At 57.9% G+C, this 115343-nt stretch carries 99 protein-coding genes, 1 tRNA gene, 10 pseudogenes and 1 other annotated feature (2 of these 111 only partly in view); of the genes and pseudogenes, 67 read left to right on the top strand and 43 right to left on the bottom strand.

From position 1 onward, the window contains the following. On the bottom strand, window positions 1–661 hold the 5' portion of the coding sequence (locus LJU29_RS14735) for a hypothetical protein (protein ID WP_257112735.1). 188 nt of this gene lie to the left of the window's left edge; 661 of the gene's 849 nt are visible here — the first part of the coding sequence; it begins with the start codon at window positions 659–661; its stop codon lies beyond the left edge, outside the window. Next, window positions 603–1765 (bottom strand): IS3 family transposase gene (locus tag LJU29_RS14730; protein WP_122320854.1). Its coding sequence is split into 2 segments (ribosomal slippage): window positions 603–1510 and window positions 1510–1765, totalling 1164 coding nucleotides; the frame shifts between segments, so codons are not numbered across the junction. The genes LJU29_RS14735 and LJU29_RS14730 overlap by 59 nt, the downstream gene beginning before the upstream one ends. A 71-nt stretch (window positions 1766–1836) precedes the next feature. Here LJU29_RS14730 and LJU29_RS14725 point away from each other — a divergent pair. Next, a pseudogene (locus LJU29_RS14725) lies at window positions 1837–1929 on the top strand (hypothetical protein); the annotation flags it as partial. 66 nt (window positions 1930–1995) lie between these two features. Then, window positions 1996–2976: an IS5-like element ISPsy2 family transposase gene (locus tag LJU29_RS14720; RefSeq protein WP_054078085.1), complete on the top strand. Its 981-nt coding sequence runs from the start codon at window positions 1996–1998 to the stop codon at window positions 2974–2976. Window positions 2977–3111: 135 nt separating this feature from the next. On the opposite strand, the gene LJU29_RS14715 is transcribed toward LJU29_RS14720, so the two are convergent. From LJU29_RS14715 to LJU29_RS14700, 4 genes are all read right to left on the bottom strand, one after another. Beyond that, window positions 3112–3507, bottom strand: coding sequence for an MFS transporter (locus tag LJU29_RS14715; protein ID WP_257112734.1), 396 nt, complete (start codon window positions 3505–3507; stop codon window positions 3112–3114). Window positions 3508–3577: 70 nt separating this feature from the next. Continuing rightward, complete coding sequence (locus LJU29_RS14710) at window positions 3578–4306, bottom strand: MFS transporter (protein ID WP_257110852.1); 729 nt, start codon at window positions 4304–4306, stop codon at window positions 3578–3580. A 73-nt stretch (window positions 4307–4379) separates the two neighbouring features. Then, window positions 4380–4598 carry a GMC oxidoreductase gene (locus LJU29_RS14705; protein ID WP_257112733.1) on the bottom strand — a complete coding sequence of 73 codons (219 nt, stop codon included), beginning with the start codon at window positions 4596–4598 and terminating at the stop codon, window positions 4380–4382. 103 nt (window positions 4599–4701) lie between these two features. Continuing rightward, window positions 4702–5852, bottom strand: a protein-coding gene (locus LJU29_RS14700) for an IS3-like element ISPsy29 family transposase (protein ID WP_086004489.1) whose coding sequence is annotated in 2 segments (ribosomal slippage) — window positions 4702–5618 and window positions 5618–5852 — 1152 coding nt in all. Because the reading frame shifts where the segments join, the coding sequence is not laid out codon by codon here. Window positions 5853–6361: 509 nt separating this feature from the next. Between LJU29_RS14700 and LJU29_RS14695 the strand changes: the two genes are divergently transcribed. After that, the gene (locus tag LJU29_RS14695) at window positions 6362–6550 is read left to right on the top strand and encodes a hypothetical protein (RefSeq protein ID WP_257110851.1); all 189 of its coding nucleotides are present in this window, start codon (window positions 6362–6364) and stop codon (window positions 6548–6550) included. Between the two features lie 784 nt (window positions 6551–7334). Here the strand turns inward: LJU29_RS14695 and LJU29_RS14690 are convergent. The 6 genes from LJU29_RS14690 to LJU29_RS14665 form a co-directional block, all read right to left on the bottom strand. Next, window positions 7335–7420, bottom strand: a tRNA-Leu gene (locus tag LJU29_RS14690). A 167-nt stretch (window positions 7421–7587) separates the two neighbouring features. After that, on the bottom strand, window positions 7588–8658 hold the full coding sequence (locus LJU29_RS14685) for a DNA topoisomerase IB (RefSeq protein WP_016980691.1): 1071 nt from the start codon (window positions 8656–8658) through the stop codon (window positions 7588–7590). 88 nt (window positions 8659–8746) lie between these two features. Further along, a complete protein-coding gene (gene modC / locus LJU29_RS14680; RefSeq protein ID WP_257110850.1) occupies window positions 8747–9835 on the bottom strand; it encodes a molybdenum ABC transporter ATP-binding protein in 1089 nt (362 codons plus the stop codon). A gap of 3 nt (window positions 9836–9838) precedes the next feature. Next, the gene (gene modB, locus LJU29_RS14675; RefSeq protein ID WP_057424216.1) at window positions 9839–10519 is read right to left on the bottom strand and encodes a molybdate ABC transporter permease subunit; all 681 of its coding nucleotides are present in this window, start codon (window positions 10517–10519) and stop codon (window positions 9839–9841) included. After that, on the bottom strand, window positions 10520–11287 hold the full coding sequence (gene modA / locus LJU29_RS14670) for a molybdate ABC transporter substrate-binding protein (RefSeq protein ID WP_005756166.1): 768 nt from the start codon (window positions 11285–11287) through the stop codon (window positions 10520–10522). It lies immediately after the preceding gene. 100 nt (window positions 11288–11387) lie between these two features. Continuing rightward, complete coding sequence (locus LJU29_RS14665; protein WP_002553427.1) at window positions 11388–12467, bottom strand: NAD(P)H-dependent flavin oxidoreductase; 1080 nt, start codon at window positions 12465–12467, stop codon at window positions 11388–11390. 141 nt (window positions 12468–12608) lie between these two features. Here LJU29_RS14665 and acuR point away from each other — a divergent pair, with 141 nt between their 5' ends. Beyond that, the gene (gene acuR, locus LJU29_RS14660; RefSeq protein WP_257110849.1) at window positions 12609–13244 is read left to right on the top strand and encodes an acrylate utilization transcriptional regulator AcuR; all 636 of its coding nucleotides are present in this window, start codon (window positions 12609–12611) and stop codon (window positions 13242–13244) included. Between the two features lie 50 nt (window positions 13245–13294). Next, a complete protein-coding gene (gene acuI, locus LJU29_RS14655; RefSeq protein ID WP_257110848.1) occupies window positions 13295–14278 on the top strand; it encodes an acrylyl-CoA reductase (NADPH) in 984 nt (327 codons plus the stop codon). A 5-nt stretch (window positions 14279–14283) separates the two neighbouring features. Here the strand turns inward: acuI and LJU29_RS14650 are convergent, their stop codons facing one another. Beyond that, window positions 14284–14757 carry an Xre family toxin-antitoxin system antitoxin gene (locus LJU29_RS14650; RefSeq protein WP_005777073.1) on the bottom strand — a complete coding sequence of 158 codons (474 nt, stop codon included), beginning with the start codon at window positions 14755–14757 and terminating at the stop codon, window positions 14284–14286. 232 nt (window positions 14758–14989) lie between these two features. Here LJU29_RS14650 and LJU29_RS14645 point away from each other — a divergent pair, with 232 nt between their 5' ends. From LJU29_RS14645 to LJU29_RS14595, 11 genes are all read left to right on the top strand, one after another. Further along, a complete protein-coding gene (locus LJU29_RS14645; protein WP_257110847.1) occupies window positions 14990–15955 on the top strand; it encodes a site-specific integrase in 966 nt (321 codons plus the stop codon). A gap of 334 nt (window positions 15956–16289) precedes the next feature. Continuing rightward, window positions 16290–16682: a cupin domain-containing protein gene (locus LJU29_RS14640; RefSeq protein WP_002553433.1), complete on the top strand. Its 393-nt coding sequence runs from the start codon at window positions 16290–16292 to the stop codon at window positions 16680–16682. Beyond that, the gene (locus LJU29_RS14635) at window positions 16675–18174 is read left to right on the top strand and encodes a methionine--tRNA ligase (protein ID WP_057424213.1); all 1500 of its coding nucleotides are present in this window, start codon (window positions 16675–16677) and stop codon (window positions 18172–18174) included. Before LJU29_RS14640 ends, LJU29_RS14635 begins: the two co-directional genes overlap by 8 nt. A gap of 13 nt (window positions 18175–18187) precedes the next feature. Then, entirely contained in the window at window positions 18188–19327 is a 1140-nt protein-coding gene (locus LJU29_RS14630) for an NAD(P)/FAD-dependent oxidoreductase (RefSeq protein ID WP_057424220.1), read from the top strand. After that, complete coding sequence (locus LJU29_RS14625; protein WP_122321908.1) at window positions 19324–20301, top strand: ABC transporter substrate-binding protein; 978 nt, start codon at window positions 19324–19326, stop codon at window positions 20299–20301. Before LJU29_RS14630 ends, LJU29_RS14625 begins: the two co-directional genes overlap by 4 nt. 54 nt (window positions 20302–20355) lie before the next feature. Further along, on the top strand, window positions 20356–21675 hold the full coding sequence (locus LJU29_RS14620) for a lysine N(6)-hydroxylase/L-ornithine N(5)-oxygenase family protein (protein WP_257110846.1): 1320 nt from the start codon (window positions 20356–20358) through the stop codon (window positions 21673–21675). Window positions 21676–21680: 5 nt separating this feature from the next. Next, on the top strand, window positions 21681–23864 hold the full coding sequence (gene sbnB / locus LJU29_RS14615) for a 2,3-diaminopropionate biosynthesis protein SbnB (RefSeq protein ID WP_080438825.1): 2184 nt from the start codon (window positions 21681–21683) through the stop codon (window positions 23862–23864). Then, entirely contained in the window at window positions 23864–25612 is a 1749-nt protein-coding gene (locus LJU29_RS14610) for an FAD/NAD(P)-binding protein (RefSeq protein WP_257110845.1), read from the top strand. Before sbnB ends, LJU29_RS14610 begins: the two co-directional genes overlap by 1 nt. A 27-nt stretch (window positions 25613–25639) precedes the next feature. After that, entirely contained in the window at window positions 25640–26284 is a 645-nt protein-coding gene (locus LJU29_RS14605) for a LysE family transporter (RefSeq protein ID WP_057423774.1), read from the top strand. Between the two features lie 24 nt (window positions 26285–26308). After that, on the top strand, window positions 26309–27463 hold the full coding sequence (locus LJU29_RS14600; protein WP_257110844.1) for an iron-containing alcohol dehydrogenase: 1155 nt from the start codon (window positions 26309–26311) through the stop codon (window positions 27461–27463). A 3-nt stretch (window positions 27464–27466) separates the two neighbouring features. Further along, a complete protein-coding gene (locus tag LJU29_RS14595; RefSeq protein ID WP_054996182.1) occupies window positions 27467–28660 on the top strand; it encodes a serine hydrolase domain-containing protein in 1194 nt (397 codons plus the stop codon). Here the strand turns inward: LJU29_RS14595 and ftrA are convergent. After that, complete coding sequence (gene ftrA / locus LJU29_RS14590; RefSeq protein WP_002553443.1) at window positions 28620–29573, bottom strand: transcriptional regulator FtrA; 954 nt, start codon at window positions 29571–29573, stop codon at window positions 28620–28622. The genes LJU29_RS14595 and ftrA overlap by 41 nt on opposite strands. Before the next feature lie 142 nt (window positions 29574–29715). On the opposite strand from ftrA, the gene LJU29_RS14585 reads away from it, so the two are divergent. From LJU29_RS14585 to treS, 4 genes are all read left to right on the top strand, one after another. After that, the gene (locus LJU29_RS14585) at window positions 29716–30321 is read left to right on the top strand and encodes a DJ-1/PfpI family protein (protein ID WP_005734627.1); all 606 of its coding nucleotides are present in this window, start codon (window positions 29716–29718) and stop codon (window positions 30319–30321) included. Between the two features lie 229 nt (window positions 30322–30550). Next, window positions 30551–30811: a LysR family transcriptional regulator gene (locus LJU29_RS14580; protein ID WP_054996180.1), complete on the top strand. Its 261-nt coding sequence runs from the start codon at window positions 30551–30553 to the stop codon at window positions 30809–30811. A 35-nt stretch (window positions 30812–30846) separates the two neighbouring features. Continuing rightward, on the top strand, window positions 30847–31416 hold the full coding sequence (locus LJU29_RS14575) for a LysR substrate-binding domain-containing protein (RefSeq protein WP_230018864.1): 570 nt from the start codon (window positions 30847–30849) through the stop codon (window positions 31414–31416). Window positions 31417–31574: 158 nt separating this feature from the next. After that, the gene (treS, locus tag LJU29_RS14570; RefSeq protein ID WP_002553446.1) at window positions 31575–33638 is read left to right on the top strand and encodes a maltose alpha-D-glucosyltransferase; all 2064 of its coding nucleotides are present in this window, start codon (window positions 31575–31577) and stop codon (window positions 33636–33638) included. Here the strand turns inward: treS and LJU29_RS14565 are convergent. Further along, a complete protein-coding gene (locus LJU29_RS14565; RefSeq protein WP_257110843.1) occupies window positions 33635–35407 on the bottom strand; it encodes a sigma-54-dependent Fis family transcriptional regulator in 1773 nt (590 codons plus the stop codon). The two genes, treS and LJU29_RS14565, sit on opposite strands and share 4 nt — an antisense overlap. Before the next feature lie 351 nt (window positions 35408–35758). Between LJU29_RS14565 and LJU29_RS14560 the strand changes: the two are divergent. The 3 genes and pseudogenes from LJU29_RS14560 to LJU29_RS14550 all read left to right on the top strand — a co-directional run bounded on the left by LJU29_RS14560 (window position 35759) and on the right by LJU29_RS14550 (window position 39051). Further along, window positions 35759–37168 (top strand): annotated as a pseudogene (locus LJU29_RS14560) (benzaldehyde dehydrogenase). Window positions 37169–37254: 86 nt separating this feature from the next. Then, window positions 37255–38022 (top strand): coniferyl-alcohol dehydrogenase, encoded by a 768-nt coding sequence (locus LJU29_RS14555; protein ID WP_005756123.1) that lies wholly within the window; start codon window positions 37255–37257, stop codon window positions 38020–38022. An 84-nt stretch (window positions 38023–38106) separates the two neighbouring features. Further along, window positions 38107–39051: a SphA family protein gene (locus LJU29_RS14550; RefSeq protein WP_257110842.1), complete on the top strand. Its 945-nt coding sequence runs from the start codon at window positions 38107–38109 to the stop codon at window positions 39049–39051. A 437-nt stretch (window positions 39052–39488) separates the two neighbouring features. On the opposite strand, the pseudogene mhpT reads toward LJU29_RS14550, so the two are convergent. Then, window positions 39489–40708, bottom strand: a pseudogene (gene mhpT / locus LJU29_RS14545) (3-(3-hydroxy-phenyl)propionate transporter MhpT). 326 nt (window positions 40709–41034) lie between these two features. Here mhpT and LJU29_RS14540 point away from each other — a divergent pair. Next, a complete protein-coding gene (locus LJU29_RS14540) occupies window positions 41035–42357 on the top strand; it encodes an OprD family porin (protein ID WP_257110841.1) in 1323 nt (440 codons plus the stop codon). Between the two features lie 44 nt (window positions 42358–42401). On the opposite strand, the gene LJU29_RS14535 is transcribed toward LJU29_RS14540, so the two are convergent. Beyond that, on the bottom strand, window positions 42402–42890 hold the full coding sequence (locus LJU29_RS14535) for a MarR family winged helix-turn-helix transcriptional regulator (protein ID WP_004665318.1): 489 nt from the start codon (window positions 42888–42890) through the stop codon (window positions 42402–42404). A 211-nt stretch (window positions 42891–43101) separates the two neighbouring features. On the opposite strand from LJU29_RS14535, the pseudogene LJU29_RS14530 reads away from it, so the two are divergent. The 5 genes and pseudogenes from LJU29_RS14530 (at window position 43102) to LJU29_RS14510 (ending at window position 49239) form a co-directional block, all read left to right on the top strand. Beyond that, window positions 43102–43936 (top strand): annotated as a pseudogene (locus tag LJU29_RS14530) (p-hydroxycinnamoyl CoA hydratase/lyase). Window positions 43937–44026: 90 nt separating this feature from the next. Continuing rightward, complete coding sequence (locus tag LJU29_RS14525; protein WP_122322103.1) at window positions 44027–45475, top strand: aldehyde dehydrogenase; 1449 nt, start codon at window positions 44027–44029, stop codon at window positions 45473–45475. 152 nt (window positions 45476–45627) lie between these two features. Further along, window positions 45628–47514 (top strand): feruloyl-CoA synthase, encoded by a 1887-nt coding sequence (locus LJU29_RS14520; RefSeq protein WP_060407166.1) that lies wholly within the window; start codon window positions 45628–45630, stop codon window positions 47512–47514. Then, on the top strand, window positions 47511–48755 hold the full coding sequence (locus tag LJU29_RS14515; protein WP_054079139.1) for a thiolase family protein: 1245 nt from the start codon (window positions 47511–47513) through the stop codon (window positions 48753–48755). Before LJU29_RS14520 ends, LJU29_RS14515 begins: the two co-directional genes overlap by 4 nt. Before the next feature lie 139 nt (window positions 48756–48894). Continuing rightward, window positions 48895–49239, top strand: coding sequence for a hypothetical protein (locus LJU29_RS14510; protein ID WP_005756108.1), 345 nt, complete (start codon window positions 48895–48897; stop codon window positions 49237–49239). A 76-nt stretch (window positions 49240–49315) separates the two neighbouring features. Here LJU29_RS14510 and LJU29_RS14505 read toward each other — a convergent pair whose 3' ends face one another. Beyond that, window positions 49316–50233, bottom strand: coding sequence for a LysR family transcriptional regulator (locus LJU29_RS14505; protein ID WP_257110840.1), 918 nt, complete (start codon window positions 50231–50233; stop codon window positions 49316–49318). A gap of 157 nt (window positions 50234–50390) precedes the next feature. On the opposite strand from LJU29_RS14505, the gene LJU29_RS14500 reads away from it, so the two are divergent. From LJU29_RS14500 to LJU29_RS14490, 3 genes are all read left to right on the top strand, one after another. Next, window positions 50391–51146, top strand: coding sequence for a 5-oxoprolinase subunit PxpA (locus tag LJU29_RS14500; protein ID WP_057423079.1), 756 nt, complete (start codon window positions 50391–50393; stop codon window positions 51144–51146). An 86-nt stretch (window positions 51147–51232) separates the two neighbouring features. Then, entirely contained in the window at window positions 51233–52105 is an 873-nt protein-coding gene (locus LJU29_RS14495) for a 5-oxoprolinase subunit B family protein (protein ID WP_257110838.1), read from the top strand. Further along, entirely contained in the window at window positions 52102–53076 is a 975-nt protein-coding gene (locus tag LJU29_RS14490; RefSeq protein ID WP_257110836.1) for a 5-oxoprolinase subunit C family protein, read from the top strand. Before LJU29_RS14495 ends, LJU29_RS14490 begins: the two co-directional genes overlap by 4 nt. A gap of 6 nt (window positions 53077–53082) precedes the next feature. Here LJU29_RS14490 and LJU29_RS14485 read toward each other — a convergent pair whose 3' ends face one another. Next, complete coding sequence (locus LJU29_RS14485; protein ID WP_005756101.1) at window positions 53083–53655, bottom strand: TetR/AcrR family transcriptional regulator; 573 nt, start codon at window positions 53653–53655, stop codon at window positions 53083–53085. Between the two features lie 209 nt (window positions 53656–53864). On the opposite strand from LJU29_RS14485, the pseudogene LJU29_RS14480 reads away from it, so the two are divergent. The 3 genes and pseudogenes from LJU29_RS14480 to LJU29_RS14470 all read left to right on the top strand — a co-directional run. Beyond that, window positions 53865–54029, top strand: a pseudogene (locus LJU29_RS14480) (aldo/keto reductase); the annotation flags it as partial. Between the two features lie 50 nt (window positions 54030–54079). Further along, window positions 54080–55302 (top strand): IS3-like element IS51 family transposase gene (locus tag LJU29_RS14475; RefSeq protein WP_257110834.1). Its coding sequence is split into 2 segments (ribosomal slippage): window positions 54080–54365 and window positions 54365–55302, totalling 1224 coding nucleotides; the frame shifts between segments, so codons are not numbered across the junction. Beyond that, window positions 54358–54474, top strand: a sequence feature (AL1L pseudoknot). Its footprint overlaps the gene before it by 117 nt. Before the next feature lie 40 nt (window positions 55303–55342). Further along, window positions 55343–56188, top strand: a pseudogene (locus LJU29_RS14470) (aldo/keto reductase); the annotation flags it as partial. Window positions 56189–56217: 29 nt separating this feature from the next. Here the strand turns inward: LJU29_RS14470 and LJU29_RS14465 are convergent. Beyond that, entirely contained in the window at window positions 56218–56430 is a 213-nt protein-coding gene (locus LJU29_RS14465; protein ID WP_223886835.1) for a hypothetical protein, read from the bottom strand. Between the two features lie 72 nt (window positions 56431–56502). Here LJU29_RS14465 and LJU29_RS14460 point away from each other — a divergent pair. Then, window positions 56503–57686: pseudogene (locus LJU29_RS14460) on the top strand (L-dopachrome tautomerase-related protein). A gap of 26 nt (window positions 57687–57712) precedes the next feature. Beyond that, on the top strand, window positions 57713–58021 hold the full coding sequence (locus LJU29_RS14455; protein WP_005756095.1) for a putative quinol monooxygenase: 309 nt from the start codon (window positions 57713–57715) through the stop codon (window positions 58019–58021). A gap of 66 nt (window positions 58022–58087) precedes the next feature. Here LJU29_RS14455 and LJU29_RS14450 read toward each other — a convergent pair whose 3' ends face one another. The 5 genes from LJU29_RS14450 to LJU29_RS14430 all read right to left on the bottom strand — a co-directional run bounded on the left by LJU29_RS14450 (window position 58088) and on the right by LJU29_RS14430 (window position 65066). Continuing rightward, window positions 58088–59050, bottom strand: coding sequence for a DUF3829 domain-containing protein (locus LJU29_RS14450; RefSeq protein WP_122320803.1), 963 nt, complete (start codon window positions 59048–59050; stop codon window positions 58088–58090). Further along, entirely contained in the window at window positions 59040–60713 is a 1674-nt protein-coding gene (locus LJU29_RS14445) for a J domain-containing protein (RefSeq protein WP_057423078.1), read from the bottom strand. The genes LJU29_RS14450 and LJU29_RS14445 overlap by 11 nt, the downstream gene beginning before the upstream one ends. Before the next feature lie 170 nt (window positions 60714–60883). After that, window positions 60884–62215 (bottom strand): OprD family porin, encoded by a 1332-nt coding sequence (locus tag LJU29_RS14440; RefSeq protein ID WP_010207348.1) that lies wholly within the window; start codon window positions 62213–62215, stop codon window positions 60884–60886. 72 nt (window positions 62216–62287) lie between these two features. Further along, window positions 62288–63886, bottom strand: a complete 1599-nt coding sequence (locus LJU29_RS14435) for an MFS transporter (RefSeq protein WP_257112732.1) — start codon at window positions 63884–63886, stop codon at window positions 62288–62290. Further along, window positions 63858–65066, bottom strand: coding sequence for an aspartate transaminase (locus tag LJU29_RS14430; RefSeq protein ID WP_257110832.1), 1209 nt, complete (start codon window positions 65064–65066; stop codon window positions 63858–63860). The genes LJU29_RS14435 and LJU29_RS14430 overlap by 29 nt, the downstream gene beginning before the upstream one ends. A gap of 276 nt (window positions 65067–65342) precedes the next feature. Between LJU29_RS14430 and nac the strand changes: the two genes are divergently transcribed. From nac to LJU29_RS14365, 13 genes and pseudogenes are all read left to right on the top strand, one after another. After that, entirely contained in the window at window positions 65343–66254 is a 912-nt protein-coding gene (gene nac / locus LJU29_RS14425) for a nitrogen assimilation transcriptional regulator NAC (RefSeq protein ID WP_257110831.1), read from the top strand. A 115-nt stretch (window positions 66255–66369) separates the two neighbouring features. Then, window positions 66370–66816, top strand: a complete 447-nt coding sequence (locus tag LJU29_RS14420) for an acetyl-CoA carboxylase biotin carboxyl carrier protein (RefSeq protein ID WP_005757637.1) — start codon at window positions 66370–66372, stop codon at window positions 66814–66816. A gap of 54 nt (window positions 66817–66870) precedes the next feature. Beyond that, a complete protein-coding gene (accC, locus tag LJU29_RS14415; protein WP_257110830.1) occupies window positions 66871–68223 on the top strand; it encodes an acetyl-CoA carboxylase biotin carboxylase subunit in 1353 nt (450 codons plus the stop codon). Beyond that, complete coding sequence (gene pxpB, locus LJU29_RS14410) at window positions 68220–68885, top strand: 5-oxoprolinase subunit PxpB (RefSeq protein ID WP_005757639.1); 666 nt, start codon at window positions 68220–68222, stop codon at window positions 68883–68885. Before accC ends, pxpB begins: the two co-directional genes overlap by 4 nt. Further along, the gene (locus tag LJU29_RS14405) at window positions 68882–69853 is read left to right on the top strand and encodes a 5-oxoprolinase subunit C family protein (RefSeq protein WP_005757640.1); all 972 of its coding nucleotides are present in this window, start codon (window positions 68882–68884) and stop codon (window positions 69851–69853) included. Before pxpB ends, LJU29_RS14405 begins: the two co-directional genes overlap by 4 nt. Then, window positions 69853–70260 (top strand): biotin/lipoyl-containing protein, encoded by a 408-nt coding sequence (locus LJU29_RS14400; protein WP_005731842.1) that lies wholly within the window; start codon window positions 69853–69855, stop codon window positions 70258–70260. The genes LJU29_RS14405 and LJU29_RS14400 overlap by 1 nt, the downstream gene beginning before the upstream one ends. A gap of 4 nt (window positions 70261–70264) precedes the next feature. Beyond that, window positions 70265–71035, top strand: coding sequence for a LamB/YcsF family protein (locus LJU29_RS14395; RefSeq protein ID WP_057423074.1), 771 nt, complete (start codon window positions 70265–70267; stop codon window positions 71033–71035). Between the two features lie 127 nt (window positions 71036–71162). Then, window positions 71163–71901: pseudogene (locus tag LJU29_RS14390) on the top strand (SDR family oxidoreductase). Window positions 71902–72022: 121 nt separating this feature from the next. After that, the gene (locus LJU29_RS14385; protein WP_005757650.1) at window positions 72023–72724 is read left to right on the top strand and encodes an amino acid ABC transporter permease; all 702 of its coding nucleotides are present in this window, start codon (window positions 72023–72025) and stop codon (window positions 72722–72724) included. A 6-nt stretch (window positions 72725–72730) separates the two neighbouring features. Then, window positions 72731–73471, top strand: coding sequence for an amino acid ABC transporter permease (locus LJU29_RS14380; RefSeq protein WP_005757652.1), 741 nt, complete (start codon window positions 72731–72733; stop codon window positions 73469–73471). A 19-nt stretch (window positions 73472–73490) separates the two neighbouring features. Then, window positions 73491–74221, top strand: a pseudogene (locus tag LJU29_RS14375) (amino acid ABC transporter ATP-binding protein). Window positions 74222–74272: 51 nt separating this feature from the next. Beyond that, on the top strand, window positions 74273–75106 hold the full coding sequence (locus tag LJU29_RS14370) for an ABC transporter substrate-binding protein (RefSeq protein WP_002553482.1): 834 nt from the start codon (window positions 74273–74275) through the stop codon (window positions 75104–75106). Between the two features lie 106 nt (window positions 75107–75212). Next, the gene (locus LJU29_RS14365) at window positions 75213–76877 is read left to right on the top strand and encodes a PqiB family protein (protein WP_257110829.1); all 1665 of its coding nucleotides are present in this window, start codon (window positions 75213–75215) and stop codon (window positions 76875–76877) included. Window positions 76878–76893: 16 nt separating this feature from the next. Here the strand turns inward: LJU29_RS14365 and LJU29_RS14360 are convergent, their stop codons facing one another. Further along, window positions 76894–78168, bottom strand: a complete 1275-nt coding sequence (locus LJU29_RS14360; RefSeq protein WP_005757660.1) for a glucarate dehydratase family protein — start codon at window positions 78166–78168, stop codon at window positions 76894–76896. A gap of 18 nt (window positions 78169–78186) precedes the next feature. After that, window positions 78187–79531: pseudogene (locus LJU29_RS14355) on the bottom strand (MFS transporter). Window positions 79532–79669: 138 nt separating this feature from the next. Here LJU29_RS14355 and LJU29_RS14350 point away from each other — a divergent pair. Beyond that, the gene (locus LJU29_RS14350; RefSeq protein WP_257110828.1) at window positions 79670–80569 is read left to right on the top strand and encodes a LysR family transcriptional regulator; all 900 of its coding nucleotides are present in this window, start codon (window positions 79670–79672) and stop codon (window positions 80567–80569) included. Between the two features lie 138 nt (window positions 80570–80707). Further along, the gene (locus LJU29_RS14345) at window positions 80708–81400 is read left to right on the top strand and encodes a hypothetical protein (RefSeq protein ID WP_057423071.1); all 693 of its coding nucleotides are present in this window, start codon (window positions 80708–80710) and stop codon (window positions 81398–81400) included. Between the two features lie 18 nt (window positions 81401–81418). On the opposite strand, the gene LJU29_RS14340 is transcribed toward LJU29_RS14345, so the two are convergent. Further along, a complete protein-coding gene (locus tag LJU29_RS14340; protein WP_257110826.1) occupies window positions 81419–82417 on the bottom strand; it encodes a nucleoside hydrolase in 999 nt (332 codons plus the stop codon). A gap of 248 nt (window positions 82418–82665) precedes the next feature. On the opposite strand from LJU29_RS14340, the gene LJU29_RS14335 reads away from it, so the two are divergent. Together LJU29_RS14335 and LJU29_RS14330 are read left to right on the top strand one after the other, a co-directional pair. Beyond that, entirely contained in the window at window positions 82666–84636 is a 1971-nt protein-coding gene (locus tag LJU29_RS14335; RefSeq protein ID WP_057453752.1) for a putative bifunctional diguanylate cyclase/phosphodiesterase, read from the top strand. A 73-nt stretch (window positions 84637–84709) separates the two neighbouring features. Beyond that, window positions 84710–85420, top strand: a complete 711-nt coding sequence (locus LJU29_RS14330; RefSeq protein WP_005731854.1) for a GntR family transcriptional regulator — start codon at window positions 84710–84712, stop codon at window positions 85418–85420. Here LJU29_RS14330 and LJU29_RS14325 read toward each other — a convergent pair whose 3' ends face one another. The 3 genes from LJU29_RS14325 to LJU29_RS14315 all read right to left on the bottom strand — a co-directional run bounded on the left by LJU29_RS14325 (window position 85421) and on the right by LJU29_RS14315 (window position 88544). Further along, a complete protein-coding gene (locus tag LJU29_RS14325; RefSeq protein WP_054994971.1) occupies window positions 85421–86371 on the bottom strand; it encodes a PDR/VanB family oxidoreductase in 951 nt (316 codons plus the stop codon). It lies immediately after the preceding gene. A gap of 73 nt (window positions 86372–86444) precedes the next feature. Beyond that, window positions 86445–87509 (bottom strand): aromatic ring-hydroxylating dioxygenase subunit alpha, encoded by a 1065-nt coding sequence (locus tag LJU29_RS14320; RefSeq protein WP_005757671.1) that lies wholly within the window; start codon window positions 87507–87509, stop codon window positions 86445–86447. A 147-nt stretch (window positions 87510–87656) separates the two neighbouring features. Continuing rightward, complete coding sequence (locus LJU29_RS14315; RefSeq protein ID WP_257110821.1) at window positions 87657–88544, bottom strand: LysR family transcriptional regulator; 888 nt, start codon at window positions 88542–88544, stop codon at window positions 87657–87659. Window positions 88545–88671: 127 nt separating this feature from the next. Between LJU29_RS14315 and LJU29_RS14310 the strand changes: the two genes are divergently transcribed. Together LJU29_RS14310 and LJU29_RS14305 are read left to right on the top strand one after the other, a co-directional pair. Beyond that, window positions 88672–89427, top strand: a complete 756-nt coding sequence (locus tag LJU29_RS14310; protein WP_122320812.1) for a gamma-glutamyl-gamma-aminobutyrate hydrolase family protein — start codon at window positions 88672–88674, stop codon at window positions 89425–89427. Between the two features lie 127 nt (window positions 89428–89554). Further along, window positions 89555–90103, top strand: a complete 549-nt coding sequence (locus tag LJU29_RS14305) for a cupin domain-containing protein (RefSeq protein WP_002553494.1) — start codon at window positions 89555–89557, stop codon at window positions 90101–90103. Between the two features lie 57 nt (window positions 90104–90160). Here LJU29_RS14305 and galE read toward each other — a convergent pair whose 3' ends face one another. Continuing rightward, window positions 90161–91189, bottom strand: coding sequence for a UDP-glucose 4-epimerase GalE (galE, locus tag LJU29_RS14300; protein WP_054995846.1), 1029 nt, complete (start codon window positions 91187–91189; stop codon window positions 90161–90163). A gap of 414 nt (window positions 91190–91603) precedes the next feature. On the opposite strand from galE, the gene LJU29_RS14295 reads away from it, so the two are divergent. From LJU29_RS14295 to LJU29_RS14275, 5 genes are all read left to right on the top strand, one after another. Continuing rightward, complete coding sequence (locus LJU29_RS14295; protein WP_122320814.1) at window positions 91604–92788, top strand: glycosyltransferase family 1 protein; 1185 nt, start codon at window positions 91604–91606, stop codon at window positions 92786–92788. Then, on the top strand, window positions 92776–93957 hold the full coding sequence (glf, locus tag LJU29_RS14290) for a UDP-galactopyranose mutase (protein ID WP_257110818.1): 1182 nt from the start codon (window positions 92776–92778) through the stop codon (window positions 93955–93957). The genes LJU29_RS14295 and glf overlap by 13 nt, the downstream gene beginning before the upstream one ends. Before the next feature lie 2 nt (window positions 93958–93959). Continuing rightward, window positions 93960–95117, top strand: coding sequence for a beta-glucosidase (locus tag LJU29_RS14285; RefSeq protein ID WP_257110816.1), 1158 nt, complete (start codon window positions 93960–93962; stop codon window positions 95115–95117). 126 nt (window positions 95118–95243) lie between these two features. Beyond that, window positions 95244–96848 (top strand): hybrid sensor histidine kinase/response regulator, encoded by a 1605-nt coding sequence (locus LJU29_RS14280; protein ID WP_005777149.1) that lies wholly within the window; start codon window positions 95244–95246, stop codon window positions 96846–96848. A 374-nt stretch (window positions 96849–97222) separates the two neighbouring features. Then, window positions 97223–98242, top strand: a complete 1020-nt coding sequence (locus tag LJU29_RS14275; RefSeq protein WP_002553498.1) for a hypothetical protein — start codon at window positions 97223–97225, stop codon at window positions 98240–98242. Window positions 98243–98505: 263 nt separating this feature from the next. Here LJU29_RS14275 and LJU29_RS14270 read toward each other — a convergent pair whose 3' ends face one another. Next, window positions 98506–99309, bottom strand: coding sequence for a phosphatase PAP2 family protein (locus LJU29_RS14270; protein ID WP_257110814.1), 804 nt, complete (start codon window positions 99307–99309; stop codon window positions 98506–98508). A gap of 259 nt (window positions 99310–99568) precedes the next feature. Between LJU29_RS14270 and pmrG the strand changes: the two genes are divergently transcribed. Both pmrG and LJU29_RS14260 read left to right on the top strand, forming a co-directional pair. Then, entirely contained in the window at window positions 99569–100249 is a 681-nt protein-coding gene (gene pmrG, locus LJU29_RS14265) for a lipopolysaccharide core heptose(II)-phosphate phosphatase PmrG (protein ID WP_257110813.1), read from the top strand. Between the two features lie 182 nt (window positions 100250–100431). Beyond that, the gene (locus LJU29_RS14260; protein ID WP_257110811.1) at window positions 100432–101919 is read left to right on the top strand and encodes an ArnT family glycosyltransferase; all 1488 of its coding nucleotides are present in this window, start codon (window positions 100432–100434) and stop codon (window positions 101917–101919) included. Between the two features lie 34 nt (window positions 101920–101953). Here the strand turns inward: LJU29_RS14260 and LJU29_RS14255 are convergent, their stop codons facing one another. From LJU29_RS14255 to LJU29_RS29340, 9 genes are all read right to left on the bottom strand, one after another. After that, window positions 101954–103348, bottom strand: coding sequence for a UDP-glucose dehydrogenase family protein (locus LJU29_RS14255; RefSeq protein ID WP_122320822.1), 1395 nt, complete (start codon window positions 103346–103348; stop codon window positions 101954–101956). After that, window positions 103326–103760, bottom strand: a complete 435-nt coding sequence (gene arnF / locus LJU29_RS14250) for a 4-amino-4-deoxy-L-arabinose-phosphoundecaprenol flippase subunit ArnF (RefSeq protein ID WP_004667618.1) — start codon at window positions 103758–103760, stop codon at window positions 103326–103328. Before arnF ends, LJU29_RS14255 begins: the two co-directional genes overlap by 23 nt. Next, complete coding sequence (arnE, locus tag LJU29_RS14245) at window positions 103757–104101, bottom strand: 4-amino-4-deoxy-L-arabinose-phosphoundecaprenol flippase subunit ArnE (RefSeq protein ID WP_004662222.1); 345 nt, start codon at window positions 104099–104101, stop codon at window positions 103757–103759. The genes arnF and arnE overlap by 4 nt, the downstream gene beginning before the upstream one ends. Next, window positions 104098–105747: a lipid IV(A) 4-amino-4-deoxy-L-arabinosyltransferase gene (gene arnT / locus LJU29_RS14240; RefSeq protein ID WP_183138044.1), complete on the bottom strand. Its 1650-nt coding sequence runs from the start codon at window positions 105745–105747 to the stop codon at window positions 104098–104100. Before arnT ends, arnE begins: the two co-directional genes overlap by 4 nt. Then, a complete protein-coding gene (gene arnD, locus LJU29_RS14235) occupies window positions 105747–106628 on the bottom strand; it encodes a 4-deoxy-4-formamido-L-arabinose-phosphoundecaprenol deformylase (protein WP_002553514.1) in 882 nt (293 codons plus the stop codon). Before arnD ends, arnT begins: the two co-directional genes overlap by 1 nt. Next, on the bottom strand, window positions 106628–108619 hold the full coding sequence (arnA, locus tag LJU29_RS14230) for a bifunctional UDP-4-amino-4-deoxy-L-arabinose formyltransferase/UDP-glucuronic acid oxidase ArnA (protein WP_257110806.1): 1992 nt from the start codon (window positions 108617–108619) through the stop codon (window positions 106628–106630). The genes arnD and arnA overlap by 1 nt, the downstream gene beginning before the upstream one ends. After that, window positions 108616–109629 carry an undecaprenyl-phosphate 4-deoxy-4-formamido-L-arabinose transferase gene (arnC, locus tag LJU29_RS14225; protein WP_257110805.1) on the bottom strand — a complete coding sequence of 338 codons (1014 nt, stop codon included), beginning with the start codon at window positions 109627–109629 and terminating at the stop codon, window positions 108616–108618. Before arnC ends, arnA begins: the two co-directional genes overlap by 4 nt. Next, entirely contained in the window at window positions 109626–110774 is a 1149-nt protein-coding gene (gene arnB, locus LJU29_RS14220) for a UDP-4-amino-4-deoxy-L-arabinose aminotransferase (protein WP_257110804.1), read from the bottom strand. The genes arnC and arnB overlap by 4 nt, the downstream gene beginning before the upstream one ends. Window positions 110775–111573: 799 nt before the next feature. Next, window positions 111574–111864 carry a hypothetical protein gene (locus LJU29_RS29340; protein WP_057422291.1) on the bottom strand — a complete coding sequence of 97 codons (291 nt, stop codon included), beginning with the start codon at window positions 111862–111864 and terminating at the stop codon, window positions 111574–111576. 527 nt (window positions 111865–112391) lie between these two features. Between LJU29_RS29340 and LJU29_RS14215 the strand changes: the two genes are divergently transcribed. Then, complete coding sequence (locus LJU29_RS14215) at window positions 112392–112649, top strand: hypothetical protein (protein WP_085740880.1); 258 nt, start codon at window positions 112392–112394, stop codon at window positions 112647–112649. A 478-nt stretch (window positions 112650–113127) separates the two neighbouring features. Here the strand turns inward: LJU29_RS14215 and LJU29_RS14210 are convergent, their stop codons facing one another. Beyond that, window positions 113128–113508 carry a helix-turn-helix domain-containing protein gene (locus LJU29_RS14210; RefSeq protein ID WP_235661017.1) on the bottom strand — a complete coding sequence of 127 codons (381 nt, stop codon included), beginning with the start codon at window positions 113506–113508 and terminating at the stop codon, window positions 113128–113130. Between the two features lie 107 nt (window positions 113509–113615). On the opposite strand from LJU29_RS14210, the gene LJU29_RS14205 reads away from it, so the two are divergent. From LJU29_RS14205 to LJU29_RS14195, 3 genes are all read left to right on the top strand, one after another. After that, complete coding sequence (locus LJU29_RS14205; protein ID WP_257110800.1) at window positions 113616–114746, top strand: phage/plasmid replication domain-containing protein; 1131 nt, start codon at window positions 113616–113618, stop codon at window positions 114744–114746. Next, complete coding sequence (locus LJU29_RS14200; protein ID WP_257110798.1) at window positions 114743–114979, top strand: hypothetical protein; 237 nt, start codon at window positions 114743–114745, stop codon at window positions 114977–114979. Before LJU29_RS14205 ends, LJU29_RS14200 begins: the two co-directional genes overlap by 4 nt. Window positions 114980–115245: 266 nt before the next feature. Beyond that, window positions 115246–115343: the 5' end (the start) of a propanediol utilization protein gene (locus tag LJU29_RS14195; RefSeq protein WP_135004664.1), read on the top strand. It continues 208 nt past the right edge of the window; only the first 98 of its 306 coding nucleotides appear in the window; the start codon lies at window positions 115246–115248; the stop codon falls past the right edge of the window.

Raw genomic sequence — 115343 nt, 5'->3', positions numbered from 1 at the left:
GTTCAAACAGTGGAATGTCCGGAATCGGGCCGCTGGTGTCCATGTAGTTTTGCAGGAAGTCCCAGAGTGCGCAGGGGCGTTGCTGGAAGTCGTCCGCGTTCATCAGCATATGAAAATTGATCTTACGGTCTTCATAGCGATGCTGAAGCAGTAGCCCGTATGTAGGACCGTGAAGATTATGGGTGGTGGTCATGTAGGCATCGAACTCATAAAAAGGCGCAACGAATTCGTCGATCACACCTTCTTTTCGATGGCGTTTATAGTCGAATATCGTGACCAGACCGGTTCTGCGATTAAGCTCCCAGAGTGGGCCTTTTGGGGGGCGGAGCCAAACCAGAGGGAAATGGTAAATGACGACGTGGCCTATAAGCCAAAGCAGTAAAGGGCTACCTAAATACAACGGGTAGGCCCCTAAAAGTAAGTCTACGGTTACCGCCTGCCATGGTTTATGGGATACCGATATCAGAGACAGGTGTGCTAGCACTATGAAAGGGGAGAGCACGATAAATCCTCCTTTCCCGAGTTGTAATGAGATCAGCCAAAACCGTGACCAGCGTGGAAGAGGCGCAAATCTGAAATGCTCGTGGTTACACTTGTAGTGGTCAACTGATCCCGGACACGACGTTAAGGTTTTTCTCGTACTGAGCGGGCGCCATTCCATCATTGAACTGGTGTGGCCGAATCCAGTTGTAACGATGCATCAGGTAATGACTGATATCCCGCTGAGCCTCTTGGACCGTCATGTAGCCCACGGTCGGTATCCACTCAGTTTTCAAGCTGCGGAACACACGCTCCATCGGCGAGTTGTCGTAGCAATTACCCCGGCGGCTCATGCTCTGGCGTATGCGGTATCGCCAAAGCCGCTGGCGAAACTGTCGGCTCCCGTATTGGACGCCCTGGTCGGAATGAAACAGCAGGCCCTGAGGCTTGCCGCGTTGCTCATAAGCCATGTCCAGCGCCTTGATCACCAAGTCCGTATCCGGTTTGTTCGAAAACGCCCAGCCCACCACCCGACGCGCGTAAAGATCCATAACCACCGCCAGGTAATGCCATTTTCCTTGCGCCCAGATGTAGGTGATGTCGCCACACCAGACCTGATTGGGCGCGGGTACATCGAACTCCCGATTCAAAATGTTCGGAATGTCAGGCCGCTCCACTGTTGCTTTTTTATAAGCATGCGAGCCTGGTTGCTTGCTGATTAATCCCAGCTCCCGCATCAAGCTACGCACCTTGAACCGACCGATTTGCTCGCCATCCGCCTGCATCATCGACACGATACTGCGGCTGCCGGCAGCGCCTCGACTTTGCCCGAACAGCTCATTGACTCGGCTAAGTAAACGAACCCGCTCGGCGTCTGGAGACCGACGCCGCAGGCAATGGTTGTAGTAGCACGAGCGAGGTACCTCGAACACTTCGCACAGCAATTCGATTGGCTCATGGACACTGAGCTGATCAATCAGCGCATGCGCTCGTGCTCTTCCGACATCAAGAGCGCGGTGGCCTTTTTTAAAATGGATTTCTCCCGCTCAAGACGGGCGATCCGGGCTTCGAGCTCCTGGATTTTTTGCTGCTCGGGCGTGAGGGCTTTGCTCTGTGGAGTGACACCGTTGCGCTCTTGTTGAAGCTGGTTGACCCAGCGACGCAGCGCAGATTCGACCACCCCAAGCGAGCGGGAGGCTTCGATATGGCTATAGCCTTGATCGAGCACGAGGCCTGCGGCCTCGCGTTTGAATTCAACGGAAAAGGTACGGCGTTGTTTGGTCATCAGACACCTCTATCTGGCGATATTCTCGCCTAAATGAGTGTCCGGAACCATTAGACCACTACAACGTGGCGCTCTTCAAGGACCCGGAAGAACCGGACAAAGGCCGTTTCTACAATTGCCCGGCGGGTTGGACCTGCGAGTTGGAAAACAGCGAGATGCTTAAGGAAACTCTGAAAAAGACTTCCTAATTTGGCAAAATCTCCGGACACCGGTCGCCGAGCTTTTCGATGATGAAACAGATGACCTTCGCCGACGCCGAGTATGCCGGCAAGCGCAAGCAGACCCGTAAGGAATTGTTCCTGATCGAGATGGATCAGGTGGTGCCCTGGAAAGGTTTGATTGCCCTGATTGAGCCCTATTATCCAAAAGGAGAAGGTGGCCGGCCCGCCTACCCACTGATGGCGATGCTGCGTGTTCATCTGATGCAGAACTGGTTCGGCTACAGCGATCCGGCGATGGAAGAAGCGCTGTATGAGACGACCATCCTGCGTCAGTTTTCAGGCCTGAGCCTGGAGCGAATTCCAGACGAAACCACCATTCTCAACTTCCGTCGTCTGCTGGAAAAGCACGAGTTGGCGACCGGGATTCTCGGCGTAATTAATGGTTATCTGGGCGACCGTGGCTTGTCGTTGCGTCAAGGCACCATCGTCGATGCCACGCTGATTCACGCGCCCAGTTCGACCAAGAACAAGGATGGCAAACGCGATCCTGAGATGCATCAAACCAAGAAAGGTAACCAGTACTATTTCGGCGCCAAGGCTCACATCGGCGCCGACGACGAGTCAGGCCTGGTGCACAGCGTGGTAGTAACAGCGGCCAATGTGGCAGACGTCACGCAGGTTGCCAAACTGCTGCACGGCGAGGAAAACGTAGTCTGCGCCGACGCAGGTTACACCGGGGTCGAGAAGCGCGAAGAACACGCTGGGCGCAAGGTCATTTGGCAGATTGCCGCCCGCCGCAGCACTTACAAAAAGCATGGAAAACGCAGTATTTTGTACAAGGCGATCCGCAAAATCGAGAAGGCCAAGGCCCAGGTTCGCGCCAAGGTCGAGCATCCGTTTCGGGTCATCAAACGCCAGTTTGGCTATGAAAAAGTGCGCTTTCGGGGCTTGGCCAAGAACACCGCGCAGATGGTGACGTTGTTCGCCCTGTCAAACCTGTGGATGGCCCGCCGACATTTGTTGGCGAGCGCAGGAGAGGTGCGCGTGTAATGCAGGAAATGGTTACCGCAAAAGGCTTTGCAGCGGCCGAAAGAGCTAAAAAGCGAAGATAATTGAGCAAATTTCGACATGCATCGTTTTTTGAAAAGTGCTGAGGACTCGGTAGCCGGAAAACATCCGGCTACTTCAGACCTTCCCTAGCGGAATCAGTAACAGCATAGGGAAATACAGAAGGCTGTCGATGCCGTAGTGATTAACTACTGTGGCGATAGCCGCTGGCCCGAGCAACATCCCTGAGTAGCCAATGGAGTTTACTATGCCTATGTTACGGCCTGCGTTGAGTGGATCCTTTCTACCGGCATAGGACAGCATCAGTGGAGCAATGCAAGACAACCCGACTCCGAACATGGCAAAACCGATCATGCCGAAAAGTGCGGTATGACCTGTCACTGTTACCAGCAGTCCGCTAATCGCTAGTACCGCACTAAAGAGAACCATATTTGAAGCGCCGAGGTACTCCGCAACCCGGTCTCCAATAAGGCGTCCAATACACTCTGCCCCTATGAATACTGACACAGCCATCCCAGCAGTCGAGATTGGGGTGTTCAGAACACGACGGATATATTCCTGCCCCCAATCGCCGATAGCGCTTTCACCAACCATACTTCCCAGTAGGAGAACGCCAAAGCCTATCATCAGCAATATGATAGCTTTTGGGCTCTTTACGCTTTCCGCGTGGGGGGGGCTCATCGTTAATAGCGACGGATACTTCTGAGGCGATGTCATCTCTGTCCAACATAAAGCGGTCTACTACAATGCCAACGATCACCATAGCTCCGCCAAGTACAGTGAATGGGGTCTGGACGCTATTTGTGAAGTGGGTAGCAAACGCACTGCCTGCCATGCCTAGCAGAAAGCCGCCTAATGAATAAAATGCATGGAATGCTGACATGATTGGACGACGATAATGCCTTTCGACCTGAACCCCGTGCGTATTGAACGCTGTATCGATCGCGCCCCGGAGCAAGCCCAGTACGACCCCACAGCCAACGGCGAAGTTTACGCTTGTTGCGTATCCCATTGGAAGGATGGACAGTGGGTAAGCGATAGCCGTTATGTAGATCACCCGCTTGGAGCCAAAAATGTCCAGAAACCGGCCAACCAGAAAAGAACCTGCGGCACTGCCCAAGCCAATGCCAAAGGCGATTATGCCGAAATTAGCATCACCAGCGTCTCCGCTTAATCCGAGCTGTTCCCGAAAAGCAGTTACCCCTGTCGACCAGATGTACATCATGGCTCCGACCATCATAAAACCGGCAAAGGTCGCAATACGGGCTTGCCGAATTTTCGGTGTAACCAGCGAATTATCTCTTTTATTCATTAGTACAACTTCCTGACTGAGGCTGCTAATTATTAGATATTGCCCCATTTTTTTAGGGGAGGTAGTCCTGCTGTTACCGATCACCTTCAGCAATTGTCGCCGCTACTCGAAGTGCATTAGCAGCGATCGTCAACGCTGGATTAACGGCTGCTGACGAGGGGAATGATGAGCTGTCTACAATCCATACGTTCTCGAGGTCGTGCATTTTGCAGTTGCGGTTTACAACGCTTTTTAGCGGGTCGTTCCCCATCACTGCCGTACCACACTGATGAGAGTTTGTGGCGATACCCATACGCTCCGTGAGCACGAAGGGATAACCAGCCTTGCGCATTACTGCAGACGTTTTTTCCACAAGCCGCTTATGCGCCTCAAGGTTATGAATCGCCCCGGATTCTCTAGACACCTTGCAAGCTCATTGCGTAACGTTTTTCAAACTCTACCGGTGACAGCTGATTGTTGAAACCATGGCGGCGTTTTGGGTTGTAGAACATCTCGATGTAATCGAACACATCACTACGAGCATCTTGCCGTGAGGTGTAGATTTTCCGCTTGATTCGTTCCCGTTTCAGAAGCTGGAAAAAGCTCTCAGCCACGGCGTTGTCATGACAATTGCCTCGGCGGCTCATGCTGGCAACCAAATTGTTTGCCTTCAAAAAACTGCGCCAATCGGAGCTGCTGTACTGGCTGCCCTGGTCGGAGTGAACCATCACCTCTTGTTTCGGTTTTCGCCTCCAAACCGCCATCAATAACGCATCAATGGCCAAATCACTGGTCATCTGCGACTTCATTGACCAGCCAACGACCTGACGAGAAAACAGATCCAGCACCACCGCCAAATACAGCCAGCCTTCATACGTACGAATGTAGGTGATGTCGGTGACCCAAACCTTGTTGGGTTCCACGACATCGAACTCGCGCTTCAGTAAATTGGGTGAGGCGACCGCTGGCTTACCGCCGTACTTTCCAGGGCGACGTCGATACCCTGTCTGAGAGCGCAGACCTTCAAGACGCATCAACCTCGCCACACGATGCCGACCACAATCTTCACCGACCTCGCGCAGGTCGTCATGGATTTTGCGATAGCCATAAACTCCGCCGCTCTCCAGCCACGAGTGCTTGATCAAACCCAGCAATCGCTGGTCGTCTTTAGCGCGTGCAGATTGCGGCTCAGACAACCAAGCGTAATAACCACTGGGATGGACTTTCAGCGTCAGGCAAAGCCGTCGAATGGAGTAGTCGCCCGCGCGCTGCTTGATAAAGGCGTACTTCAGCCGCACTCCTTGGCAAAGTACGCGGCGGCCTTTTTTAAGATGTCTCGCTCTTCAGTGACCCGCTTGAGTTCCGCTCGCAGACGACGCAGTTCAGCGTGCTGATCATCGTCTTGCTGCCGTTCTGCCTGAGGTTTGCTGTAGCGCTTTATCCAGGCATAGAGGCTATGCGTCGACACGCCAAGACGCGCCGCCACATCAGCGACAGGCAGCTTCTTTTCGGTCACTTGATTGACCGCTTGGATTTTGAATTCTTCGGGATAACGTGGGTTGCTCATGGCACCTCCTGATTGGCCTCAGTTTAAGGCATGGAGGTGTCTACGAAACCCGGGGCGATTCAGTCGCCGATGGCGTTTTACCAAGCATTTGATGTCGACTTTGGTGAGTAAATCGGCATTCTGCAAGGTCTGCGGTTTAACCGCAGGGTGCTCCCAGGCTCGGGTTCCGTCTTGCATCCTGGGTGTTCAGGTTACTGGAGTGCAGCGACAGACGTGAAGACTGCGGAGCAAGCCCCAGCGATCCCATTCGCCGGTATCACTCAGGGATGTTCTCCAAATGACTCGCTCACTCTCCAGTTTGCAGCGATACCTGAAACGGTCGCCACCGTCCCGTCGATAGGCTATCTCACGTGGACTTTGCTGAACCGTCTTCATGGTTTTGGTTTTACGACCCATTTCAATTGAAAGAGTAGCCTTGCATATTTCCGAGGGCGAGAAGTCAGCGCCTTGGGCTCTGGCAACATGAAGAGGCTTAAACTGACTCACGCTTTTTATGTGGAGTTTCAAGTGTGAACAGGCTTTTAGAACGATTGCTTGCCCTTGTTTTGTTTGTGCCTCTGATGTTTGCAGGTGCTTGGCTTGGGTTTGAGATACCTGGAATAGATCACAGCACACGGACAGTATTTTTCGTCGGCTGGATGATCGCGATGGCATTTGTTATCGATCGAATTTGCACAAGAGTACTCAGGGGAAAGTAGGCAGTAGATCCGGGATCTGTACGACCGCGCCTGGCATCTGGGTAGGGATCTGGAGATGATGCTTTCAAACCTGAACATTTCCAATAGGAAGAGCAGGAATCCAGCGTGTGTCTCGCATTTGTAACGTCGTCATCGGTTGGGGGGGGGCCGGGTCGCATGCTTGCGATCGTGCCGGCGAACAGAGACAAGGAAACCCGACTGGCCTTGCGCCCAATCGGGTCTGAAGCTTCACCGATAGCTATTGAAAAGGCATGGCACCAGTGGTTGGCCTACAGCCGAGCATTCACTGCCTTTGTTGTATAGAGGCTGCATCAACGACCCCATGACAAAGCCAAATAAGATGGCCACTACTAAGTAGGCTTTGGCTCGTTCTTTCGGTTTATCAGTGTTGTCCATCCAAGCCCCGAGGGTTCGTAACTGACGGCCAGCGAGGTATAGGAGGCAAAAAGCCAGAGGAAGGGCGAAGCTCAAGATTCCAATTTCAAAGCCTGGTTTCATGTTCAAATCCTCATATTTGGATCCAATCTTATAAACAATCTGTTCTTCTCTTTCAACCCGAACTCCGCGAAACACTCAGTCTTCGGCGTAGTCGATGTTCATGACGGGAGACTCTCAAATTCTGTATGTGCATACAGTATTTGAGTCTTTCAGATTTGGGGAGTGGTGTTCGTCGGCAGGACGCCGGAGAAAGAGTTTTTTGGAATTGCGGACCACGACTGTTTTTGCGGGCCAAAACAAAAAGGGCCTACTGAGCAAAATGCCCCGTAAGCCCTTGATATGTATGTGGTGCCCCGAGCCGGGGTCGAACCGGCACGTCCAAAGGACGAGGGATTTTAAGTCCCTTGCGTCTACCAATTTCGCCATCGGGGCGGTAGCGCCAAGAGCAGGGAATATATACACCCGGCACCCATGAAGCAAGCTTGAAAGCGTCACAAATGACTCGGAATGCCGCTTTTTTGCCTGTCGGAAATGCTTGGTAAATCATGAGGCTACGAAATTTTATTGGAGCAAAGGCTGACGTGCCGCGTTCAGATGGCTCAGGCTTTGCTCTCTTTCACCACCGCATCGTTCACTACAGCCTCGACCTTGTCAGCCAGTAATCGCAGGTAGCTCGCCAAGGCCACTTCCTCCAGGCGCAGGCCTTTGCGTTGCCGGGAGCGAGGGAGTTTGGCCAGGTTGCCGAGCAGGAAGCCTTCCAGTACTGCGGGGTGGATGTAGCATTTTCGGCAGATGGCAGGGGTGTTTCCCAGTTGTTTCGAGACCGCCTTGACCATATCGACGATGTGCCGCTTGGCGTCGGCCTCCGGCTCCCAATGCAGTTTCTGCAACGTCGCGAGCGCCAGCGCACTCGCTGCCCAGGTCCGGTAATCCTTGGCGGTGAAATCCGAGCCGGTGAGGCTTTGCAGGTAGGCGTTGATATCGGATGACGTCACTGCGTGGCGTACGCCATCTTCGTCCAGGTACTGAAAGAGGTTTTGTCCCGGCAATTCCATGCAACGCTTGATCACATTGGCCAAGCGCCGGTCCTTGACGCTGACCTTGTGTTCAACGCCGCTTTTACCCCGGAATTCAAAGAGGATCTGGCCGCCCTTTACCTCGACATGCTTGTTGCGCAGCGTGGTCAGGCCGTATGAGCGGTTTTCCTTGGCGTACTGGCTGTTGCCGATGCGGATCAGCGTCGCATCCAGCAATGAAATGACCGTCGCCATGACCTTTTCCCGGCCCATGCCAGGCTGCGCGAGTTGTGCTTCTATCTGCTTGCGAACCTTGGGCAGCGCATGACCGAACTCTATCAGGCGCGAGTATTTGTCCTGATCGCGTATCTCGCGCCAGCGCGGATGGTAGCGGTATTGTTTGCGGCCGCGTGCGTCACGTCCGGTAGCCTGCAGGTGGCCCATCGGGTCGGCACAGATCCACACATCGGTGTAGGCGGGCGGGACTGCCAGCGCGTTGATGCGCTTTATCTCCGACTCGTCCTTGATGCGTTTACCCTCAATGTTGAAGTAGGCGAATTTGCCGCGCAGTACCTTGCGCGTAAGGCCCGGCTGAGTGTCGTCTACATAATGCAGGTCACTGGCGGGCTGGCTGATGGCAGTCGAGTCAGGCATGGCTAATTTCCAAAGGCAGTTAAAAACACTGACCTCGGTCTTTTACCGTGGTGCCGTTTATTTGCTGACTGACCGGTTTTTCAGGGCATCAGGCCAGTACGGCAACCGCCTTGATCTGCGCCCAGAGCGACTGGCCTCTGTGCAGGTTCAACTGGTCACTGGAGTAGCGCGTGATGCGCGCGAGCAAAGGCGTGCCCCCGGCGTCCAGTTTCACCAGCACATGTGCCGAGTTGTCAGCCAGCGCTTCCTCCATCACCGTGACCGGCAAGCGGTTGAGAATGCTGCTTTGATCGTCGGGTTGCATGTTCAGGCTGACATCCCGGGCCTGAACCTTGACGCGCAGAAGGGTGCCGATCTGCATTTCGGCGTGTGCGACGCGCATGCACAATGTGCTGTCGGGCAGCGTCACGCTCAGTAACTGGTAATGACGATCATAGGCGCTGACCGTGCCTTCAATGACCACGCCCGCATCGCCGCCCATGGCCAGTGGCAGGTCCAGCCGCGCCAGTGTTTCGCGAATCGGGCCGCTGGCCAATACGTTGCCGGCTTCAAGCAGCACCAGATGATCTGCCAGGCGTGCAACCTCATCCTGAGCGTGGCTGACATACAGCATGGGGATGTCCAGCTCCCGATGCAGGCGTTCGAGGTACGGCAGAATTTCACTTTTGCGCCTGGCGTCCAGCGCTGCCAGAGGTTCATCGAGCAGCATCAGGCGCGGGCTGGTCAACAGTGCGCGTGCAATGCCCACGCGCTGACGCTCCCCACCGGACAGCTTGTCAGGACTGCGCTCCAGCAGATGGTCGATGCCTAGCAGTTCAGTGGCCTGCGGCAATTGAATGTTGCGCTGCTGACGCGGGATGCGTTTCATGCCGAATTCAAGATTGGCCCGCACGGACAGATGCGGGAACAGGCTGGCTTCCTGAAATACATAGCCGATCGCCCGTTTGTGCGGAGCGAGGAAAACGCCTTTTTCAGTGTCTTGCCAGACTTCATCATGAACACGAATGAAGCCCTGGCCAGCTTTTTCCAGCCCGGCAATGCAGCGCAGGCAGGTGGTCTTGCCCGAGCCTGAAGGCCCGAACAGTGCTGTGATGCCCGACCCCGGCAGGGTCAGGTCGGTACGCACGGTAAAATCCGGGTAGGTCATGTGCAGGCGGATTTCTATCGGTGAGGCCATGACTCAGCTCCATCCTGCTTTGGATTTACCGCTGGAATACAGCGCCAACAGCACCAGAAAGGAAAACACCAGCATCGCTCCGGCCAGCCAGTGTGCTTGCAGGTACTCCATGGACTCGACGTGATCGAAAATCTGTACTGACACCACACGGGTTTTCTCGGGGATGTTGCCGCCAATCATCAGCACCACGCCGAACTCGCCGACCGTGTGCGCGAATCCCAGAATCGCCCCAGTGATAAAGCCAGGCTTTGCCAGCGGCAGAATCACGCGGAAGAACGTGTCCCATGGGCCCGCTCTCAACGTGGCTGCCACCTCCAGCGGACGGGCGCCAATGGCTGCAAATGCGTTCTGTAACGGCTGGACGACGAAAGGCATCGAGTACAGGACCGAGCCGATCACCAGTCCGGCAAAGCTGAAAGTCAGCGTGCCCAGTCCCAGGCTCTGGGTGAGCTGGCCCACAGCTCCGTTGGGGCCAAGCAACAGCAGCAGATAAAAGCCGATGACTGTCGGCGGCAAAACCAGGGGCAGGGCGACGACCGCGCCAATCGGCCCCTTGAGCCATGAATCAGTGCGCGCCATCCACAGCGCGATGGGCGTGCCGATGATCAACAGGATGACGGTGGTCAATGACGCCAGCTTCAGTGTCAGCCAGATCGCCGCGATGTCGGCACTTCCCAGTGGCATTTACAGCTGGTATCCGAAGGACTTGATGATGGCGGCGGCTTTCGGCCCTTTCAGGTACTCGACCAGCGCCTTGGCAGCGGCGTTGTCCTTGCCCTTATTGAGGATGACGGCGTCTTGCTTGATCGGGTCATGCAGGGCGTCCGGCACGATCCAGGCCGACCCGCTGGTCAGTTTGCCGTCCTTGTAGATCTGCGACAGGGCCACAAGGCCAAGTTCCGCATTGCCGGTGGAAACGAACTGGTAGGCCTGAGTAATGCTCTGGCCCTCCACGATCTTGGCTTTGGTTGCGTCGGTCAGACCCAGTTTGCTCAGCACTTGCGTCGCTGCCAGACCATAAGGGGCAGCTTTTGGGTTGGCGATGGACAAGTGTTGATACTGATTGGCCTTGAGCACTTCGCCCTTGCTGTCTACATAACCGTCCTTGGCCGACCACAGCGCCAGGGTGCCCACCGCATACGTGAAACGCGAGCCCTTGACGGTGTCGCCTTCCTGCTCAAGCTTTGCCGGGGTGGTGTCGTCGGCCGACAGGAACACCTCGAAAGGGGCACCATTCTTGATCTGTGTGTAGAACTGACCGGTAGCGCCAAACGCGGCAACAAGCTTGTGGCCGGTGTCCTTCTCAAAGTCAGTGGCAATCGCCTGAATGGGCGCTGTGAAATTGGCTGCGACGGCGACCTGCACCTCGTCGGCAAACACGTTGGCTGTAGCTGATACGGCGAAGGCCAGGGCAGAGAACTTGAGAATGGCGCGCAGCGTGGTCGTTCGCATGGAACAGCTCCTTGATGATGAAAACGCACGCCGTGGAATAAAGGCGTTTCGCTATATAGTTAAATATATAGCGATAGCCTGTTGTTCTGAAAGCACTGTTTTACCGGGGTGAGAGAATTTTCAGCGCGTTTTCAGCCAGTTGCCGAGTCAGTTCGGTCGCACCCAACTGGTGTTTGATACCAACTGCCTGACCTGCCCAGAGGTTGGTAAAGTCACTGCTGCCCTGTTTTTCCGCTTGTGCGCGCAACGGCATCAAGGCACCGCCTGCCAGAGGGAACGCAGGGGCGAGTGGGCTGACGGGGCCAGCTTCGCGCATGATCCGGTTGACGATGCCGCGCGCCGGACGCCCGGTGAAGAGGTTGGTCAGCGCGGTCTGGCTGTCCGTTGCAGTGTGCAGCGCCTGGCGATGCAGTGCACTGACGCTGGCTTCAGGGCAGAACAGATACGCCGTACCTACCTGTACCGCCGAGGCACCCAGAACAAACGCCGCCGCAACCCCGCGACCATCTGCAATACCACCCGCAGCGATGACCGGAATGCGCACGGCGTCCACTATTTGCGGCACCAGCGCCAGAGTGCCGACTTGAGTGTGCAGTTGATCGCTGAGGAACAGGCCCCGATGACCACCGGCTTCGTAGCCCATGGCGATTACCGCATCGCAGCCATGCTGCTCCAGCCAGACGGCTTCCTCGACCGTGGTCGCCGATGAAATGATCTTTGCCCCGGTGGCTCTGACCCGTTCCAGTAGCGCTCGCTCGGGAAGGCCGAAGTGGAAGCTCACCACCTCCGGCTTCAGGCGCTCGACCAGAGCACAGGTGGCGCTGTCGAAAGGGGCACGGTTGGAGACGGGCGTCGGTGCATCGAAATCGGCCCCCAACTCTTCGTAATAGGGTTTAAGTGCCTGTTTCCAATGCTCGGCGCGTTCGGCATCGTAGGCCGGGGCCTGATGGCAGAAGAAGTTCAGGTTCAGGGGCAGATTGCCGGTGTGTTGCCGAAAGGTGGTGACTTCCTGTTCGATTTGCTCAGGGGTCAGCATTGCGCAGGGCAGCGATGCCAGCCCGCCAGCCTTCGCGACAGCAATGGCCATTTGTGATCCGGTGGCTCCGGCCATAGGCGCTTGCAGCACCGGCAGCTCTATAGTTAACAGGTCAATAATGCGGGTATCCGGCCATTGGCTCATGTGTTTCTCCGCTTGTATTCGGGCAGTCATGCACAGGGCATTGAGCGCGAGAATAGCGTGAATGGCAAACGGCATTTCCGGCGCAACACATAGACCGCGCGGCGAGGTTGACATAAAAAACGATCGGTCTAATATTCCTGCATGACTCAATTGCCGGTAAAAACCAGACGCCCCGGGCGGCCACCGAAAGTGGACCGCGACAACCTCGAAACCCGCGAGGCACTGTTGCGCCGCGGTCTGGAAGTGCTCAACGAGCAAAGCTTCTCGGCCACCGGGCTGGATTACATCCTCAAGGAAATCGGCATTCCCAAAGGCTCGTTCTATCACTACTTCACCAGCAAGGAAGCCTTCGGCCGGGCGGTACTGGATGAATACGCTCGCTATTTTGCACAGCGGTTGGACCACTGGCTGCTGGACGAAGCGCTTTCGCCACTGGAGCGACTGGTGGGCTTTGTCCAAAGCGCCAAGAGCGGCATGGCGCGGCATGATTATCGGCGCGGTTGCATGGTCGGCAATCTGGGCCAGGAAGTCGGTCTGTTGCCGGAAGGGTTTCGTGACGTACTGGAGCAGACGCTGCTGGACTGGCAGTCAAAGCTGGCCTGCTGCCTCAGGGCCGCGCAGGCGCATGGTGAGTTGGCCAGAAGTGCCGATTGCGATGAATTGGCCGCGTTTTTCTGGATAGGCTGGGAAGGGGCGGTGCTCCGCGCCCGCCTGGTCAAAAGCGACACACCACTGAACACGTTTATTGCCGGTTATCTTCGTGGTTTGCCGCAATGACTTTTTCTTCAGGGCTATTTAAAGACGATCAGTCTAAATTGGAGGCGCACATGTTCAAGGGCATTTTGATCGACAAGGACGAGGCAGGTTATCGCGTCAATCTGACCGATATCGACGAAGCACAGTTGCCTGCAGGTGACGTGACGATAAACGTGTCGCACAGCACGCTGAACTATAAGGATGCGTTGGCAATCACCGGCCAAAGCCCTATTGTGCGTAGTTTTCCGATGGTGCCGGGTATTGATCTGGCGGGTACGGTGCAAGCCAGCGATACGCCTGAGTACGAGGTGGGCGACAAGGTTCTGCTCAATGGCTGGGGTGTTGGCGAAGGGCACTGGGGCGGTCTCGCACAAAAAGCGCGGCTCAAGAGCGAATGGCTCATTCCATTGCCGGATGCTTTCACGCCCGCGCAGGCGATGGCCATTGGCACGGCGGGGTATACCGCAATGCTCAGCGTGCTGGCCCTTGAGAAGCACGGTTTGACACCCGACCACGGCGATGTGCTGGTGACCGGTGCCAATGGGGGAGTCGGCAGTTTCGCCATCTCTATTCTTGCCAGGCTTGGCTATCGGGTGATTGCCTCCACCGGGCGTGTTTCGGAAAGCGAATATTTGCATCAACTCGGCGCAGCGCAGGTCGTCGACCGGGCGACCCTGTCGCAGCCGGGGCGACCTTTGGTCAAGGAGCAATGGGCGGCGGCAATCGACTCTGTCGGTAGTCATACGCTGGCCAATGTGTGCGCCGGCATTCGTTATCGCGGCGTAGTCGCGGCCTGCGGTCTGGCGCAGGGTATGGAATTTCCGGGCTCGGTTGCACCGTTCATTCTGCGCGGCGTCACTCTGGCTGGTATCGACAGCGTTACTCGCCCGCGGGCTGACCGGCTGGAAGCCTGGTCCAGGCTGGCGAGCGACCTGGATTTGGCGCTGCTGCCGCTGATCAGTCGTGAAGTTGGGTTGAGTGAAGTGATCGACATCGCGCCGCAATTGATCGCGGGCCAGATCCGTGGCCGGGTTGTGGTGGACACCGGGCGCTGAGTCGGTCAAAAAACGCTGGGTTCGCCTTTGTCACCTGACTGCGCATGTTCAAGTGCGCGATGCATCCGGGCGGTGCCGAGCCCGGTTTCGCATAATTGCAACGGGATGCAACCGCCAAGTGCTGCGTTGGGTGTCACCAGCCAGCGACCGGCGCGCTCAGGTGTTTCAAGCACGCGAAGGATGTGACTGGCGATCATTGCGAGGCGGTCCAGACGCTCCGAAGCCACGGGGTCCAATGGCTGTTTCTGGCGCTGGCGACGTTCCAGCGTTGAAATTGATGCATTGAACAGCGCCTCCATTTGCCGCGGGCCGAGGGCCAGCGCGTCGCGTACCGCGCGGATCCAGCCATGCGCAAAGCCTGCCTGAATGTTCGCCAGGCGTTCGGCCTCGCTGCGCTGACTGACCTGATGGGCCAGCAACCAGAAATGCGCAGCCGCGTCGCGACGGCCATGTGCTTTGCTAGCGAGGGGCGGAATCAAGATACGTGCTTGCCTTGAGGGCCGGAAAAGTCGGCCAAGGCTATCCCAGGCAGCGCGTCGTTCAAGCCGCAGGGTGTTACCGATGATTGCCGGGTGGGCTGAAGCTGCTGAGCTGAACGAGCCGCGCCAGAGGTGTCGCACCAGGGCCCTCGTGCTAAAGTCGGCTGCCTGAATATGAATGAAGAGCGCCGCAGCTGTTCGCGCGCTTGCACCAGAAAAGGCGTCGTTCCACATGCCGCAAGACCCTTATACCGATCAGGACGCACGCATTGTCAGCCAGCCTTCGCTGCCCGACGTCAACAAGCCACTGCGCCTCTATCTCGACCGCCTGGCACCCTCAAGCCGCCTGACCATGACTTACGTTTTGCAGGACGCGGCAGATCGTCTGGGCATGGCTGACGTCGATATTCATGACATTCCCTGGCACACCCTGCAGCCTGGCCACGTGACCGCACTGGTCGCGACGCTGCGTGAAGACGACTACGCACCAAATACCACCTCGCTGTACGTGAACGCTATTCGCGGTGTAATGAACGAAGCCTGGCGGCACGACCTGATCAGCCACGAGCAATTACTGAAGATTCGCTCGATCAAACCGGTCAGCGGTACGCGTCTGGCCAAGGGCCGTAATATCCGCCGCACTTTGATTCGTGAACTGATGCAAGCCTGTGCTGCGGACCCTAGGCCGCAAGGGCGTCGCGATGCCGCGATCATTGCGATTCTGTACGGTTCGGGAATGCGCAAGTCGGAGTCGGTCAACCTGGACCTGTCACAGATCGATTTCGCCGAGCGCAGCCTGCGGGTGCTGGGCAAAGGCAACAAACAGTTGATCAAATACGCCCCCGAGTGGGCGTTCAAGGCGCTGAACGACTGGCTGGAACTGCGCCGCTCGTGCTTGCAGCCGGGGCAGGGCGATGATCCGTTCCTGTTCAACCGGATTCGCCGCGGCAGTCACATCACTCGCGACAGAATCACTAAACACGCCATTTACTTCATCGCCAAGCAACGCGGGCGGCAGGTGGTGGTGAACATCATGCCTCACGATTTTCGGCGCTCGTTCATCACTCGTGTGATCGAAGAGTTCGATCTGTCGATTGCCCAGAAACTTGCGCATCACACGCATATTTCGACCACCGCCAGTTACGACATGCGCAGCGAGAACGAACGCCGCAATGTGGTGGACGGGTTTGATCTTTAGGCAAAAAAAAGCCACCTCGCACAAGCGGGGTGGCTTAAAAGATCTAACCAAAGGAGTGATGAAGCAGAGCAGAGATTCACTGGCCTCGCGACGCGGATTCGCGAGGCCGGGAGATATGTTCGTTCATCGCCGACAACGGTAACACCGCCGCCCCTGATTCAATTATCAGCGTTATTGATACCCGACATTGCCAAAAAACATATGACCCGCACGTGTTTGCGTGGCCAGCCATCTGCAAAATCGATTTCTCACCTCCGAGCTATCCGGCAATTGGATAGCCAACAATTGGCAACAATTTCATGCTTTACCGGACTTGAAACGTACGGGACTGAGCATGGAAAAGTTCGATATACACCGTAAAACCCGCTTCGACTCATTGGTACACGAGTACGGGCTCGATGGCAGTCGTCTGTTGCCATGGGAAGGCTACCCGATGCCGTTCGCTGGCGGCTGGTGCGTGGTCCGTCCGGGCACCAGCAGCGAAGCGCATACCCAGATCGATCAGGAAATCTTCATTGCCATCAAGGGCAGCGCCCGTCTGGTGGTCGGCGAAAAACAAATGGATTTCGTCGTGGGCGATATCGCCGCGATTCCGAAACACACCAATCATTACGTCATCAATGATTCCGCCGAGGACTTCCACTTCTATGTGGTGTGGTGGGACATGAACTACGTGAATGCTTTCGTGGCTCAGCACAGCGAAACCACGGGGTGCCTCGATGAGTAAGTACATCGTGACCATCACGCCGCCCACCCCGAATGGCGATTTGCACATAGGTCATATCGCCGGCCCGTTTCTGGCCGCTGACGTGTTCACCCGGGTCCAGCGCCAGCGCGGTCACGACTGTGTGCTGGTGTCCTATTCCGACGATTACCAGTCCTACATGCTGCGCAAAGGACTGGAGCAGGGCGTTGATCCGGTCGAGCTGGCCGGGCGTAATTCCGACTGTATCGAAGCGTCGCTGGCGGCGATCAACATCAAACCCGACAACTGGATGCGTCCGCACAATAACCCATGGTTTGCCGAGGCGGTTGGCGAGGTGTTCAACGCGTTGCGTGAAGCGGGCTCGATCGAGTTTCGCGATTCCAGCGAGCCGTACTGCCCCGATTGCGATGTGTGGGGCTACGAGGCATTTGCCCGAGGCAACTGCAATTACTGTGGGGCCGATTCTGATGCCAGCCAGTGCGAGAACTGCGCTCAGGCCCCTGACGCTGAGTTGATGACCGGTCTGCACTGCAAATTGTGCAGGCAGCCGTCGCAATGGAAAAAGGCCCATCGTGCATTTCTGAAGCTGGCTGATTTCAAGCCGCACTTGCGTGATCGTCTGTTGGGCCAGCAATGGCGCAAGCCGCTCGACAACTGGCTACGCGATACGCTGGAGCACTTGCATGACTGGGGCGTAACCCGTCCGGGCGACGGCGGGCTTGACCTGCAGGTCGACGGCTCGTGCCGGGTCCACACCTGGTTCATGGGGCTGGCGGGCTATATGGCGGCATTTCGTGAATATGCCGACAGTGTCGGGCGTCCGGAGCTGTTCCGTCAGTACTGGCAGTCGGGACAGGGCACGCTGGTGCATTTTCTCGGTTTTGACTGCGTGTTCAGCCACGCCATCGTCTACCCGGCGCAGCTGTTGGCGCTGCGCGATATCAAAGTTCGCCAGCGCTTCATGCCCAATCAGTTTCTGAAACTGGACGGCCTGAACCTGTCGACCAGCCGCAATCATGCGATCTGGGTCGGCGATCTGGCCCGTGAAGCCTGTGCCGACAGTGCGCGCCTGTATCTGGCAAGCATCGCACCCGAGCAAAGCGAAGGCGATTTTCGTCTGACGCATTTCCGCGCATGGCGGGAGCAGATATTCGACGAATTTTTTCCCGCGTTGCTGGACGCTGGAAAGCATCGAGATGACAACTGGTGGAGCGGTATCTGTGGGGCCGATGCCGGGCTGTTGGAAGCGTTACGCCTGCAATGGAGCAGGGCTGCAGAGCCTGCGCAGTTCTCGATGAAGGGCATGGCTCAGGTGCTGCTCGACGTCATCGCCATTGCTCACGCACGTCTGGCCGAAGGTCGGCCCGTCAGCCATCTAGCGGCGTTCATCGCAGTGGCTGGCAAGGCGCTGATTCCGGAAATGTCAGCGCAGATCATGACCGAATTCGGACTGCCCGAAGCCCGGGTCAACGCCACGCTCATGAACGGCTCGGCCGCTGAATACTCTATCTGAACGGATGCACCACATGTTCATCGATTACGAGATAGCGGTCATCGGCGCCGGGATTACCGGCGCCAGTATCGCGGCGAAGCTGTGCAGCGCAGGTGTGTCGGTCGCTCTGATCGACAAGGGCGCAGCCGGCAGCCTGGGGGCGAGCGGTTATTCCGGCGGACTGGTTCGCCTGTACGACAGCGATCCATTGCTGATGGAGCTTGCGGCGTGGTCCATCAGCCTGATGGACGACGGCATTTTCGCGACCACTTACGCAAGCGCACTGCGACGTACCGGGGTGATCTACCGGACCGCCATGGACCAGCTGGATAATCTGTACCGGGCTATCGAGCAGCACGGCAGCGAGCGCTACCCGATGCGTCTGCTGGCGGGCCATGAACTCGATGGCGGTCGCTATCCGCACTGCCCGGCAGTTGAGCGGGTCAACCTGTTCGAACCTCGCGCCTGCGTCGGCAATGTACGTCAGGCTGTCGCTGCGCTGTGCCACGTGGTTCGTCAGCAAGGCTTGCTGCTGGAGCATCGCGAGATCAAGTCCATCGACTGTCGTGCTGCGGACCTCGTACATATCGACATGGGGGACGCTACATTGCGTTGTCGGGCCGTAGTGGTGGCTGCGGGTGCCTGGAGTCAGCATCTGGTGCCGCAGGCGGGGCTGGAAGCCCGTTCTATTCCCTTTGCCCGGGTACTGACTGACAGCGATTGGTCAATGCCGGTGATCGATGCGGTTACTCAGAGCTACGCTATACCGCTGACCCGCCATATCGTGCAGACCGGCTGCGGCAGCCGCGATAACAGCCTCTGGCCAGAGCATCTGGCACAGCCTGATGCGCGGCATGCCGAAGACGCCTGCAAGCGGATTGCCCGGCTGTGTGGTTCGGCAACCCACCCACGTGTGCTGGATGTGCTGCCGGGTTTCGACAGTTACAGCGCCGACGGTCGTCCGCTGCTGGGTTTCTGCGCCGAGTACAGCCCGGTTTATCTGGCCGCAGGCATGTCGGGACTGGGGTTCAAGTTTGCTGCTGGTGTTGCCGGTATCGCTTTCGAGCAACTGCGCAGTCATCTGGCAGGAAAGGACCGGCCGAGCCTCGGCTGGTCGGCATTGTCGCCACGCCGACACATGCCCGCTGCCAGTCTGGCGGGGATACAGCCATGACACCGCTCGCGTCACCCGTGCCGGGTCTGCGGGTCGGGGTCAGCGCACTGTTCGACCCCCACGACACGCCGCACGCGCGGACCTTCATGAGGGCGCTGGCCGTGGCGCGCAATTGCGTACCGGGGCTTGCGCGGGTGCAATGGCACTTTCTCGACGACGGAGCCAACGCCGTTCGTGGGGCCGAAGTGGCGCGGCGAATGATCGACTGGAAAGCCGATCTGGTCATCGGCCATTTCTCTTCGGACGCAGCCGTCAGCGCCGCCGCGTTGTATCGGCAAGCCGGTATCGCGCTGCTGACACCGGCAGCAACGATTGATCGCCTGACGCTTGAGCACCACAACGCATTCCGTTTCTGCCCCTCGGACAGGCAACTGGCGGGGGATCTGGTGAGCTGGCTGGCGAGCCGTCAATGGCGCCGCGTGCATGTTCAGGCTGATGACAGCGCTCACGGTCAGGCCTTGTGCGTTGCCATCTGCGAAGCACTGGTACGCGCGGGATTGCAGCGCGTCGAAGAGCCTGAGCACGCTGATGTCGAGGTATTTGCCGGCCGCCTCAAGCCCAGTCGCGAACACTGGCAGGCGCGACGACAGGCCGGGAGTAACCGCCCACTGGTGCTGACTGACGACGCTGCCTCGCCGTACCTGGGCTGCGCAGAGGACCAGCGTGGCAAGACGTTCGTCATCGGTTTCGGCACTCCTGACCACCCAGGAAATGGCTGCCATGCCAGCGCGCTGCACCAAACGTTGTTCGCTGCCGAGCCACACACCTACTTTCGCGAAAGCCTGCTGATGCTTTACGTGCTGGCTGAACTGGCCAACGGCGGTCTTTGCGCCGGGCAACTGCTGGACGCATTGCAGCACACCACCTTCAACACACCGCTGGGCGCAGTTGGCTTTGATCGGGGCGAGCTTCGAGGCGCGATGATCTGCGTCTGGACCCCGGGCCCCACAGGACTGACCCCTGTCACCCGATAGCCGCAATAAAAACCAAGAACACCGCTTCACGCCAATTCTAAGGATAGGAATTTCATGGGTAACTCGACACCACACACGTTGCACTCGGACGCCGTCTGTATCGGCTTTGGTCCAGCCGGCATCGCGCTGGCCTGTGCTTTTGAAGACGCACGGGAGGCCAATGACCCGCTCGGCTCGCTGTCCATCCGCTATCTGGAAGCTGCGCAGGACAGCCAATGGCACCGCGAACTGTTGCTGGCCGGTACTGACATCAACCATCACGTATTTCGCGACTTGGTGACGCCGCGCAACCCGCGCAGCCGCTTTTCCTTCGCCATGTACCTCAAGGAACAGGGTCGGATGTTCGATTTCGGCCTGCTGGGCCGTCCCGCCAGTCGCCATGAATGGTCGGATTATCTGGCCTGGGTTTCCAGGCAAGTGGATAGCCAGACCTGCTTCAACACGCCGGTCACCGGGATTGACCCTGTGCTGCGCAACGGTCGTTTGCACGAAGTACGGGTCTGCACGCCGCAAACCTGCTTCACGACGCGCAATGTCGTGCTGTCCAGCGGCAGCGCACCGCGCATTCCACACGCGTTCGAGGCGCTGCTTGGCCCGACTCTGTTTCACACGTCGCAGTTTCTGACCCGCCTGCAAGCCTTTGGCGAACACTTGCCCAAGCGCTGGCTGGTGCTGGGTTCGGGGCAGAGCGCCAGTGAGTCGGTGCTGGAACTGGTCAGCCGCGATCCTGCTATCGAAGTGCAGTCAGTGCATCGCTCTGCCGGTTTCAAGCTCACTCAACTGGGGCAGTTCCCCAACCGGGTGTTTGCCCCGGATCACGTTGATTACTTCCATAGCCTGAGCCCCGCAGCGCGGCAGCGCTTTCTCGACTGGAGCCGTTCGACCAACTACGCCGGGATCGACCCGGATGAAAGTCAGAAGCTGTTTTCGCTGATCTACGAGGACTCCATCGCCGGACGCAAGCGTCTGCAGACCCATGCCTACAGCCTGATCAGCGCCATCGAGCACAGCGCCGAGGGCTACCGGATCGAGCTGACCGACACCTTCAGCCAGCGCACCCAGGTGCTGGAAGTCGATGCCGTTGTGCTCGGCACCGGTTATCAGCAGTACCTGATACCGCCGTTATTGAGTGGTTTGCAGCCATGGTTGAAAGCCGATCTGGATGGCGGCCTGCTGATTGATCGGGATTACCGCGTCGCTATGCAGGGCGAGTGCGACGTGAATATCTGGGTCAACGGTCTTTCCGAACGCAGTCACGGAATCAGCGACAGTCAGTCGTTCTCGCTGATGGCGCTGCGCGCCGAGCGTATCGCCAATGCGCTTGAGCCGGCTGTAACACCGGCAGCCGAACCTTTGCTGGCACAGTGGAAGTGACCCTTATGTACGACTCTCTTTGCGACATCGTTCACGATCAGACCTTCCTCAAGGTGTCTGGCCTGGGCGCAGACTTTTTCCTGAAAATGGAATCACTCAACCCGGCTGGCTCGATCAAGCTCAAAACCGCCGTAGGGCTGATCAATGACCTTCAGACTCGGGGTTTGCTGGGCCCTGACACGATTCTGATCGAATCTTCGTCGGGCAACCTTGGCGTGGCGCTGGCGATGATCTGCGCTGAGCGGGCGATACCCTTTACCTGCGTGGTCGACCCCAACAGCTCCAGCCATAACGTCCGCATGATGCGCAGCTATGGCGCCGAGGTGATTCAGGTTCAGGCCCCGGACGCCAACGGCGGGTTTCTGGGAACACGCATTGCGCTGATTCGGGAAAAGCTCGCCAGCGACCCGCGATACGTCTGGCTCAATCAATACGAGAATGCGGCCAACCCGCGTGCTCACGCCCGGACTACGGCACGCTCGATCAGCCAGCACTTCGGTCATGTCGACTATCTGTTCGTCGGTGCCGGGACCACCGGCACGCTGATGGGTTGTGTTCAGCATTTTCAGCGGCATCACCCGAGCACCAGAATTATTGCTGTTGACAGCGTCGGTTCGGTGACCTTTGGCACTCCGGCCAGCCGTCGCTTCATACCGGGGCTGGGTACCAGCCAGCATCCGCCGATCTTCAAGGCTGATGGTATTTACGCGCTGGAGATGGTTCCGGAATCCCGTACCGTCGCCATGTGTCGCATTCTGGCGCGCAGCAAAGGCTTGCTGGTTGGCGGGTCCACCGCGACGGTGATCGCCGCGGTACATGCCTGGCGCGAGCGCATCGAGCCGGGTTCGGTGGTCGTGGCATTGTCGCCAGACTGGGGCGAGCGCTATCTGGACACCCTCTACGATGACCAGTGGGTCGAGCAGCGTTTTGGCCGTGAAGTGCTGAACATGACCCTGGCGGATCTTTCCTCAACAGAGGCTGCAACATTTCCGGGAAGCGTGAAAACGCCTTCGCGAGCAAGCTCACTCCCACAGGATGTGTGTGAATCTGTTGTCTGCGCGTGCGCGAGCCCTTATGGAAGCGAGCTTGCTCGCGAAAGCGGTGGGTCGGCGACAGCGCCTTCGGGTGCAGGTGCGCTTGCGCAGGAGCAGTGTTCAACCTTCTGGCTGGCTGCCGAGCGCCTGAAGCAGGCGGCGTTTCATGTGGTCGATGGCGAAGTGGTCGCGCGCCTGCTGGCGGCTGATCCGCTGGCTTGCATCGAGGATGTGCAGGCAGCTTATCTGGCCCACGAGGCCGGGCGCACGATCAACCCCGACAGTTACTTTCTGCGTTTCCCCGAGGCACCGGCCAATCGGATCATTGCCTTGCCCGCCAGCCTGTCCGGCGAGCAGGCAGTCAGTGGCATCAAATGGATATCCAGTTTTCCGGGCAATATCGAGACGGGCCTGCAACGCGCCTCGGCTGTGCTGATCCTCAATGACCCGCTCACCGGCTATGCGTTTGCCTGTCTGGAAGCCTCACGCATAAGCGCCATGCGCACGGCGGCCTCGGCGGTGCTCGGTGCGCGCTGGATGAACCGCCATCAGCGCCACGTCGGACGAATGGCGTTCATCGGTGCCGGTTTCATCGCCCGAACCATCCTCGACATGTTCGTCAGCGATGGCTGGACGATGGACGCAATAACCGTCTTCGATCAACACGAGGACTCGGCATCGGCGTTGGTGCAGCATGCCGCCAGTCGACATCGGTTGAACAGCCAGCCAAGCGATTTGCTGACCGCCTTGCAGGCTGACGTGGTGGTGTTCGCTACCACCGCGCCGAGCCCTTATGTGCTGGAACCGTTGTTTCGGCCAGGGCAACTGCTGCTGAACATTTCGTTGCGTGATCTGGGCGCGGACGTCATCGCGCAGGCCAATAACATTCTTGATGACGTTGAGCACTGCCTCAAGGCTCAGACTTCTCCTGATCTCGCCGTGCAGCAGTATCAGGACCGATCGTTCATCACCGGGACGTTGGCGCAACTGATGACCGGGCAGGTGGAACTGAGCCCGGATCGAGCCTCGATCTTCTCGCCATTCGGTCTCGGCGTACTGGACCTTGCCGTAGGCCAGCGCGTGTATCGCCAGGCAGTAGCCGAAGGCAGTGCGTTGCCGGTGCCGACGTTCTTCTTTGAGTCGAAGCGCTGGTGATGGCCATGCAGACACATACCGTCGCGATTATCGGCCTGGGCTCGCGTGGTTTGAGCATTCTGGAGCAGTTGATCGGCCTGAGTCGCCATGCCGGGCGGCCGTCGCTGAATATCGAAGTGTTCGACCCGCAACCGCCCGGCAGCGGGCTGCACCATGCGCAGCAGGCGGATTACCTGATGCTCAACACCATGGCCGGCCAATTATCCGCGTTTTCTTCCGCATTCCCGGCGTGTGCGCCGCCGGGTCCGACCTTTCTGCAATGGTGCCTCAGCCAGGATGTGCGCCTTGACGAGCGCGGCCATGTCAGCACGGACGGGCAGGGCAGAGCGGTGGCGTTTGGCGACTTTTTGCCGCGTGCATTGCTCGGGCGCTATTTGCAGGACAGCTATCGCCTGCTCCTGCAGTGCTGCCCGGCGCATGTGCAGGTGCGCTATCACGCCGAGGAGGTCATGACCTGTGGGCCGCTATTGGAAGCCCCCGGCTTCAGGTTGCACACCCGAAGTCAGGAGATGGATGTCGATGCCGTGTTCCTCACCAGCGGGCATGCCTTTGAAACCGGCGCGCAACGGGAGGTCGGCGATACGGTGGCCATCGAGGGACTGGGACTGACCGCGATGGACACACTGGCTCACCTGACTCAAGGGCGCGGCGGGCGCTACGTGCGGGATGGAGGCTTTGCAGGTTGGCGATATCTGCCGTCCGGCCGCGAGCCCAAGGTGTTCCTGTACTCGCGCACAGGGCTGCCGTTTCATGCACGGCCGCAATGGCATGCCTACAGCCAGCCCCCCTTGCCGAGGCTGTTCTTCACCGCTGCCGCCATAGCCCGTTTGCGCGAGCAAAAGGAGGGCGGGCGACTGGATTTTCGGGCCGATGTGCTGCCGCTGATCAAGGATGAAATGCGCGCCGTATTTTATCAGGCCAGGGTCCGGCTCGATGCGCCAGCGCAGTTGGCATCGGTGCAGCGTCTGCTGAGCGAGTCAACCGCCACACCGGCAGCGTTTGAGCGGCTGGCCGAGCTGTGGGGTGAATTTGACCCTGAGCAATGGCTGTTGACCCAACGCTGGTCGGGTGCGCAAGGCGCGTATGGCCAATGGTTCGTCGACTGGATCAAACGGGACCTGGCGCTGAGTCGCCTGGGCACGGCAGGCAGTCCGATCTGCCAGGCACTGGAGGTCTGGCGAGATTATCGCGACCTGTTGCGCCTGATCGCAGATCGCAACGGCCTGACTGAATCGTCGACCCTGGAGTTTTATGGCACATGGGCCGGGTTGAGCAACCGGCTGGTCGGCGGGCCGCAAAAGGAGCGCCAGGAAGATCTGCTGGCGCTGATCGAGGCTGGCGTCGTGACGATCCTGCCGCCGATGGACGATGTGCAAAGGGGCGATTTTCGCCCCGACAGCATGATTGGCGCGCGGGTCGCCCACGGCGGTCTGTCGGGCAATGGCCCTGGACTGATCAGTGATTTGTACGAGCAAGGACTGATTCGCGCTGCGCACGCCTGGCCTGCCGACGGTATTGAAACCGATGAGTCTGCTCGTGCCATTGGCCGCGATGGTTCGGTGCAGCAGCGGCTCTGGGTTCTGGGGCCGGCCGTAGAAGGCTGCACCTTTTACAACCACTACGTGCCCACGCCTGACCCGACCTGCCATGCACTGATCGAAGCGCGCAGGGCGGTCGAGTCATGCCTGGAGACGCTGGGAAAGCACACCTCAAGTTGCATCACATTCAAGTTTAATAAAGCTGTTTAACTTATTAATTAAAAGGGAATTACTGATATGTATGAAGTCACTTTACTGACCGCGCTGGCGGGGGCGTTCATCGTGCTGATCATCAGTCCCGGGCCGAACTTCCTGGTGATCACCCAGCTCTCGTTCAGCCAGTCACGGCAGCAGGGCATCTGTGCCGGGCTGGGGGTCGCCTCGGGCAGCATTCTCTGGGCCCTGCTGGCAGCCACCGGGTTAGGGCTGGTGTTTCAGCAGTTGCCGTGGCTGCAACCAGCGTTGCAATTGCTGGGCGGCGCTTACCTGACATGGCTCGGCGCCAAGAGCCTGCGCAGTGCTGGCAGCCAGCCCAAACCGAGGAACATCGGTGCGCTGGGCATCGGTAGCCTGAGCCGCGCCTATCGGTTTGGCCTGCTGACTAACCTGACCAATCCCAAGGCGTTGGCGTTCTACACCAGCGTGTTCACCACCGTGACCACGCCGGGCATGCCGATGTGGGTGCGCACTGCGGGTGTATCGATCATCGCGGTGCTGGCAATTTCCTGGTTCGTGCTGCTGGCCACGTTGTTTTCGATCCCTGCCGTGCAGGTGCGCTATCAACGGATGAAAAAGACCATTGATATCGTCACCGGTCTTTTCATGATCGCTTTCGGTCTGCGCCTGCTGATCGGTTTGCTGCCCGCCAACTTCTTTTACTGAAATAACCTGCAAGGGACTACGTACATGTACAGCAACGACTGGCACTACCCGACTTCAATCCGTGCAGGCGCTGGACGCGTCAATGAACTGGTCGACGCCTGCCGGAAGACCGGCATAAAACGGCCGTTACTGATTACCGACAGCTTTCTCGGCAGCACCGATATGATCGCCAGCGCCGTGGAGGATTGCCGCAGCCAATTAGGCCATTGCGGCCTGTTTGACCGAGTCAAGGGTAACCCGACCGGCACCAACGTTGCCGAGGGCCTGCACGCCTACAGAACCGGTGGCTACGACGGCGTCATCGCGTTTGGCGGCGGCTCGGCGCTGGACGCTGCCAAAGCGGTGGCGCTGATGTCAGGCCAGACCCGCCCGTTGTGGGATTTCGAAGACATCGGCCAGAACCACCTGCGCGCCGATCCAGACGGTATTGCGCCAGTAGTTGCGCTGCCGACGACGGCTGGCACCGGCTCTGAAGTGGGGCGTGCGTCGGTGATTACCGATGAACAAGCACAGGTCAAGCGCACCATCCTGCACATTCGCATGATGCCGCGCATCGCGATTCTGGATGCCACGCTGACCCTGAACCTGCCAACGCACCTGACTGCCGCGACGGGTGCGGACGCCTTGACTCACTGCATGGAATCCTGGTGTTCACCGGCCTGGCACCCGATGGCCGAAGCGATGTCGGTCAAGGGCATGCAGATGATCAAGGAATATTTGCCTCGGGTTGTTGCTGACGGCCAGGACCTGGAGGCGCGGCAGCAGATGCTGGTGGCCTCCAGCCTGGGTGCCGCCGCGTTTCAGCGCGGTCTGGGCGGCGTACACGCGATTGCTCAGAGCCTGGGGGCGCTCTACGACCAGCATCATGGCTTACTGAATGCGATTCTGCTGCCCTACGTGCTGGAGGCCAATCGCTCGGTGCTGCTGAAGCAAATGGATGATCTGGCGGCTTACCTGCGGTTGCCCACGCCCGGTTTTACCGGGGTAATGGACTGGTTACTGGCGCTACGCGAGCAGATCGGCATTGCGCATACGCTGGGCGAAATCGGTATCGACGATCGCGACGCCGAGCGGGTCGGACGCATGGCATTTGCCGACGGCTGCTCGCACACCAATCCGATTCGTCATTCGGCCGAGGCGTATGCGCAGATCTTCAGCCGTGCAGTGAAAGGCCTGTGAGCGATGATTACCTTGAATGAGCCCGCCGTGCAACGTGTCGATAAGGTCTGGCAACGCTTCATCGACCAGCGTCGGATCGTTGGCGGGGTGCTGTTGCTGGCCCGGCAGGGACGCCTGGTTTACGCCAGCGCACTCGGCTGGGCAGATCGCGAGCAGCAGATTCCGGTCACTCGTAGCACGCGCTTTCGTCTGGCGTCACTGACCAAGCTGTTGACCTCGGTGCTGGTGTTGCGGCTCTGCGAACTGGGCACCTTGAACCTGCAAGCCTCGGTAACGGACTGGCTGCCAGCCTTTCGCCCACGTCTGGTCAGCGGCCGTGAGCCTGTCATCACACTGCAGCATTTGCTGTCGCACACTTGCGGCTTGAGCTACGGCTTCGAACAAACGCCCGGCAATGCCTATGAGCGGGCGGGGGTGTCGGACGGGCTGGATTGGGTGTCGTTCGATCTACCGGAAAACCTGACCCGGTTGGCGCGCCTGCCACTGTTGTTTGAGCCGGGTAGCGCCTGGGGTTACTCGTTGGGCACTGATGTGCTGGGCGCTGTGATTGAACAGGCCACCGGCATGCCCTTGTCAGAGGCTGTTGCCAAGTGGGTCACCCTGCCTTTGCTCATGGATGCGACTTCCTTCAGGCACGACCAGCAACTAACGCTGGCCAGCGCCTACAAGGACAGTGTCAACGGCCCGCAGCGTATCGGTGACAATGATGTGTTGTTGCTCGACAGCGGACAGGCGCGGTTGTCGTCGGCTCGGGCTAGCGACGCAGGCGCATATGAATCTGGCGGGGCAGGCATGCTGGGCACGGCTGATGACTACCTTCGGCTGCTTGAGTGCCTGCGTCTGGGGGGCGCGCCGTTATTGAGCGCCGTCAGTACCGAGCGCTTGCTGAATAACGCGATTGGAAGCATAACCATTGCCAGTCGGGGGCCTGGCTGGAAGTTCGGCCTGGGGCCGATGATCCTTGCCGATCCCGCTGCGGTGCGGGGGCAGCAACAGGGTGTCGGGACCTGGTCGTGGTGCGGCTTGTATGGCAGTCATTACTGGGTTGATCCGGTTTCTGCGCTCAGCATGGTCGTCCTGACCAACACGGCTGTTGCGGGCGCGTGGGGTGAGTTTGCCGATACGCTTGTCGATGCGGTCTACGCGAGGCCCGAGGTCACGCCCGGGCAAACTGCTTGCGATAGCTGCTCGGGCTGATGCCCACCAGATTGCGGAAGTGTCGGCGAAAAGACTCTTCGGAGCCGAAACCGGCGCGGTCCACCACTTCGTTGAGACGCAGCTTCGAGGATTCCAGCAATTCCTTGGCGTAGGCAATGCGCTCGCCGAGCAGCCAGTCGTAAGGCGTAAGGCCGGTACTTTCCATAAAGCTGCGGTGCAAGGTGCGTGTACTGAGCGCCGCCCTTGAGGCCATTTCCTTGATGGTGTGAGGGCGCTGCAGATCGCTGCGGATCCAGTCCATCAGGTTGGAAATCGGCCCGTCGCTGGCCGACACCAGTTGCCGGGACGCATATTGCGATTGCCCGCCTTCGCGATGAGGCGGGATGACCATGCGCTGCGCCACCATGTTGGCAACGCGCGAGCCGTGATCGTTGCGCACCAGGTGCAGCATCATGTCCAGCCCTGCGGCCGAGCCCGCAGCTGTCACGATAGTGCCTTGGTCCACATACAGTTCGTTGGGTTGAATGGTCAGGCCCGGATACATGGTTGCCAGCAGGTCGGTGTAGCGCCAGTGCGTGGTGACCTTGTGCCCGTCGAGCAAACCGGCCGCGGCCAGAACGAAAGCGCCTGTACAGATCGAGCAGATCCGCGCGCCGCGTGCATGAGCAGCCTGGAGCTGTTCAATGAGCCGCTGCGGAACTGCGGACTCCACTCCGCGCCAGCCTGGCACGATGATTGTATCGGCATTCTCCAGCAGCACTTCGCCAGGCGTTGGCACGATGGTAATGCCCCCGGCGGCGGTAATCGGCCCATCGTCGACCGGGAAGGTCGCGAATTCGTACCAGTTGACCCCCAGTTCAGGTCTTTTCAGCGCAAATACTTCGACCGTGCAGCCAAATTCGAAGGTGCACAACTGGTTGTAGATGAGTGCGACAACGAGATGATTTTTCATGGCGCGATGTTACCGGATATTGGCATTTCAGCCAGTAGTTTGGCGTGATGCTACTGGGTAATCTGCACCCTGTCACCGCTTGAAACTGCTTAAACCTTAATATGATGCAAGTGGTCTGCCATGCAGGCCCTGGAGCCAACTCGTGCCACTCAATATCGGTATCTACGTTTATGACGACGTCGAGGTTCTCGACTTCGCTGGCCCCTACGAAGTGTTCACCACCGCAACACGCATGCATGCTCGCAACAGCCGCGATGACCGGCAGTTGTTCAATGTGTTCACCATCGGGCGCAGCACCGCACCAGTGCGTGCCCGCGCCGGGCTCAAGGTCGATCCGGACTTTTCGATCAACGACCATCCGGCCATCGACTGTCTGATCGTCCCGGGCGGGGTCGTGACCGCCGAACTGGAAAAACCCGACGTAATCCACTGGATCAGCGATCAGTCGGAACCCGGTCGCGTAGTGGCTGCCGTGTGCACCGGTGCCTTTCTGCTGGCCAGGACCGGCAAGCTGGCAGGCAAGCAAGTAACCACGCACTGGGAAGACATTGACGACCTCAAGGAAATGTTCCCTTCGGTAGACGTGCTCAGCACCCTGCGCTGGGTCGACGAGGGCTCATTTGTGACATCGGCAGGTATCTCTGCCGGTATCGACATGAGCCTTCACTTGGTAGAGCGCCTGCACAGTCGTGAATTGGCCGAACGCACGGCGCTGCAAATGGATTTCGACTGGACCGAGAACGACTGAGCCACTCAGTCCCGCTGCGGATACCCCTGAAGACGCCGTGCACCCGAAATGTGCATAGCCGCGCCTTCAACCTGATAGCCAGCGTTCGCTTTACCCCCGCTTGAGACATTTATTCGAACGGCCGATAACCCTGCCAGTTCGGTGTTTCAGCGGGGGTTTCCTGTATTCCCGAGCCTTCGGCTCAGCGGCAGGGCCGCACCCACCTTTGCAAAAACAGAGTGCAGGACACATGAAAACCCATTTCTTCAAAGTCGTTCAAACCGTTGCCCAGCACGGTTCGTTCTCGGAGGCCGCAGCCATTCTGGGCTGCAGCCAGTCGAACATCAGCTATGCCATCAAGGAAGTCGAAGACTTCTTTGAAAAACGCCTGTTCATTCGCAGCCGTACGGGCTGCTCCCTCACCCCTGAAGGCAAGGTCATCAACCAGACCCTCGGAAACATCATGGCCACACTCGAACAACTAAAAAAAATGGGGTCAGCGGCAGCGTAACCATTCATTACCACTCGCATATCCTCGAGACCAGCCTGAGCGCCTCGCTGGACTTTCTCGCCCATCACTACCCCGATATTCACTTGAACGTGCTGCACCGCTCCGAACAACACCCATCGCTGGACGCGTTGATAAAGGAAGTAGCCGACATCCTCATCCTGCCCGGTACTGTCCTGAATGAGCATTATCTCGAGCATCATTGCTGGTCGGACCATTACGTGCTGGTGGCGGCGCGCAGCAAACAGGCAACGCCGCAAAGCTTCGCCGAGCTTTCGCAGGTGTCACGTTACGTGGCCTGGCGGCATCCCGGGGTCGAGCGTTTGCACCAGCAACTGGCATCGGCGCAGGTGCGGCTCAGTCAACGCGGCGAACTGACCTGTCTGGACACACTTCTGGATCTGGTCGCCAAGCGCCATTGCATTTCGATTCTGCCCAGGGCGTTGCTGAACGGGCGCTTCCGTGAGCTGGAGTCGATCCCGCTGCCGCTGACCGTGATGCGGCACATCAGTGTGGTGGCGCGGCCGGCCTCGCTGCTTTCCAATGCCGCCAATGCGGTGATTCAGGCACTGAAAAAGCCTCCTGTTGCCATCCCTCAACCTTATTGATGCCGCAAAACTTCGTCATAGCACGGTCGGCGAGCGTCAGACCGCGACATGAATGCAACGAATCGGGCCCTGTGGGCTCATATCCGTAAGCAATACATTCAGGGCGCTCCGCCTGCGGAGCGTCTCAGGTCGCCGATTCGAGAGGAAGACTGGACGCTATGACGATACCGGACAAGCAGTACGTGGACTGGCTGGTCGAGCAATCGATGCTTAATGCCGCAAGACAGCGCGCCAAGACCTATTCGGGGCAGGGCAGGCTCTGGCAGCGTCCTTTCGCCCTTGCACGTCCCAGAGATGCATCCGCCATTGCGTCAGTCTGGTTCACCGCCTATCCGGCTTCTATCGTCACTCGCGAAGGTGGCTCGGTGCTGGAAGCGCTGGGTGATGAAACCCTGTGGCACGCGCTGTCGGAGATCGGCATTCAGGGCATTCACAACGGCCCGCTGAAGCTGTCCGGCGGGCTGAAAGGCCGCGAGCGGACTCCGAGTATCGATGGCAACTTCGACCGCATCAGTTTCGGCATCGACCCTGATCTGGGCACCGAAGCACAACTGTTGAGCCTGTCGCGCATCGCTGCAGCGCACAACGCGGTGATCATCGATGACATCATCCCGTCGCACACCGGCAAGGGCGCAGACTTCCGTCTTGCCGAGCTGGCGTACGAGGATTACCCAGGCCTGTTCCACATGGTCGAGATCCGTGAGGAAGACTGGCCGCTGTTACCTGAAGTGCCGACCGGTCGCGACGCAGTCAACCTGATGCCCGATGTGGTCGATCAGTTACGCGACAAGCATTACATCGTCGGTCAGTTGCAACGGGTGATTTTCTTCGAGCCTGGCGTCAAGGAAACCGACTGGAGCGCCACCGACGTGGTGCATGGCGTCGATGGCAAGGCTCGCCGCTGGGTCTATCTGCATTATTTCAAGGACGGTCAGCCTTCATTGAACTGGCTGGACCCAAGTTTTGCCGCGCAGCAGATGATCATCGGTGACGCGCTGCATGCCATTGATGTGATGGGCGCGCGAGTACTGCGTCTGGACGCCAACGGCTTCCTTGGTGTCGAGCGTCGCGCCGAAGGCACTGCCTGGTCGGAAAGCCACCCGCTGTCGATCACCGGTAACCAGCTACTGGCCGGTGCGATCCGCAAGGCAGGCGGTTTCAGCTTCCAGGAACTCAACCTGACCATCGATGACATCGCGTCCATGGGGCAGGGCGGCGCTGACCTGTCCTACGACTTCATCACGCGACCGGCCTATCAGCATGCACTGTTGACCGGCACCACCGAGTTCCTGCGCTTGATGCTGCGTCAGGTGCATGCGTACGGCATCGATCCGGCATCACTGATCCATGCCTTGCAGAACCACGATGAGCTGACTCTGGAGCTGGTGCATTTCTGGACGCTGCACGCCCATGACACCTTCCATTACCAAGGGCAGACGTTCCCGGGCAATATCCTGCGCGAGCACATCCGTGAAGAGATGTACGAGAAGTTGTCTGGTGAACACGCGCCGTACAACCTCAAGTTCGTCACCAATGGTGTCTCCTGCACGACGGCCAGCATCATCACCGCGGCGCTGGGCATTCGTGATCTGAGCACGATCAGCGATGCAGACATTCAGCAGATCCAGCACATCCACCTGCTGCTGGTGATGTACAACGCCATGCAGCCGGGCGTGTTTGCCTTGTCGGGCTGGGACCTGGTCGGCGCCTTGACGCTGCCGGCCGAGCAGGTCGACCACCTGATGCAGGACGGTGATACTCGCTGGATTCATCGCGGTGCCTACGATCTGGTGGATCTGGACCCGGAAGCTGAATTTTCTGCTGGTGACATGCCGCGTCCGAAGACGCTGTATGGCAGCCTGGTCAGTCAGCTCCAGCGACCTGATTCGTTTGCCTCGCAGCTCAAGAAAATTCTTGCTGTGCGCCGCGCCTACGACATTGCAGCAAGCCGCCAGATTCTGATTCCCGACGTCGAGCATCCAGGGCTGTTGGTCATGGTGCACGAGTTGCCTGCCGGCAAGGGCACGCAGATCACCGCGCTCAACTTCAGCTCAGAGACTATTGTCGAAACGCTGCACCTGCCTGGCATCGCGCCTGGTCCGGTGGTCGATATCATCAACGAGCGGGTCGAGGGCGATCTGACCGATCAGGGCGAGTTCACCATCACGCTGGATGCCTACGAAGGGCTTGCCCTGCGTGTGGTGAGCACCTTGCCGATCTAGGCGCCCCCTGGCTGCTGTTTCTTCAGACGATAGGCAAACTGGGCGCGACTCAGGCCCAGTAAACGCGAGGCGGCCGCCAGGTTGCCTTCGCTCTCGTCCAGCGCTTCGTGGATCAGGCGCTGTTCTAGGTCGTCGATGGAGAATGCATGGCCTGACTGCCCCAAAGTGTCCAGCAGTCTGGCAGTCGAGGCCTGCCGGGTTTCTGAAACAGAGGTCTGCCGCAACGTGCCCTCGGGGTTCAACGAGTAGGAGTCCTCCGGTAACGACTCGTTGCGGAAGATATGCACCAGATCAATCGCCTGGCCCTCGTCGCTGGCAATCAGCCCACGCTCGATCAGGTTCTGCAGCTCGCGCACATTCCCGGCGAAGTCATAACGCAGCAAAGTCTTCAATGCTCGCATGGTCAAGCCGGCCGGCGTCCTGCCGTACTCCTGACAGAATCTTTTGAGAAAGGCGTTGATCAGCAGCGGAATGTCATCGCGGCGTTCGCGCAATGGGGGCAGGGTGATCGGGTAAACGTTCAGGTGGTAGAACAGGTCCTCGCGGAACTCGCCATCGGCCACCGCCTTGCGCAAGTCGACGTTGGTCGCCGCCACCACCCGAACATTGACCTTGATACCGTGGCCGCCCCCGACGCGTTCGATCTCCCGCTCTTGCAGGGCGCGCAGCAGTTTGCTTTGCCCGGCCAGGCTCAGGGAGGTAATTTCATCCAGAAACAGCGTGCCGCCATTGGCGCGCTCGAAACGCCCGGGCCTTGAGTGCGTCGCCCCGGTGTATGCCCCACGCTCGACACCGAACAGCTCGGCTTCGATCAGGTTATCGGGAATGGCTGCGCAGTTGAGCGCCACGAACGGGCCTTCGCGGTTGCGGCTGAGCTGGTGCAACTGGCGAGCGAACATTTCCTTGCCGACGCCGGATTCACCGCTGATCAATACCGTTGCCGGGGTCATTGCCACACGCTGCAGTGCCTGGGTGGCGGCGTTGAATGCGGCGCTGGCACCAATCAGCGGCTGCTCGGTGCCGGTGGGCGGACTTGTGTCATGATTCGCTTTTGCCAGTGGAGGAGTTTGTTCAGGGGCAGTTGGTTTGACCACGCTCAGGTAGCCCAGGTCGCGTTCGACGTCGCCCCATTGTTCCGCGGTCTTGCCAACGACCCGGCAGTTCGCGTGGCCCATGCCGCGGCACTTCACTTCGCGGAAGACCACCATCTGCCCGAACAGGCCGCTGACAAAACCGGTGGCGTAGCCGATTTCGGTCCAGCACACCGAATCCTGCCCGATGCCATATGCCGCAACATGCTCATCGGCTTCGCAGGAGTGGTGCCAGAGAAACTCCCCTTCGTAGAACCCGGACTCGGCGTCGAACTTGAAGTGCAACGGCTCGACCTTGGTCATGCCTTCCAGCGTGTGCAAGTGCGTACCGGCACGAAACGCCGATGTTGCATCAGCCAGTGGCCAGCGTTCGCGAATCAACCGGGCGTCGCGCGCGCCAGACAGATAACCGGCGCGGGTGAACATTCCGCGCGCCTGCTCCTGCCCCAGACGCTCGATGATCTCGCGGCGCAAGGTGCCGAATGATGAGGTGTGCAGCAGCAACATGCGCTGATCGTTGAGCCAGATGCGCCCATCGTCAGGCGAGAAGAACAGGCAACCGGTCAATTCCTCGGCGGTCGGCGAGCCACTGGCGTCTGGCTGACTGCTGTCGCCCCGAGGCAGGAAGTGCTCAGTGGAGACGCTGTGGTCGGGAAGCTCGCAGTGAGGAATTCTCATTCTTGTACCTCGGCCCGGCATTGGTCTAAATGATCAATTCATGACTCGGTTAATAAACATAACTTTATCAAATGAACAAGCTCGGCCGCGCAGTATTTCCGGTCCTTGATGTTTGCTCCGTTAATGAGGTTGCCGAAAAGTCTTGTTCCAGAGCGGTTGAGCGGCTATATGACAACCTGATTGCAATCCCGGCACAGGCTTTGCTCAAGCCTGTTTACGGCGCGTGCTGTCCATTGGAGTGGAGCAGGCGATTACAACCATAAAAGCCGGAGTCTGAATATGTCAGCGTCTGATGGCACCCCCCTGTTGCACCGCGCGATTGAAGCCGAATGTGTATTCAATGGCGAATAGATTCCTTCCTCATCCCCGTTATTGCCCGTCATCGAGCCTGCGACCGGCGAGCTGTTGATGAACACTGCCATGGCTGACGCGGCGGATATCGCCGTTGCCTGCCGGGAAGCTGCGCTTGCCCAGCCTGCCTGGGCGGCGCTGGGGCCTCGTGAAAAGGCTGAAATTTTTTTGCTGGCCGCCGATCACGCGGTCTGTGCGTTCGATGAACTGGCTTTGTACGTGGCTCGGGAGAGCGGCGGCAGTCTGCACAAGGGCCAGCACGAAGTGAATGAGGCTATTGTGTTGCTGCGCCAGGCCGCGGGTATGCTTTCGCAGGCTCATGGTCACGGTCTGATGCTGCCCAGCGCTGCCGGTCGCCTGTCTTATGCACGGCGCGTCGCACACGGTGTGGTGGGGGTGATTTCGCCGTTCAACTTTCCGTTGGTGCTGTCCATGCGCTCGGTTGCTCCTGCGCTTGCCGCTGGCAATGCCGTGGTGCTCAAGCCTGACCCGCAGACGCCGATCAGTGGCGGTTTTCTTATTGCCAGGCTGTTCGAGGAAGCAGGGCTGCCCAAAGGGCTGTTGCATGTGTTGCCGGGGGCGGCGGATGCGGGCGAAGCGCTGTGCCGCGACACCAATGTACAGATGATCACGTTTACCGGTTCAACTGCGGCCGGACGCAAGGTTGCCGAGGCTGCCGGGCGCAATCTGAAGAAAGTGTCGCTGGAATTGGGAGGCAAGAACCCCCTGGTCATTCTCGAAGACGCCGACCTTGATCTGGCTGCCAGCAATGCAGCGTTTGGAGCCTGGCTCCATCAGGGGCAAATCTGAATGGCCACCGGCCTGATTCTGGTTCACGAATCGATTGTCGCCGACCTGACCCGCAAGCTGGCAGACAAGGCACGGGCGTTGACGGTCGGTAATGCGGCACGCGGTGAAGCTGCGTTGGGGCCGCTGATCAACAAACGCCAGTTGCAGCACGTACACCAGGTGGTCAGCGACAGCCTGCAAGCTGGTGCGCAGCTGGAAACCGGTGGTGAATACGAGGGCCTGTTCTATCGCCCTACAGTGCTCAGCGGCGTGAAGCCCGGTATGCGTGCATTCGAGGAGGAGATTTTTGGCCCGGTGGCTGTAGTGGTCAGTTTTTCCACCGACGAGGAAGCCATTGAACTGGCCAATCGCTCTGAATATGGCCTGGCCGCTGCCGTTATTTCCCCTAATGTGGGCCGCGCCACGGCGATTGGTGACCGACTGCGGTGCGGCATGCTGCACATCAATGACCAGACCGTGGCCGATGAGTGCATCAACTCGTTCGGCGGGCGCGGAGCGTCGGGCAACGGCGGCAGCGCAGGCAGCCCTTCAGACTGGGAGGAGTACAGCCAGTGGCAGTGGGTGACCGTGAAGAATCAGGCTCCGACCTACCCATTCTGAGGGTGCCTGGGCTTCCATGCTTTATTGCAAGTAGTGATGTGATGCAACGACAAAACGTGATCCAACAACAATAAGAGCGCGTGACTATGAACCTGAATAATAAAACACTGATCATTACGGGTGTGTCCTCCGGAATTGGCGCTGAGCTGGCGAGGGTGGCGCGCTTTCAAGGTGCCAGAGTGATTGGCATTGATCGCCATGAACCGCAACTGACCGTGGACGGATTCTTCCAGGCGGACCTGGCTGATCCTGACAGTATCAATGCGCTGGTCGAGCGCTTGCCCAGACAGATCGACGCCCTGTGCAACATCGCCGGCGTGCCTGGCACTGCGCCGGTTCAGGCGGTCGCCCGAGTCAATTACCTGGGGCTGCGCCATCTGACCCAGTGTTTGCTGCCGCGCATGGCCCCAGGCGGCACTATCGTCAACGTATCGTCGATACTCGGTGACCAATGGGTTAAACGGCTGGAGCTGCACAAGGCGCTGGCCGCCACTGAAAGCTACAGCGAAGGGCAGGCGTGGCTGGCAGCCAATCCGGTCGCTCAGGAGACCTGCTACCAGTACTTCAAGGAGGCGCTGATTGTCTGGAGCTTTCAGCAGTCGCAAGAGTGGTTTCGCGAGCAGTCGGTGCGTGTCAACTGCGTCGCGCCGGGCCCGGTGTTCACACCTATTCTGGGGGATTTTGTCAGCATGGTCGGCCAGGAGCGGGTCACCCGTGACGGCTTGCACATGAAGCGTCCTGCGCTGGCTGATGAGGTGGCCGAGGTGATTGCGTTTCTGTGTTCCGACGCATCGCGCTGGATCAACGGTGTCAACTTGCCGGTAGACGGAGGGCTGGCAGCTTCTTACGTGTAATGGCTGCAAGCGGTGCAACCCCGATGGCACGCTCGTGACGTCGGGGATATTGAAAACAACAACAATAAGTACAGGAATCACAAGATGCCCAAGTCTATCTTGCGTACCGTTGCGACCGTATCAATCATCGGCCTTTCATCGACCACCTATGCCTATGACTTGCCCGGCCTTAATCTGGGCAACACCAGCTTCTACGACGGATCGCCAGCCCCGGCAGGGCCAGGCTGGTATCTGGAGGAGTACCTGAACTACGCCAGGGCCGATCGCTTCAATGACGTGAATGGCGACAAACTGCAACTTCCCAAACAGGATGTGGATGTACTGGCCGTGACCACGCAGCTCATTTACGTCGGCCAGCCTTTGGCCAATGGCGCGATGCCGGGTATTACCGCAATCAACACGTCGCTGGCGCATGTCGACGTGGACGATGGTCTGGATAACACCGTACTGAGTTCGCGCGCAGGGTTTGGCGATGTGATCATCGGCCCGTTTCTGCAGTTACCGACGATAACTCGTGCTGACGGTAGCCCACTGTTGACCCAGCGTATCGAGGCGGATATTGCGATCCCGGTTGGTGCCTACAATCGCAATCGTTCGATCAACCCCGGCAGCAACTTCTGGTCGTTCAACCCATACTACGCAGCGACTTACTGGTTTTCCCCGAAATGGTCGGCCAGCGGGCGTTTCATGTACTTGTGGAACGGCAAGAATGACGACCCGCAAGCCGGGTTCGGCAATGTCTCCGACACTCAGGCGGGCCAGGCGCTGCATGCCAACCTGACCGTGTACGCAGTGACCGAACAGCTTTCGCTGGGGCTCAACGGCTACTGGCTCAAGCAGTTCACGGACACCCAGGTGGATGGCCATGATGTCAGTGGCCGCAAGGAAAAAGTCTGGGCCATCGGCCCCGGCTTCCTGTACGCCTTCAGCAAGGAGAACGTCCTGACGGTCAACAGCTACTTCGAGCAGGGTGCGGAAAACCGCACCGAAGGCAACAAGCTGGTGCTGAATTTTCTGCACAGGTTGTAAGGTTTGTATGGTTATCTGCCAATGCGTAGCGTGCAGTTCGTCTCAGATGCGGCGAAACTGCATGATTTGCCGTCAGCCGCTGTCACAAAGCGCTTTTTTATTGCGATGGCACTGACGACGCAGAGTGCGACCTTAGTGACGGCTGAGCCCTGGCGCTGATCCGGGGGTAGCCTGGCAGGACGCCAGGCTAGCCGCACCGGGCCATGGATGGCCCGGTGCGGCGACCCCCGGATCAGCGTCAGGGCGAAGGAACCCGACGAAGTCGGGCCGGAAACAGGAGCGAAGGGTTTTGCCTACTTTGGCCCCATCAAAGTAGGTCGCCGAGGGGCGAAAAGGTGACCTGAGTCGAACCTCAATCCACCTGAAGTCGCAGAACCGCGATGTGACGAACAGTGTCACGAAATGCATCACGCGGAACGTGAGGACGATGGACCTGATCACCTCGACTCTGCAACCTTGAGTTCACGCTTCTCGAGGGCGACCGACCTGGACAGCACCGTGATCGCCGCCAGTGCGGCAATCACCAGGCCGGGTGAGGTGGCCAACAGTACGCCAGCGGTTCCCGCACCGGCTCCGAGCAGATGCCCGGCAGCCAAAGGGCCGGCCACAGAGCCGAGGCGGCCGATGGCTACCGCAGCGCCGACACCGGTGGCACGTACCGAAGTCGGGTACGAAGGAGGGGCCAGCGCATACAGCACCAGTTGCGCGGCCATCACAAATACCCCGGCAGCAAACCCGGCAATTGCCATCGGCACGGTGCCGACCGACATGCCCACGCCCGCCAACGCAGCCAGCAAACCGGCGTAGACGAACAGCACGACCTTGGTGCCGTTGCAGCGATCCAGCAACAGCCCGCCCAGTAGCGCGCCCAGCGCGCCGCCAATATTGAACAGCATCTGCACCAGGCCCGCCTGAGGTTTGCTGAAACCCTGGCCGATCAACAGCGACGGCAGCCAGTTGAGCAGCATGTACATGACGGTCAGGGTAAAAAAGTAGCCGACCCACAAGGCCAGTGTCGTGCGAGCTCTGCCTTCGCCGAACAGTGCGCTGGCACTTGAATGCCGGACAGCGCTGGCAGTGGTCTGCTTTTTAAAGGCGCTGGATTCGGGCAGTAACAGGATCATCAACGGGACCACCAGCAGTGGCACCAGACCACCGATGATGAAAGTTGTCTGCCAGTGCTCGCTGGTAAACATCGCGACCACCGCAGCCAGGGCTCCGCCCAGCGGAACGCCTGCATACATGACGCTGATGGCGAGCCCGCGATGGCGTTCGCCGACAGCTTCGGCGCACAAGGCGATCAGGTTGGGCAGCGCAGCCCCCAGCCCCAGGCCGGTCATGAAGCGCACCAGCAACAGGGCAGAAAAGCTTTCGACATAAGCAGTGCTCAGCGAGAAGACCCCGAACAGCAGTACTGCGCTTACCAGAATCTTCTTGCGGCCGATGCGATCCGCAATCCAGCCGCCAAAAAAGCGCCCGGCAGCAGCCCGATGATCCCTGCGCTGAATACCCAGCCCATCATTTTCGGGTCAAGGGCAAAGCTTTGACGAAGTCCCGCCGCCGCCGTCCCGGCAGCCTGCAGGTCGAAACCTTCGATGAGTGCGACGATAAAACACAAGATGATGGTCAGCGTCGAACGACGCAACGAACTGTTCATGGCAAGCCTCATTGTTGTTTTTGTTGTGGAGAAAAGCCTGTTCCCGAGCGCCGACGAGGCGTTGTGACAGGTGTTGATCAAGGTAACAAAAATAACTAAAAAATGAATCCGGACCAAAAATTCAATAAAAGCAGGATTTATTCTTTTTAAAACATTGAGTTAGGTTTTAATTGAAAGAAAAGCAGTCAAGTAGTTAACATTATTAATGTTCGATTATCGGTCAATCTGGATTGACGTCGATACGAAATCCTCCAATTCTCCTTCCACGGGCCTGCGGCCAGCGCCGGACCGAATCCAAAAACAACAACAATAAGTGGACATCCAACATGCCAACGCTCACTCGTGGTGCAGCAAAAGCTGTGTCAACTCTCTTTTTCCGTGGAAAAAATTGCGGTCTCGCGCTGGGCCTGCTGGGCGTCAGCGCTATACCTGACCTCGCACAGGCTCAGGGGTTTCTGGAGGACAGCCACGGCACCTTGACGCTGCGCAATTATTATATGGACCGTGATTACAAGGACGATGGTGCCAAAACAGCCACACGGGAGTGGGCGCAGGGGTTCATTATCAACGCCGAATCCGGCTTCACAGAAGGACCGGTGGGCTTCGGTCTTGATGCGCGAACGCTGGTGGGTGTAAAGCTTGATTCTTCGCCAGACCGCAGCGGTACCGAGCTAGTGCCGGTATCGGCCAGTGACGGACGGGCTGCTGACGAATATTCCCGACTGGCGCTGACCGGCAAGCTTAAATTCCGCGAAACCACAATCAAGACTGGCGACGTGTCGATTTTTCTGCCGTTTGCTTTCGCCAGCCCCTCACGCCTGTTGCCGCAGACTTTTCGGGGCACGACGCTGACCTCAAAGGACATCGACGGCTTGACCTTCAATGCCGGCTATATTGATCGGGTCAACAAGCGCGATTCCAGCAACTATCAGGCAATGACCATCGCTTCGCCGAACCGGCGCTTCAATGGTGCAGCAACGTCATCGCACATGGCCTATGCCGGGGGCGACTATCAGGTCAACAAGGAGCTCAGCATACGCGCGTATCACGCTGAAGTGGCTGATCTTTATACTCAGAACACGCTCGCGCTACTACACAAATTGGCAATGGGCGATGGCGTGCTGACCACTGATCTGCGCAGCTTTTTCAGTAGCGACACGGGCAGCGCGAAAGCCGGAGACGTGGATAACCAGAACCTGTCGGCGCTGTTGGGTTACAAGTGGGGAGGGCACAGCGTCAGCCTTGGCTATATGCATTCGAGCGGCGATACCGCTACACCCTATGTATCGGGCACCGAACTGATGGGGTTGAGCGAGATGACCATGAGTTCTGACTTTCTCAATGCCAAGGAGCGTACCTGGCAAGCCATTTACGACTATGACTTCACTGCCGTGGGGCTTGTCGGGTCACGCAGTCGCCTGCGTTATGTGCGCGGCGACAACATCGAACTGGCCGCTTTCAATGCCGATGATCGCAAGGAACGTGAGTTTCAGATGGAGCTGGGCTACGTCGTTCAGAGCGGCCCGCTGAAGAATATCGGCCTGCTGGCGCGCAAGTCGATCTATCGCAACGACTTCCCCGCAAGCGCCGCCTTTCGTGATGAAAACCAGACGTGCTTTATTGTTCAGTACAGTTTGCCGCTCCGGTAATCAGCCCGTCATCGACGGCAAAAATCGCCGTTGATGACGGATTTTTACGATTGGTAGACCTTTTTCAGCAGCCTGAGCAGGTCCTGACGTTCCTGGTTATCCAGCGCCGAAGTGGAGTCGAGGTCACTGTCGGCGGCGATCTGTTTCAGTTCACGCAGCAATGTCTCGCCGCTCTTGCTGAGGAAGATGCCATACGAGCGTTTGTCTGGCTTGCAGCGAACCCGCACGGCCAGTGCACGTTCTTCGAGCTTGTTCAGCAACGGTACGACCTGGGGCGGTTCAATAGCCAGCGCCTTGGCCAGGTCTGCCTGCATAAGGCCCGGGTTTTGCTCGATGATCGCCAGCGCCGAAAACTGCGCCGGGCGCAGGTCGTGGGCGGAAAGACGTCCGATCAGGTTCTGGAACAGCTTGAGCTGTGCCCGGCGCATGGCATAACCGATCAGATCATCCAGCGCAGAATCCGTTGGCAAAGCTGCTTCGGCAACCTGTGCGGAGGCCTGGCAAATGTCGGCAATGTCGGATGGCTTGGCCATTGAAAGTGCAGTCCTTTTGATGGGGTGGGTCAATCAGCCGATCAGTTTGCCGAGGTTAGCGAACGATAGCTATGGGGTATACGTCACTGTGACCAGCCTGTGCAGGCAGAGTGCCGACTTTTTGATTAATATCTATAACAGTTAATTGAAATAACTATATTTGCCGTTTAGCTTTGAGCTATCGTCAAGCCAAGAACAAGAGAGTATCGCCATGAGCAAGTACGAAGGTCGCTGGGCAACCGTCAAGGTCGAAATTGAGCAAGGCATCGCGTGGGTCATACTCAATCGGCCTGAAAAGCGCAATGCCATGAGCCCGACCCTGAACCGTGAAATGATCGATGTGCTGGAAACACTCGAGCAGGATCCCGACGCAGGTGTTCTGGTGTTGACCGGTGCGGGCGAGGCCTGGACTGCCGGCATGGACCTCAAGGAGTACTTTCGTGAGGTGGACGCCGGACCGGAGATTCTTCAGGAAAAAATCCGTCGCGAGGCCTCCCAGTGGCAATGGAAGATGTTGCGCATGTACGCCAAACCGACCATCGCAATGGTCAACGGCTGGTGTTTCGGCGGGGGCTTCAGCCCGCTGGTGGCATGTGATCTGGCGATCTGCGCCGATGAAGCGACCTTCGGGCTGTCGGAAATCAACTGGGGTATACCGCCTGGCAACCTGGTGAGCAAGGCTATGGCTGATACCGTGGGTCATCGCCAGTCGCTTTACTACATCATGACCGGTAAGACCTTCGATGGTAAAAAAGCCGCTGAAATGGGGCTCGTCAATGAGAGCGTGCCGCTGGCACAACTGCGTCAGATGACCATCGACCTGGCCCTCAACCTGCTGGAAAAGAACCCGGTGGTACTGCGCGCCGCCAAGCACGGCTTCAAGCGCTGCCGCGAATTGACCTGGGAGCAGAACGAAGACTACCTGTATGCCAAACTCGATCAGTCACGACTGCTGGACAAGGAAGGCGGGCGCGAGCAAGCAAGGCATGAAGCAATTCCTCGACGACAAGAGCATCAAACCAGGGTTGGAAGCTTATAAGCGGTAGATGGCAGCTGCACGCGTAAGGCTTTGACTTGAGGCTTGCATTGCAAGGTTCGAGGCAGCCCTTGAACAACAATAACAAAGAGGAATGATCATGCTGGACGTGCCCCTGCTGATCGGCGGCCAGTCGTGCCCCGCCCGTGATGGACGTACATTTGAACGCTGCAACCCGGTGACTGGCGAAGTGGTTTCGCGTGTGGCCGCAGCGACCCTGGAAGATGCCGATGCAGCAGTCGCGGCTGCTCAGGCTGCGTTCCCTGCCTGGGCGGCGCTGGCACCCGGCGAGCGCCGAGCGCGCCTGCTCAAGGCTGCCGAGCAGTTGCAGGCGCGCAGTGGCGAATTTATCGCTGCCGCTGGCGAAACCGGGGCGATGGCCAACTGGTATGGCTTCAACGTACAACTGGCCGCCAGCATGCTGCGCGAAGCTGCGTCGATGACCACGCAGATTACCGGTGAAGTCATTCCCTCCAATGTGCCCGGCTGCTTTGCCATGGCGCTGCGCCAACCCTGCGGCGTGGTACTTGGTATCGCACCGTGGAATGCGCCGGTGATTCTTGCTACCCGCGCAATCGCCATGCCGCTTGCCTGCGGTAATACCGTGGTGCTCAAGGCATCGGAGCTCAGCCCTGCGGTGCATCGGCTGATCGGTCAGGTATTGCAGGATGCCGGGCTGGGCGACGGTGTCGTCAACGTGATCAGCAATGCGCCTGCCGATGCTGCGGCGATTGTCGAGCGTCTGATCGCCAACCCGGCCGTGCGTCGAGTCAATTTCACCGGTTCGACCAATGTGGGGCGTATCGTCGGTGAGCTCTCGGCACGCCATCTGAAACCGGCACTGCTTGAACTGGGCGGCAAGGCACCGTTTCTGGTGCTGGACGACGCTGATCTGGACGCGGCGGTGGAAGCGGCCGCATTTGGTGCCTATTTCAATCAGGGCCAGATCTGCATGTCCACCGAACGGTTGATCATTGATCGGAAGGTGGCGGATGCCTTTGTTGCAAAACTGAGCGCCAAGATCGAAACGTTGCGTGCCAGCAACCCGGATGACAGTGAATCGGTGCTGGGGTCGCTGGTAGACGTCGGGGCTGGCACGCGCATCAAGGCGTTGATCGACGACGCTGCGGATCTGGGCGCAACGCTGGTGATTGGCGGGCAGTTACAGGGCAGCATTCTGCAACCGACGTTGCTCGATGGCGTGACTGACACCATGCGCCTGTACCGCGAAGAGTCCTTCGGGCCGGTGGCTGTGGTGATCCGTGGCGAAGGTGACGAGGCGTTATTGCGGCTGGCCAATGATTCGGAATTCGGCCTCTCGGCGGCAATTTTCAGTCGCGACACCAGCCGCGCTCTGGCGCTTGCGCAGCGGGTCGAGTCGGGTATCTGCCACATCAACGGACCGACTGTGCACGACGAGGCGCAAATGCCCTTTGGCGGGGTCAAGTCCAGCGGGTATGGCAGTTTCGGTGGCAAGGCTTCTGTCGAGCATTTTACTCAGTTGCGCTGGGTGACCTTGCAAAACGGGCCGCGGCACTACCCGATCTGAATCCTCCGGCGCTGGCGTCACCGATGTTGCAAAAGACCGTGTCGCCAGCAAGTCAGGCATAACAATAACAAGGCTGCAGCCTGTGCTGCTACGCCCCGCCCGAACCGCTGCAAGCCGTTGGGTGTCTGCGTACCTTGATGGAGAGAACGCACGTGAGTTCCGATATCAGATCATCAACGCTGCACAGTGAGGATAGCTCACCACGCTATCGCCAGGTCTCCATCGGTCATCCGCCCATCGAGGTGCGGGAAGAGCAGGGCATTTTGCATATGCGCGCTCTGGAACCACTGGCGCAATTGCCCGATCGCTTGCTCGACCGATTGGTGTACTGGGCCAGCATCCGTCCGCAGCAAACCTTTATTGCCGCCCGCGACAGCCGTGGTGGCTGGCGCAAGGTCAGTTACGCCGACATGCTCACAGACGTGCGCGCCATCGCGCAGAGCCTTCTGGCGTATGGCCTCTCCGCCGAGCGGCCGTTGGCGCTGCTCTCGGGTAATGACATCGAGCATTTGCAGCTTGCACTGGGCGCCATGTACGCGGGGATTCCCTATTGCCCGGTATCGCCAGCGTATTCAGTCATGTCCCAGGATTTCGCCAAGCTGCGGCATGTTTGCGAAGTGTTGCAGCCAGGGCTGGTGTTTGTCAGCGAAGCCGCGCCGTTTCAGCGCGCCATTGATGCGGTCATTCCAGCGGATACGCCGATCATCACTCTACGCGGCCAACTCGCTGGCAGGCGTCCACTGAGCTTCGCCAGCCTGTTCGATCAGCCTGGCGGCCGTGAAGCCGAGGCGGCTTTTCTGGCCAGTGGTCCGGACAGTATCGCCAAGTTCCTGTTCACCTCGGGCTCGACCAAACTGCCCAAGGCCGTAGTGACCACGCAGCGTATGCTGTGTGCCAATCAGCAGATGCTGCTGCAGACATTTCCGGTGTTCGGCGAAGAGCCGCCCGTGCTGGTCGACTGGCTACCGTGGAATCACACCTTCGGCGGCAGCCATAACCTCGGTATCGTGTTGTACAACGGTGGCACGTTCTATCTGGACAACGGCAAACCGACCGTCCAGGGTTTTGCCGAAACCCTGCGCAACCTTAAGGAAATCTCGCCGACGGCCTACCTGACCGTGCCCAAGGGCTGGGAAGAGCTGGTCAACGCGCTGGAGCAGGACGCCGAACTGCGTGAGCGATTCTTCTCGCGCATGAAACTGTTCTTCTTCGCCGCAGCCGGCCTGTCGCAAAGTATCTGGGATCGTCTTGACCGTGTCGCCGAGCAGCATTGTGGCGAACGGATTCGCATGATGGCCGGGTTGGGCATGACCGAGGCTGCGCCTTCCTGCACGTTCACCACCGGACCGCTGTCGATGGCCGGCTATATCGGCTTGCCTGCGCCAGGATGCGAAGTGTGTCTGGTACCGGTGGACGGCAAGCTGGAAGGCCGTTTTCGCTGGCCGCACATAATGCCAGGCTACTGGCGCTCGCCGCAGCAGACTGCCGACGTGTTCGACGAAAACGGTTTTTATTGCTCCGGCGATGCAATCAAGCTCGCCGATCCCGCGGCACCCGAGCTGGGCCTGATGTTCGACGGGCGTCTGGCCGAGGACTTCAAACTGTCGTCCGGCGTGTTTGTCAGCGTCGGACCAATGCGCAACCGCGCAGTGCTGGAAGGCTCGCCGTACGTGCAGGATGTGGTCATCACCGCGCCTGATCGCGAATGCCTGGGTGCGCTGGTGTTTCCTAGATTGCACGAATGTCGCCAATTGGCCGGGCTGGATGCACAGGCTTCTGATACACAGGTGTTGGCCAGTGCGCCGCTACGTGCGTGGTTTGGCGAATGGCTGACCCGCCTGAACCAAGGTGCGAATGGCAATGCCAGCCGTCTGGAGTGGATCGTGCTGCTTGACGAACCCGCGTCTATTGATCGTGGCGAAATCACCGATAAGGGTTCGATCAACCAGCGTGCGGTGCTGCAGTGGCGGGCAGAAATAGTCGAAGCGCTTTATCGTGATCAGTCCCCGGACAAAATCAGTGCCGAGCCGACGGCATGAGCAGCGGCGGGCAATATCTGGCGTTCAGCGACGTGGCCATTGTCGACGCAGTGCGCACGCCGTGGGTCGATCTGGGCGGCGCTCTGGGGCATATTTCACCCATCGATTTGGGTATAAAGGTCGGTCGTGAGGTTTTGGCGCGTGCAGCCACTCAGCCAGGTCAGGTCGACAGCGTACTGACCGGCTCGATGGCGCAAGCCAGTTTCGACGCGTACCTGCTGCCCCGGCATGTCGGCCTGTACAGCGGCGTCGCGCAAAGCGTTCCTGCGCTGGGCGTGCAGCGCATCTGCGCCACAGGTCTCGAACTGCTGCGTCAGGCCGCTCAGCACGTGAGCGAAGGCGGGCAGATGGCGCTGTGCGTTGCTGCCGAATCGATGTCGCGCAACCCGATTGCGGCCTATACCCACCGCGACGGCTTCCCGCTGGGCGGTGCCGTGCAGTTCAAGGACTTTCTCTGGGAAGCGCTGTACGACCCGGCACCGGCAATGGACATGATTGCTACGGCGGACAATCTTGCAAAACGTTACGGCTTGAGCCGTGAGGCCGTCGACGGTTATGCATTGCTCAGCCATCAGCGCGCACTGCAATCGCAGCTTGGCGGCCAATGGGCTGGCGAAATTGTGCCGGTCAGCAGCGAGCGCTTTGAGCTGGAGGGGTACCAGCCGCGCAGCATCGAGTTGCCGCGAGGGGTTGAAACGGTCACGCAGGACAGCCATCCGAGAGCGACCACCCTGGCGGCCTTGTCCCGTTTGCGTGCTATTCATGCTGATGGTGTGCAGACTGCAGGCAACAGCTGTGCGGTGGTCGATGGCGCGGCAGCGGCATTGGTGGGCCGCGCTTCGCAGTCACAAAGACCGGTGCTGGCGCACCTGCTGGCCAGTGCTGTGATTGGCGTCGCGCCAGAGTTCATGGGCATTGGCCCGACGCCTGCCGTTCAGCTGTTATTGCAGCGCAGCGGGCTGGCGTTGGGCGACATTGGCCGGCTGGAAATAAACGAAGCGCAGGCGGCCCAGATGCTGGCGGTGACACAAACGCTGGAACTGGAAAGCGAACGACTCAACTGTCTGGGCGGCTCACTGGGCCTGGGCCACCCGTTGGCAGCCACCGGGCTGCGTCTGGTCATGACCCTGGCCCGGCAATTGCGCGAAAAAAACCTGCGCTACGGGATTGCCGCCGCCTGCGTAGGGGGCGGGCAGGGCATGGCGCTGCTGATCGAGAATCCGGCATTCATCGCCTACTGAGCCTGCCCCTCTTATCCATGACGCTAACGCGAAATTCAGCCATTTATGGAGCTGCACTTGACGCAGGTCATCTTTTAGCGCTTGACCGAATTGAAGTGAACAGTGACTCTCGCGTCTCTCAACACTACGGAACCCGTCTATGCGTGCCCTCGCTGAGCTTTCTTTCGATTTCGTCTGGCATTTGATGTTCACGGATGACGATCAGCTCGACCAGGATCTGGCGGTACGCTCGCTGGAAAATCTGTCTGACTACTTTTCGGCGATGTCCGACGAAGAGAAAAGAGCGTTCATCGCTGTGGCGCATGAACGCAAGGCTCGTCTTTTTGCAGTGCCCGATGCCGATGGCTACTCGCCGATGCTGCAGGCCACTGAAGACCAGGCACAGTTTCTTGATCATGTGGTGTCCGGAAAATTCTTCCAGCAGTTTGAAGAGCCCGCGGCTGTTTATGCCAGCGACCGCGTGGTACCGATTCGCAGCAACTGAGCTGCCGGCTGCGGCTAGTCGCGTGCAGTTTCCGGCAACCTGGCAATCACCTTGATTTCAATAATTCCTGCCCGGCTCAACGCCGCGCCGACAGCTGCTGCGGTGCCAGAAACGCATCGTGAAAATAGTTACGAAACGCCTGCATCGCCGGGCTCAGCTCTCGCTCGCGGTGCCAGGCCAGGCCGACGCTCATTGGCGTTACCGAGTCGGTGACAGTCAACGTTTCAATACGTTTGCCTTCCAGCGACCAGGGGCGATGTACCAGGTCGGAGAGAATCGCCACGCCGCTGCCGTTGGCGACCATGCTGCGCACTGCTTCCACGGAGCTGGTGCGCACTCTGACATTGGGTCGTTGGCCGGCCAGTTCCCAGTAACGCATTGCACTTTGCTCCGCCTCATCGACGGTCAACAGGATATAGGGCTCTTGTGCCACATCGGCAAGGCTCACGGCGGCGCGCTGGCACAGCGGGTGATGGCTGGACAGCCATAGACGGCGTTCGGAGTTGAACAGCGTCTCCGAGACGATATCCGGGTGAGTGATGTTGGCTGTCAGCACCACTGCCATATCGAAGCGCCCCTCCAACAGACCCTGTTCGATGGCTTGCCTTTCGCGCTCATGAACCTCGATGGCTAAATCAGGGTGCCAATGTTCCAAACGTTGCAAGTGGTGAGGCAGAAAGTAGCCAATCACGGTGTAGCTGGCGGCCAGGCGCAATACGCCGCTGGCGCGAATATCGGGTAGCGGGCTGTTCAGTGCGTCATCGACGCTGCGCAGGATCACGTAGGCGCGGTTGAGAAAATGTCGACCCGCTTCGGTCAGGCTCATGCCTTGGGCCGAGCGCTGGAACAACAGCGTGCCGAGCATGCTTTCCAGTTCCTTGATGGCCGTGGTCACCGCAGACTGGGAAATGTTCAGGTGAATGGCCGCCTGCGAGATTTGCCCGATCTCGGCCGTTGCCACGAAATAACGAACCTGGCGCAACGTCAGGGACATAAGCACTCCAATCGGCAGGTATCTGTTTTTCAGAAGATGATGTATCTATAAATAGATCTACCCAAGGGGTACAAGCGAATCTAACGTGTTTTGCAGGAAGCCGGATAGCTTCTTTTCCGGACTGACCCTTAACCCGATAGCCCCAGGAGCAAAAGCCATGCAGGTGGATTTCAATTCGGACATGGGTGAAAGCTTCGGCGCGTGGACCATTGGTGATGGTGTCGATAACGAATTGATGGCCTTCATCAGTTCCGCCAACGTCGCTACCGGTTTTCACGCGGGTGACCCCGGCACCATGCGCCGCACCATCGAACAGGCTAAACAGCTGGGCGTTGCCATTGGCGCTCACCCAGGGTTCCGCGATCTGGTCGGCTTCGGGCGGAGGCACATCAACGCAGCGCCGCAGGAGCTGGTCGATGACATGCTCTACCAATTGGGTGCATTGCGTGAGCTGGCACGGGTTCAGGGCGTGGCATTGCAGCACTTCAAACCTCATGGGGCGCTGTATATGCACCTTGCCCGGGATGAAGCCGCTGCCCGTCTGCTGGTGGAAAACCTTCAGCGCCTGGAGCCCGAATTACTGCTTTACTGCATGCCCGGTTCGGTTATCTGCAAGATCGCTCAGGAGCTCGGTCAGCCGGTGATTCGCGAGTTCTACGCTGATCGCGACTACGACCTTAGCGGTTCCATCGTCTTCACCCGTAATGTGCGCGCGCATGACCCGGCCGAGGTCGCGGCACGCGTGGTTCGGGCGTGCCAGCAAGGTCTGGTGCTCACCGTCGAGGGCGAGGACCTGAGCATCGAATTCGATTCGATCTGCCTGCACAGCGACACGCCGGGCGCTCTGGCCCTTGCCGAAGCGACCCGCAAGGCGCTGGACGCTGCCGGAATCACGGTGCGTAAGCCGCGCTGAGTCAAATGGCATCGTGTGCACAGACACACGAGTTACGTTACTGATATTTGCCTGCCGTTCTACAACAAATTCAACAAGGAACAGACATGGCTGATCCGATTCGCTACAGCTTTGGCGCTGATGAACACCTGTTCGCGGAAGTCAGCGAGAGTATGTCGCTGGAGGCATTTTTCAAAGGGCTGGCGGTGACCCGTGCAGTCGAGCGTCTGGAACTGGACGGGGTACTGGACGTATGCCTGGCCAACGCGTCGTTCCAGATCCGCTTCGACCCAGACCGTATCGCATCGCATGCCTTGCTCGAAGCGGTGAGAGCTGCCGAGGTCGATGCGGTGGCCGAACGTACGCTGCAAACCCGTATCATCGAGATTCCGGTGCTCTACAACGATCCCTGGACCCATGAAACCCTGATGCGTTTTCGTGACCGCCACCAGGACTCGGGTTCGACGGACCTGGAATACGCTGCGCGCATCAATAACCTGGCGGATGTCGATGCCTTTATTGCGGCTCATAGCGGCGCGCCGTGGTTCGTCTCGATGGTCGGTTTTGTGGCCGGTCTGCCGTTCATGTTTCAGATGGTCGAACGCGAGCGCCAACTGCAAGTGCCCAAATACCTTCGGCCACGTACCGATACACCCAAGCTTACGCTAGGTCACGGTGGCTGCTTCGGCTGCATCTATTCGGTGCGCGGAGCGGGTGGCTACCAGATGTTCGGCGTTACGCCCGCTCCGATCTACGATCCGCAGCAGGGGCTGGCTTATCTGAAAGAGCACATGGTGTTTTTCCGGCCAGGCGACATCGTTCAGTTCAAACCGGTTGATCGGGACACCTATGATACGGCCGTTGCAGAGGTTGAAGCCGGACGCTTCGATTTGCGGATTCGTCCGGTCAAGTTTTCCCTGGATGCCTTTCTGGCTGATCCCGCTGGTTATCCCAAGTCGTTGCAGGAGGTGCTGGCATGATCAAGGTGCTCAAACCCGGTCTGGCGACCTCGGTGCAGGATCTTGGCCGCGAATGCTATTACCACTTGGGCATTCCGCCCTCGGGTGCGCTGGACCAGTATGCGCTCAGCGCTGCCAATCAACTGGTCGGCAACCCACCCGGTGCCGCCGGGCTTGAATGCGCATTGCTGGGGCCGGAGCTGGAGTTTCAGTGCGATACATTGGCCGCTGTCTGTGGCGCGCACATGACGGCGCGCCTCGACGGTGTGGAAATGCACCACGACACTGCCTTTGCGGTGAAGGCCGGACAGGTGCTGCGTTTCGACTTCCCCAAGGACGGCGCGCGCACCTATCTGGCGGTTGCCGGGGGGATTGATGTGCCGCTGGTGTTGGGCAGTCGGTCGACTTACACGCTGGGTGCGCTTGGCGGCTTTCAGGGCCGCCGACTGATGGCTGATGATCAGTTGCCGATAGGTATTCCTGGCGGCAAAGGCCGGGCCGGGGCGAGCCTGCCGATGGCTTTGCGACAGTCTTTGGGCGGGGAAGTGTATCTGCGTGTGGTGCCTGGCCTGTATTACGAGCGTCTGACCGAATTCGCAGCCACCAGCTTTTTCTCCGAGTCCTGGAGCGTAGGCTCGGAAGCCGACCGCATCGGTTATCGCTTCAAGGGCGGCAGGGCGTTGACGTTCCAGCCCAGGGAGCAGCCTTTCGGGGCAGGCTCCGATCCATCAAATATCGTCGACAGCTGCTACCCGATCGGCTCGATTCAGGTGCCTGCCGGGCTTGAGCCCATTGTCTTGCACCGTGACGCGGTGTCCGGCGGAGGCTACGCGATGATCGGCACGGTGATCAGTGCCGACCTCGACCTGATCGGTCAGATGCAACCCAACCAGAAAGCGCGATTCGTGGCGGTAACGCTGGAGGAGGCTCTCGAAGCGCGAAAGTCGTACAAAAAGAAGTTGGCGTGCCTGAGCAAACTGTTTCCTTCATAGAAGCGGTCAAAGAGCCTGCAGTTGCTCAAGCATTTTCGTACGGCACACATCGAGTATTTCGTCTGCCAGTGGCGAGTCATTCGGGCAACTGCGCGATAGCAGCAGCGCGCCCAGTGCATGGGCAAACATATCGATGGTGTTTGCCCGCGCCTGTTTCCATTCGTTGTCGCCAGGAGACGTGCCTGCCGGAGCCAGGGCGGCAAGCATGCTCTCTATGCCCTCGGCAAAGGTTACCTTGACGTCGTCTGACTGACGTGCAGCATCAGCGCTGAGTGCGGCTATTGTGCAGCCAGTGCCTGGGGTATCCCGGTGCTCTCTGGACAGGTAGTACTCGATGAACTGCGCAGGATCGACGTCTTTCGATTGCTCCACGGTGCGCGAGATGGCACAGGCAGCCGATTCGGCCATCAGATCGGACTTGGAGCCGAAATGCTTGTAGAACCCGCCGTGGGTAAAACCCGCTGCGGCCATCAAGTCTGCCACCCCGACACCGTCAAAGCCGTGCTCGCGAAACTGGACGGATGCCGTCTCGACAATGTGTGCCCGGTTGGCCTGGGCCTGCGCCTTGGTGACTCTCATGTGAGTTGCCTCTCTTGCCTGCTTGGTTTTTACCCGTCCGGGTTCGGCAGGGCGTGAATATAGCATTGATGCTGACCATCATCAAAATGATTGACAGTTAAGATGCTGATCGTAATCATAACCGCTCAAAGCTGACTGTTAGCTGTCCACCTTGTTTCTCGGCAACAGGATCGCACCATGGGCGATCCTCAATCGGCAGGAGCAAAACCATGAAATACAGATCGTTTGGCAAAACCGGGCTCAATGTTTCGCAACTGGCGCTGGGCACAGGAAACTTCGGCACGGGCTGGGGCTACGGCGCAGACCCGGTTGCCAGCAAGGCAATTTTCAACGCCTATGTAGAGGCGGGTGGCAACTTCATCGATACTGCAGACTGAACCGCCCCGGGTTTCTCGGAGACTCCAACCTTTGAGAGGATGGAGCGATGAAAAAACTACCGAAGTACTCCCCAGAGGTCCGTGAGCGGGCCATCAGGATGGTTTTCGAACACCTTCCTGAGTACGAGTCGCAGTGGGCCACCATCAGTGCCATTGCCCCCAAGATCGGCTGCACGCCCGAGACATTACGGCTGTGGGTTCGCCAATCTGAGCGCAACAGCGGCCAGCTTGATGGGCTGAGCACAGTCGAACGTGAGCGAGTCAAGCTGTTGGAGCGTGAGAACCGTCAGTTGCGTCAAGCTAACGAGATATTGCGTAAGGCCTCAGCCTATTTTGCCCAGGCGGAGCTCGACCGCCCATTCAAACGATGAAGACGTTTATTGATGAAAACCGCCAGTCTTACGGGGTCGAGCCGATTTGCAAGGTGTTGCCAATCGCCCCGTCGACGTACTACCGGTACGCTGCTCAGCAGGCTGACCCCAGCCAGCAGTCAGCGCGTGCGCAGCGTGACCAGGAACTGGGTGAGCACATCCAGCGAGTCTGGGATGAGCACTTCCATGTATATGGCGTGCGCAAGGTCTGGCGACAGTTGCTGCGTGAAGGCCAGCAAGTCGCCCGCTGTACGGTGCAACGCCTGATGGGAGAGCTGGGCCTGCAAGGCGTGGTACGCGGCAAGCCTGTCAAGACGACGGTCAGCGACCAAGCCAGGCCGTGCCCGCAGGATCATGTCAACCGTCAGTTTGTGGCTGAGTGCCCGAACGCCCTATGGGTATCGGACTTTACCTACGTCAGTACCTGGCAGGGTTTTGTTTACGTGGCCTTCATCGTTGATGTCTTTGCCCGATTCATCGTCGGTTGGAAGGTGTCCAGTTCAGCGCGTACCGATTTTGTACTCGATGCACTGGAGCAAGCCCTTTACACCCGTCGCCCAGTCAAGCAGGGTGGACTCATTCACCACAGTGACCGTGGCGTGCAGTACGTGTCCATTCGCTATACCGAGCGTCTTGTCGAAGCCGGTATTGAGCCATCGGTCGGGAGTGTCGGTGACTCTTACGACAATGCCTTGGCTGAGACCATCAATGGTCTTTACAAGGCTGAAGTGATTCATCGACGCTCTTGGCCCACACGGGGGGCGGTGGAGCTGGAAACGCTGAAATGGGTGGACTGGTTCAATCACCGCCGCCTGCTGGAGCCAATCGGTCATATTCCACCGGTCGAGGCAGAAGCCATCTATTATCAGCAACTCACCGAGTCTGCCCACGTGGCATGACTCAAACAAAAGGGTCTCCGAGAAACCCGGGGCGGTTCAAGACATATATCAGTTCGGTCAGTCCGAAGAGTTACTCGGTACGCTGCTGGAAGGCCGGCGCGATGATTTCGTGCTGGCGACCAAATTTACCAACGGTGCCTCGGCCAATCCCGGCCGACTGGCCATCGGCAACAATCGCAAGGCAATGGTCAGCTCGGTGGAAGCAAGTCTCAAGCGCTTGAAGACGGATCGCATCGACATCTATTGGGCGCACCATCCAGACGCTGTTACACCCATCGAGGAAATTGTCAGAGGGTTTGAGGATCTGGCGCGTGCAGGGAAAATCCTTTACGCAGGCCTGTCCAATTTCCCTGCATGGCGGCTTGCTCGCGCTGTTACGCTGGCCGAAATCAGCCGCGCATTACCGATTGCAGCCGCTCAGTTCGAACATAGCCTGGTGCATCGCGAGCCTGAGGCTGATCTTTTTCAGGCTTCTTACGCGCTTGGCCTTGGCGTCGTCACCTGGTCACCTCTGGGGGGTGGCATGCTGACCGGCAAATATCGCAAAGGGGAGAGCGGGCGCGCTGAGGGGTTTGGCGGCAAGGTATTCCAGCCTGAGAACTCGGCGCAGCGCACACGGATTCTCGATACTGTTCTGGAGGTTGCCGGTGAGCTTGGCGTAAGCGCGGGTCAGGTTGCCATTGCCTGGGCAGGTTCGCACGGCGCTGTTCCTATCATCGGGCCTCGTTCGCACGAGCAGATTGCCGATAATCTGGGCGCCTTGTCGCTGACGCTGACTGACGAACAGATTCAACGCCTGGATGCGGTCAGCAGTCTGGATCCCTCCGCTGGTCCAAGGTCGGCGGCTGATTGGTCGGATGAGACTCGTGCAAGGGGAGTGGCCTGAGTTGTTATTGGCCTGACTCGGATATTTGTTTATAGCCGCCAAATGAGCGGCTGGAGTCCTTCCAGGCGCAGCGTTGCCGCATGAGCGTGGTGCTTGCGTGTCTTGGCAAAGGCGGTGATCTTCGCCTCGGCGTTGAAAGTGTTAGCGTATACCCCGCGTTTTTCTTTGTAATGAGAAAGACCAAAATACTCGCAGTCTTGTCTATCCATCGTCCTTGAGCCACGTAGAGTGATGAACGTCATCACCTTCCGTGCGCACAGCCCGTATTACTGAATACCGATGAGCAGCCCTGGCTGTCCCATCAGGAGAGCACCATGCATCGAAAATCAATTTGCGCAGCACTGGCCATCCTGTCCGCAGCCACACTCACCACCTCACTGGCCTACGGCGCGACCATCACCGGGCTCCCTGCAAGCGCCCCTGCCGACAGGTCGGTAGGCAAGCTTGAACAATGCATGCCTTTTACGATGCGATGCCTACCGGTGTGACAGTCACTGAAACCGGGCGAATTTTCGTCAACTTCCCTCGTTGGGGCGACAAGGTGCCTTTTACGGTGGGCGAGATTCGTGATGGCAAAGTGGTTGCCTACCCGGATCTGGCGGTCAACCACGAGAATCCGAAGGACCCTGGCGACGGGCTGATCAGCGTGCAGAGTGTGGTGGCTGACGGTAAAGGACGCGTCTGGCTTCTGGACACTGCCGCACCGCAGTTTGCTGCTCCGCGTCCGGGTGGTGCCAAGCTGGTTGCGGTAGGCCTGGCCACCAACCGAATCGTCAAGCGGCTGGTGTTTCCGGATAACGTCATCTTGCCCAGCACTTATGTCAACGATATGCGCTTCGACTTCCGCAAAGGATCGCAGGGGACTGTCTATGTGACTGACTCTTCGGTAAGCGGATCGGGCGCAATCATTGTCATGGACATTGCCAGTGGGCATGCCGTACGTCGCCTGAGCGGCGCGAAGGCGACGTCTGCCGACCCGGATTTCGTGCCCGTGGTCGAGGGCGTCCCCGTGCTGGGTGATGGCCCGGACGGACCGCGCAAACCGGTTCACGTAGCCGCAGACGGCATTGCGTTGTCGGCCGATGGCAAAACGCTGTATTTCTCGCCACTGTCCAGCCGCCACCTGTACTCCGTCGCGACCGAGCTGCTGAACGACAGCGGTGTAAGTGAGCAGCAACTGGCTGCGGCTGTTCAGGATCTCGGTGAAAAGGGCGCTTCCGATGGTCTTGAGGCTGATGCAGACGGTGCTGTGTATGCAGGTGACTATGAGCACAATGCAATTCGCAAACGCCTGCCGAGCGGAAACTGGCAAACCGTGGCGCACGATCCTCGCATGCTGTGGCCTGATACGTTGTCTATTGGTCCGGATGGCTACCTGTATTTCATCGTCAACCAATTGCACCGTCAGGCCGGTTTCAATTCGGGCCACGACAAGCGTGCAAAACCTTACAGCCTGCTACGCGTGAAAGTCGACGCTGCGCCTGCCCCCACTCATTGATCTAATTGAATACCGGAGCATTGATAATGAATACACCTGCAAAGCCGTTGGCCTTGATCGCAGTTCTGAAAGCCGTTGCCGGCAAAGAGTCCGCATTGAAAGAAGCATTATCAGCACTGGTGGAGCCCTCCCGATCAGAGCCGGGCAATATCGAGTACACGCTGTTTGAGGCGCGCGATGAGCAAGGCACGTTTTACATGCGTGAATGCTTCAAGGATCAGGCAGCACTGGATGCGCACGTTGCCACGCCGCATTACCAACAGTTTGCAGCTGCAAGCGGCGAGTGGCTGGCAGAGCCACCGCAGCTGATATTTCTGGATCAGGTGTCTGGCTGAGTTCATTCATCTCTCAAGAGAAATGTATCTGCCGATACATTTCTCTGCCGGCTTCACTTGAAGCGGTTAGTACTGTCCAAGCACCGATGCGTTGTATTGCTTCAGAAGTTGATCGTACTGCTGCTCTACCGTCAGCAGACTCTTGTTCAATTGGTCAACATCGGCATGAGCGGCCCACTGCCGTTGCAAGGTGTCCAGAGCTGATAGCCAGTTCTGTGCGGGCGTCTTGATCACAAGCCATATCGGGCGTTTTCCATTGGCAGACTTGAGGTTGGGCATATTTTTGAAATAGCGCTCGGCATCCAGCCATGCGTTAACCAGTTCGGTGTGCAAGGCCTCAAGCGCGTCCGGGTTCAGGCGAGCGTTATCTGCGTTCTGGTTCAGGTAATTGATCGTTTGCCGGGCTAGGATCATGAAGTTGAGCGTGTGCCAGTGCTGATCGTGGCCAAGGCGATCGTCAATGGCCGCGAGTTGTTCGCGGCGTGCCAGAAATTGAGGTTCCTCGAAGCGTTTTCGAACGGCAAGACTGCGCTGCTGCAGTTGTTGTATCCCTTGGGTAATATCTGCATCCAGCTGCCGGGCAAGCTTGATATCGGGGCGTGGTTGATTGTAGAGCGCCTCGGCATCAAACGTTTTTTCACGTAGTGCGTCGAGCGTCTCGCTGTACTCGGTTACGGCAATGACCAGCGGATCGGACTTGGGGTAGAGCAGTTGTGGGTAACGGATACGGCAGGCCAAACTCTTATTGATTGCGATGGAAAGACTGCTCTCACCCATTGCAAAGCTTTGGATGAACGGCCCCACACCCTCGCTGCCATCAATCAGAGCCTGATAGTGCTTGCGATAATCAGCATAGCGTTCAAGCAGAAGAGCATCATCAAATACCAGGCACGCTGCCGCGTCCCGCATCATTGAAGTATCTGCAATCGTGTCTCTCGGAATGCGGTGAGTGCTGGTCAATCTGTGATGCGCCCAGAAGATGGTCGCGAAAACACAAATAGCGGCGATGAACGCTCGATTACTGATCATGGCCAGCCTCCAGAGCAGATGCGGGCGCATACCACTGGTCCCGCGAGGGCGGATGACAGGGCTGGTTTGTTTCAAGCAGGGCTGCGCAAAGGCGCTTCGGCCACGCCTGCAGACCTTGACCTTCTTGCACCGGCCGGTAGTTGATGACAGTGCCGGAGATGAACAGCAACGAGACTGTCAGGCCCAGCACAATACCAATCATAAATTCTCTGGCCGGCGAGCCTGGAGCGATTGAAAATGTCCGCTTGAGCCCTTCCGGCCAGGCAATGCGAGTGCCGGCAGCAGCCACGGTGAGTATTGCGGCGTAAATCAGTAACGCTTTCCATCCCCCGATCAGCCAGGCGGGTACTGCGGGCGCCCAGCTTACAGTGCTTTCTCGCAGCAAAAGCGGCACCGGGCGGCGCAGCGTGAGCCAGCGACCAAAGCGCTTGGTGAGTTGCTCATCAAGGCGCCAGGCAAAAACGCCGAGCGTCTGGCCGCCTACGTAAAGTAAACCCGCCATCAGGCCAAGTGCGCCAATAATCAGCAACAGGGCGATCATTGTTTCGCCCGGATCACTTCCCAGTCGGTAATAACTGTCCCATGCCGTCATGGACGCTGCGCCAACGATTGCAAACGGCAATGCCCAGAACGATGTATGTCGGCGCAACGGTCGCCAGAAGTACACGTTTTCGCCGGGCACATGGCTGGCCAAATCCGGGTAATGTCGCGCCACTGTGTTGGCCAGCGACTCACGGGCTTGCCAGTCGGCAGGGGTGAAGCGGATGGTCATTGACACGCGAGCGTCATCGCTCATGGGCAGGAACAGCAGGCGGGCTGCACGTGAGCCTGTACTGTCGATTTTCTGCGTGGCAAGACGCTGCTGCTCTTCGAGAAACAAGGCCTGACGACTGCGTGCCAACAGCCGACTCCAGAAGGGTTCCGGGCAAAAAGTGCGACCGTCGGTTTTCTTCCAGCCTTGCCACTCGCACACGGCATCAAAAATAGGGCTGGACCAGACTTCAGCGTGGGCCAGTAACCCAGCGAGGTATTTGTTAAGCCATATACGCTGGTCGAGAGTCTGCATCCAGGCAGCCTGGTCAAGATGCAGGTACAGACTGGAGAAGGATTCGGCATTGCTGCTGTTCAGCGCCTCTGCCAGCTTCTGTTCGGTATTGCGTGACAGATTGTTCAGAACAGTTTGCGTCGCCCGCAAGGACAGGTCGATGCGTTGCCAGGCACTTAGCCACTGAAAAAGCTCGACTGCGCGCTCGGTCAGCTCGCAGACATCGGGAGCATCCGCCTGGCAATATTCCAGCATGCCTACTTCGAACGCCTGCTCACACTCTGTAGCTCGGGCGTGTTCCAGTCGCTGGTCCAGATTCTTCGCAGTGACACCTTCAAGCAGCAGGTCAGCCCTGCGGCGTTGAAGATCTGAGGCGCTGGAAGACTGAGCTGGCGACGGCATTTCGGGAGTCGGCGCAAGCAATGGGCCTTGCTGTTCCACCGGCTCTTCTTGAGTTTCGGCAGCCCAGCTTAGCGCTTGCTCATAGGCATCACGCAACCGCTGAAAACCAGCCGGATCTTCGTCCGGGCGGTTCTGTTTGAGCAGTACAGCGTAACGGCGCTTGATACTGCGAATATCAGAAGGAGCGTCCAGCCCCAGAATAGACCAGCAATTCACTGCATTGCGCTCAGGTCTGTACCTGCAACCATGGGGTCACGAACTCCTTGTATACCAAGACAGGAATGCAGAAGCGTCCGGGCAAGATGCCCGGACGTGAAAAATAACGGCGGGGAGTTTAACAGGTGCTCAGACAGCAGACGCTACTTCCATCTGCTGTTTTCGCAGGATCAGAAAATATTGATCGGATAGCTGACAATGATCCGGTGCTCGTCGGCATCACGCTGACTGGCGAACTCGGTACGAAGTTGTGCATGACGCAGTGCAACGCTGAGGTTTTTCGCCGGGCCGGACTGCACCACGTAACTCAGGGTGACGTTGCGTTCCCATTCCTTCTTGTCGCCGTCGGACGTCTGGATGTTCGAACCGCTTTCATACATGGCCAGGAAGTTCAGCCCGGGAACGCCAAGCCTGGCGAAGTCATAGCCGTAACGGACCTGCCAGGTGCGTTCTCCAGCGCGCTGGAACTTGCCGATCATGGATTCGGTCATGAAGTAGGCGGTTGATCCATCGCCCTGATTCAACCATACCGCGTCGCTGTCGCCGGTCACTGCCTGATAACCGGCAGCAAAGGTATGACCGTTGATGAGGTAGGTGAACTGGGCGCTGGACAGGCGGCTGTCGACTTCACCCTTGGTAACGCCGTTGCCGTAATAACCCACCGTATAGAACGCCGGATCGTGACCGTTTGCACCGTCCGAGCGGTTGTCGAAGTGGCGCAGGTCGGTGCGCAGGGTGCCCGGGCCGAGTTGCATGTCATATTTCAGTCCGAGAAAGTTCTGTTTGTAGAAGTTTTCCAGATTGCCGTAGTAATACTGCAAGGTCAGGTCTTTGGTCGGTTTGTAATCGACGCCTGCGTAGTAGAACTTGTTGACGAATTCGCCGGTCAGCGGGTTGTTGGCACCCGGAATCGACATGCCCATCTGGTTGGTCGAACCGCGGCCCATGACATGTTCCAGCTGGCCTGCGGTGAAAGTGAAGTCCTTCAAGTCGCCAGACTGAATCTGGCCGCCGCGAAAAGTTTGTTGCAGCATGCGATCAGTGGACATGACCACCGGCAGCATCGGCACCAGCGTGCCGTACTTCAACTCGGTTCTTGAAACGCGTGCCTTGAGCGTCGCGCCCAGGCTGCTGAACTCATCGACCGCGCGGCCGTTGCTGTCAGTCGGGAATATGTTGCCGTTGAATGCGGTACTTTGCGGGTTGTAATGGCGGCCCTTGCCCGAGTCCAGGCGGATGCCCAACTGGCCCAGCGCATCGACACCGAAGCCGACGGTGCCGGGCGTGTAGCCGGACTGGTAGTTGAGCATGAAGCCCTGGCCCCACTCCTGCGTGTAGTTCGGGTCGGCAGCACCGCTGCGATTGTCCGCGTTGCTGAAGAAGTTGCGCGCCAGAATGCTGGCCTTGCTGTCTTCCAGAAAACCTTCGCCAAAGCTCTGCTGCGCGATCAGCAGGCCACAAAAGCCCGCAACGAAAGGGGTGGCGCGATTGATACGCTCCATCGGGTTCATCCTCATGCTGTCATTAAGTGTTGTGAGAGGCAGGGTCGGGCGGCAGTCAGGTTTCTTGTTGTTTTAAGAGGCGTGTTTTGCAGCTGAATCCGTTTCAGGTGTCGTTGCGTGAGGCGCTTGATACAGCGTGGCGCGAGGTAAGCGGTAAAGAACCACCAGTGCGAGTACGCCCAGTGCGGCGCAGATCAACAGCCCCGTACCGACTGCATGGGCGAGGGCAGTGCGAGCCAGCTGCAACGTGGTGTCGATATCTGTGAGCGTGTGCTGCAGCAGGACCTGAGGGTCGGTCAGACGCGCTATTGCCTGCATCTGGCCTGCCGAGACCAGCGCATGTTGCAGATTGGCGACGTACAGCAACTTGACCAGCACACCCATTGCCGCGGTGCCCAGCAAGCCGCCAACCAGTCGCAACGATTGAGTGAGTGCTGTGGCGATACCGAGAAATTGCCGCTCGGCAAGCGTCTGGGTGAATACATTGAGGTTGAGCAGAATGAACCCCAGACCCAGCCCCGCCAGCAGAATCAGTCCCAGCAAGGTCGTGAACCCGGCGTGCAGTCCGACCAGTGCCAAGGCGATGCAGGCAATCGACAGGGCAATGAATCCGCCAATCGGTAACCAGTTGGGGTTTGCCAGACGCGTTACGATGCGACTGTTGACGATTGCGCCCAAAGTGATACTCAGGGCCAGCGGTGTGAGCAGCAGCCCGGCGTCCTGCGGCGAGTAGCCGTAGCTGCCCTGCAACAGCAGAGGCAGGTAAAACACCAGGGTGAACATGATCGCACCGGCCAGCAGCGACATGATGAACAGCAGGCGGATGCTGCGATTGGCAAACAGCCCGGCGGGCAGCAAGGCGAACGCGCAACGGCGCTCTCTGAACCAAAGGCCGGTCAAGGCAATAACAGTGATAGCGCCGCACAGCAGGCTGATCGCCAGAGAGCGCTGACCGAGCCATTCAACGAACAATTGCAGGCTGCCCAGGCTCAGGACAATCAACACTGCGCCGATCCAGTCGAGCCTGATCGCACCGGCTGTTGGCGGGCGATACCAGGGTAAAAAACGCCAGGCAAAAAACAACGCAATCACGCCCAGCGGCAGGTTCAGCCAGAACACCGAACGCCAGCCGAACTCGCCGGACAGGTAACCGCCCAACCCTGGGCCGATGGCATTGACCACGCTGAACATCGCACTCAGCAGAACCTGCCAGCGCAGCCGCTGACGGGTGTCGGGAAACAGCTCCGGCACACAGGCAAATGCCGTACCGATCAGCATCCCGCCACCGACGCCTTGCAGGGCCCGGCCAATGACCAGCACCAGCATGCTGTCGGCCAGCGCGCAGACCAGCGAAGCAACGGTGAAAATGACCGTAGCGGCCAGCACGAACGGTTTACGCCCGTAGAAATCGCCCAGTCGGCCAAAGATCGGAATGGTCACAATGGACGCCAGCAGGTAGCCGGTGGCGACCCAGGCATACAGCTCGAAACCATCGAGTTCCGCGACGATGCTTGGCAATGCGTTGCCGATCACTGTCTGGTCGAGTGCGGACAGCATCAGCACCAGGGAAATGCCGAGCATGGCCAGCAGGGCCTGTTTGAAGGTCAGGGCCGGGTGGCTCTGCGTGGTCATGGCGAGGCGCTCAGCGCAACGCAGCGACAGCAGTCGCAATGCGTGTGCAACCGGTTTCAAGGGTTTCGAGGGCCGTCGCCGTAGACATCCGGAAGAACGGTGCCAGACCATAAGCGGTGCCTGCTACAACCGCAACACTCTGACTTTCCAGCAGGTACAGAACCACATCGGTGTCGGCTTCCAGTACCGAGCCTGACGGGGTGGTTTTGCCGATCAGCGCTGCGCAATTGACGTAGAGATAAAACGCGCCTTGTGGCTGGATGCAACTCAGGCCGTCAATTGCGTTGATCAACTCCAGGCAGCGGTCGCGGCGCTGTTTGTAGACCTTGACGCTCTCGCCGACAAACGACTGGTCGCCATTGAGGGCCGCCACTGCGGCGGCCTGGCTCACCGAGCAGGCGTTGCTGGTGGATTGCGACTGCAGGGTAGCCATCGCGTTGATGATATCGCTGGGGCCTGCGGCATAGCCGATGCGCCAACCGGTCATGGCGTAGGTTTTTGATACACCATTGATGATCAGCACACGCTCGCGCAGGGCGGGTTCGACAGTCAGCAGATGGCTGAGCGGGGTGTCGTCATAGCGAATGTGTTCGTAAATATCATCGGTCATGACCAGCACGTCCGGGTAGTCGAGCAGCACGTCGGCCAGTGCCCGCCATTCAGTTGCGCTGTAGGTCGCGCCGGTCGGGTTGCTCGGCGAATTGAGCAGCAGCCAGCGGGTACGCGGCGTGATTGCGTGGCGTAGTTGCTCGGCGGTGAGCTTGAACTGATTGTCTTCGGGGCACGGTAAGGTCACCGGGCGACCATCGCAGGCCAGCACCATGTCCGGGTACGACACCCAGTACGGCGCGGGGATCAGCACTTCGTCGTCAATGCCCAGCGTCGCTGCGAAGGCATTGAAGATCGCAGCCTTGGCACCGCTGGTGACTACGATCTGGCCGGGGGCGTAGCTCAGGCCGTTTTCGCGCTGGAGTTTGGCGGCAATCGCGTCGCGCAGCGCTGCAGTACCCGCATTGAGCGTGTAGCGGGTTTCACCGTTTTCGATGGCGGCAGAGGCGGCCTGACGAATGTGGGCAGGCGTATCGAAGTCGGGTTCGCCAACCACCAGATTGATGATCGACTTGCCTGCGCGCCGCAGTTCATTGGCCCGAACGGCAGCAGCGCTGCTGGGCGATGGTTTGATGCGGAGCACGCGGGCAGCGATGCGAGATGCGGTCACGTTGGCATTCCTCGTTGATGGACTTGACGGGGAATACGTTACGAGCCTGCAGACGGCAGGCCATAAGACGAGTTTGTTCTGGGTTGATAGGCAGCGCTTATGACCGCAGATGAACCAATGCTGCACCAAAAGCGGGCGAGCAATGCCTGCGGGGGCATCCATGCGTTGCAAACACGCTCGGCAGTTGCTGACATAGCAATTGCTTATGTCTGGTTTTTTCAGAGCTGGCCTGTGTCTTGCTGAGGCATCGGGGTCGTGACTCTGGAGTGCAGCACCTTGAACCTTCGCCGCTTGAAATACTTTGTGAAAATTGTCGACATCGGCAGCCTGACCCAAGCCGCCGATGTACTGCACATCGCACAACCTGCGTTAAGCCAGCAATTGGTGACGCTGGAAGCCGAGTTGCAGCAGCAGTTGCTGATCCGCACCAAGCGCGGCGTTACCCCGACCGAGGCGGGCAAGGTTTTGTATGGCCATGCTCAGGTCATACTGCGTCAGTGTGAGCAGGCGCAAAGTGATGTCAACGCCAGCGGCCTGGCGTTGTCGGGGCCGGTGTCGGTAGGGCTGGCCCCGGGCACTGCTGCGTCAACCTTGTCGCTGCCGTTGCTGAAACGGGTGCGCGAGCGTCATCCGGGTATTTTCCTGTACCTCAACGAGAACTTTGGCACCACGCTGAGCGAACTGATCATGAACGGGCGCATGGACATGGCCGTTCTTTATGGCGGACGTGAGGTGCATGGCCTCAGTTTTGTGCCGTTGATTCGCGAGCAACTGTATCTGGTCAGCGCCCAGGACACGCTTCAGGGCTGTGAGGAAATAGCCCTCGCCGAGCTGGCCGATATCGACCTGCTGTTACCGCGCACCTACAACACCATCCGCCGTCTGGTGGATGAGGCATTTGTGCGCATCGAGCGCAGTGCCCGGGTGGTTGCAGAAGTCGAATCATCGACGACTCTGGCTGCCGCAGTAGCGGATCGATTCGGCTCGACCATTCTTCCCGAGTCTGCTGCGCGGGTGCTGGCCGATACGCATGCGGTCAATCTGAGCCGGATCGTCGAACCCGAGATCGAAGCGCCGCTGGCCCTGTGCCTGTCAGGCCACTTGCCGCTTTCGGTTCCGGCCCAGGCAGTCAAGGCCATCCTACTGGAACTGGTCGCAGAGATGCGCGGCAATCGCCGTACAGAGTAACCCCGGCGTCATAAGGGGCGCTTATCACCCCACAGTCAAACCGTCTTGGCGGTCAAAAATCGCTCTCGTTACATTGCCCTCAGCCACATTTCTTTTGCCAGGCAAGGGCTCTTGCATGAAACCGGAACGTATCAAAGCACTTATCGACCTGATGGCCGAATCGGACCTGAGTGAACTCAGCCTGTCTGAAGGCGATACGCAGTTGCGTTTGCTGCGTGAGTCGGTCGAGGCCGCCAGCGGCGTCAGTCCATCTGCATCAACGTCGCTGAAAGCGCCTGCAACCGACGCTGCTGCTTCCTCTCAGGCAAGTGCAACTGCCAATGCGCAAGAGGCTCAGGCCTGCGCCTCGCTGTATGGGGTCTTGCACCTGATCCCGGCGCCCGACCAGCCGCCCTTCGTTGAAGTCGGCACGTCAGTCGAAGTGGGACAGACCCTGGCAGTGGTTGAAGCTATGAAGATGTTTCATCCGGTGACGGCTGAAAAGGCAGGGGTCGTGACCGCCATTCTGGTTGCCAACGGCGAAGAGGTTCAGGCCGGACAAGCGCTTTTCAGCATCGGTTGAAGGTCTTGGGTGGCCGTGCGGCTGCCTTCCGGGTTCACAGATCAGGGGTTTTTGATGTTCGATAAAGTGTTGATCGCCAACCGCGGCGAAATTGCCCTGCGCATCCAGCGCGCCTGCAAAGGCCTGGGCCTGAGTACGGTTGCGGTCTATTCCGAAGCGGATCGCGATGCCAGCTATGTACGGCAGGCCGATGAGTCACTGTGCATAGGCCCGGCCGCGCCGGGGCAGAGTTATCTGAATCAGGCTGCCGTGCTTTACGCTGCGCAGTTGACCGGTGCTCAGGCGATCCATCCCGGTTACGGGTTTCTGTCTGAAAACGCCGCGTTCGCCGAGCGCATCGAACAGGCTGGCCTGACGTTCATCGGCCCCAGTGCCGCCTGCATTCGGGTGATGGGCGACAAGGTCGCGGCCAAGCGGGCAATGCGTGAGGCTGGCGTGCCGTGCGTGCCAGGCCCGGACACCAGCATGCCTGCCGATCCGCAAGGTATCCTGAAAATTGCCCGTGACATTGGTTACCCGGTCATCGTCAAGGCCGCTGGCGGTGGCGGCGGGCGGGGCATGCGCGTGGTTCAGGAAGAGCAGCAATTGCTCGATGCAATTGCGCTGACCAGCGAAGAAGCCCGCCGGGCCTTCGGCAATCCCGAGTTGTATATCGAGAAGTTTCTGGGCCAGCCGCGCCATGTCGAGATTCAGGTGCTGTGCGATGCCTATGGCAATGCCGTCTGGCTTGGCTCGCGGGATTGCTCGATGCAGCGCCGCCACCAGAAGGTGCTTGAAGAGGCTCCTGCACCGGGCATCGACCCGGAATTGATGGCCAGGGTGGGCGAACGTTGCGCACTGGCCTGCCGGCAGATCGGTTACCAGAGCGTAGGCACGTTCGAATTCCTGTTTGAAAACGATGAGTTCTATTTCATCGAAATGAATACTCGCCTGCAGGTCGAGCACCCGGTCACGGAAATGACTTCCGGCATCGACATCGTTCAGCAGCAGATTCGCATGGCGATGGGTGAGCGCCTGAGTTTCAGCCAGGCCGACGTCAGCGTGTCGGGCCATTCGCTGGAATGCCGGATCAACGCCGAGGACCCGCGCAGCTTCATGCCTACGCCGGGTCAAGTCACCCGCTGGGAGATTCCTGGTGGTTTTGGCGTACGGGTCGACTCGCATGTGAGCCACGGTTATCGCGTTCCGCCTTATTACGATTCGATGGTGGCGAAGGTCATCACCCACGGTGCCAGTCGCGATGAGGCCCTGGCACGTATGCGCCTGGCGCTGAGCGAAATGCACGTTGAGGGAATCTCTACCAACATCGCGCTGCATCGCGACATTTTGCAGGACCCGGTGTTCTGCAAGGGTGGCATGGACATTCACCACTTGGAGCGCTGGTTACAGACAAGGAGCCACCCATGACCCTCCAGCAGTTGCCGCCACGAATCACTTTGCTGGGAACCACCGCCTTGCTGTTCGAAGCGCCCGGCGAGCTTGAGCTGGCAGCGCAGCAACGCATATGGGCGCTGGCCAGCCTGAGCAAGGACTGGCCGCAGGTGCGCGAATCGGTGCCGGGCATGAACAACCTGATGCTGACCTTCGCAGCGCCGCCACGCGACCTGACCGGCTTGAAAACCCGCTTGCTGAAGGCCTGGGAGCAATGCCAGCCGCTGCCGTTGCAAGGCCGGATCATCGAGTTGCCGGTGGTGTATGGCGGTGACGGCGGACCGCACATGGCCGATGTCATCGCCCATACCGGACTGGATATCGAGACCATCGCCAATCTGCACTGCGAACCGCTTTACCCGGTGTACGCCTTGGGCAGCCACCCCGGTTATTGCTATCTGGGCGGCATGGATCAGCGTCTGGCGACGCCTCGGCGCAAAGTGCCGGTACTCGATATCGGTGCCGGCTCGGTTTCCATCGGCGGCGTGCAGACGGGTATCTCCGCTTCAGCCGGCCCCAGTGGCTGGAACACGATAGGGCGCACGGAAATGGTGTTTTTCGACGCTGATCAGAACCCTCCGGCGCTGATGCAGCCCGGCGATCAACTGCGCTTGCGTATCGAGAGGATCATTCGATGATCGAAGTTATCAGCGCCACCGCACTGGCGACGATCCAGGATCTGGGTCGGCATGGCAGCCTGGGCTACGGCGTCGGCACCTCCGGCGCAATGGACACGCTGTCGTTGCAGCTCGGCAATTTGTTGCTGGGCAACGACGAAGACGCGGCAGGCATCGAAATTCCACTGTTCCCGTTCGAAGTGCGTTTTGTCGAGGACTGCACTTTTGCTATCACCGGTGCTGCCTGTTCTGCACGGCTGGATGGCGAGCGACTGCCGGGTAACTGGGTCGCTCAGGCGCGCAAGAATCAGGTGTTGAAGCTGAGTTACCCGACGACAGGCAGTCGCGCCTATTTATGCCTGGCGGGCGGTGTGGATGTGCCGCAGGTTCTGGGCTCGCGCAGCACGCAATTGCGCGGTGCATTTGGTGGCTGGCAGGGCCGGGCCTTGCAGCAGGGCGATCTGATTCCCGCCGGTGCGGCTAATCAACCGCGCGCTGGTGATTTTGGTCTGCAATCTGCTGCGGCGGCCTTGCCGTTGATTATCGACGAGCTACCGGCCATACGCGTACTGCCTGCCGCCGAGTTCGACTGCTTCAGCGTTGAAGCCCAACAAACATTTTTTGCCGGCGAGTGGAAAATCACCACGCAAAGCAATCGCTATGGTTATCGCATGGAAGGTACGCCCCTATTGCCAAGGGAGGCGCTGGAAATTCGCTCTCACGGCATTGTGCCCGGGGTGATTCAGGTGCCCCACGGCGGCCAGCCGATTGTGCAAATGCGCGATGCCCAGCCCAGCGGCGGCTATCCAAAGTTTGCCACGGTTATCGAAGCCGACCTGTGGCGTCTCGGTCAGGCCCCGATCGGTAGCAAGGTGCGCTTCGTGCAATGCAGCTACGAGGAGGCCGTTGAGGCACTGGACACCAATCACGCCTTCATCGAAGACGCCCGGCGCTTGCTTGCGCTGCGCGGCCTGCAAGGACATCGCTGATGAACATCAATGAAATTCGCCAACTGGCAGGCTGGATTCGTGATGCCGGGCTCACGGTTCTTGAACTGAAACGACCAGGGTTCGAGTTGTTGATCCGACGCGGTGTACGTGCGGATAACCCTGCATCGCGACCTGACGTGGACGTCGCAGTCGAACAGCCGCCAGCCACCGCGCTTGTAATAGCTGCGGATAACCCCGGCGTTTTTGTATCGAGACACCCCGACGAAAAAAACAGCTACGTAAAACCCGGCGACACCGTTGCAGTCGGGCAGTTGCTGGGCCTGTTGCGCATCGGCCTGCTTTATCTGCCGGTGCGCAGCCAGCAGGCAGGGCGTGTGACGCGTTTTCTGGCTGCCGAGCATGAACGGGTCGGTTACGGCCAGCCGCTGATTGAACTGGAGGAGTGACACGATGCGCATCGATCTGAACGCTGATCTGGGTGAGGGCTTCGGCCCCTGGACCATGGGTGAGGATGAGGCACTGATGCAACTGATCTCCTCGGCCAACGTGGCCTGTGGTTTTCATGCCGGTGATCCATTGATAATGAATAACACCGTGCACCGCGCCAAAGCGCTGGGCATCGATCTCGGCGCACATGTCGGTTTTCCTGATCTGCAGGGGTTCGGGCGGCGCAGAATGAACATCGAACTCAACGAGTTGTGCAGCATGGTGGTGTATCAGCTGGGCGCTCTGGCAGGCATTGCAGCCGCTGCCGGTTACCGCGTGACGCACATGAGCTTCCACGGCGCGCTGGGTAATATGGCCGCGGCCGATGCCGAACTGGCCAGGCCGCTGGTCAAGGCGGTCGCCAGTTTCGATGCGCAGATGATCATCAGTTCATCCAGCAGCGCGGCCATCGAACAGGCCGCCGAAGCGTGCGGCCTGAGAGTCGCGACCACGTTTCTGGCCGACCGTGCCTACGACGAAAACTGCCTGCTGGTGCCGCGTGGCATTGCCGGGGCGGTGATCAAGGACCCACAGCAGGTCCGCGCCAGGATTGCGCAACTGTTGCAGGACGGTACGGTTACGACCCTGAGCGGCAAGCGCGTGGCGGTCAATGCCCAATCAATCCTGTTGCATGGCGACACGCCGGGGGCGGTGGAGCTTGCGCGCAGCATTCGCCAGAGCATCGAAGAGCAGGGCGGTGTCATCACCCCGGTTTCACAGCTGCTCGGGTCATAAGCGCAGCTTATTGCCACACAACCATTGTGTCTTGGTCGCTGCCCATGACGCTCGTTAAAGTCCAGTACAAGGCGATCAGCATTAACAGCCAAGCGGCTGATCGACGCTTATTCAAGGAAACCCCGACATGCCTTTTTCCGATTACAAAACTGCGCTGGTGACCGGCGCTTCTTCCGGCATTGGCGAAGCCGTCGTCGAACGGCTGTGTGCCGAAGGTCTGCAGGTTCATGCGCTGGCGCGCAGTGCAGACAAGCTGGCGGCACTGGCGCAGCGCGCATGCTATCGACGTGACTGATCTGGCCGGTCTGACGGCACTGTTCCAGGCCCATCAGTTCGATGTTGTGGTCAACAATGCCGGAGTCGACCGGCCCGGTTCGCTGCTCAAGGCAGACGCAGAAGGGATTGATCTGCTGGTCGATGTGAACCTGCGCGCGGTATTGCAGATCGCCAGGCTTTCGCTGCCGGGTATGGTCGAGCGTGACAGCGGGCACATCATCAACATCAGCTCGATTGCCGCCGCCTACAACTTCGGCGGCAACTCAACGTACCACGCCACCAAGGCTGCCGTGAGCATGCTTTCTCGCCAGCTACGTATCGATGCGTTCGGCAAGCGCGTGCGGGTGACGGAAATCTGCCCCGGGCGTGTGGCCACGGACATTTTTGCCCATGTGCATGGCGATTCCGAGGAAGTGCGCAAACGCTTCATCGAGGGCTATGAGCTGCCTGTGGCCAAGGACATTGCCGATGCAATCGCCTACGTGATCGCTGCGCCCATCGCGGTCAACATCGGCCATATGGAAATCACCCCGACGCTACAGGTACCCGGCGGGCTGTCGACCGCGCGCCCGCAGGACTATGAAGGCTGAGGCTGCGCCTCGCTGCAAGCGCTGTACCCATCACGAGAGCGGCACCAGCCGCCATGCGACACTCGCGCCAGTACCCCTGGCGCCTTGCTTCTGCCCTGGCTGAATGTCAATGGGAACAACCATGACGAGTAAATTCGATCTTTCGGCGATCCTGCAGGGCGAGTATGCCGAGCTGATCGTCAAGGGCATAGAGACAACCCTGCAACTGGCGTTCGTTGCCTGGTGCATGGCAATGGCCGTGGCCTTGCTGCTGGTGTCGATTCGCCTGACCGGCAACAAATACGCCGAGCGTCTGGTGGCGGGCTATGTGTCCTACCACCGCAACGTGCCGACACTGGTACAACTGATGCTCTGGTATTTCGGTATTCCGACGTTGCTCACCGAAAGCACGCAGCTCTGGCTGGCCAACTACAGCACCGAGTACCTGTTTTCGGTGATCGCGCTGGGGCTGTGCCAGGCGGCTTACTTCAGTGAGGACATCCGCAGCGGCTTGCGCGCCATTCCGGCCGGGCAAGTCGAAGCATCGCGCGCATTGGGCCTGGGTTATGTGCGTTCGATGCGTTACGTGATCCTGCCGCAAGGCGTTCGCAACTGCCTGCCGTCATTGATCAATCACACGGTGCTGCTGTTCAAGAACACCAGCCTGGTCATGGCCATCGGCGTCGTCGAGCTGACCTATGCCACTCGCGAGGTCGAGAACTACACCTTTCGCACCTTCGAGGCGTATCTGGTCGCAACCGTGGTCTACCTGACCATTTCACTGATGCTGATGGGCCTGGGTGCGTTGCTGGCCCGGCATTTCAGCAACGCCATGGCGAGGTAGGCGGCGATGTTCGATGTGTTCACGATTGTTCGCGATAACTGGACCTTGCTGCTGGTCGGCCAATATCCTCACGGCCCGATGGGCGGGCTGGTTTCAACGCTGACTCTGGCTGCGCTGGCGCTTTTGCTGGCGTTCCCGCTAGGGCTGCTACTGTCGCTGGCACGGGTCTCGCCGTGGCGCTGGCTGCGTTACCCGGCCACGGTCTGGGTCTATGTGATGCGCGGCATTCCGCTGCTGATGGTGATTTTCTGGACTTACTTCCTGGTCCCGCTGCTGATCGGTCATAACATCACCGGCTTCACCACCATGCTCTGCACGCTGGTGGTCTATCAGAGCGCCTACCTGTGCGAAATCATCCGCGGTGCCATTCAGGCGCTGCCGGCTGGTCAGTACGAAGCGTCACGCTCGCTGGGCATGGGCTACATGCGCACCACGGTCTGGGTGATTTTGCCGCAAGCGCTGTACAACGCATTGCCAAGCCTGATCAGCCAGTTCATTTCGATCATCAAGGAAACGTCGCTGGGCTACGTGATCAACGTCCAGGAAGTGACCTTCGCCGCCAATCAGATCAACAACCAGCTGCTGACCAAGCCGTTTCAGGTGTTCTTCATTCTGGCGATCACCTACTACGTGCTGTGCTACGGCCTGACCCGGCTGGCCGCAGTGGTGGAACGGCGGATTGCCCGCAAACGGGAGGGCAGCGTGTCGCCTGCACCTGTTCCCCGGCCTTTGACTACCGATAATTGAGGGTTGCCCAATGCATCCGATGATCATGTTTTCCAGGATCAATAAGTGGTATGGCGAGTACCAGGCCCTGACCGATATCACCGCTGAAGTGCAGCGCGGCGAAGTGGTGGTGCTGTGCGGGCCCTCGGGCTCGGGCAAGTCGACACTGATCCGCACCGTCAACCGTCTTGAAGATGTTCAGCAGGGCCAGATTCTGTTTGACGGCCACGACGTGAACGGCACCGACGCCAACGTCAATCGCTTGCGCAGTCGGGTGGGTTTTGTATTCCAGAGCTTCAATCTGTTCCCGCATCTGTCGGTGCTAGACAACATCATCCTGACCCCGACCAAAGTGCGCGGCCTGAAAAACAGTGAGGCGCGCGCCAGGGCCATGGAACTGCTGGATCGGGTGGGGCTGGCACACAAGGCCGGCGCTTACCCGGCGCAGTTGTCCGGCGGCCAGCAGCAGCGCGTGGCGATTGCCCGGGCGCTGGCCATGGAACCGCCCGTGATGCTCTTTGACGAGCCCACCAGCGCACTCGACCCGGAAATGGTCGGCGAGGTGCTCAGCGTCATGAAAGGCCCCTGGCCAAAGAGGGCATGACCATGATGTGCGTCACCCACGAGATGAATTTTGCCCGTGAAGTGGCCGATACCATCTGGTTCATGGATGCGGGGCAGATCCTTGAAAAATCCAGTCCTGAGGCTTTCTTTCAGCAGCCGGACCACCCGCGTGCCCAACGCTTCATTTCCGACCTGCGCAGCCATTGAGCACAGGCCCCTGTTTCAGCAATCCCTCCATTTATTTCCAGGAGTCTCACCATGCGTATGAAGTCTTTGCTGGTTGCACTGGCATTGTCGCCATTGGCTGTTTCGGTTGCTCACGCTGATCAGCTCAGTGATGTGATGAGCAAGAAAAGCCTGAGTTGCGGCGTCTATGCTGACGTCCCGCCGTTTTCGGCACCGGACCCGAAAACCCGTGAACTGGTAGGCATGGACGTCGACCTCTGCAAGGCGCTGGCCAAACATATGGGCGTCGAGCTGGAGCTCAAGCCGCTGTCGGTCGAAGCGCGCATTCCTGAAGTCAAAATGGGCCGCGTTGACGTGATTTTTGCCAACCTGGCCTACACCAAGAGCCGCGCCGACCAGATCCAGTTCAGCGATCCGTACTACATCGCCAAGGAAACGCTGGTAGTGCGCGCCGCCAATGCCGATCAACCGAAATCCTTTTTCAAAGGCAAACGCATCAGCTCGACCAAAGGCTCTACGTCCGAGCAGTCGATTCGGCTGGCTGATGCCACGCCTGTGACCTTCCAGGACACCGGTTCTGCCTACATGGCGCTGCAACAGAACAAGGTGGTGGGCCTGGTGACCAACACCATGACCGCGATCAAGCTGGTCGGGCAGGCCAAGGCCAGTGGTGTGGAGCTGGCAATCGCCAAGGAGCCGATGGCGCTGGAGCCTATCGGTGCCGGTATGCGTCAGGGCGAGCCGGCATTTCTGGCCAAGGTCAACGAATCGCTGCGTGCGATGGAAGCAGCAGGTGAAATCGACGCGATCTGGGCGCAGTGGATCGGCCCGAATACCGAATACAAAATGGTTCGTGAAGACAAGGTGCAAAGCCTCAGTGAATTGAAGTTCGACCCGCTGCCTTGATCAAATCTTGATATTTCCTTGAGGGTTTATTGATAGTCGACGTTCAGAGTTCTGCCGACAGTATTAACCGTCGGCATCACCCCGTGTGGGCGCCTCAGAGGAAAAAATGTCTGATCGCTCAGGTTCTGTTTCTGCATCGACAATTGGCGCTTCAACCACTGGGAAAAGACGATTCGGTGCCTCGCCGGTATGGCTGATTCCGGTGATTTCTGCCCTGGTATGCGTATCGCTGCTGATCAGCAGCTCACTGTCGAAAGGGCCGAGAATTTTTATCAGTTTTCAAAGCGCCGAAGGGCTTGAAGCGCATAAGACCAGGGTCAAGGTCAAAAATGTCGTGATCGGCGAGGTGTCAGCTGTTGCCCTCAGCAAAGACCGTACGGGTGTTGTGGCGACAGTGGATCTGAATGCCGACGCCCGTGCCTTCACTGCCGAGGATTCCATGTTCTGGGTGGTGCGCCCGCGTATCGGGGCCAAGGGCGTGTACGGCGTGGATACCCTGCTTTCCGGGCCGTATATCGCGGCAGACAGCGGGACGTCCGAGCACCCGAAAAAACACTTTATTGGTCAGGAAAGCCCACCACCCCTTACGTTTGGCGCAAAAGGCACACGTTTTACCCTGCACGCCGAGGACATGGGCTCACTCGATGTCGGTTCTCCTGTCTATTATCGGCGCATTCAAGTCGGTCAAGTGGTTGCCTGTCATTTGTCCGAGGATGGCAAAGGTGTGGATGCGGAAATTTTCATCAATGCCCCCAACGACAGATTTGTGACCACCGATACACGGTTCTGGAACGCCAGCGGTATTGGCCTGACGGTTGATGCTGATGGGCTGAAGATAAAGACTGAATCGGTTTCGACGTTACTGGCCGGAGGTGTGGCCTTCGTTGAGCCAGGATACGGTTCGAGCGCGCCAAGGGCTGCAGAGCATGCACGTTTCAAGCTGTTCGAGGATCAGCAAAAGGCGCTGTCACCTCCCGATGGCGAGCCGGGTTATATCCGCATGATGTTCAGGCAGTCTTTGCGTGGTCTTGAAGTCAATTCGCCCGTCGAGTTCATGGGCATAAATCTGGGGCGAGTGGTCTCCGTCGATCTTGACTACGATGCAGCCAGCAAGTCTTTTTCCAGCATTGTGGGGGCGGTGATCTACCCGGACCGCCTGGGGCGGGCCAACGAAAAGATCCTAGAGACATTAGGTACACCCGACGATTCGCGTACGGCGCAGTTAATCGCCGACTTCGTCAAACAGGGCCTGCGCGCACAGCCTCGCAGTGCGAGTCTGCTGACCGGCCAGCTTTATATTTCTCTGGGGTTCTTTGCCAACGCTGCGCCGGTTCAATTCGATGTCAACGCACGGCCGCTGATAATCCCCACCGTACCGGGAGAGCTGGAGAAAATGCAGGAGCAGGTACAGCTGATCGTTGAAAAGGTCAGCAAATTGCCGGTGCAGGAGATCGCCGGCAATCTGAATGGCAGCCTTGACGAAGCGTACAAGACGTTCAAGCTGTTCAACGCAGACGTAGTGCCCGAACTTCACACTGTTCTGGGGCAGTCCCGAAGCACGATGGAGATGGCCGGGGCGGCCCTTGCAGAAGACTCGCCGGTACGCCAGCAGGTCAACCGGACGATGGACGAAGTTCAACGTACGGCCCGCTCGGTGCGGGTCCTGACCGATTATATAAGCCGCAAACCCGAAGCCTTGATCCGTGGTCGCACCCGGCAGGATGTGCCGAGTGTCTACACGCCGGCCAATTCTGCGCCAAGGCCTGACTGACGCAGCCCGGACGTACTCAGTATCTTGGTTTTACAGCCCTCCATTGCGGCTGGTACTTCTGCATCTGCTTCACATCATCGCGCTGACGAATGCCACAGCTGTGGTACTGATCGTTGAGCTTGCCGAGCTGGTCGTAATCCAGCTCAAGGCCAAGGCCCGGCGCGCGGGTGATGCTGACGCAGCCGTCGACAATCGGCAGCTTGCCGCCCTTGATGACTTCCTCGTCCGGTTCCTGCCACGGGTAGTGCGTGTCGCAGGCGTAGTCCAGATTGGGCACGGACGCAGCGACGTGGGCCATGGCCATGAGGCTGATCCCCAAATGCGAGTTGGAGTGCATCGACACACCGAGGCCGAAGGTGTCGCACATCTTCGCCAGCGCCTGGGTGTCGCGCAGGCCGCCCCAGTAATGGTGGTCGGCGAGTACGATCTGCACGCTGTCGAGGGCCACGCTGCGTCGGAATTCATTGAAATCGGTCACGACCATGTTGGTCGCCAGTGGCAGGCCAGTGCGCTTGTGCAATTCCGACATGCCATCCAGACCAGGGGTCGGGTCTTCGTAGTACTGCAGGTCATCGCCCAGCAGCTCGGCCATGCGAATCGAGGTTTCCAGCGACCAGTTGCCGTTGGGGTCGATGCGCAGCGGGTAGCCGGGGAAGGCTTTTTTCAATGCCTTGATGCAGGACACCTCATGTTCCGGCTCCAGCGCACCGGCCTTGAGCTTGATGCTTTTGAACCCGTAGGCTTCGATCATGCGCCGTGCCTGGGCGACGATCTGTTCTTCGCTGAGCGCTTCACCCCAGCTGTCGGGTGCGTAAGGCGCATCGGCATGCTGCGCGTATTTGAAGAACAGGTAGGCGCTGAAGGGTATCTGGTCACGAATGGCACCGCCGAGCAGGTCCACCAACGGCAGGTTCATGGAACGTGCCTGCAGGTCCAGAAACGCCACCTCGAATGCTGAATAAGCGTTGCTTACCGCCTTGCTGGCGTGCGAACCCGGTGCCAGTTCAGCACCGGCCAGGCTGGCAGGTTTGTGTGCCGCAACCGTCGCCTGAACGATGCTGCGCAGTTGATTGAGGTTGAACGGGTCGAGCCCGATCAACTGGTTCTGCACTTGTTGCTGAATGGCCAGCGCCGGGGCGTCGCCATAGCTTTCGCCGAGGCCGATGTAACCGTTGTCGCTTTCCACTTCGATGATCGAGCGCAGTGCGAAAGGTTCATGGATGCCACTGGCGTTGAGCAGCGGCGGATCGCGAAAGGCGATAGGGGTTACGGTCACGCGTATGATTTTCAAAGGGCGGTCTCCCGGTGATCAGGGTTTGAGGCTGGAAGGGGTGCCAGGCACGACGGCGCGGTGGGGTTTGGCTGGCTCATCTCTGGACGGGTGGCGCAGGTCACCACGCGGAGTGGGTGCGGGCAAAGAAAATCACGACGGCAGCGAGCAACGAGGTGGTAGCCAGCCCATAAAGACCACCCTGAATCGAACCGGTGGTCTGCTCCAGAAAACCGAACGTAGTGGGCGCGACGAAGCCGCCGAGGTTGCCGATGGAGTTGATCAGCGCAATGACCGCTGCGGCAATGCGCGCGTCCAGATAGCCCTGAGGGATCGGCCAGAACAGTGCCGATGCGGCCTTGAAACCGATTGCTGCGAAACAGATGGCGACAAAAGCAAACACCGGACCACCAATGGTGGACATGAACATGCCGACGGCGGCGATCACCAGCGTGACAGCGACCCAGGCCTGTGGGTGCTTGAAGCGTGCCGCCAGTGCGGCAAAGCCGTACATGGCCACAATCGAGATGATCCACGGCACCGAGTTGAACAGGCCGACCTCAAAGTCGCTGAAACTGCCCATCTTGCGAATCATGCTTGGCAGCCAGAAGGTAGCCCCGTAAATGGTCAGCGCCACGGAAAAGTAGATGAAGCAGAACAGCAGGATCTGCCGGTCCGCCAGCAGGCGCAATACCGAGGGTCTGACGGTCTGAGTTGCTTCGCGCAGACGTTGCTCTTTGGCTATGGCGGTGCTGAGTGCGGTTTTTTCTTCATCGCTGAGCCAGGTGGCTTCATGCGGGTGTGATTGCAGCCAGAACCAGACGAATCCGCACAGCACTATGGAAGCGAAGCCTTCGATCAGGAACATCCACTGCCAGCCGTGCAGACTCAGGCCCTCGATGCCCAGTAGCGCGCCGGATACCGGGCCGGAAATTACCGAAGCGATTGCCGAGCCACTGAGAAACAGCGCCATGGCCTTGCCGCGATCGCTGGAAGGCAACCATTGGGTGAAGTAATAGATGATGCCGGGAAAGAAGCCAGCTTCGGCGGCACCCAGAATGAAACGCAGCACGTAGAAACTGGTTTCACCCTGAACGAACGCCATGGCCATCGCGGCCGCGCCCCAGGTGAACATGATGCGGGTCAGCCAGGCGCGGGCACCGTAGCGCTGCAACAGCATGTTGGAAGGTACTTCGAACAGTGCATAGCCGACAAAGAACAATCCGGCGCCCAGCCCGTAGGCCGCCGCACCGATGCCCAGATCGGTTTCCAGATGACTGCGTACAAAACCGATATTGACCCGGTCGATGTAATTGACGATGAACATCACCACAAACAGCGGCAACACGTGGCGTTTCACCTTGGAGGCCGCACGGGCAAGCACCGTGGGGTCCGTAGTACCAGGGACGGTATTCAAGGGCGACTCCCATTCATTGTTTTTTTGGGGATGAGTCGATCATGAGGGGGTATATTATTCCCGTCCAATCCAGTTAATGACTTGATTGATACCGGGAGTGGATCAATGTTCGAGCTTTCTCAACTGCGCTGTTTCACCACGGTGGCCACGGAACTCAATTTCCGGCGCGCTGCCGAACGGCTGAATATGACCCAGCCTCCGCTGAGCCGGCAAATCCAGATACTGGAGCACAATCTGGGTGTCGAGCTGTTCACGCGCAGCACCCGCAGTGTGGCCCTGACCGCAGCGGGCAGGGCGTTCTTCATTGAAGCGCAGACGTTGCTGGAGCGCGCGCAGCAGGCTGCCATCTCCGCGCGGCGCTTTGCCGAAGGCGATATCGGCTCGGTGACCATCAGCTTTGTCGGCAGCGCGGTGTACGAGTTTCTGCCCAGAGTGATCGCCGAGGCGCGGCTCAAGCAGCCGCAGGTGAAGATTTCCCTGACTGAAATGAACACCTATCAGCAGCACGAAGCGCTCAGGGCGCGACGCATTGACCTGGGGATCGTGCGAGCGCCGCTGTTTCAGCCCGGCTACGAGGGCGAATGCCTGGTGCGAGATCCATTCGTGCTGGCGGTGCCGGGCAATCATCGGCTGGCTCACGCTGATTCAGTTACGGTGGCGGACCTGGAAGGCGCGCCGTTTCTGATGTATTCGCATTCGGCCTATCCACCGTTCAACGAACTGCTGACCGGTATGTTTCGTTCCGCACGAGTTGCGCCGGAGTATGTCCAATGGCTTGGGTCGTCACTGACTATTCTGGCACTGGTCAACGCCGGCATGGGCCTGGCACTGGTGCCGCGCTGTGCGACCAATGTGGTGTTCAAGGACGTCGTATTTCGTGACATTGACCTGGGCGAGGGTGTGCAGAGCGAGTTGCATCTGGTCTGGCGTGCCGACAATGACAATCCAGCGTGCCGGATGCTGCTCAAGGCTATTCGTGCGGCTGTCCGGGCGGATGAAAATTAAAGCGAAAAACCTTGCAGTGCGTTGGCATCAACTATCATTTATTCAGTCGATAGTCATCATCAAGCAAGGCAAGTTCTGTTTTTCCGGCAAAGGAGGAGGATGGCGCCATAGCCACCTGCTCCAAAGGGAGACGACGCGATGAGAATGTTTAACCTGTTGACGTTTGCTGCCGTGCTAAGCACCAGCATGATGCTCACTGCGCCAGCCAATGCTGCCGTCTCGTCAGTCTCTACGGTCTCAGAGCAGTCTTGCCACTTCATGCCGGTGGCCGACAGCGCCTCCAGTCTGCAACACACTCAGTCAGTGGGGGTGTTGTACAGCGAAAACACCGTCAGTAACCTCCAGTACCTGAACAACTATCACTCGGTAGCGCTCAGGAGCGGACAGAACGGCGCGCTCGATTCGCGTATCCGCAATGCATTCATCAGCAGTTCGGACCCGAAACTGGCAACCGACTGGCTGGTAGGCTCATTGCAGAAAGAATTCGCCTCGGTGACCGTTTACGACAACCTCGACGCGGTGATGAAAGCGCGCCCCGACGTGGTGGTGATGCTTGATACCTACAACCGTCTGGTAAGCAAGCGCAACAGTCAGGTCGAAGCGCGGTTCATGGCCCGGTTTTATGACACCAATCTGCAATACATCGGCAAGGCAGAAGGTGAGGTGGTCAAGGAGATGACCTCGGTCTGGGTGCAGGGCAAAGCTGCTCCAGAAATTGCCGCACAGATTGACCAGCAGCGTGAGCTGCAGGTCAATGCGCTGAAACAATTCGATGCATCGCTCAAAGCGCTGGTTATGCAAGCCGATAGGGCTCAGGTGGCGGCGAACTGAGTCTAGGTCTCGCCTGGTTCATGTCCGGTTGTTGATGACCTGAGCAAAATTCGCGCTGAACGCGAACTGCGACACACCCAGCACGGAGGTGATGGTTCGCGAACCGCTGCCTTGTAGTTGTATCTGTCCGCAGTGATTGTCCTGCGGTGTAATGCTCGTGTTGACGGACAGAAACTGCTTATCAATTTTCGTCGCTTCAATACCGCCTGCCATCAGCATCGTTGCCAGCGGATCGAATATCGGTACCGGATAACCTTCGGCGTGCGTGCCTGATTTGGTTTCAAGCACTTGCTTGACCAGCAAGGCGACAGGGTCGCTCGCCGTAATCTTTTGCGAGTAGCTCGCGTCGAGAATGACCTGGTTGCAGACGTCCAGCGGGACGAGGGTCAATGGCAGGCTCGACTGAAAAACGGCATCGGCCGCGACAGGGTCGACGAACACATTCCATTCTGCGTAGTGGTTACTGCTGTAGGCCTCACCCTGATTCCATTCCTTTTGAGCGTCGTTCAATGCAGCGACGTTACCGTCAACATAGACAGCCCCAGCCATGGCGACGATCTGCTCGATCATCTGGAAGTCTGCGGGTTGGTTACTCAGTGAGAGCATCTTCGCAATGTTGGTAAAGCCACCCAGCGAAAGAACAGTGATTTTATCCTGGCTGTTATTCACGGCCTGATACATGAACTCCCACGCGGGAAGGTTTGATAACGCCGGCAAGGCAGTCGGATTGAGCGTTCCCAGAAGGCCCATGATGTCATTCATATCGTTTTTGAATGGTTGTGGAAACCGGTTGTCGTACTCAAGTGGCTTATCGGTGCCTTTTGCCACAACAGTACTGAGACGGTTGCCAATGCCCAGTAAATGCTGCGCGATGATGACGCCCCAGCCGAGATCCGTTTCGCCACATCCAGTGACCGTGATACCGACGATGTCGATGTCCGGCCTTTTCATCAGGTAGGCGATGGACAGTACGTCGTCCCAGCCCATGTCCGTATCGATAATGACTTTCCTGTTCATGGTAATGCTCCCTGCCCATAGGGGACGATTGAAAAGAGGGGGGTTGCAAGCGTTTTAGATATACCCGAGCAGCTGCTCGAAAAGGGTATCGCCTGTTTATTTCCATTAAACCGACGCATGGATCGGTTTTACCGTAAAGAATTAATCACACCTGCCGAGAGCATGACAAGTGGGCCGATCATTAATTGGCTCACATGATGAGCAGCAAGCCACGTGTGCTTTGACTGTAGTGACAGAGAAGCCTTGCGATGCTGAAAAAACTAGTGAGTGCCTTGCGCACCGTGATGTCTGTACCCGCTGATAATCCCAGGCTGTTGCAGGCCCAATACGTTGCGTTGTCCCGACAGCTGCCATTGATGTATTTCGTGCTGCTGGTCAACACCTGGGCGTTGGCATTCACCCATTGGGCAACTGCTCCGATGTGGCTGACCCTGCTGGTTCCGGCGCTGCTCACTATTGTTTGCGCTATTCGTGCGCGCAAGTGGCTGCTCACGGTAAACCGGCCGCCACCCGCGCCAACCACCATTCTGGCGACGTTGCGCGAGACCAACGGACTGGCAGGCGTGATCGCTGCCGGTTTCGCCGCCTGGTCGCTGTCGCTTTATCCCTATGGCGATGCCTATGCCCAGGCGCACGTGGCGTTTTTCATGGGCATCACCGTGATTGTCTGCATCTTCTGCATGATGCACTTGCGGCCTGCGGCGTTGACCACTGCAGTTGTGGTCAACACTGCGTTTGTTATTTTTTTCGCGTCGACGCACAACATTACTTTCATCGCCACAGCAGTGAACATCGTGCTGGTATCGATTGGCATGCTGATCATTCTTCAGTATCAATACCGCGATTTCACCAGCCTGGTGAATGTTCAGATAAGAACCGAGCAACTGAGCAATGAGAACCTTCTGCTGGCCAATCAGGACAGTTTGACGGGGCTGCCCAACCGCCGACAGTTCTTTCAGACACTGGACACGGCCATGCAGGAGGCGCTGGCGCAGCGCACCGGGTTGGCGGTCGGCGTGCTGGATCTGGACGGGTTCAAGCCAGTCAATGACCTTTATGGGCATCGTACCGGCGACCGTCTGCTGATGCTGGTAGCCGAACGTTTGACCAGTGCCTCCAGCGATACAGTGCATGTGTCGCGACTGGGCGGTGACGAGTTCGCTCTGGTTATCAAGGGTGATATCAGCAACGATGCATTGCTGGCGTTTGGTAAACACCTGTGTGAACTGATGCATGAAAGCTTCGAGCTGTCGGACATGCCCATCCAGATTGGCGCAACTTTGGGCTTCGCTACGTTTCCGGCCACTGCAGACAATGCCACCCAACTGTTCGAGTTTGCCGACTACGCGCTTTATCAGGGCAAAGACCATAACCCCGGAACTACCTGCCTGTTCTCCGCCAGCCACCGCGAGCAGTTGCACGCCGATGGCGTAACCGAGCAGGCATTGCGGCGCGCCAATCTGGAGACCGAGTTCTACGTGCTGTTTCAGCCGATCATTGAAAGCTGCACACGCGAAACGGTGGCTTTCGAGGCTCTGGCCCGCTGGAAAAGTCCGGAACTGGGCTCGGTATCGCCTGCGCATTTCATTCCGATTGCCGAGCGAATCGGCATGATCAACAAGCTCACCGCACCCTTGTTGACTCATGCATTGAAGAGGGCCTTGTCATGGCCGGCGCCCATCAGACTGTCGTTCAACCTGTCGGCGCACGACTGCGCGACCTGGGAAAGTGTCAGTACCATTGTCGAGATCATCGAAAACAGCGGTTTCGATGCCTCACGGCTCGATCTGGAAATCACCGAAACGGCGGTCATGCAGGACATTGCCCAGGTACAGCAGGCTATTGCACAGTTCCGGCAACTGGGTTGCGGTATCTCGCTGGATGATTTTGGCACCGGGTACTCCAGCCTCAGTCAGTTGCATGCGCTGGCGCTGACCAAACTGAAGATTGACCGCAGTTTTGTAACCGGTGTGCATGACAATCCGGCGAGCTACAAGATCGTGAAATCGCTGGTTGCCTTGAGTCTGGACATGTCTCTTGGCTGCGTGATTGAAGGCGTCGAGACGCAGGATGAGCTGAATGCACTGACCAGCCTTGGGTGCACGATGGTGCAGGGTTATTTCTACAGTCCACCGATCAGTTTTGAACAAACCCTGGTGTGGATCGAAACGCCGGATGAGGAGCGCACCTTCGGTTATGCAGCCTCGTGCCGGATCTGATCGACTGCGCTTGAACCATTCCCCTGTGTACGTGGAGTAAGATGCGTTTTTCGATCTCCACGGAATCCTGTCAATGAGCAAACCCGGGCAGACCATTCTTGTTGCGTTGCGCAAGATGATTGCGTCAGGCGAGCTGGCGGCCGGCGAGCGCTTGATGGAAGTGCCGACCGCCGAGCTGTTCGGCGTGTCGCGCATGCCGGTGCGTATGGCGTTTCGTACCCTGGAGCAGGAAGGCCTGCTGGTGCCCTTTGGCGGGCGCGGTTTTCAGGTGCGCTCGATCACGCCGATGGAAATCGCCGGTGCGGTCGACGTGCGTGGTGTTCTGGAAGGTCTGGCGGCGCGGCAGATGGCCGAACGTGGCTTGACGCAGGAGGCTCGGGACGAGCTTGAAGCCTGCCTGGTGCAGGGCGATGCGCTGTTCGAAAAGGGTTATGTCACTGAGGATGATCTTGAGGTCTATCACGACATGAATATGCGCCTGCATCGAGTGATCGTGGCAGGCAGCGGTAATCGCGCCATTGCCGATGCGCTGGCACGCAACGACCATCTGCCTTTTGCCTCGGTGACGGCGCTGGCAGTGGATCGCGATAACCTGATTCGCGAATACCGGCGCTTCAATTTCGCCCACATGCAGCATCATGCGGTGGTGGATGCGTTGGTGAGCGGGCAGGGCGCTCGTGCCGAGGCGATCATGCGTGAGCATGCCAATGCTACCCTGCGCTACGCGGAGATTTTCGGTGCCGGTTTGAACGAGCGCATGAAGGTCATCCAGCGCTCGAACTGATCAGATGTCGAGCACCAGCAGTGGGGTTTTCGAGCGTGAGCAGCATGGCGTGAACTGATCGTTGAGCGCCTGCTCGTCTTCAGTCAGAAACAGATCCCGATGATCCGGAATGCCCTTGAGGACGCGCGTCAGGCATGTGCCACACACACCTTGTTCGCACGACAGCGGAATATCTATGCCGTGGCTTTCGAGCACCTGGGCGACCGTCTTGTTGGCAGGAACGGCAAGCACCTGGCCGGTGCTGGCAACCTCGATAGAAAAGCTGCCGTCATTGCTGGTGTCCGCCGGCTCTGCAGAAAAGTACTCCCGGCGCAGATTGTCTTCAGACCAGCCGGCAGCACGGGCGCTGTCGAGGATGTGTTGCATGAAACCACCCGGTCCGCACACATACAGATGGGTATCGGGTTGCGGCTGGGCGAGTACATTGGCAGCATCCAGCGCGGTAGTGGGCTGTTCATCAAGGTGCAGCGTGACCCGGTCGGCAAATGATGAACGCTTCAGGCGCTCGATAAACGCGCCGCGCTCGACGGAACGAACACAGTAGTGCAATTCGAAATCGGCACCCTCCAGCACAAGCTGTTCAGCCATGCACAGAATGGGGGTGATGCCGATGCCGCCGCCAAACAGAAGCGTGCGACGGCTGTTCCCGGCCAGCGGAAACAGGTTGCGCGGCTCGCTGATGCGTAGTTGCGCGCCTGATTGAATCTGCTCATGCAGGCTGCGCGACCCGCCGCGTGAAGCCGGATCGTTGAGGACACCAATCAGGTAACGATGACGCTCGTTCGGTGCGTTGCACAGCGAATACTGGCGGATCAGCCCGTCAGGCAAGTGCACGTCAATGTGTGCGCCTGCCGTGAAAGGCGGCAGCAACTCGCCATCGGCTCGCACTAGCTCGAAACTGCAGATATCCAGCGCTTCATCGTTACGTGATAACACGGTCACGTCGATCATGGTATGTCCTCGGGTGACCGCAGCACGGGTCACTTCTGATTGTTTTCAACGCATTCGGGCTGGCAGCAGGCGGTCATTTAGTGGCCATTACTGGAATCTGTTCAGCTGTGCTGGCTCGTTCGGCAGCGATCAAGCGTTCCAGAATCTTGCGCGACTGCACACCGCCGGCGTCGATGTTGAGCTTGAGCAGGTTGCGCTGCGGGTGCTGAAGCAGGTTCTGTTGCTGGCGTTCAAGCATCTCCAGGTCTTCGCTGAAGATCTTGCGCTGCCCCTCGCGGATGGTGGTCGTCAGTTGCTCGTCAGCCGGGTTGAAGTTGCGCGCCATGCCCCAGAAGTACCAGATCGAGGTGTCGGTCTCTGGCGTGATAAAGTCGACAACGATGCTCGAGGCCTTGAACTCGTGAGGCGCGTGATAGCCGCCTTTGCCCGCGTGTGCTACGCCTACCTCGATGAGTACATGGCTGGGCGGGGTGAAGCGGCAGATCTGCCAGCGATCGACTGGCACGTCATCGGCCAGGTTGTTGCCACGCAGCGCCATCTGCCAGAACGGCGGCGGCATGATGTTTTCCATGTGGCGCGCGGTAATGACTTCCTCGCCTTCGACTGTCGTGACAGGCGCTGCTTCGTCGATTTCCTTCTGGCCGATGCTCGACGCATGCACGTAGGTTTCGTGGGTGAGGTCCATCAGATTGTCGATCATCAGGCGGTAGTCGCACTGAATATGAAACAGACCGCCACCGTAGGCCCATTCGTCGCTGACCGCCCACTCCAGATGGTGGATGAGCGCCGGATCGGCCTTCTCCCGGTCGCCAGGCCAGACCCATATGAAGCCGTAGCGCTCGACCGCTGCGAAGGTTTTGTTGCAGGGGAAGCCTCGAACACGCTGGCCGGGCATCGCGGCGGTCTTGCCATCGCCGCCCATCACCAGCCCGTGATAACCGCATACCAGTTGGCCGTTCTCGACATAACCCAGCGACAGCGGAGCACCGCGGTGCGGGCAGAAATCTTCCAAGGCGACAACTTGCTGGTTCTGGTCGCGATAGAAGACCATCTTTTCGTTGCAGATCTGCCGGCCCAGAGGCTTGTCGGCGACTTCATCCGCTGTACAGGCGACGTACCACGCATTTTTCGGGTGCATGACGGTTCTCCACGGTTCGATTATTGGTCTTATGGATCCACAGAATGAATCATGTTCTTTTCCTCGTGATTATTAATGCCACAGGATCGAGATTAATCCAATGATTAATTTTATTAACTATTGTTTAATGGATCCACAGGCTGGCGATCAGGCGGATCTGGAGGCCAGCAATGCTGCTCGCAGACGGGGCGCGAGTGCTTCCAGAAGGGTCTGCACGGAGCGCAACGCGCGGCAGTCGGGACGGGTCAGTAGCCACAGATCGGTGCTGCACCCTTGCAGTGGTTCACTCAGCCGTTCCACTGAGCCAAGGCCCTGAATCGTGAAATCGGTCAAGGCCGCCACGCCCAGGCCGGCAGCGACCAGTTGAGAGACCGCCGACATGTTGCTGCAGCGATAGCGCGGGCTCACCGCCGGGAATGCCTGTTTACGCCAGATCACCGAGGTGTGGTCGGGCATCGAGTCGTCCGGGCTGATCCAGGGAATGGAGGCGGGGCTGTGCGTCAGTGCGTCGCGGTATTCTGGGCGGCCACAAATGAAGTAGTCCGCGCTGCCCACGCATCGTCCGATCAGGTGTTCGGGCGGGGTATTGGTCAGGCGCAACGCAATGTCGGCGTCACGACGGCTGAGGTTGGCGAACGCATTCGAGGTGGCCAGTTCCAGCGTGAGGGCAGGGTACTGCGGCATGAAGTCCGCGAGCGTTGGCAGCAGCAGGCTGTGCAATACCGCGTCGGTGCACGTCAGGCGTACCGTACCGCTGACGACCTGTTCGCCTTGCTGCAAGGCAATACGGGCAGCGGCGAGTGCCTGTTCGGCGTGTTCCGCCTGCTCGGCCATGGCCTGGGCGGCATCCGTCGGAATGTAGCCGCGGCGGTTCTTTTCAAACAGCGCAGCACCAATGGCTGACTCCAGGCGTCGGATCGAGCGGAACACTGTAGAAATATCAACGTGCAGCAGATCTGCAGCACGCGCCAGAGTTCGGCCGCGTACCAGCGCCAGTACCAGAGAGAGATCGGCATGGGTGATTTCATATTGCATCGCTGCATTGTTCCTTTGCCTGAATGCCTATGTTTGTTGCGCAGATGAGTATCCTAGACTGGTTTTATACCGCCTGGATAGCGTCATATTGACGTGCTGGCTCACCAGATTCACAAGGATTCAACGTATGTCACGACCTCCCTTGATCGGCGTTACTGCCTGCCGTCAGCAGTTGGGCAAGTATTCCTCCCATACCGCAGGCGATAAATATGTCGAAGCGGCGGCGTTTGCGGGTGTCCCGGTCATTCTGCCCGCGCTCGACGTGCCCACCGAGCCTGCGCAGTTGCTGGCCTCACTGGACGGTTTGCTGTTTACCGGCTCGCCGTCCAATGTCGAGCCGCATCATTACAACGGCCCGGCAAGCGTGGAAGGCACTGCCCACGACGTGTTTCGGGATCGCACAACATTACCGCTGCTCAGGGCCGCCATCGCCCAGGGTGTGCCGGTGTTATGCATCTGCCGTGGTTTTCAGGAACTGAATGTTGCACTGGGCGGCAGCCTGCATCAGAGGGTGCAGGAATTGCCTGGCTATCTGGATCACCGTGAGCCGCAAAGCGATGTGCTGGCTGTGCAATATGCGACGCAACACCCGGTGCAGGTGCGATCTGGCGGGGTGCTGGAGGCGCTCGGGCTGGCGCCGGGGTTCGAGGTCAATAGCCTGCACAGTCAGGGTATCGATCGTCTGGCATCGGATCTGCGCGCGGAAGCACTGGCACCCGACGGTCTGGTGGAAGCGGTTTCCCTGCCCGGTGCGCCAGGCTTTTTGCTGGGTGTGCAGTGGCACCCGGAGTGGGAGTTCATGAACAACCCTGTGTCGCTGAACGTGTTCACGGCATTCCGTGAAGCCTGCCTGGCGTATGCCCGGAACCGGCAGGGCAGGTAGTGCGATGAGCTGCTGAGTGTTGCTGGCAAACGTGATTTAATATCCGGCTTTGCGGCCTTGGGCGATGGACAATCCATTCCAACTGGGCTTTGCTTCACTCATCGGATATCTTTCACACAAGGCCATTATGGATACGGGAGCACGACTCAAACTGGTGCGTGAAAGCTACAAGCTGTCACAGCGCGAACTCGCCAGACGCAGTGGTGTGACCAATGCCACGATTTCCCTGATTGAGCAAAATCGTGTCAGCCCCTCTATAAGCTCGTTGAAGAAGCTGCTTGAGGGCATCCCCATGACGCTTGCGGATTTCTTCACCTTCGACCAGCCACCGGGGCAGGATCAGTATGTATTCCGCGCCGGTGACCAGCCTGACCTGGGGCGTAACGGTGTTCGCCTGCTGCTGGTCGGCGCAACCCTGCCGAGCCGCCAGATGCGTTTTCTGCGCGAGCAGTACGCGCCGGGCGCAGATTCGGGTGAAGAGCCCATCGTCCACAGCGAAGGCGAGGAGTGCGGGCTGGTGACGCGCGGCACCGTGGAGCTGACCATCGATGGGCAGGTCAATATTCTCGGTCCCGGGGACGGTTATTACTTCCCGACCACCTTGCCACACCGCTTCCGCAACATTGGCCAGGACGAGGCCGAGATCATCAGTTCCAACACACCGGCCAATTTTTAGCGCACAGCAGCCTGCTGCGAGGGTAATTCCCCGCCACTTTACACCTTTGGCCGCACCTCAACTGACCAGTGCTGTCGGCATATAACCCTGTGGGTTCATGCACTGCCAGCGCCAGGCGTCAGTGAGCATCGAATCAAGGTTGAACCTGGCGCGCCAATCCAGCTCACGCAATGCTTTCCCCGGATCCGACCAACACACCGCAATGTCTCCGGCCCGGCGCGGCTCAAAGATCAAAGGCACGGTTTTGCCGGAGATACGTTCGAAAGCGTGCACCACCTCGAGGACTGAATAACCCTGTCCGGTTCCCAGATTCCAGACGGATACGCCTGGTTCGCTGCGTATTCTGTCCAGCGCCTTCAAGTGGCCTTCGGCCAGATCCACTACGTGAAGGTAATCACGCACACCTGTGCCGTCCGGCGTGGGGTAGTCGGTGCCAAAAATGTGCAGGGCAGGGCGTCGTCGATTGGCAACCTGCAGCAGGAAGGGCAGTAGGTTATTCGGCGTGTTGCAGGGCGACTCGCCCAGTAATCCGGAAGAATGGGCACCAATGGGGTTGAAGTAGCGCAGCAGCCCGATGGACCAGCGTGGATCCGAGCGAGCGACGCTTTTCATCACATGCTCGGCCATCAGTTTTGAATGCCCGTAAGGATTGGTCGGTAAACCCAGTGGGCAGTTCTCATCCAGCGGCATTTGTTCACAGTCGCCGTATACAGTCGCTGATGAGCTGAACAAAAGGTTGAACACGCCTGCCTGCGCCATCGCCTGACAGAGGTTTACGCTGCCACTCACGTTGGTCTCGAAATAGCGCAACGGCTCTCTGACGCTTTCGCCCACGGCCTTGAGCCCGGCGCAATGCACCACAGCGTTCACAGGGTGGCGGGCGAATAGCCGGTTCAACGTCGCTTTGCTGCGTACATCGCCGTGGATGAAGTCCACCTGTCGCCCGCTGAGTGTCTCCACCCGGCTCAACGTCTCTTGCGAACTGTTGCACAAGTTATCAAGCACCACGACATCGTGGCCATCTTCAAGCAATTCAAGCGCAACGTGAGCGCCAATGTATCCCGCACCACCGGTAACCAGAATCATGATTATCCTTCCTGGATGTTCGCCGCCTCGGTAAGAGGCGCGCTGAGGGCTCGGCGTCGTGACCTTTATCAACAGGACGACAGAGGAGCCTTGCTTGCGAAAATCAGGACCAGACCACCGCGTGGGGAAAACGTACCGCAGGTGCCAAAAAACATTCGCTCAAGACTAGGGGCGTATTTGTACCGCCGAGTTCAACGGTTCATTCCCGACGGCGCATACCCTTTATCGGAATCAGTGAACAGCGGTCCGAGCGCGTGCTCGAAACCAATGAGAATATCTATAGTTGCTCTATGCACGTGATTGTCCATGCATGCAACAGCCGCCAACGCACATCCTCATCATGAATGCCGTCGAAGTTCAGCCCTTTACAGAGCCCTTCAGTTTCATCCAGGACTTTAGCAAAAGGGAAACTTCATGAACGGTGTCCAGGACATTCAATCCGCAACGTCAGTCTTAACCAGGGTCGAGGCAGCAGTCAGACCGCTGCTGCTGTGCCTGTCCCACCTCAGGTGGGGGTTTGTGTATCAGCGCCCGCAGCACATCATGTCGCGCATGGCGCAGGATTATCAGGTGTTGTTTCTTGAGGAGCCTGCTCTTTCAGACTCGCCTCGCATCTGGCTTGAGTCACTGCCGCAAGCATGCGGTGTCACCGTACTGGTGCCGCACCTGCCTTTGCAGATGCAGCCTGACCAGGTCATAGCTGCACAGCGCACGTTGCTGGATGGCTTTATGGATGCGCAACAATTTGGCGACCTGCTGCTGTGGTATTTCACCCCGATGAGCCTGGTATTTACCGATCACCTCCGTGCGCAAGTGACGATCTTCGATTGCATGGACGAGCTGTCTGCGTTCAAAGGTGCGCCGCCAGAGCTTGTCGAGCAGGAGCGAGCGTTGATGAAGCGCGCAGATGTTGTCTTTACCGGCGGCTTCAGTCTCTGGGAGGCCAAGCGCCTACAGCATACAAATGCACACTCCATGCCCAGCAGCGTCGATATCGGGCATTTTGCAGCCGCTCGCAACGTGCTTGCCGTTCCGGAGGATCAACAATGCATTCCCCACCCAAGGCTGGGCTATTTTGGCGTCATTGATGAGCGTTTCGATATTGAACTGATTCGAGAGGTGGCGGAATCACAGCCCACATGGCAAATCATTTTGATCGGCCCCGTCGTTAAAATCGATCCGGCAACCCTGCCGCATATGGACAACGTTCATTATCTGGGCAGCAAGCCTTATCGCGATTTACCTGCCTATCTGTCTGGCTGGGATGTCGCATTGATGCCGTTTGCCCTGAACGATTCCACACGTTTTATCAGCCCGACCAAGACGCCGGAGTACCTGGCTGGCGGTTGTCCAGTGGTATCAACCCGGATTGCCGACGTTGTCAGAACTTACGGTGAGTCCGGAGTCGTCGCAATTGCCGATGATGCCGACGCGTTTGTGCGCGCGATTCGCGAGGCACTGGCGCATAGGGATCCTGCTGATTTTCTGCGTAAAGTTGATGCAGTGCTGGCCGGTGAGTCCTGGGACAACACGTGCGCTGCCATGAAGGCGCAAATCGGCCTGGTAACTACCGGGGAGCAAACCCAATGCCTCGGATAAATCCTCAATCAGCCGCATTTGCAGAGACGCATTATGATTTTCTGATCGTCGGTGCAGGTTTTGCGGGAAGTGTAGTGGCGGAGCGGCTGGCAGCCGGGTTGGGTAAACGCGTTTTGCTGATCGACCGACGTCCACACATTGCGGGTAACGCTTACGATCACCTGGACAGCGCCGGGGTATTGGTTCATCAATACGGGCCGCATATCTTTCACACCAATGCCGAGCGCATTGTGGAATACCTTTCGCGATTTACCGAATGGCGCGACTACGAACACCGTGTGCTTGCCAGCGTGGATGGCCAATTGCTGCCTATTCCGATCAACCTCGATACGCTCAACAGCTTGTACGGTTTGCAGATGAATGAGCAACAAGCCGAAGCCTTTCTTGCCAGCCGGGCCGAGCCGGTAGAGATGATAAGAACCTCCGAAGACGTTGTGATCAATCAGGTGGGCCGGGAGTTGTACGAGAAGTTTTTTCGTGGCTACACCCGCAAGCAATGGGGGCTGGACCCGTCGCAACTGGACAGGTCGGTCACCTCTCGAGTGCCTACCCGTACCACTTCGGACAATCGCTACTTCACGGATACCTTCCAGAAAATGCCGCTGCATGGCTATACGCACCTGTTTGAACGGATGCTCGATCACCCGCTTATCGACGTGGCACTGGGGGTCAATTTTGCCGATATACGCGGGGCCGTGCAGTATCGGCACCTGATCTACTGCGGGCCGATCGATGAATACTTCGATTATTGCTATGGCCGTCTTCCATATCGGTCGTTGCGTTTCGAGCACAGGACCGTTGATCGGGCACAGTTTCAATCCGTGGCCGTGTTCAACTATCCGGATGAGGCAGTTGCTCATACGCGTATTACGGAATACAAGCAACTCACCGGTCAACTGCATGCCCAGACCAGTATCAGCTATGAATTCCCGAGTGCCGAGGGCGACCCTTACTACCCTATTCCGCGACCGGAAAACGCGGAGTTGTACAAGCGTTACAAAGCCTTGGCCGATGAGTCGAATCAGGTGACTTTTCTTGGGCGGCTCGGTACTTACAAGTATTACAACATGGACCAGATTGTCGGTCAGGCATTGGCGCTGTACCAGCGGCTGGCTCATGAGTTGCCGGAGCAGATTGCCGAACCGATTGAACAACCTGCGCGAGGTTGAGTATGGGCGGTCTGTTTGACAGCTTCTTCATAGGCGGATTCGAGTGTGCCAGCCATCGACGACGCGACGGCGTGCGACTCGATCTGCTTGGCTCCACTGGGCACGACCGTTGGGCACCGGAAGATTTTGCCGCAATGGCGGAGCACGGAATAGGTACCGTGCGTGACGGTATGCGCTGGCACCTGATTGAAACCAGCCCGAACTGTTACGACTGGAGCAGTTTTCTGCCCATGTTACGAGCCGCGCGGCGTCAGGGCACTCAGGTTATCTGGGACTTATGCCATTACGGTTATCCTGATGATCTGGATATCTGGCGGCCGGAGTTTGTCGAGCGCTTTGCGCGTTTTGCCGCTGCGGTGGCTCAGGTAGTCAAAGACGAAGGGGAGACCGCCCCTTTTTATTCGCCAATCAATGAAATTTCGTTCTGGAGCTGGGCGGGAGGTGAAGTTGCTTATTTCAACCCCGGTAGTCGGCAGCGCGGCATGGAACTCAAACAGCAACTGGTCCGGGCCAGCATTGCGGCGATAGAGGCGATACGTGCAATAGAGCCAGGCGCGCGTTTTATTCAGGCCGAACCATTGATTCATGTCGTACCGGCTACGCGCGGTAGTGCGCAAATAGCGGCAGCAGAGTGCTATAGGCAAGCGCAGTTTGAAGCCTGGGATCTTTTATCCGGGCGGCAATTGCCTGGGCTGGGCGGCCGATCCGAGTATCTGGATGTGTTGGGCGTCAACTTCTACCCCCATAACCAATGGCAATTCAAGGGGCGAAAGCTCACTCAGGACGACCCGCAATACAGGCCTTTTCAGGGCATGTTGAGCGAGCTGCATACACGGTACGCAAGACCGATATTGATTTCTGAAACCGGTGCCGAAGATGTTCAGCGTTTGCCCTGGTTCAATTACATTTGTGCCGAGGTCAGCAAGGCTGTCAGGGCAGGCTTACCGGTAGAAGGTATCTGCTGGTACCCCATTCTCGATTATCCGGGCTGGGACGACGCCCGATACTGCCCGACAGGCCTGTTGGGTTATGCAGACGGGCAGGGCAAACGGGCCTCCTTTCACCCTTTGCAGGTGGCGTTACGCGAGAGTGCGAGTGAATTTGCGGCTCTCATTCGACAAAAGGACGAAAAATCGGCTCTCGGCGTGAACGCTTTTTGAGTGTTTAGCCCCTCATATGAATATAATTCGTTTTTTGTCCAAAATCTGAGAACCCTTTCAAGGCTCCGCCAGTCCTAGCTTTGAGAACGTGAATTACACCCAACCAATATGTGTGGAGTTTCTGGAGTGTCGGAAGAAAAAGCCCGTGTCGACAATGCTGCAACGGGAGATATCCAGCATCAGGGAAAAGATATCTTTTTTGCGGCGGTGGAAACGACACGGATGCCAATGATCGTGACGGACCCCAACCGTGCGGACAACCCGATCATTTTTTCCAATCGCGCGTTTCTGGAAATGACGGGCTATTCGTCAGAAGAAATCATCGGTACCAACTGCCGGTTTCTTCAGGGGCCGGAAACGGATCGGGCCGTGGTGCAGTCCATTCGTGAAGCGATTGACGAGCGCGTCGATATCTCCACTGAAATTCTCAATTATCGCAAGGACGGTTCTACGTTCTGGAATGCCTTGTTTATTTCTCCGGTTTATAACGATGCCGGAGACCTGATCTATTTCTTTGCGTCGCAACTGGATATCAGTCGACGTCGGGATGCTGAGGATGCCTTGCGTCAGGCGCAGAAAATGGAAGCCCTGGGGCAGCTTACCGGAGGCATCGCCCATGACTTCAATAACCTGCTTCAAGTCATGGGGGGCTATATTGATTTGATCGGTAGCGCTGCAGAGAAGCCCACTATTGATGTGCAGCGTGTCCAGCGTAGCGTTCATCACGCCAAGTCTGCTGTCGAACGCGCGAGTACGCTGACCAAGCAATTACTGGCATTTGCCCGTAAACAAAAACTGCAGGGACGGGTGCTCAACCTCAATGGCCTGGTTTCCAGCACCGAGCCCTTGATCGAGCGTACGTTCGGGCCGCACGTGACGATCGAAACCGATCTGGATCCGGCATTGAAGAACTGCCGTATCGACCCGACCCAGGCAGAAGTTGCCTTGCTGAATATCTTCATCAACGCCAGGGATGCGTTGATCGGCAGGCCTGACCCGAAAATATCCATTGAAACCCGCAATCTGGTCGTCGATGAGTTGGCCAACATGTCCTATGACGGCTTGCTGCCTGGCCGCTACGTCAGTATTGCCATAACGGACAATGGCATTGGCATGCCATCGAGTATTCGTGACCGCGTAATGGACCCGTTTTTTACCACCAAGGAAGAGGGCAAGGGTTCAGGGCTCGGTCTTTCGATGGTCTATGGCTTTGCCAAACAGTCGGGCGGCGCGGCGCGGATCTATACCGAAGAAGGTGTTGGCACAACGCTGCGTCTGTATTTTCCGGTAGACGAGGCAATGCTGACCCATGCGGAGCCACCGAAAGCTGTCGACAGACGCATTGGCAGCTGCGAGCGGATTCTGATTGTCGAGGACCGGCCCGACGTCGCCGAGCTGGCGAAGATGGTGCTGGATGACTATGGCTATATCTGCGAAATCGTACTCAACGCTCGTGAAGCACTGAAGAAATTCGAATCCGGCAGCAGGTACGATTTGCTGTTCACTGACCTGATCATGCCGGGCGGCATGAACGGCGTGATGCTCGCGCGGGAAGTGAGGCGCAGGTACCCGAAGATCAAGGTGCTGCTGACCACCGGCTATGCTGAAAGCTCGATCGAACGAACTGATATCGGTGGTTCCGAGTTTGATGTGGTATCCAAACCCTGCATGCCTCAAGACCTTGCCCGGAAGGTCAGGCAGGTGCTGGACGGACCTAACGGTATCGCTTGATTGTTCCGCTAACGAAGACCTGAAGGCCTGACTGTTCTCGGTCAGGCCGATGAGTGTGTGGTTATACCCACTGTTGACTGTGCTTTATGAAGTGCCGGTGATTGTTAATGCCTGTCGAGCATTAACAGACATCAGACAACTTCACTTGTAAAATAAAGCAGATAATCAGGCCGGGAAGTTGTAAAGCGTGTGGAGAATTGTCGTCTCCTTCCGTTCCATTGATAGAGATCACTGTTCGTCGCCTTTTTATGTGATTCTGCAGGCCTGAAAAAAAGTCTATAAAAGTTTTAAACTTCTTGAGTGTCGCCCGGGTCATTAAAGTGTACGCCACACATTTCAGCAGTTCACTGCCAATGACTCAAAGGACTCTTATTATGATTCGCGACGACCGTATCGCTCCAGGCTCCCCTGTGTATCAAGACACGCATGCCATGGCTCCTCTGCTTAAACGAATTTCCTGGAGCGCTATTCTGGCCGGTGTTGTATTGGCCATGGTTGTTTCTCTGTTGTTGAACCTGTTGGGCACTGCCATTGGAAGTGCCAGTATTGACCCAATGCAGGAAGCCAACCCGTTGTCCGGAATTGGCACAGGTGCGGGTATCTGGGTTGTTGTCAGCTCGGTCATCTCGCTGTTTGTCGGTGGTTGGGCGGCTGGCCGTCTGGCTCAGCGTGAAGGCGCTTTTCATGGTCTTCTGGTATGGGCGAGCGTATCGCTGATTACTGTCTATCTGGTGTCCAGTGCGGTAACAGGTGTCGTGCGTGGTGGCCTCAATCTGGCAGGCAGCGGTATGTCGGCACTGGGCAGCGGTATTGCTCAGGTAGCGCCGGCCGTCGGCGGCAAGATTCAGGATCAGTTGCGCGCTCAGGGTATTGATTTCAATCTGGACGATATCCAGGGTGAAATTGAAACAGCCATGCGCCAGACCGGTAAAGCCGAGCTGAACCCTGACAACGTCAAGCAGGAAGCTCAGGCAACCCAGGAAGATGCCCAGAACACTGCCAAACAAAGTGCACAAAATCCTCAGCAAGCCGATGAGCAATTGGGTGGCCTGATGGACCGCATCAAAGCCAAAGGTGACCAGGCGTGGGATGCTGCTGACCGTCAGGCGCTGGTTAATCTGATCAAGGCGCGTGGCAACAAGACTGATGCCGAAGCCAATCAGATCGTCGATCAGGCTCAGGCCAGCTATCGCCAGGCTTATGCCAAGTATCAGGAGCTGAAAGCTCAGGCAGAACAGAAAGCCCGTGAAGCGGCTGAAGTGACCGCCAAACGTGTTTCGCAAGGTGCCTGGATTCTGCTGATCACTCTCGTGATCTCGGGTCTGGTAGCAGCAGGTGCCGGTGTACTGGGTCGTCGTACTCAGCCGCCAGCCAAAGTTGTTGCTGCTGTCTGATCTAATGCAGCAAGACTGAACTGAAGTACCAGACGGGGAGCGTTAATCGCTCCCCGTTTTTATTTCAGCCGTTCGATATCAGGTTGGTGAAGATCCTCCTCGGCTACACGTTGGTAAAGTCCATCCCTCAATCTTTTACCTCATCATCGTGAGGCTCTACAGCTGCGTAACAGGGCAACTTTCAAAGAGCAAATACTCTAACAGCGTTCTGCCGGATATATATTCAATCTCAACGCAGGATGCGGACAATGAGTCCGTCAGATTCAGCTGAGTGGTTTATCCGTTCTGGTTTCAAGCGGTTGCGCCAACTGCCGCCAGCCATAAAAAGCGAGCGCGGTAAGCAGTGCACTGAGCCAGACAATCACGCCAGCCCACAATGTGTGGGACATGAAATGCCAGCCTTGAACCACTCGCGTGGTGCCGTAGATTGCGCCCAATAAGGTCGATGCGTAAAGGATTGCCTTGGCGTGACGCCAGCAGTAACGGCGTGCAACGAAATACAATGCCACCATGGTAAAACCACCCGAAGCATGACCTCCTGGCCAGCAACGACCCGCGCCCGCTTCATGGAACAGCCTGAAGTTTTCGAACCTCTCCTTTTTCTCCATTGTGCCGCCATACAGAGTGGTTTCCACAGGGCAGTAAATGCTCGTGTGACTTTTGAAAAAGTGGATCATGCCGGTGATCACCGCGAAAGAGACCACGACAAACAGCAGGTCACGACGGTGACGAGCAGTGAAGCGTAACAATGGCGCTACCCGAGCAGTTTCCAGCAGGCCAATCATTCGGTCATTGCGCCCGGGTTTCAGCAGTGGCCATATAAAGGACAGCAACAGCCCGATCACTGCGGCTTCTCCCGTCCAGTCGGGAATGATCCTGAGCCAGCGGTGGGTCAGATTTTCAAATAGGCGGTCATGCTCAAACGGAAATACCTGAAGCGGGTAGTACAGCCAGTTGCTGATCGCTTCGTCGAGCGAAGTAAGATCAAAAACGACAAAGGTCAACAGCGCTATTGCCATCGGCACGCCGAAGTTCCACGCATAGAATCTTGATTTTTCGCTTTGCACTCTTTTTTATTCCGTAGTCATTTGCGTGGTTTGAGAGTTCATATCGATGTGCGCAAGTCTTCTGCGAGGCAGAATATACGTAGCCGCCTGTTCAATTCCTAGCGGGAGTTTCATGAAAACCGTTTCATTCAGCTTTGGCATTTTTTTCACATGTTATTGACCCGACGATGACGCGTCCTTGATCAAGCTGGCGGCCTTATAAGGACAGAGCCAGCGTGTTCGGCTGTCCATTGAACAGGCAGGCATGCGGGGCAACTTGATGAAAAGTTATGGTAAATCCGCGTTCAGGGCATCTTCGCTTCTGAGCGGCAGGATAAACGCTGTTCTGATGGCGGCCGCCATTGTGATTTCCTTGCTCGTGTTGACGGGGTACACCTATTGGCCGCGTTCGCCAGTTCGGCTTGTTCAGGGCGAGAATCTGGCCATGTCCGGTTTGTATGCCAGCTGGAAGAAAGGTGATGTGATGGTACTGGTTCGCCACGGCGAACGCTGCGACCGCTCCAGCAACGAGTGCCTTGGTGCAAACGACGGCATCACTCGCTACGGCAGTTCCGTATCGACAGATGTCGGCCGGTCGTTCAGCGAACTCGGGCTCGCACACACCGATGTAATAACCAGCCCCTTGACCCGCACCGCCCAGACCGCACAAGCCATGTTTGGCCATCCGGTGGAGGCCCAGGAATGGTTGTACAACTGTGACGAGACAATGCTGAATGAGGTCGTGGCGCACAAGTCTCTGAATCGAAATCTGATTCTGGTGACGCAAAGCGGTTGTATCGGTCAGCTGGAAAGTCTGCATGGGTATCCTCATGCTGCCACCAGCGAGTACGACAGCGCGCTTTTCATTTCGCTCGACAGTCGGGGTAAAGCGGTTATCCGGGGGGTTATAAACCCGGAGGACTGGACGCAACTTTCCCGGCTTCATCTGCTGCGGCATTGAACCGAGGTGTATTTTCGCGTTGTCAAATTTCTGTTTATTTATACACAAGGGTGAGTCTTGGGTTGTGCAGGCGTGAAAAGTGTTTAAGAGCTGTTCAACAATTATTCAACAACTCACTGTTTATAATTTAATGCCCTGTGCCTGTCGGTGTCCTCTTTCTCATCAAACCGGTATCTTCCTTGATGACGTCTCGTGTGCGTTCGCCATTGCTGTTGCTGCTGTGTGTCTTGCTGTTTTTTCTCGCACTGGGAAATCACCAGTTGCAAAATTCGACGGAGCCGCGCGTTGCTGGCATCACCATGGAAATGCACTTGAGTGGCAACTGGATTACGCCGAAATTGAACAACCAGCCTTTCCTGGAAAAACCGCCGATGAGTGTGTGGCTGGATGCGGCGGCTATTCGGGTGTTCGGTCCTGCCCCATGGGCGGTGAGACTGGCTTCTGCCTGCGCCGGCCTGCTCAGCGTGTTGCTGCTTTACACCATGCTGCGGCGTTTCGGCCGGCCGGTATTCGTGGCCTGGGTAGCTGCTTTCATGCTGGCGACCCAGGCCAGCTTTTGGAGCAATTCGCGGCAAGTGGGCGAGGACGCCTTGCTGGCGCTGGGGGTAACCACGGCCTTGCTGGCATTCTTCCATGCCAGTAATCGCCTGCGTGGTGACGGACTCTCTACAGGGCCCTGGTTGCTGTTCACGCTGGGTATCACACTGGCGACCCTGAGCAAGGGCGTGCTGGGGCTGGCAATGCCGGGCGTGGTGATTTTCGCCTGGCTTGTTTGCGAGTCGTTGCAGAACAAACGCATTGCTATTGCTCACTGGTTGCGCCCGGCAATGTTCACCCTTGTTGCTCTGATTCCGCTGCTCGTGTGGCTGTGTTTCCTGTACGGACAGGGTGGCACGCAGTCATTGAAGGACGTGCTGTGGACCAACAGCGTTGGACGCTTCAGTGGTTCCTTCGAAGAGGCGGGGCACTACGAACCTGCCTATTACTACCTGACAAAACTGCTTGAAGCATTTTTGCCATGGAATATCCTGGTTTATCTGGGGTTGTGGCATTTTCGAAAGCAATTAATGGCCAATCGTTATCTGCTGTTCTTCGCCCTGTGGTTGGGCGCGCAGTTCCTGTTGTTGTCGCTGGCCTCCAGTAAACGCATGGTTTATCTGATGTCGCTGGCACCTGCGGCGGCAGTGATTGCTGCGGAATATGCTTTTGTTCTGGGTGAGCGATTGCAGGCTCGTTCGGGACGCTCATTTTTTGCGGCGTCGATCGTGAGGAATGGAAAGGCGCTCATGGCTGCAGGCGTTGTGCTGGTTGTAGCGAGCTATCTAAGTGCAGCCCTATGGCTCGCGCCACAAGCCGACAGGCAGTTGTCATTTCTGCCGCTGACCGACAAAGTCCATACCTTGCAGGTTCAGGGACGGCAGGTTGCCTTGTTCCAGCCCAGCGAACGGCTGGCGGGGGCCAGCGTGTTCTATAGTCAGAGCCTTATGAAAACACTCAATAGTAACGCTGAATTGACTGGTTTTCTTACCAGCGCTGACGGCAATGTCGCTGTGATGGAAAGCATGCAGCCACCCGAACCGCCTCTGCAGATTGTTGACAGCGTAAAGGTCGGGGATCGTGTCTACTATTTCGTCAGTCAGGCACCAGGGGCAGGGGCTGTCAGTAACTGACAGCCCCTCTGTACGGCGGGCGGAGCAGGGCCATTCATATGGCCTGACTGCTGGTTAACTGGTCATAGGGTGTCCACCGCTTCTGCGGGATTGGCAGATCGCACGATTCACCACGACCAATGGGGAAGTAGTGAAAGCCGCGCTTTGCCAGCCGTTCGGTGTCATACAGATTCCGGCCGTCGAAGATGATCGGTGCATTCAGCCGCTGCTGTATCAGCTCGAAATCCGGGGCTTTGAACTGTTGCCACTCGGTGCAGATGATCAGCGCATCGGCATCGTTGAGAACGGACTCAGGTGTTCCCATTAGAATCAGGTCCTTGCGATGACCATATATGCGTTGGGTTTCCTGCATGGCCTCGGGGTCGAATGCCCGCACGCTGGCCCCGGCTTCCCACAGTGCTTCCATGAGCATGCGGCTGGGAGCGTCGCGCATATCGTCGGTATTGGGTTTGAACGCCAGCCCCCATAAGGCAAACGTCTTGCCGCGCAGGTCGCCCTGGTAGAACGCATTGACCCGTTCGAACAGCTTGTTTTTCTGCCGCTCGTTAATCGCCTCGACCACCGACAGCAGGTCATTGGAGCAATGCGCCTCTCTGGCGCTGTGAATCAGGGCGCGAATGTCCTTGCCGAAGCATGAGCCGCCATAGCCGCAACCGGGGTAGATGAAGTCATAACCAATGCGTGAGTCGGCACCGATGCCCAGCCTTACGGACTCAACGTCTGCGCCCAGATGTTCTGCCAGCTCGGCGATCTGGTTGATGAAACTGATTTTGGTCGCCAGCATGCAGTTGGCGGCGTACTTGGTCAGTTCGGCGCTGCGCAGGTCCATGAACATGATGCGGTCATGGTTGCGGTTGAAAGGTGCATACAGCTCGCGCATGACTTTGCGCACCGCTTCATTTTCGCAGCCGATGACAATCCGGTCCGGGCGCCGGCAATCGTTGACCGCCGAGCCTTCCTTGAGAAACTCGGGGTTGGACACTATATCGAACTGCAACAGGCGACCGGCCTGACGCAATACCTTGTCGATATGGCCTCGCAAGGCGTCGCCACTGCCGACCGGCACGGTGGACTTCTCGACGATGATCAGCGGCTCGCAGCGATGCCGGGCAATGGCTTGGCCTACCGCAAAAAAACCGCCGAGATCGGCCGAGCCATCTGCTCGGGAGGGCGTGCCAACCGCGATGAAAAGCACCTCGGCATGCTCCACCGCCAGTCGCTCGTCGGTGGTGAAGTGCAGACGTTCATGATCCAGATTGTCACGCACGAGATTGGCCAGTCCAGGCTCGTAAATGTGTACCTGACCCTGACGCAGTTGATCGATTTTGGCCTGGTCAATGTCCATGCAGACAACATCATGGCCGACTTCGGCAAGTACGGTCGCTTGTACAAGACCTACATATCCGCTACCGAAAACGCTGATTCTCATGGGAAAGATCCTGAAGTGACGGGCTGGAGATGCGCCGCAGGTTGATGGTCAAGACACCTGCCACGATCAGCGTGACACCCACAGTTTTCGATACCGTGAACGTCTCGTGGAAAAATGGCAGAGTTGCAGCCAGCGTATAAACCAGTGCATAGCTGATACTGAGGAGCGAATAGGCACGGCTGAGGGGCAAATCGCGCAGCGCCAGCAGCCAGAAAAGCATGGAGAGTGCATAGGCTGTGATCGAGGCGCAGATGACGGCGATGGCACTGGACTGAACCTGCCCGATGTCCTGCAGGTCGAGCCATTGTCCAGGTGAGGGCAGGCGGCTCATGCTCCAGCGCATGCCCAATTGCGCCGAACTGACCAGTGCAACGCTGGTCAAGGCGCACATCGTTGCGCTACGGCGGGTCATGCCTGACGTCCCAGCTGAAATACGCCTACAAGGATCAACGCGATACCAAGCCAGTGCTGTGGGTCAACCGGCTCTTTGAAAACATAGCGTCCCACCAGGGTGATCAGCACGAAGTTGAGGCCCAGCATGGGATACGCGATGCCTACATCCATGCGTTGCAACACCAACAGCCAGACCAGCAGACCCAGCCCGAGGCAGGCGATCGCCAGCCACAGCCACATAGAACGCAGTGCAGCCAATACGCCGGGAAATGTCTCGCGCCAGCCTTCCACGGCGTACTTTTGCGCGATCTGGCCCAGGCACGTCAGCAGGCATGCGCTCAGGAGCATCAGCCAGGTCATGGCGCTGACTTCTCATAAATGAGGATGGCCAGGTTGCCTTCGTCGTAACGCTGGCCATCCTTGGGAAGCAGTTCAAGCTCCCGCAACTCCTCATCACTCTTGCCGCGCATGATCACGCCGACCCGGCCTTCGCTTCGGGCTTTTGTAACCCAGGCGTCGATGCCCTGCAGACGGACTTGGCGGCCCTGTACATCCGGATAGCCCAAGCCGTATTCAAGCTCGCCCCAGGTATTGAAAAGCGTAATGTCCGATCGTTTCAGGCGCCACGACAGGGCAGAGGCAGCGCCCAGATCATTGCTCAGCAAATGTGTACAGGCTGCCAGCTCCGCTTGATGTCTGGCGACAAACTGGTCGGGAGTCTTGTTGTACACCACGTCGTTTGGCAGGGCCGCGGGCAGTAATACGATCAGCAACCAGCTTCCCACCGCTGGCAGCGCCCAGAAGGTCAAAGGGCGGATGCCTTGCAGGGCGTTGGTGAGCGTCCACCCGGTAAGTACGATGACCGCCAGCAACAAGTGCATCGGTTCGTTTTCGTACACGGGCTGTTTCAACTGCACGTAGATCAGCGCTAAAAGTCCGAGGAAGGTCAATGCTGCGTTAACTATTCCGTTAACACGCAACGCCCTGCCACGGCCTTGATTGAGATGTTCGACCAGAGCGTCAGCCATGAGCAATGCCAGCGGCAGCAGGCAAGGCAGTATGTAGGTCGGCAATTTACCTTTGCTCAGGCTCAGAAATGCCAGCGGCAGGACCAGCCATAGCAGCAGGAATGCAGTGTCGGGCCTGCTTTTTCGTTGCCAGGCCTGCTTAGACGTCACTGGCAGCAGCAGCGCCCAAGGCAGGCACGCGGCGATCAGCAGAGGCAGGTAGAACCACCAGGGTTGGGCATGCTGCGCATTGTCCCCGGCAAATCGGCGAATGTGCTCGTGCCAGAAAAAGTAACGCCAGTAGTCGGGCTCTTGCTGGTGTACCGCCAGCGCCCATGGCAGACAGACCGCAATGGCAATCACCACCGCAAGCGGGCCGAACCTGAGCAGTTCAGTCAGGCGTCTTTGCCATAGCATGTAGGGCAGGGTGATGATGGCCGGTAACGCCCAGGCCAGAAATCCCTTGGTCATGAACCCCATGCCGCAGGCTACGCCGACCACCGTCCAGGCTACCAGGCGGGCTCGGCCGATGCTGTGCACGGCGTACCAGAACGTTACCAGCGTCAAGTTGGTCCAGAGGGTAAATTGCGGGTCGAGATTGCTGTAACCGGCCTGGCCGGCGACGAAACCGAAACTCATGAAAAGCAGTGCGCTGGCGAAGCTTTTGCGCGGGTCGCTCCAGATCTTTCCTGCCAGCAGGTAGGCCAGCAAGACACTTAAACCGGTGCTTATCGCCGAAGCAATGCGTACGCCGAACAGGTTCTCGCCAAAGACCGCTTGGCCCAAGGCAATCAGCCAGTAGCCGGCAGCCGGTTTTTCAAAGTAACGCAAGCCCATGAAGTGCGGGGCGATCCAGTTGCCGCTGTGAAGCATTTCCTGGCTGATCTGGGCATAACGGGTTTCATCGGGAATCCACAAACCATGGAAACCCAGCGGTAGCAGGTAGGCCAGTAAGAATGCCGCTAACAGGAGTGCGCCATCACGGTATCTGGAGTGCATCACTGTTGCACCCCCAGCCAGCCTTCGCGACCGGGCAGGTGACCGCGAACAACTTGTCCGCAAGGCAGTTGCTCGATGGATTCCGGCAGCAGCTGGCCCAGCGGGTTGAACTCGATTTCCCGTGCATCGGCCTGCCTTAAAAGCTGCCTGAAGCCGTCCGCCATGACAATGCCTTCGACTTCAGCATGAATGGTGTAGACGTTGAGCCGTTGCGCAGCGAAGCGGTTGAGGATGTATTCGTTGAAGGCACCTGGCTGGAGCTGTGGGCCGACCACCTCGTCGAAGGTCGGCAAGTCCACCGGGATCTGCGGCGTGCCGAGTCTGCCATCAGCCAGTAACGGGCGAAACAGGGTAGCGCCGCGACAGTCGCTGTTGTAGCGGAAGCCAAACGCCTGCTTGGCCTGCACGACATGCTGGTCGGCACGCCAGCCCGCTGCTGCGGAGCAGATCACCGGGTTGCCTAAAATGTCGCTCAGACAGTCGACCCCACGGTGTATCTGTGCGGTCAACTGGCGATCGTTCCAGCGTCCGGCATTGGCTTGCCAGCCATGGTGATCCCACGCATGCAGGCCGACCTCGTGGCCTGCATCCAGAGCGCGACGCATCAACGGGCCAAGGTCGCGTCCGATCGGCTTGCCTGGCCACGCAGTACCCGCCAGCAGAATATCCCAGCCATACAGGCTCGCTGCTCTGGAGCGAAGCATCTTCCAGAAAAACGTCGGCCGTGCGAGACGCCACAGGTGACGTCCCATGTTGTCGGGGCCGACGCTGAAAAAGAACGTCGCCTTGACCTGAGCTTCATCGAGTATGTCCAGCAACCTTGGCACGCCTTCACGGGTGCCCCTGTATGTGTCGACATCGATTCTTAAGCCTGCCTGCATCAGCGCATATCCGCCTTTTCAGCCATGGCTTCGCGAAGGAAGAAGTCCAGGGTTTTGCCAATCGTTTCGCTCAGCTCGATACCTGGTGTCCAGCCAATCAACTGTCGGGCGTTGTCGATACTCGGTTTGCGATGGCTGATATCCTGATAACCCTTGCCATAAAAGGACTGGCTTTCTACTTCGCGAAAGCCTGCGAATGGCGGGAAGTTGCCGCGCAACGGGTGCGCTTCGAACTGGCGCAGCAGCTCTTCACCCAATTGGCGGATGCTGGCTTCATTGTCGGGGTTACCAATGTTGATGATCTGACCATTACAGCGCCCATCACGATTTTCGATAATCCGCGCCAGCGCCTCGATACCGTCGGCGACATCGGTGAAACAGCGCTTCTGGGCCCCGCCATCCACCAGCCGAATCGGCGTACCTTCCACCAAGTGCAAAATCAGTTGGGTGATGGCCCGAGAACTGCCGATACGCGCCGAGTCCAGTCGGTCCAGGCGTGGGCCCATCCAGTTGAACGGGCGAAACAGGGTGAATTGCAGGCCTTTCTGACCATAGGCCCAGATCACGCGGTCCAGCAGTTGCTTGGACACCGAGTAGATCCAGCGCTGCTTGTTGATCGGGCCAACGATAAGGTTCGATGTGTCTTCTTTGAAGCTTGCGTCCTGGCACATACCATAGACTTCGGACGTTGACGGGAAGATCACCCGCTTGTTGTACTTCACGCAGTAACGGACGATCTTCAGGTTTTCTTCGAAATCCAGCTCAAACACCCGCAACGGGTTGCGGGTGTATTCAATCGGTGTAGCGATGGCCACCAATGGCAGCACCACATCGCATTTCTTGATGTGATACTCGATCCACTCGGTGTGGATGCTGATGTCGCCTTCGATAAAGTGAAAGTTCGGCTTGGTTCGCAGGCGCTCAATGGCGTCTGAACCGATGTCCATGCCGTAGATGTCGTAACGATCGTCCTGCAACAGGCGTTCTGACAGATGATTGCCGATGAAACCGTTGACGCCGAGGATCAGCACGCGGGTACGGCGGGCCGGGCGGCGCTTTTCTTTATCGAGCAGTTGCGAGCCTTCCACCAGCCCGAACTCGCGAGCCAGTTGTACCCCACTGAGGTACAAGCCGTTGTCGCCGCGCTGCCCTGCGTTGATCACCAGCGAACCCTCACCGCAGGCGATACGCAATGGGTCGTGACTGATGACCGTGCCGGGTGCTTCGCCGTTGTTGCCTGCTTCGGCACTGGCGGCCCAGACAATCAACTTGTTTTCGCCTACCGCGCAAAATGCGCCAGGGTAGGGCTGCGTGACTGCCCGTATCAGGTTGTACAGTTGCGTGGCCGGAAGCGACCAGTCGATCAAACCGTCGGCCGGGGTGCGGCGACCGAAACAGCTTGCAAGGGTTTCGTCCTGCGGCGTGCCTGAAAGTTGCCCGAGGGCAAGCAGCGGTAGCGTTTCACTAAGCAGGCCAGCGGCGGCTTCACGCAGTTTGCCGTGGAGCGTCAAGGCCGTATCGGTGGAACTGATCGAGACGCGTTGCTGAGCGACTATTGGCCCTGCATCGGCGCGTTTGACCATCTGATGCAAGGTCACGCCGGTTTCGCTTTCGCCGTTGACCAGCACCCAGTTCGCCGGTGCTCGCCCGCGATAGCGTGGTAACAGCGAGCCATGCAGATTCAATGCGCCTTTTTTCGCGCAGGCCAGTAACGGATCACCGAGAAGTTGGCGGTAATAGAAGGAAAAGATGAAGTCAGGGGCCAGTTTACCGATGCGTTCTACCCACAAAGGATGATTAGGGTCCTCAGGAGCATGTGCGGGAATGCCATGTCGCGCGCACAGCTGAGCCACGGGACCGAAGAAGGTTTTTTCCTTGGGGTCGTCGGCGCGAGTGAAAACTGCAGCAATTTCATAACCTGCGCCCAGCAGCGCTTGCAGGCCGACACAGCCAATATCGTGATAGGCGAAAACGACAGCTTTAGGGCTCATGGCGCAACCTTGTTCATATAGGGAGTTACAGAGGAATCAACGCTTTCGCTGACAACTTCGGACGAGCTGCGCACGACTTTTTCAATGAAGAAGCGCGGGCGCGCGCGGACATCGCTGTACATTCGGCCCAGGTATTCACCCAGTAATCCCATACCGATGAACTGCCCTCCGGTGAATACGAACAACACCGCAAACAGCACGAACGTGCCGTCACCGGCCCATGGCGCACCGAAGATCAGACGCAGAATGATCAGTAACCCAGCGAACAGCACACCGAGCAGCGCCATGCTGAAGCCGATAATGCTGAGCAGGCGCAAGGGCGTAGTGGTCATGCAGGTGATCAGGTCAAACATGAGGTTGACCAGGCGCATGGGGCTGTAATTCGAGTCGCCATGTTCACGTTCAGCGTGATCGACCAATACCTCCGTCGTGTGCCGCGCAAAACTGTTGGCCAAAATCGGAATGAAGGTGCTGCGCTCCCGGCAGGCCAGCATTGCATCGACAATCGTGCGCCGGTACGCGCGCAGCATGCAGCCGTAATCACTCATAGCCACGCCGGTGGAACGCTGTACTGCCACGTTGATGATCTTTGATGGCCAACGTCGCCATGCGGAGTCCTGACGATTGCTGCGCACTGTGCCGACAACGTCATGTCCCTGCTCTGCAAGCGCCACCAGCCGGGGAATTTCCTCGGGAGGGTTCTGCAGATCAGCGTCGAGGGTGATCACCACATCACCTTTGCACTGCTCGAACCCAGCCATAATCGCTGCGTGCTGACCGTAGTTACGATTCAGAATCACCGCAACGAAGGGGCTGGCGCTGCGCTCGGCGGCCTGCTGAAGAATTTCTGCCGAGTCGTCGCGACTGCCGTCATCCACCAGCACGATTTCGAAGCGGTGATTCAATTGTTTACAGGCCGCTTCAGTACGCCGTAGCAACTCGGGCAAGCTCTGGCGCTCGTTGTAGACAGGGATGACAATCGACACAAACTTGATTGGGTAGGGTCTCAATGGCTGGATTCCACGGTCGATTCAATGGCACTGACAACCCGCTCGACATCATCCAGCGTCATGTCAGGGAACAGGGGGATAGAGCAAAGCCTTGATGAATTCCATTCGGTGTCTGGCAGGCAGACGTCAGGGAAACGTTTGCGGTAATAGCTGTGCAGGTGAGTCGCTATGAAGTGGATGCCGGTGCCGATGTTTTGAGCCTGCAAGGCCTTCATGAACGCGTCGCGATCCAGCCCGCAGCGCTCGGGATCAATGCGCAGAATGAACAAGTGCCAGGCGTGATGCTGGGCGTAGCGGGGCAGGGCGAGGGGCAGGACCGGGCTAGAGGCCAGCCGTTCGAGATAGTGGCTGGCGAGCGCCTGACGCTTTGCATTGATTGCGTCAAGGCGTTGCAACTGGACCAGGGCAATACTCGCATTCAGGTCGGCCAGGTTGTATTTGAAGCCTGGCTCCATGACTTCTGCCTGGGGTTTGCGACCCAGCGTCAGCCGGTCGTAGGCGTCGACACCCAGACCATGGAATTTAAGTTGGCGCACCCGATCAGCCAGTTGTGCATTGTCAGTGACGAACATTGCACCTTCGGCACAGGTCATGTTCTTTATCGCGTGAAATGAAAATATCGCGGTGCCCTGGTTGCCGATCGGACGACCTTTGTAAGCGGTTCCGGTCGCATGGGCAGCGTCTTCTATCACCGTAATCCCGTGCCGATCTGCCAGCGCATAAAGCGGGTCGAGATCGAATGCGGCGCCAGCGTAATGCACCGCCACGATCGCTTTGGTTCGTGGCGTGATGGCTTGCTCAATGAGCGCGGCGCTGCTCATCAGAGTGCCACGGTCGACGTCGACAAAAACCGGAGTGGCCCCCAGCAGGCAAATCATGTTGGCCGTCGACACCCAGGTCTGCGAAGGCGTAATTACTTCATCGCCAGGTCCGACCCCCAGTGCCAGTAGCGCAACATGCATCGCTCCGGTAGCAGACGACAACGCAACCGAATGTTGCGCGCCAACCCGCGCCGCAAATTGCTCCTCAAGCTTCTGACATTCCGGCCCGGTTGTGATCCACCCGGAACGTAGTACACGAGTCACCGCAGCAACTTCTTCATCGCCTATGGAGGGCCGTGAAAAAGCAAGAAAAGCCTGGCTCATAGATATTTTTCCACTTTACGTTTCATAGCCAATACATAAAAAACGCATAACACGGGTGCCCAAACATAGGCGTGCATCAATGGCGAGCTGCCAGGACGGGAATACCGGTAGCGGCTGCAAGTGGCGCTATGTGCATGGGCACACTCGCTGCACACCAGAAACGGCCTGCTGACGAAAGCAAGTGTCGCGAAGATAGGGGCTCAACCATCAAAATATTGTCCAGACGCCGTTGGTTTTTTGTAGCGCATTGCAGCGCTTGTCAGCCATAGGGTAGGGTGAGTTATATGGAGATAACAATGTCGTCATGACAATATGTAGAATCATTAATGTGGTGTTCAGCTTTCATTTAGGTAATCGCAGACAGACAGCTTGAGTTCAGCTTGGTCATGCTAATTGTGGAAGTTTATAAGTGACGTTACGTATGACAACGCCATTGAAATTTAATGAAGCTTTCATGACCAGAATGCGAATTTATATGGCTGGCTGCAGGCAGCAGCTTGAGTGCCCGGATGCTCAGATCAGGATGATTGGGCCTATGCGGCGGTAGGCTGCCTTACGGCTGTCGGCGGTGCGTCTGACAGTTTGCTCAGATCAGTTAGTGGAGCGAACGGAGGCGTGGAGGATCAGGTATTATCGGGTCACCTATATAACTCAGCTAAATGTCTGTTTAGTTGAGTTATATAGGATATGGCTTGTTGCATAAGTATAAATGGGCGAGGGTTGCTGTTCCAAACCTCGGAACTGTCATATTTATCACCTATCAGGTCATCAGGCTACAGGGTTGGTTTTGGCAGTGCTGTTACATTCCTTTCATACACTTGCGCACATCATCGTCTATAACGTTGCCTGGCTTGACGCAGTCCCTTAGCGGCTTTTCGTCTTGCATGTCTTCAAACTCAGCTTTGGCTCGGTTCCGGCACTGTTTTTTAACAGCTTTGCCCAGCGGCGATGTATCGCCTTTATATGACTCGCATGTCGCTGCATTTGCAGCTTTTTGCATCTGCACGACCATTGGCAGGGTCGCGGGATCTACAGCCCATGCTGGTGAGCTTATGCAGGCAATCAGAGTCGCTATTATCCGTTTCATCATCAGTCCTTGATTTCAGGTTTAGCAGGCGTTGGTACCGTCGGGCGGACACTTTACCGCAAACTTTTTGAATTCGAGTGCTGACTTGGGTACGTGAGCCAGGCGCAATGTCTCGGTCCGTCATTGTGGATCGTCTCAAACAGTCGATCACGATGTGTTGAAGTTTACGCTGCACATGGGTCGGACACTGAAGTGTGAGGGGCTTCGATTTTCACGTTCTTGAAATACACAGGAGGCAGTTCTCGGGCTTCAAATCTGGTGGCCAGGGCTCACCAAGGATGTACATGTAGGTACGCATAATGTGTGTACGTTATGGTACTTGCGGCCAACGGCCAGAATCAGGCATCGGGACCATTGCGCAGCCTGGTGCCTGATTTACCCATAACGTCAATTATGCGTGGCGGTACCATTTGGCTCGCCCAGGATCCGGAGCCGGCATCAAATTTGGTACCAAAGCACTTGAGATCTCAACTGGATTTGGTACCATTAACTCGTCCAGGTACTTCATCTGGTTCACTGGAGTGGTACCAATGCTAGTAAAAATCCTCGACGCTGACCCCGAATTCGTTGAAGCCCTCAAGTCTCAGACCGGCACAACGACGGCATCCAAAGCATTTGTTCATGCTGCTGATCGGTACCAGCACCTGCGTGTCAAAATTGATGATCAGCGCATCCTCATCGAGTCGCTGACTTCTGATCTTGCAAGGGCCAATCGCGTTATCGAAGGCGCACGATCTGCCGCCGCGCTTCTTCTTGAGAAAACCGGCCAGCTTGATCTGCTTGATTGATTTGGTACCACTCAGTTTGCCGATCGGCGACTCGAGGTCGTTGCTCAGGAACGGATTTGGTACCGTTCCTTCGCTTCACCATCCCTTCACTGATTACTAGGCTTTACCGCAACGGACCCAAATCGCACAGCACAGTCGGTTGTCGGGTCCCGGAGGCAATTTCCTTGCAGCACCTCGGGGCTTCAGGGGCGAGCCCCTGTTCGTAGCGAAGGCGGAGAGCTTCTAGGGTTTGCTGGTCATCACTGAGAATTTCTTGTAGCACCCGGCAGTGCCTGGCTTTCCCACGCTATACCGTGCAGTCATCAGTTCGATTCCTGCCTTCTGGCAGTCCTCCTGCGACTTGTAAGCGCCGTGTAGCTCGTACCCTGTGCCCAAGGCGATTATCAGCATCCATTCGATCATGCTCGCTCCTGCGATTTTGAGTCAGCCGGGTGGGGGGGCTGTTACACCCCCACTTTACCGCAAAACACTTCGGTCTCTACTTGATCGCTTCTTGCTCAAATCCGAAAAGCACGCCTTTCAGGGCTATGCGTGCCTGATTCCTGATCTCTGGCGGCAGGGAGTCGAATCGTTTCAAGATAGGCCTTAAATCCTCTGATACCGTCAGTTCGGATTCGCCTAAAAGCAGCTCGTCAGTCGATACGCCTAATACTTTTGCAAGCTCAACGATTTTGTCTGCAGACGGCATCTGTGTGCCTGCCTCATAAGACGTATAGCTCGACTTCGCGATGCCTGCTGGCCCCCAAACGTCAGGCTGTGTAAGGCCTCTCGCCTTCCTGAACCTCTTCAGGTTTTCGCTCAGTGTCATCGTTCTGTCGCTCTGGTTTCTCATCGTTTCCAGATCGTAAATACTGTTCAATTGTCCAGTTCCGTTATTCCGGCATTTTAGTGCTTGCATGTCGTGACCCTCAGTGGTTGGCATACCGGCATTCGGCTACCGTTATTCCGGTATTGACAAGGATTTGTATGTTTATCGATTGGTTGACAGTTTCTCAGGTGTTTGATTTCGACCTTCCCGTCATTTCGGACACTGCTTTTTTGGCTGTTGACACCGCTACGCACGAAATCCTGAGCACGTCGTACCGTGCTACCAAATACGAAGGCAGCTACAGCTCCACTCTCAAAATCAAAATCTCTGGTCGGAAAATTACCGTAGATGGCAATCCTTCACGCATCAACAGGCATGACAATTTGTTCGGGTTCGAAACCGTCTCCGAATGTATCTCCGTCTTTAACTCGGTCATGTCCAATCTCGGTCTTCCTTCTTTCACCCGCTGCACGCGGGTTGAAATTCGCGATGGCGAGTCAGGCGGGAAGGCCGGTCATTTATGGTCTGACGGTTGTGTCATCCATCGTATAGATTTGACTACCAATGTTGCTGTTGGATCTGGCAATGAAATGTCTTATATACGCGCTTTAGCAACTCAAAGAATTGGTCATTCTATTGGGTTTCTTTATCCAAACGGTCAAACAACTGACTGGACTACATCCGGACACGGCAAGGGCGCTAGGCTTCAATACAGAAAGGTATATAACAAGGCTTTTGACCTCATTAATAAGCACTTGCCTAAAGTTAAGCTTGTTTATGGTGAAACATCCGAAGAGCTCAAGTACGCCCAAAGTCTTTATGACTACTGTGTTTCTCAGGGTATTGTTCGTTTTGAACAAGAATTGAAAGATGAGTTCCTTAAGAAGAAGGGTCTTTCCTTCTGGGGCTTGTTTGACGAAGGTATTTATAGCCAACTCCATCGAGAGTTTTTAGATATTGATCAGCGCCTAAAGGTGACTAAAATGGATCAGGCCAGCATTGCACAACAGCTTTTACTTGAGAATGTAGTGGATACTCCGCGTCAGGCTAACACAACTGCCTATTACGCAAGTCTTTGGATGAACGATCATGAACTTGTTCTCTCTCAACGCTCTTTTGAAACTCATGCTGCTCGGCTTAATCGTATTGGTATCAATATTCGTAATGTCTGCGACATTCGTTCGTTCTCTACTGTCTTTATTCGTGAAATGAAAGAGATTACACCTGCTAAGAACATTCAACCACCATTGTTCTACAAGCGCGCTTCTCATTTGAGGTCTGTGGCATGATTTATAATAATCTTCAGGGAACTCAACTTACAACCAAGCAACGCCATATTCTTGATCAGCAGCGTCACGTTAAGCAGTTCATGAATCCTGTTCTGACCCAGCAAGTAGCAGAAACACTTGCTGTAATTGAAGTTCGGAAAGAGCAGGGCGTTAAACCTGAAAAGATTTGGTTCCATGATCGTGAATCAAGTTGGCAAGGCACTATCTCTGTAGCTGAATGGATGGGTTACTAATGGACAAGTCCCAATATCAGATTCTCCGTTATTCTGTTGAGGCTGAAATTGCTAATTTTAACTCTGGCAACATTGATGATAGTGCTTTCGCTAGTTCGCTTATGCGTTTGTTTCTACAGGCTTCATCAGCTGATCAAGTTTGCTCGCAATTAGCCAAGCGTCATTTTCTTACGTTTCGCCGTATACCTAATTTAAAACCGCCCAGCTGGGCATACTGCAATCCGAGCCTAAGTTCTCGGCTTCCCACACTTTAAAAGGGTAATATTATGTCTCTCAAATTTCCTACGCTGATGGTAGAGGTTACTGGCAACGTTCGTACAGGTACGTCCTCCAAGGGCAAGCCTTATGCCATGTTTCAATCTTT

The sequence above is a fragment of the Pseudomonas ficuserectae genome, from assembly GCF_024584585.1.
In the GTDB taxonomy this organism is placed as follows: Bacteria; Pseudomonadota; Gammaproteobacteria; order Pseudomonadales; family Pseudomonadaceae; genus Aquipseudomonas; species Aquipseudomonas amygdali.
Note: the sequence above shows the minus strand (reverse complement) of the source record. Positions and strands in the feature narration are given on the sequence as shown.

What these genes read in the sequence shown, in the direction of transcription:
- arnF (WP_004667618.1), bottom strand. Translation starts at nt 103,760, where the DNA reads ATGACCCGCCGTAGCGCAACGATGTGCGCCTTGACCAGCGTTGCACTG.
- LJU29_RS14630 (WP_057424220.1), top strand. Translation starts at nt 18,188, where the DNA reads ATGTTCATCGATTACGAGATAGCGGTCATCGGCGCCGGGATTACCGGC.
- LJU29_RS14505 (WP_257110840.1), bottom strand. Translation starts at nt 50,233, where the DNA reads ATGTCCCTGACGTTGCGCCAGGTTCGTTATTTCGTGGCAACGGCCGAG.
- LJU29_RS14285 (WP_257110816.1), top strand. Translation starts at nt 93,960, where the DNA reads ATGGGCGGTCTGTTTGACAGCTTCTTCATAGGCGGATTCGAGTGTGCC.
- LJU29_RS14605 (WP_057423774.1), top strand. Translation starts at nt 25,640, where the DNA reads ATGTATGAAGTCACTTTACTGACCGCGCTGGCGGGGGCGTTCATCGTG.
- acuR (WP_257110849.1), top strand. Translation starts at nt 12,609, where the DNA reads ATGACTCAATTGCCGGTAAAAACCAGACGCCCCGGGCGGCCACCGAAA.
- LJU29_RS14215 (WP_085740880.1), top strand. Translation starts at nt 112,392, where the DNA reads ATGCTAGTAAAAATCCTCGACGCTGACCCCGAATTCGTTGAAGCCCTC.
- LJU29_RS14295 (WP_122320814.1), top strand. Translation starts at nt 91,604, where the DNA reads ATGAACGGTGTCCAGGACATTCAATCCGCAACGTCAGTCTTAACCAGG.
- sbnB (WP_080438825.1), top strand. Translation starts at nt 21,681, where the DNA reads ATGTACGACTCTCTTTGCGACATCGTTCACGATCAGACCTTCCTCAAG.
- LJU29_RS14255 (WP_122320822.1), bottom strand. Translation starts at nt 103,348, where the DNA reads ATGAGAATCAGCGTTTTCGGTAGCGGATATGTAGGTCTTGTACAAGCG.
- LJU29_RS14400 (WP_005731842.1), top strand. Translation starts at nt 69,853, where the DNA reads ATGAACATCAATGAAATTCGCCAACTGGCAGGCTGGATTCGTGATGCC.
- accC (WP_257110830.1), top strand. Translation starts at nt 66,871, where the DNA reads ATGTTCGATAAAGTGTTGATCGCCAACCGCGGCGAAATTGCCCTGCGC.
- LJU29_RS14640 (WP_002553433.1), top strand. Translation starts at nt 16,290, where the DNA reads ATGGAAAAGTTCGATATACACCGTAAAACCCGCTTCGACTCATTGGTA.
- arnT (WP_183138044.1), bottom strand. Translation starts at nt 105,747, where the DNA reads ATGCACTCCAGATACCGTGATGGCGCACTCCTGTTAGCGGCATTCTTA.
- LJU29_RS14260 (WP_257110811.1), top strand. Translation starts at nt 100,432, where the DNA reads ATGACGTCTCGTGTGCGTTCGCCATTGCTGTTGCTGCTGTGTGTCTTG.
- treS (WP_002553446.1), top strand. Translation starts at nt 31,575, where the DNA reads ATGACGATACCGGACAAGCAGTACGTGGACTGGCTGGTCGAGCAATCG.
- LJU29_RS14205 (WP_257110800.1), top strand. Translation starts at nt 113,616, where the DNA reads ATGTTTATCGATTGGTTGACAGTTTCTCAGGTGTTTGATTTCGACCTT.
- LJU29_RS14365 (WP_257110829.1), top strand. Translation starts at nt 75,213, where the DNA reads ATGTCTGATCGCTCAGGTTCTGTTTCTGCATCGACAATTGGCGCTTCA.
- LJU29_RS14370 (WP_002553482.1), top strand. Translation starts at nt 74,273, where the DNA reads ATGCGTATGAAGTCTTTGCTGGTTGCACTGGCATTGTCGCCATTGGCT.
- LJU29_RS14525 (WP_122322103.1), top strand. Translation starts at nt 44,027, where the DNA reads ATGCTGGACGTGCCCCTGCTGATCGGCGGCCAGTCGTGCCCCGCCCGT.
- LJU29_RS14310 (WP_122320812.1), top strand. Translation starts at nt 88,672, where the DNA reads ATGTCACGACCTCCCTTGATCGGCGTTACTGCCTGCCGTCAGCAGTTG.
- LJU29_RS14385 (WP_005757650.1), top strand. Translation starts at nt 72,023, where the DNA reads ATGACGAGTAAATTCGATCTTTCGGCGATCCTGCAGGGCGAGTATGCC.
- LJU29_RS14485 (WP_005756101.1), bottom strand. Translation starts at nt 53,655, where the DNA reads ATGAGAGTCACCAAGGCGCAGGCCCAGGCCAACCGGGCACACATTGTC.
- arnE (WP_004662222.1), bottom strand. Translation starts at nt 104,101, where the DNA reads ATGACCTGGCTGATGCTCCTGAGCGCATGCCTGCTGACGTGCCTGGGC.
- LJU29_RS14350 (WP_257110828.1), top strand. Translation starts at nt 79,670, where the DNA reads ATGTTCGAGCTTTCTCAACTGCGCTGTTTCACCACGGTGGCCACGGAA.
- LJU29_RS14565 (WP_257110843.1), bottom strand. Translation starts at nt 35,407, where the DNA reads ATGAGAATTCCTCACTGCGAGCTTCCCGACCACAGCGTCTCCACTGAG.
- pxpB (WP_005757639.1), top strand. Translation starts at nt 68,220, where the DNA reads ATGACCCTCCAGCAGTTGCCGCCACGAATCACTTTGCTGGGAACCACC.
- modB (WP_057424216.1), bottom strand. Translation starts at nt 10,519, where the DNA reads ATGCCACTGGGAAGTGCCGACATCGCGGCGATCTGGCTGACACTGAAG.
- LJU29_RS14340 (WP_257110826.1), bottom strand. Translation starts at nt 82,417, where the DNA reads ATGAACAGGAAAGTCATTATCGATACGGACATGGGCTGGGACGACGTA.
- modA (WP_005756166.1), bottom strand. Translation starts at nt 11,287, where the DNA reads ATGCGAACGACCACGCTGCGCGCCATTCTCAAGTTCTCTGCCCTGGCC.
- LJU29_RS14200 (WP_257110798.1), top strand. Translation starts at nt 114,743, where the DNA reads ATGATTTATAATAATCTTCAGGGAACTCAACTTACAACCAAGCAACGC.
- LJU29_RS14625 (WP_122321908.1), top strand. Translation starts at nt 19,324, where the DNA reads ATGACACCGCTCGCGTCACCCGTGCCGGGTCTGCGGGTCGGGGTCAGC.
- galE (WP_054995846.1), bottom strand. Translation starts at nt 91,189, where the DNA reads ATGATTCTGGTTACCGGTGGTGCGGGATACATTGGCGCTCACGTTGCG.
- LJU29_RS14600 (WP_257110844.1), top strand. Translation starts at nt 26,309, where the DNA reads ATGTACAGCAACGACTGGCACTACCCGACTTCAATCCGTGCAGGCGCT.
- modC (WP_257110850.1), bottom strand. Translation starts at nt 9,835, where the DNA reads ATGGCCTCACCGATAGAAATCCGCCTGCACATGACCTACCCGGATTTT.
- LJU29_RS14315 (WP_257110821.1), bottom strand. Translation starts at nt 88,544, where the DNA reads ATGCAATATGAAATCACCCATGCCGATCTCTCTCTGGTACTGGCGCTG.
- LJU29_RS14580 (WP_054996180.1), top strand. Translation starts at nt 30,551, where the DNA reads ATGAAAACCCATTTCTTCAAAGTCGTTCAAACCGTTGCCCAGCACGGT.
- LJU29_RS14610 (WP_257110845.1), top strand. Translation starts at nt 23,864, where the DNA reads ATGGCCATGCAGACACATACCGTCGCGATTATCGGCCTGGGCTCGCGT.
- LJU29_RS14620 (WP_257110846.1), top strand. Translation starts at nt 20,356, where the DNA reads ATGGGTAACTCGACACCACACACGTTGCACTCGGACGCCGTCTGTATC.
- LJU29_RS14705 (WP_257112733.1), bottom strand. Translation starts at nt 4,598, where the DNA reads ATGGGTATCGCCACAAACTCTCATCAGTGTGGTACGGCAGTGATGGGG.
- LJU29_RS14305 (WP_002553494.1), top strand. Translation starts at nt 89,555, where the DNA reads ATGGATACGGGAGCACGACTCAAACTGGTGCGTGAAAGCTACAAGCTG.
- LJU29_RS14335 (WP_057453752.1), top strand. Translation starts at nt 82,666, where the DNA reads ATGCTGAAAAAACTAGTGAGTGCCTTGCGCACCGTGATGTCTGTACCC.
- LJU29_RS14500 (WP_057423079.1), top strand. Translation starts at nt 50,391, where the DNA reads ATGCAGGTGGATTTCAATTCGGACATGGGTGAAAGCTTCGGCGCGTGG.
- LJU29_RS29340 (WP_057422291.1), bottom strand. Translation starts at nt 111,864, where the DNA reads ATGATGAAACGGATAATAGCGACTCTGATTGCCTGCATAAGCTCACCA.
- LJU29_RS14710 (WP_257110852.1), bottom strand. Translation starts at nt 4,306, where the DNA reads ATGAATAAAAGAGATAATTCGCTGGTTACACCGAAAATTCGGCAAGCC.
- LJU29_RS14495 (WP_257110838.1), top strand. Translation starts at nt 51,233, where the DNA reads ATGGCTGATCCGATTCGCTACAGCTTTGGCGCTGATGAACACCTGTTC.
- LJU29_RS14635 (WP_057424213.1), top strand. Translation starts at nt 16,675, where the DNA reads ATGAGTAAGTACATCGTGACCATCACGCCGCCCACCCCGAATGGCGAT.
- LJU29_RS14465 (WP_223886835.1), bottom strand. Translation starts at nt 56,430, where the DNA reads ATGACGTTCATCACTCTACGTGGCTCAAGGACGATGGATAGACAAGAC.
- ftrA (WP_002553443.1), bottom strand. Translation starts at nt 29,573, where the DNA reads ATGAAAAATCATCTCGTTGTCGCACTCATCTACAACCAGTTGTGCACC.
- LJU29_RS14665 (WP_002553427.1), bottom strand. Translation starts at nt 12,467, where the DNA reads ATGAGCCAATGGCCGGATACCCGCATTATTGACCTGTTAACTATAGAG.
- LJU29_RS14595 (WP_054996182.1), top strand. Translation starts at nt 27,467, where the DNA reads ATGATTACCTTGAATGAGCCCGCCGTGCAACGTGTCGATAAGGTCTGG.
- LJU29_RS14540 (WP_257110841.1), top strand. Translation starts at nt 41,035, where the DNA reads ATGCCAACGCTCACTCGTGGTGCAGCAAAAGCTGTGTCAACTCTCTTT.
- LJU29_RS14405 (WP_005757640.1), top strand. Translation starts at nt 68,882, where the DNA reads ATGATCGAAGTTATCAGCGCCACCGCACTGGCGACGATCCAGGATCTG.
- LJU29_RS14720 (WP_054078085.1), top strand. Translation starts at nt 1,996, where the DNA reads ATGAAACAGATGACCTTCGCCGACGCCGAGTATGCCGGCAAGCGCAAG.
- LJU29_RS14380 (WP_005757652.1), top strand. Translation starts at nt 72,731, where the DNA reads ATGTTCGATGTGTTCACGATTGTTCGCGATAACTGGACCTTGCTGCTG.
- arnD (WP_002553514.1), bottom strand. Translation starts at nt 106,628, where the DNA reads ATGCAGGCAGGCTTAAGAATCGATGTCGACACATACAGGGGCACCCGT.
- LJU29_RS14645 (WP_257110847.1), top strand. Translation starts at nt 14,990, where the DNA reads ATGCCGCAAGACCCTTATACCGATCAGGACGCACGCATTGTCAGCCAG.
- LJU29_RS14455 (WP_005756095.1), top strand. Translation starts at nt 57,713, where the DNA reads ATGAATACACCTGCAAAGCCGTTGGCCTTGATCGCAGTTCTGAAAGCC.
- LJU29_RS14550 (WP_257110842.1), top strand. Translation starts at nt 38,107, where the DNA reads ATGCCCAAGTCTATCTTGCGTACCGTTGCGACCGTATCAATCATCGGC.
- acuI (WP_257110848.1), top strand. Translation starts at nt 13,295, where the DNA reads ATGTTCAAGGGCATTTTGATCGACAAGGACGAGGCAGGTTATCGCGTC.
- LJU29_RS14715 (WP_257112734.1), bottom strand. Translation starts at nt 3,507, where the DNA reads ATGGCTGTGTCAGTATTCATAGGGGCAGAGTGTATTGGACGCCTTATT.
- LJU29_RS14510 (WP_005756108.1), top strand. Translation starts at nt 48,895, where the DNA reads ATGCGTGCCCTCGCTGAGCTTTCTTTCGATTTCGTCTGGCATTTGATG.
- LJU29_RS14535 (WP_004665318.1), bottom strand. Translation starts at nt 42,890, where the DNA reads ATGGCCAAGCCATCCGACATTGCCGACATTTGCCAGGCCTCCGCACAG.
- LJU29_RS14685 (WP_016980691.1), bottom strand. Translation starts at nt 8,658, where the DNA reads ATGCCTGACTCGACTGCCATCAGCCAGCCCGCCAGTGACCTGCATTAT.
- LJU29_RS14555 (WP_005756123.1), top strand. Translation starts at nt 37,255, where the DNA reads ATGAACCTGAATAATAAAACACTGATCATTACGGGTGTGTCCTCCGGA.
- glf (WP_257110818.1), top strand. Translation starts at nt 92,776, where the DNA reads ATGCCTCGGATAAATCCTCAATCAGCCGCATTTGCAGAGACGCATTAT.
- LJU29_RS14395 (WP_057423074.1), top strand. Translation starts at nt 70,265, where the DNA reads ATGCGCATCGATCTGAACGCTGATCTGGGTGAGGGCTTCGGCCCCTGG.
- LJU29_RS14275 (WP_002553498.1), top strand. Translation starts at nt 97,223, where the DNA reads ATGATTCGCGACGACCGTATCGCTCCAGGCTCCCCTGTGTATCAAGAC.
- LJU29_RS14330 (WP_005731854.1), top strand. Translation starts at nt 84,710, where the DNA reads ATGAGCAAACCCGGGCAGACCATTCTTGTTGCGTTGCGCAAGATGATT.
- LJU29_RS14450 (WP_122320803.1), bottom strand. Translation starts at nt 59,050, where the DNA reads ATGATCAGTAATCGAGCGTTCATCGCCGCTATTTGTGTTTTCGCGACC.
- LJU29_RS14320 (WP_005757671.1), bottom strand. Translation starts at nt 87,509, where the DNA reads ATGCACCCGAAAAATGCGTGGTACGTCGCCTGTACAGCGGATGAAGTC.
- LJU29_RS14490 (WP_257110836.1), top strand. Translation starts at nt 52,102, where the DNA reads ATGATCAAGGTGCTCAAACCCGGTCTGGCGACCTCGGTGCAGGATCTT.
- LJU29_RS14345 (WP_057423071.1), top strand. Translation starts at nt 80,708, where the DNA reads ATGAGAATGTTTAACCTGTTGACGTTTGCTGCCGTGCTAAGCACCAGC.
- LJU29_RS14515 (WP_054079139.1), top strand. Translation starts at nt 47,511, where the DNA reads ATGAGCAGCGGCGGGCAATATCTGGCGTTCAGCGACGTGGCCATTGTC.
- arnB (WP_257110804.1), bottom strand. Translation starts at nt 110,774, where the DNA reads ATGAGCCAGGCTTTTCTTGCTTTTTCACGGCCCTCCATAGGCGATGAA.
- LJU29_RS14440 (WP_010207348.1), bottom strand. Translation starts at nt 62,215, where the DNA reads ATGGAGCGTATCAATCGCGCCACCCCTTTCGTTGCGGGCTTTTGTGGC.
- LJU29_RS14420 (WP_005757637.1), top strand. Translation starts at nt 66,370, where the DNA reads ATGAAACCGGAACGTATCAAAGCACTTATCGACCTGATGGCCGAATCG.
- pmrG (WP_257110813.1), top strand. Translation starts at nt 99,569, where the DNA reads ATGAAAAGTTATGGTAAATCCGCGTTCAGGGCATCTTCGCTTCTGAGC.
- LJU29_RS14325 (WP_054994971.1), bottom strand. Translation starts at nt 86,371, where the DNA reads ATGATCGACGTGACCGTGTTATCACGTAACGATGAAGCGCTGGATATC.
- arnA (WP_257110806.1), bottom strand. Translation starts at nt 108,619, where the DNA reads ATGAGCCCTAAAGCTGTCGTTTTCGCCTATCACGATATTGGCTGTGTC.